General features: G+C 43.6%; 109 protein-coding genes, 1 other RNA gene, 1 pseudogene, 1 CRISPR repeat array and 1 other annotated feature (1 of these 113 running past the window's edge). Of the genes and pseudogenes, 97 read left to right on the top strand and 14 right to left on the bottom strand.

The genetic code is table 11. From position 1 onward, the window contains the following. Together FC83_RS11815 and FC83_RS11810 are read right to left on the bottom strand one after the other, a co-directional pair. Window positions 1-87, bottom strand: the 5' end (the start) of a protein-coding gene (locus tag FC83_RS11815; RefSeq protein ID WP_035453068.1) for a GNAT family N-acetyltransferase. It extends 201 nt beyond the left edge of the window; the window shows 87 of its 288 coding nt (coding positions 1-87); its start codon is at window positions 85-87; its stop codon lies off the left edge, out of view. Window positions 88-106: 19 nt separating this feature from the next. After that, window positions 107-361, bottom strand: coding sequence for a (4Fe-4S)-binding protein (locus FC83_RS11810; protein WP_035453070.1), 255 nt, complete (start codon window positions 359-361; stop codon window positions 107-109). A gap of 166 nt (window positions 362-527) precedes the next feature. On the opposite strand from FC83_RS11810, the gene FC83_RS11805 reads away from it, so the two are divergent. The 14 genes from FC83_RS11805 (at window position 528) to FC83_RS11745 (ending at window position 11637) form a co-directional block, all read left to right on the top strand. Next, a complete protein-coding gene (locus tag FC83_RS11805) occupies window positions 528-1070 on the top strand; it encodes a dCTP deaminase/dUTPase family protein (protein WP_035453072.1) in 543 nt (180 codons plus the stop codon). Between the two features lie 27 nt (window positions 1071-1097). Further along, window positions 1098-2459: a DNA repair protein RadA gene (radA, locus tag FC83_RS11800; protein WP_035453074.1), complete on the top strand. Its 1362-nt coding sequence runs from the start codon at window positions 1098-1100 to the stop codon at window positions 2457-2459. 32 nt (window positions 2460-2491) lie between these two features. After that, on the top strand, window positions 2492-3670 hold the full coding sequence (locus FC83_RS11795; protein ID WP_052004663.1) for a PIN/TRAM domain-containing protein: 1179 nt from the start codon (window positions 2492-2494) through the stop codon (window positions 3668-3670). Between the two features lie 100 nt (window positions 3671-3770). Further along, entirely contained in the window at window positions 3771-5264 is a 1494-nt protein-coding gene (gltX, locus tag FC83_RS11790) for a glutamate--tRNA ligase (RefSeq protein ID WP_057002827.1), read from the top strand. A gap of 153 nt (window positions 5265-5417) precedes the next feature. Beyond that, window positions 5418-6824, top strand: coding sequence for a cysteine--tRNA ligase (gene cysS, locus FC83_RS11785; RefSeq protein WP_035453076.1), 1407 nt, complete (start codon window positions 5418-5420; stop codon window positions 6822-6824). Beyond that, on the top strand, window positions 6821-7234 hold the full coding sequence (locus tag FC83_RS11780) for a Mini-ribonuclease 3 (protein ID WP_035453079.1): 414 nt from the start codon (window positions 6821-6823) through the stop codon (window positions 7232-7234). The genes cysS and FC83_RS11780 overlap by 4 nt, the downstream gene beginning before the upstream one ends. Further along, window positions 7212-8000 carry a 23S rRNA (guanosine(2251)-2'-O)-methyltransferase RlmB gene (gene rlmB, locus FC83_RS11775; protein ID WP_236700834.1) on the top strand — a complete coding sequence of 263 codons (789 nt, stop codon included), beginning with the start codon at window positions 7212-7214 and terminating at the stop codon, window positions 7998-8000. The genes FC83_RS11780 and rlmB overlap by 23 nt, the downstream gene beginning before the upstream one ends. A 2-nt stretch (window positions 8001-8002) precedes the next feature. Further along, window positions 8003-8536, top strand: a complete 534-nt coding sequence (locus FC83_RS11770; protein WP_057002810.1) for an NYN domain-containing protein — start codon at window positions 8003-8005, stop codon at window positions 8534-8536. A gap of 89 nt (window positions 8537-8625) precedes the next feature. Continuing rightward, entirely contained in the window at window positions 8626-9207 is a 582-nt protein-coding gene (locus FC83_RS11765) for a sigma-70 family RNA polymerase sigma factor (RefSeq protein WP_052004665.1), read from the top strand. Window positions 9208-9295: 88 nt separating this feature from the next. After that, on the top strand, window positions 9296-9445 hold the full coding sequence (rpmG, locus tag FC83_RS16950; RefSeq protein ID WP_081763085.1) for a 50S ribosomal protein L33: 150 nt from the start codon (window positions 9296-9298) through the stop codon (window positions 9443-9445). A gap of 42 nt (window positions 9446-9487) precedes the next feature. Further along, entirely contained in the window at window positions 9488-9673 is a 186-nt protein-coding gene (secE, locus tag FC83_RS11760; protein ID WP_035453080.1) for a preprotein translocase subunit SecE, read from the top strand. A 108-nt stretch (window positions 9674-9781) separates the two neighbouring features. Next, window positions 9782-10327 (top strand): transcription termination/antitermination protein NusG, encoded by a 546-nt coding sequence (gene nusG, locus FC83_RS11755; protein WP_035453083.1) that lies wholly within the window; start codon window positions 9782-9784, stop codon window positions 10325-10327. Between the two features lie 24 nt (window positions 10328-10351). Continuing rightward, a complete protein-coding gene (locus FC83_RS11750; protein WP_152537734.1) occupies window positions 10352-11239 on the top strand; it encodes an alpha/beta fold hydrolase in 888 nt (295 codons plus the stop codon). A gap of 59 nt (window positions 11240-11298) precedes the next feature. Further along, entirely contained in the window at window positions 11299-11637 is a 339-nt protein-coding gene (locus FC83_RS11745; protein ID WP_035453111.1) for a DsrE family protein, read from the top strand. Window positions 11638-11653: 16 nt separating this feature from the next. Here FC83_RS11745 and FC83_RS11740 read toward each other — a convergent pair whose 3' ends face one another. Beyond that, a complete protein-coding gene (locus FC83_RS11740) occupies window positions 11654-13114 on the bottom strand; it encodes an amidase (protein WP_057002809.1) in 1461 nt (486 codons plus the stop codon). Between the two features lie 159 nt (window positions 13115-13273). Here FC83_RS11740 and rplK point away from each other — a divergent pair, with 159 nt between their 5' ends. The 26 genes from rplK (at window position 13274) to FC83_RS11615 (ending at window position 36576) form a co-directional block, all read left to right on the top strand. Continuing rightward, complete coding sequence (gene rplK, locus FC83_RS11735; protein WP_035453087.1) at window positions 13274-13699, top strand: 50S ribosomal protein L11; 426 nt, start codon at window positions 13274-13276, stop codon at window positions 13697-13699. A 93-nt stretch (window positions 13700-13792) separates the two neighbouring features. After that, complete coding sequence (gene rplA, locus FC83_RS11730) at window positions 13793-14482, top strand: 50S ribosomal protein L1 (RefSeq protein ID WP_035453090.1); 690 nt, start codon at window positions 13793-13795, stop codon at window positions 14480-14482. 188 nt (window positions 14483-14670) lie between these two features. Further along, on the top strand, window positions 14671-18771 hold the full coding sequence (cas9, locus tag FC83_RS11725) for a type II CRISPR RNA-guided endonuclease Cas9 (protein ID WP_035453093.1): 4101 nt from the start codon (window positions 14671-14673) through the stop codon (window positions 18769-18771). A gap of 208 nt (window positions 18772-18979) precedes the next feature. Then, a complete protein-coding gene (gene cas1 / locus FC83_RS11720; protein WP_235184292.1) occupies window positions 18980-19864 on the top strand; it encodes a type II CRISPR-associated endonuclease Cas1 in 885 nt (294 codons plus the stop codon). Between the two features lie 4 nt (window positions 19865-19868). Then, window positions 19869-20174, top strand: a complete 306-nt coding sequence (gene cas2, locus FC83_RS11715; RefSeq protein ID WP_035453097.1) for a CRISPR-associated endonuclease Cas2 — start codon at window positions 19869-19871, stop codon at window positions 20172-20174. Further along, window positions 20171-20866 carry a type II-A CRISPR-associated protein Csn2 gene (gene csn2, locus FC83_RS11710; RefSeq protein ID WP_035453100.1) on the top strand — a complete coding sequence of 232 codons (696 nt, stop codon included), beginning with the start codon at window positions 20171-20173 and terminating at the stop codon, window positions 20864-20866. The genes cas2 and csn2 overlap by 4 nt, the downstream gene beginning before the upstream one ends. Window positions 20867-20891: 25 nt before the next feature. Then, window positions 20892-21521: direct repeats of the CRISPR family, unit length 36 nt; unit sequence GTTCTGGAAGTATGTCAGATCAATGGATTCAAGAGC. Between the two features lie 378 nt (window positions 21522-21899). Continuing rightward, entirely contained in the window at window positions 21900-22739 is an 840-nt protein-coding gene (locus FC83_RS11705) for a hypothetical protein (RefSeq protein WP_035452819.1), read from the top strand. Then, window positions 22739-22951 carry a hypothetical protein gene (locus tag FC83_RS11700; protein WP_035452816.1) on the top strand — a complete coding sequence of 71 codons (213 nt, stop codon included), beginning with the start codon at window positions 22739-22741 and terminating at the stop codon, window positions 22949-22951. The genes FC83_RS11705 and FC83_RS11700 overlap by 1 nt, the downstream gene beginning before the upstream one ends. A gap of 54 nt (window positions 22952-23005) precedes the next feature. After that, window positions 23006-23122 (top strand) — a sequence feature (ribosomal protein L10 leader region). Between the two features lie 31 nt (window positions 23123-23153). Then, window positions 23154-23663: a 50S ribosomal protein L10 gene (gene rplJ, locus FC83_RS11695; RefSeq protein WP_035452813.1), complete on the top strand. Its 510-nt coding sequence runs from the start codon at window positions 23154-23156 to the stop codon at window positions 23661-23663. 52 nt (window positions 23664-23715) lie between these two features. Beyond that, complete coding sequence (rplL, locus tag FC83_RS11690) at window positions 23716-24087, top strand: 50S ribosomal protein L7/L12 (RefSeq protein ID WP_035452811.1); 372 nt, start codon at window positions 23716-23718, stop codon at window positions 24085-24087. A 148-nt stretch (window positions 24088-24235) separates the two neighbouring features. Next, window positions 24236-26878 carry a bifunctional lysylphosphatidylglycerol flippase/synthetase MprF gene (gene mprF, locus FC83_RS11685; RefSeq protein ID WP_082622590.1) on the top strand — a complete coding sequence of 881 codons (2643 nt, stop codon included), beginning with the start codon at window positions 24236-24238 and terminating at the stop codon, window positions 26876-26878. A 2-nt stretch (window positions 26879-26880) separates the two neighbouring features. Next, a complete protein-coding gene (locus tag FC83_RS11680) occupies window positions 26881-27480 on the top strand; it encodes a class I SAM-dependent methyltransferase (RefSeq protein WP_035452810.1) in 600 nt (199 codons plus the stop codon). Window positions 27481-27555: 75 nt separating this feature from the next. Continuing rightward, a complete protein-coding gene (locus tag FC83_RS11675; RefSeq protein WP_035452808.1) occupies window positions 27556-27867 on the top strand; it encodes a hypothetical protein in 312 nt (103 codons plus the stop codon). A 50-nt stretch (window positions 27868-27917) separates the two neighbouring features. Further along, window positions 27918-28397, top strand: coding sequence for a nucleoside deaminase (locus tag FC83_RS11670; protein WP_057002825.1), 480 nt, complete (start codon window positions 27918-27920; stop codon window positions 28395-28397). A gap of 16 nt (window positions 28398-28413) precedes the next feature. After that, an RNA gene (ffs, locus tag FC83_RS16945) (signal recognition particle sRNA small type) lies at window positions 28414-28500 on the top strand. A 133-nt stretch (window positions 28501-28633) separates the two neighbouring features. Continuing rightward, complete coding sequence (gene dnaX, locus FC83_RS11665) at window positions 28634-30397, top strand: DNA polymerase III subunit gamma/tau (RefSeq protein WP_035452806.1); 1764 nt, start codon at window positions 28634-28636, stop codon at window positions 30395-30397. 21 nt (window positions 30398-30418) lie between these two features. Then, window positions 30419-30730, top strand: coding sequence for a YbaB/EbfC family nucleoid-associated protein (locus tag FC83_RS11660; RefSeq protein ID WP_035452805.1), 312 nt, complete (start codon window positions 30419-30421; stop codon window positions 30728-30730). 30 nt (window positions 30731-30760) lie between these two features. Further along, window positions 30761-31357, top strand: a complete 597-nt coding sequence (recR, locus tag FC83_RS11655; RefSeq protein ID WP_057002808.1) for a recombination mediator RecR — start codon at window positions 30761-30763, stop codon at window positions 31355-31357. Window positions 31358-31367: 10 nt separating this feature from the next. Further along, window positions 31368-31607 (top strand): DUF2508 family protein, encoded by a 240-nt coding sequence (locus FC83_RS11650; protein WP_035452802.1) that lies wholly within the window; start codon window positions 31368-31370, stop codon window positions 31605-31607. Between the two features lie 137 nt (window positions 31608-31744). Next, complete coding sequence (gene tmk, locus FC83_RS11645) at window positions 31745-32398, top strand: dTMP kinase (RefSeq protein WP_035452799.1); 654 nt, start codon at window positions 31745-31747, stop codon at window positions 32396-32398. Then, on the top strand, window positions 32395-32724 hold the full coding sequence (locus tag FC83_RS11640; RefSeq protein WP_035452796.1) for a cyclic-di-AMP receptor: 330 nt from the start codon (window positions 32395-32397) through the stop codon (window positions 32722-32724). Before tmk ends, FC83_RS11640 begins: the two co-directional genes overlap by 4 nt. 38 nt (window positions 32725-32762) lie before the next feature. Further along, the gene (gene holB, locus FC83_RS17105) at window positions 32763-33707 is read left to right on the top strand and encodes a DNA polymerase III subunit delta' (RefSeq protein WP_235184277.1); all 945 of its coding nucleotides are present in this window, start codon (window positions 32763-32765) and stop codon (window positions 33705-33707) included. Window positions 33708-33725: 18 nt separating this feature from the next. Continuing rightward, window positions 33726-34523 (top strand): PSP1 domain-containing protein, encoded by a 798-nt coding sequence (locus FC83_RS17100; RefSeq protein WP_035452790.1) that lies wholly within the window; start codon window positions 33726-33728, stop codon window positions 34521-34523. Window positions 34524-34550: 27 nt separating this feature from the next. After that, a complete protein-coding gene (locus FC83_RS11625; protein WP_035452787.1) occupies window positions 34551-34928 on the top strand; it encodes a DNA replication initiation control protein YabA in 378 nt (125 codons plus the stop codon). A gap of 12 nt (window positions 34929-34940) precedes the next feature. Continuing rightward, complete coding sequence (gene rsmI, locus FC83_RS11620) at window positions 34941-35798, top strand: 16S rRNA (cytidine(1402)-2'-O)-methyltransferase (RefSeq protein WP_035452784.1); 858 nt, start codon at window positions 34941-34943, stop codon at window positions 35796-35798. A gap of 19 nt (window positions 35799-35817) precedes the next feature. Then, window positions 35818-36576 carry an acyl-[acyl-carrier-protein] thioesterase gene (locus tag FC83_RS11615; protein WP_035452782.1) on the top strand — a complete coding sequence of 253 codons (759 nt, stop codon included), beginning with the start codon at window positions 35818-35820 and terminating at the stop codon, window positions 36574-36576. A 49-nt stretch (window positions 36577-36625) separates the two neighbouring features. On the opposite strand, the gene FC83_RS11610 is transcribed toward FC83_RS11615, so the two are convergent. Further along, a complete protein-coding gene (locus FC83_RS11610; RefSeq protein ID WP_057002807.1) occupies window positions 36626-37606 on the bottom strand; it encodes an asparaginase in 981 nt (326 codons plus the stop codon). Window positions 37607-37732: 126 nt separating this feature from the next. On the opposite strand from FC83_RS11610, the gene mgsA reads away from it, so the two are divergent. From mgsA to tsaD, 4 genes are all read left to right on the top strand, one after another. After that, window positions 37733-38155, top strand: a complete 423-nt coding sequence (gene mgsA, locus FC83_RS11605) for a methylglyoxal synthase (RefSeq protein ID WP_035452778.1) — start codon at window positions 37733-37735, stop codon at window positions 38153-38155. A gap of 71 nt (window positions 38156-38226) precedes the next feature. Further along, window positions 38227-38958, top strand: a complete 732-nt coding sequence (gene tsaB / locus FC83_RS11600; RefSeq protein ID WP_035452776.1) for a tRNA (adenosine(37)-N6)-threonylcarbamoyltransferase complex dimerization subunit type 1 TsaB — start codon at window positions 38227-38229, stop codon at window positions 38956-38958. Continuing rightward, the gene (gene rimI, locus FC83_RS11595; protein WP_035452774.1) at window positions 38942-39514 is read left to right on the top strand and encodes a ribosomal protein S18-alanine N-acetyltransferase; all 573 of its coding nucleotides are present in this window, start codon (window positions 38942-38944) and stop codon (window positions 39512-39514) included. Before tsaB ends, rimI begins: the two co-directional genes overlap by 17 nt. Next, the gene (gene tsaD, locus FC83_RS11590) at window positions 39511-40554 is read left to right on the top strand and encodes a tRNA (adenosine(37)-N6)-threonylcarbamoyltransferase complex transferase subunit TsaD (RefSeq protein ID WP_057002806.1); all 1044 of its coding nucleotides are present in this window, start codon (window positions 39511-39513) and stop codon (window positions 40552-40554) included. Before rimI ends, tsaD begins: the two co-directional genes overlap by 4 nt. Before the next feature lie 226 nt (window positions 40555-40780). Here tsaD and FC83_RS11585 read toward each other — a convergent pair whose 3' ends face one another. Then, on the bottom strand, window positions 40781-41824 hold the full coding sequence (locus FC83_RS11585; protein WP_035452772.1) for an aldose epimerase family protein: 1044 nt from the start codon (window positions 41822-41824) through the stop codon (window positions 40781-40783). A 216-nt stretch (window positions 41825-42040) separates the two neighbouring features. On the opposite strand from FC83_RS11585, the gene FC83_RS11580 reads away from it, so the two are divergent. The 5 genes from FC83_RS11580 to araA all read left to right on the top strand — a co-directional run bounded on the left by FC83_RS11580 (window position 42041) and on the right by araA (window position 48820). Continuing rightward, window positions 42041-43123 (top strand): GntR family transcriptional regulator, encoded by a 1083-nt coding sequence (locus tag FC83_RS11580; RefSeq protein WP_035452770.1) that lies wholly within the window; start codon window positions 42041-42043, stop codon window positions 43121-43123. Between the two features lie 436 nt (window positions 43124-43559). Further along, the gene (locus tag FC83_RS11575; protein WP_035452769.1) at window positions 43560-44963 is read left to right on the top strand and encodes a sugar porter family MFS transporter; all 1404 of its coding nucleotides are present in this window, start codon (window positions 43560-43562) and stop codon (window positions 44961-44963) included. Window positions 44964-45001: 38 nt separating this feature from the next. Continuing rightward, a complete protein-coding gene (locus FC83_RS11570) occupies window positions 45002-46612 on the top strand; it encodes a xylulokinase (RefSeq protein WP_035452766.1) in 1611 nt (536 codons plus the stop codon). 7 nt (window positions 46613-46619) lie between these two features. Next, complete coding sequence (locus tag FC83_RS11565; RefSeq protein WP_035452764.1) at window positions 46620-47342, top strand: L-ribulose-5-phosphate 4-epimerase; 723 nt, start codon at window positions 46620-46622, stop codon at window positions 47340-47342. 53 nt (window positions 47343-47395) lie between these two features. Beyond that, window positions 47396-48820 (top strand): L-arabinose isomerase, encoded by a 1425-nt coding sequence (gene araA, locus FC83_RS11560; protein ID WP_035452763.1) that lies wholly within the window; start codon window positions 47396-47398, stop codon window positions 48818-48820. Between the two features lie 79 nt (window positions 48821-48899). Here the strand turns inward: araA and FC83_RS11555 are convergent, their stop codons facing one another. Continuing rightward, window positions 48900-50843, bottom strand: a complete 1944-nt coding sequence (locus FC83_RS11555) for an ABC-F family ATP-binding cassette domain-containing protein (RefSeq protein ID WP_057002805.1) — start codon at window positions 50841-50843, stop codon at window positions 48900-48902. 205 nt (window positions 50844-51048) lie between these two features. On the opposite strand from FC83_RS11555, the gene FC83_RS11550 reads away from it, so the two are divergent. Beyond that, entirely contained in the window at window positions 51049-51741 is a 693-nt protein-coding gene (locus tag FC83_RS11550; RefSeq protein WP_057002804.1) for a redox-sensing transcriptional repressor Rex, read from the top strand. 103 nt (window positions 51742-51844) lie between these two features. Here FC83_RS11550 and FC83_RS11545 read toward each other — a convergent pair whose 3' ends face one another. Beyond that, entirely contained in the window at window positions 51845-52483 is a 639-nt protein-coding gene (locus FC83_RS11545; protein ID WP_052004627.1) for a CPBP family intramembrane glutamic endopeptidase, read from the bottom strand. A gap of 157 nt (window positions 52484-52640) precedes the next feature. On the opposite strand from FC83_RS11545, the gene groES reads away from it, so the two are divergent. From groES to mutL, 8 genes are all read left to right on the top strand, one after another. Next, complete coding sequence (groES, locus tag FC83_RS11540) at window positions 52641-52925, top strand: co-chaperone GroES (RefSeq protein ID WP_035452760.1); 285 nt, start codon at window positions 52641-52643, stop codon at window positions 52923-52925. A 71-nt stretch (window positions 52926-52996) separates the two neighbouring features. Continuing rightward, entirely contained in the window at window positions 52997-54619 is a 1623-nt protein-coding gene (gene groL, locus FC83_RS11535; RefSeq protein ID WP_035452757.1) for a chaperonin GroEL, read from the top strand. Between the two features lie 181 nt (window positions 54620-54800). After that, entirely contained in the window at window positions 54801-55151 is a 351-nt protein-coding gene (locus FC83_RS11530) for a DUF1827 family protein (protein ID WP_035452755.1), read from the top strand. Window positions 55152-55250: 99 nt separating this feature from the next. After that, window positions 55251-57080, top strand: coding sequence for an APC family permease (locus FC83_RS11525; protein ID WP_057002803.1), 1830 nt, complete (start codon window positions 55251-55253; stop codon window positions 57078-57080). A gap of 89 nt (window positions 57081-57169) precedes the next feature. Continuing rightward, on the top strand, window positions 57170-57967 hold the full coding sequence (locus tag FC83_RS11520) for a TIGR00282 family metallophosphoesterase (RefSeq protein WP_035452753.1): 798 nt from the start codon (window positions 57170-57172) through the stop codon (window positions 57965-57967). A 4-nt stretch (window positions 57968-57971) separates the two neighbouring features. After that, window positions 57972-58361, top strand: coding sequence for a YlbF family regulator (locus tag FC83_RS11515; protein WP_035452751.1), 390 nt, complete (start codon window positions 57972-57974; stop codon window positions 58359-58361). A gap of 15 nt (window positions 58362-58376) precedes the next feature. Continuing rightward, the gene (gene mutS / locus FC83_RS11510) at window positions 58377-61031 is read left to right on the top strand and encodes a DNA mismatch repair protein MutS (RefSeq protein WP_057002802.1); all 2655 of its coding nucleotides are present in this window, start codon (window positions 58377-58379) and stop codon (window positions 61029-61031) included. A 9-nt stretch (window positions 61032-61040) separates the two neighbouring features. After that, window positions 61041-63050 carry a DNA mismatch repair endonuclease MutL gene (mutL, locus tag FC83_RS11505; RefSeq protein WP_057002801.1) on the top strand — a complete coding sequence of 670 codons (2010 nt, stop codon included), beginning with the start codon at window positions 61041-61043 and terminating at the stop codon, window positions 63048-63050. 44 nt (window positions 63051-63094) lie between these two features. On the opposite strand, the gene FC83_RS11500 is transcribed toward mutL, so the two are convergent. Continuing rightward, window positions 63095-64084, bottom strand: a complete 990-nt coding sequence (locus tag FC83_RS11500; RefSeq protein ID WP_057002800.1) for a LacI family DNA-binding transcriptional regulator — start codon at window positions 64082-64084, stop codon at window positions 63095-63097. 130 nt (window positions 64085-64214) lie between these two features. Between FC83_RS11500 and FC83_RS11495 the strand changes: the two genes are divergently transcribed. Together FC83_RS11495 and FC83_RS11490 are read left to right on the top strand one after the other, a co-directional pair. Then, window positions 64215-65381, top strand: a complete 1167-nt coding sequence (locus FC83_RS11495; RefSeq protein ID WP_035452742.1) for a glycoside hydrolase family 88 protein — start codon at window positions 64215-64217, stop codon at window positions 65379-65381. 55 nt (window positions 65382-65436) lie between these two features. After that, window positions 65437-65697, top strand: a complete 261-nt coding sequence (locus FC83_RS11490) for a hypothetical protein (protein ID WP_035452739.1) — start codon at window positions 65437-65439, stop codon at window positions 65695-65697. 72 nt (window positions 65698-65769) lie between these two features. Here FC83_RS11490 and FC83_RS11485 read toward each other — a convergent pair whose 3' ends face one another. Together FC83_RS11485 and uidA are read right to left on the bottom strand one after the other, a co-directional pair. After that, complete coding sequence (locus FC83_RS11485; protein WP_057002799.1) at window positions 65770-68298, bottom strand: glycoside hydrolase family 30 protein; 2529 nt, start codon at window positions 68296-68298, stop codon at window positions 65770-65772. Then, a complete protein-coding gene (gene uidA / locus FC83_RS11480) occupies window positions 68295-70115 on the bottom strand; it encodes a beta-glucuronidase (protein ID WP_057002798.1) in 1821 nt (606 codons plus the stop codon). Before uidA ends, FC83_RS11485 begins: the two co-directional genes overlap by 4 nt. Before the next feature lie 494 nt (window positions 70116-70609). Between uidA and FC83_RS11475 the strand changes: the two genes are divergently transcribed. The 29 genes from FC83_RS11475 (at window position 70610) to dltD (ending at window position 105658) form a co-directional block, all read left to right on the top strand. Continuing rightward, window positions 70610-72178 carry an MFS transporter gene (locus tag FC83_RS11475; protein ID WP_035452736.1) on the top strand — a complete coding sequence of 523 codons (1569 nt, stop codon included), beginning with the start codon at window positions 70610-70612 and terminating at the stop codon, window positions 72176-72178. Between the two features lie 175 nt (window positions 72179-72353). Beyond that, window positions 72354-73352 carry a LacI family DNA-binding transcriptional regulator gene (locus FC83_RS11470; RefSeq protein WP_035452733.1) on the top strand — a complete coding sequence of 333 codons (999 nt, stop codon included), beginning with the start codon at window positions 72354-72356 and terminating at the stop codon, window positions 73350-73352. Between the two features lie 15 nt (window positions 73353-73367). Beyond that, a complete protein-coding gene (locus tag FC83_RS11465) occupies window positions 73368-76037 on the top strand; it encodes a family 78 glycoside hydrolase catalytic domain (RefSeq protein WP_057002797.1) in 2670 nt (889 codons plus the stop codon). 22 nt (window positions 76038-76059) lie between these two features. Further along, window positions 76060-77946 carry a DUF2264 domain-containing protein gene (locus tag FC83_RS11460; protein WP_057002796.1) on the top strand — a complete coding sequence of 629 codons (1887 nt, stop codon included), beginning with the start codon at window positions 76060-76062 and terminating at the stop codon, window positions 77944-77946. Window positions 77947-78097: 151 nt separating this feature from the next. Continuing rightward, the gene (gene ruvA, locus FC83_RS11455; RefSeq protein ID WP_035452730.1) at window positions 78098-78712 is read left to right on the top strand and encodes a Holliday junction branch migration protein RuvA; all 615 of its coding nucleotides are present in this window, start codon (window positions 78098-78100) and stop codon (window positions 78710-78712) included. A 34-nt stretch (window positions 78713-78746) separates the two neighbouring features. Further along, entirely contained in the window at window positions 78747-79769 is a 1023-nt protein-coding gene (gene ruvB, locus FC83_RS11450; RefSeq protein ID WP_035452728.1) for a Holliday junction branch migration DNA helicase RuvB, read from the top strand. A 65-nt stretch (window positions 79770-79834) separates the two neighbouring features. Next, window positions 79835-80866, top strand: a complete 1032-nt coding sequence (queA, locus tag FC83_RS11445; RefSeq protein ID WP_035452725.1) for a tRNA preQ1(34) S-adenosylmethionine ribosyltransferase-isomerase QueA — start codon at window positions 79835-79837, stop codon at window positions 80864-80866. Between the two features lie 81 nt (window positions 80867-80947). Further along, window positions 80948-82090: a tRNA guanosine(34) transglycosylase Tgt gene (gene tgt / locus FC83_RS11440; RefSeq protein ID WP_035452723.1), complete on the top strand. Its 1143-nt coding sequence runs from the start codon at window positions 80948-80950 to the stop codon at window positions 82088-82090. 123 nt (window positions 82091-82213) lie between these two features. Next, window positions 82214-82579: a preprotein translocase subunit YajC gene (gene yajC / locus FC83_RS11435; RefSeq protein ID WP_052004634.1), complete on the top strand. Its 366-nt coding sequence runs from the start codon at window positions 82214-82216 to the stop codon at window positions 82577-82579. 236 nt (window positions 82580-82815) lie between these two features. Then, a complete protein-coding gene (adhE, locus tag FC83_RS11430; RefSeq protein WP_057002795.1) occupies window positions 82816-85440 on the top strand; it encodes a bifunctional acetaldehyde-CoA/alcohol dehydrogenase in 2625 nt (874 codons plus the stop codon). A 146-nt stretch (window positions 85441-85586) separates the two neighbouring features. Then, window positions 85587-87074: a glucose-6-phosphate dehydrogenase gene (gene zwf / locus FC83_RS11425; protein ID WP_057002794.1), complete on the top strand. Its 1488-nt coding sequence runs from the start codon at window positions 85587-85589 to the stop codon at window positions 87072-87074. 142 nt (window positions 87075-87216) lie between these two features. Continuing rightward, window positions 87217-88341, top strand: coding sequence for a DNA polymerase IV (dinB, locus tag FC83_RS11420; protein ID WP_035452718.1), 1125 nt, complete (start codon window positions 87217-87219; stop codon window positions 88339-88341). Window positions 88342-88361: 20 nt separating this feature from the next. Continuing rightward, window positions 88362-89699, top strand: a complete 1338-nt coding sequence (locus tag FC83_RS11415; RefSeq protein ID WP_035452716.1) for a DRTGG domain-containing protein — start codon at window positions 88362-88364, stop codon at window positions 89697-89699. Window position 89700: 1 nt separating this feature from the next. After that, window positions 89701-90666: a DHH family phosphoesterase gene (locus tag FC83_RS11410; RefSeq protein ID WP_035452714.1), complete on the top strand. Its 966-nt coding sequence runs from the start codon at window positions 89701-89703 to the stop codon at window positions 90664-90666. Next, entirely contained in the window at window positions 90666-92006 is a 1341-nt protein-coding gene (locus FC83_RS11405) for a DEAD/DEAH box helicase (RefSeq protein ID WP_057002793.1), read from the top strand. Before FC83_RS11410 ends, FC83_RS11405 begins: the two co-directional genes overlap by 1 nt. A gap of 2 nt (window positions 92007-92008) precedes the next feature. Next, window positions 92009-92959 (top strand): hypothetical protein, encoded by a 951-nt coding sequence (locus FC83_RS11400; RefSeq protein ID WP_035452712.1) that lies wholly within the window; start codon window positions 92009-92011, stop codon window positions 92957-92959. Window positions 92960-93216: 257 nt separating this feature from the next. Beyond that, window positions 93217-95862, top strand: a complete 2646-nt coding sequence (gene alaS / locus FC83_RS11395; protein ID WP_057002792.1) for an alanine--tRNA ligase — start codon at window positions 93217-93219, stop codon at window positions 95860-95862. Between the two features lie 80 nt (window positions 95863-95942). Then, the gene (locus FC83_RS11390; RefSeq protein WP_057002791.1) at window positions 95943-96200 is read left to right on the top strand and encodes an IreB family regulatory phosphoprotein; all 258 of its coding nucleotides are present in this window, start codon (window positions 95943-95945) and stop codon (window positions 96198-96200) included. Further along, entirely contained in the window at window positions 96200-96637 is a 438-nt protein-coding gene (ruvX, locus tag FC83_RS11385) for a Holliday junction resolvase RuvX (protein WP_035452711.1), read from the top strand. Before FC83_RS11390 ends, ruvX begins: the two co-directional genes overlap by 1 nt. A 55-nt stretch (window positions 96638-96692) precedes the next feature. Then, entirely contained in the window at window positions 96693-97016 is a 324-nt protein-coding gene (locus FC83_RS11380; RefSeq protein WP_035452709.1) for a DUF1292 domain-containing protein, read from the top strand. Between the two features lie 92 nt (window positions 97017-97108). Next, window positions 97109-97369 carry a cell division protein ZapA gene (locus FC83_RS11375; RefSeq protein WP_035452707.1) on the top strand — a complete coding sequence of 87 codons (261 nt, stop codon included), beginning with the start codon at window positions 97109-97111 and terminating at the stop codon, window positions 97367-97369. Window positions 97370-97392: 23 nt separating this feature from the next. Continuing rightward, a complete protein-coding gene (locus tag FC83_RS11370) occupies window positions 97393-97935 on the top strand; it encodes a CvpA family protein (RefSeq protein WP_035452705.1) in 543 nt (180 codons plus the stop codon). A gap of 149 nt (window positions 97936-98084) precedes the next feature. After that, the gene (locus FC83_RS11365) at window positions 98085-100445 is read left to right on the top strand and encodes an endonuclease MutS2 (RefSeq protein WP_057002790.1); all 2361 of its coding nucleotides are present in this window, start codon (window positions 98085-98087) and stop codon (window positions 100443-100445) included. Window positions 100446-100531: 86 nt separating this feature from the next. After that, window positions 100532-100852 (top strand): thioredoxin, encoded by a 321-nt coding sequence (trxA, locus tag FC83_RS11360; RefSeq protein WP_035452703.1) that lies wholly within the window; start codon window positions 100532-100534, stop codon window positions 100850-100852. A 325-nt stretch (window positions 100853-101177) separates the two neighbouring features. After that, window positions 101178-101327 (top strand): teichoic acid D-Ala incorporation-associated protein DltX, encoded by a 150-nt coding sequence (locus tag FC83_RS16935; protein ID WP_081763071.1) that lies wholly within the window; start codon window positions 101178-101180, stop codon window positions 101325-101327. A 17-nt stretch (window positions 101328-101344) separates the two neighbouring features. After that, on the top strand, window positions 101345-102880 hold the full coding sequence (gene dltA, locus FC83_RS11355; protein ID WP_035452701.1) for a D-alanine--poly(phosphoribitol) ligase subunit DltA: 1536 nt from the start codon (window positions 101345-101347) through the stop codon (window positions 102878-102880). Next, window positions 102877-104100 carry a D-alanyl-lipoteichoic acid biosynthesis protein DltB gene (gene dltB, locus FC83_RS11350; protein ID WP_035452700.1) on the top strand — a complete coding sequence of 408 codons (1224 nt, stop codon included), beginning with the start codon at window positions 102877-102879 and terminating at the stop codon, window positions 104098-104100. The genes dltA and dltB overlap by 4 nt, the downstream gene beginning before the upstream one ends. A 23-nt stretch (window positions 104101-104123) precedes the next feature. Next, window positions 104124-104363, top strand: a complete 240-nt coding sequence (gene dltC, locus FC83_RS11345) for a D-alanine--poly(phosphoribitol) ligase subunit 2 (protein WP_420805630.1) — start codon at window positions 104124-104126, stop codon at window positions 104361-104363. Next, entirely contained in the window at window positions 104360-105658 is a 1299-nt protein-coding gene (gene dltD, locus FC83_RS11340) for a D-alanyl-lipoteichoic acid biosynthesis protein DltD (RefSeq protein WP_052004626.1), read from the top strand. The genes dltC and dltD overlap by 4 nt, the downstream gene beginning before the upstream one ends. 109 nt (window positions 105659-105767) lie before the next feature. Here dltD and FC83_RS11335 read toward each other — a convergent pair whose 3' ends face one another. Continuing rightward, window positions 105768-106220 carry a DUF2507 domain-containing protein gene (locus tag FC83_RS11335; RefSeq protein ID WP_052004624.1) on the bottom strand — a complete coding sequence of 151 codons (453 nt, stop codon included), beginning with the start codon at window positions 106218-106220 and terminating at the stop codon, window positions 105768-105770. Window positions 106221-106451: 231 nt separating this feature from the next. Here FC83_RS11335 and racE point away from each other — a divergent pair. Both racE and FC83_RS11320 read left to right on the top strand, forming a co-directional pair. Then, window positions 106452-107905 (top strand): annotated as a pseudogene (gene racE, locus FC83_RS17580) (glutamate racemase). A gap of 46 nt (window positions 107906-107951) precedes the next feature. Continuing rightward, the gene (locus FC83_RS11320; RefSeq protein ID WP_035452695.1) at window positions 107952-108473 is read left to right on the top strand and encodes a YfcE family phosphodiesterase; all 522 of its coding nucleotides are present in this window, start codon (window positions 107952-107954) and stop codon (window positions 108471-108473) included. On the opposite strand, the gene FC83_RS11315 is transcribed toward FC83_RS11320, so the two are convergent. Then, window positions 108474-109202, bottom strand: coding sequence for an MIP/aquaporin family protein (locus FC83_RS11315; protein WP_035452693.1), 729 nt, complete (start codon window positions 109200-109202; stop codon window positions 108474-108476). It abuts the gene before it with no gap. A gap of 219 nt (window positions 109203-109421) precedes the next feature. On the opposite strand from FC83_RS11315, the gene cbpB reads away from it, so the two are divergent. The 4 genes from cbpB to FC83_RS11295 all read left to right on the top strand — a co-directional run bounded on the left by cbpB (window position 109422) and on the right by FC83_RS11295 (window position 112271). Continuing rightward, on the top strand, window positions 109422-109895 hold the full coding sequence (cbpB, locus tag FC83_RS11310) for a cyclic-di-AMP-binding protein CbpB (RefSeq protein WP_035452691.1): 474 nt from the start codon (window positions 109422-109424) through the stop codon (window positions 109893-109895). A gap of 29 nt (window positions 109896-109924) precedes the next feature. Further along, the gene (gene dapD, locus FC83_RS11305; RefSeq protein ID WP_035452688.1) at window positions 109925-110632 is read left to right on the top strand and encodes a 2,3,4,5-tetrahydropyridine-2,6-dicarboxylate N-acetyltransferase; all 708 of its coding nucleotides are present in this window, start codon (window positions 109925-109927) and stop codon (window positions 110630-110632) included. A 71-nt stretch (window positions 110633-110703) separates the two neighbouring features. Next, window positions 110704-111846, top strand: coding sequence for an N-acetyldiaminopimelate deacetylase (locus FC83_RS11300; protein WP_035452685.1), 1143 nt, complete (start codon window positions 110704-110706; stop codon window positions 111844-111846). Then, window positions 111843-112271 carry a bis(5'-nucleosyl)-tetraphosphatase gene (locus FC83_RS11295; protein WP_035452682.1) on the top strand — a complete coding sequence of 143 codons (429 nt, stop codon included), beginning with the start codon at window positions 111843-111845 and terminating at the stop codon, window positions 112269-112271. Before FC83_RS11300 ends, FC83_RS11295 begins: the two co-directional genes overlap by 4 nt. A gap of 48 nt (window positions 112272-112319) precedes the next feature. Here FC83_RS11295 and FC83_RS11290 read toward each other — a convergent pair whose 3' ends face one another. Continuing rightward, complete coding sequence (locus tag FC83_RS11290; RefSeq protein WP_035452823.1) at window positions 112320-113219, bottom strand: DUF368 domain-containing protein; 900 nt, start codon at window positions 113217-113219, stop codon at window positions 112320-112322. An 18-nt stretch (window positions 113220-113237) separates the two neighbouring features. Continuing rightward, complete coding sequence (locus tag FC83_RS11285) at window positions 113238-114155, bottom strand: mechanosensitive ion channel family protein (RefSeq protein WP_236700833.1); 918 nt, start codon at window positions 114153-114155, stop codon at window positions 113238-113240. Between the two features lie 136 nt (window positions 114156-114291). Here FC83_RS11285 and FC83_RS11280 point away from each other — a divergent pair, with 136 nt between their 5' ends. Both FC83_RS11280 and FC83_RS11275 read left to right on the top strand, forming a co-directional pair. Next, entirely contained in the window at window positions 114292-114711 is a 420-nt protein-coding gene (locus FC83_RS11280; protein ID WP_035452679.1) for a DUF948 domain-containing protein, read from the top strand. Window positions 114712-114736: 25 nt separating this feature from the next. Then, entirely contained in the window at window positions 114737-115255 is a 519-nt protein-coding gene (locus FC83_RS11275; protein WP_052004622.1) for a YtxH domain-containing protein, read from the top strand. Window positions 115256-115343 lie beyond the last annotated feature (88 nt).

The raw sequence follows: 115343 nt of genomic DNA, 5'->3' as shown, positions 1-115343 counted from the left end.
GTTGAATACTTCAAACGTTACTTCGGCTTGTAAATCACCGTTGGCGTCATTTTTATAAAAGCGACCTGGTTCGTAATCAAATTCCATGGTTATGCCCTCCTTAGGATTAATCCTTGCGAATAAAACGAAGTGCGCCACTAGGACAAGTATTGATGATCCGCGTGACGGCATCACTAGATGCGTTGTCGGCTAGAATCCAAGGTTTACGCTGCAAATCAAACACCGGTGCCAAACCCCGAACACAGTTGCCGGAGTGCTGGCATAGGTTGGTATTAAAGAAAACATCAACATGTTCACCAGTATATTTACGATAACCTTGATCTAATAATTGCGCTTCAGTAAAAGTTTGGTTTTCTGTCATATTGAACACCTCTTTAGCATACATTTTTCTTCACAGCAAAATAAATACATTGCTTGTCTCAAATATAACCTACGGGACTATTAAAAGGCAAGTAATGGCTTTTATAAGATAGAATTGTCCTGAAAAAGATGATATGCTAATTCTAGAATATTTTTGGAGGCTACTCGTGAAAAAACGTGGATTTGAAATCGTTGAACGCTATCAACAGCAAAACTTAAACTTGCCAAAACGGCAAACTAAAAACGCCGCCGGGTATGACATTGAGGCGGCTGAAGATTTTATTCTGCCAAGCATTTGGCAATTTAATTTCATTAAAATATTACATGTTTTAAATACAGCTAAAGCAGGTTTGACGCCAGCGCAAACAGCGGCGGCACAACAAGTCTTAAAGCCCTTTTTAGTACCCACCGGCATCAAAGCTTACATGCAGCCCGATGAAGTTTTGATCCTAGCTAATCGTTCCAGCGGCCCTTTAAAACGCCGCTTGATTTTGCCCAATGGGATTGGGGTGATCGATGCGGATTATTATAACAACCCTGATAATGAAGGCGAGATTTATTTTCAGCTCATCAACTACGGGGTGAGTGCTGTGCATATTAAAAAAGGCGAGCGCTTAGGGCAAGGTATTTTCGTGCCATTTTTAAAGAGCGATGATGATCAAGCCGATGGCCAAGCACGGCTTGGGGGCTTTGGTTCTTCTGGCCGTTAGCTGATTTTGAAGTAAAGAAGGAAAAATATGGCCAAAACAAAGACACAATATGTTTGTCAAAATTGTGGGTATATCTCCCCACGCTACTTAGGGCGTTGCCCAGAGTGTGGGGCTTGGAATCAAATGGTTGAAGAAGTGGCGACTGCCCCACAGGTCAAAGCTTTTAACCAAGTCACCGGTACTGTGGCCAAACCCCAAAAACTCACGGATGTGAATATCACCAAAGAACCCCGGGTGAAAACCAAACTTGGCGAGTTCAACCGGGTCTTAGGCGGTGGGGTGGTGTTAGGCTCTTTGGTCCTGATTGGTGGGGATCCTGGTATCGGTAAGTCCACTTTATTGCTGCAGGTTTCCGGTCAACTTCAAGCCACCGGTGGTAAAGTGCTTTACGTCTCCGGGGAAGAAAGTGCTTCGCAAATTAAATTGCGGGCGGATCGGCTCAATGTCAGTGGTGATAATTTATATATTTATCCTGAAAATGATATGGGTAATATTAAACAAACCATTGATGAGATCAAACCGGACTTCTTAGTGATCGACTCCATTCAAACCATGAATGAACCCTCTTTGAATTCGGTGGTGGGCAGTGTGTCTCAAGTTCGGGAAATTACCGCTGAACTCATGCGCATTGCTAAAAGTAAGCAAGTCACCACCTTTATCGTGGGGCATGTTACCAAAGAAGGCAATATCGCCGGGCCCAAAATCCTAGAACACATGGTGGACACCGTGTTGTATTTTGAAGGGGATATGCACCATACTTACCGTATATTACGGTCAGTGAAAAACCGTTTTGGCTCCACTAACGAAATTGGGATCTTTGAAATGCAGGGGGATGGTCTCATTGAAGTGGCCAATCCTTCTGAGGTTTTCTTAGAAGAGCGGCTGCAAAATGCCAATGGGTCAGCGGTGGTAGTGTCCATGGAAGGTACGCGACCGATTTTAGTGGAGATCCAATCTTTGATCACCCCCACCTTGTTTGGCAATGCTAAGCGGACCGCTTCGGGGCTAGATTACAACCGGGTCTCTTTGATCATGGCGGTTCTGGAGAAACGGGCCAACTTGATGTTACAAAATCAAGATGCTTATTTAAAGGCCACTGGTGGTGTGAAACTAAACGAACCTGCCATTGATTTAGCTATGGCTGTCTCCATTGCTTCCAGTTATAAGGACATGGGGGTATTGCCCACCGATTGTTTCATTGGTGAAATTGGTTTGACCGGGGAAGTGCGCCGGGTCAACCGCATCGAGCAGCGGGTCAAAGAAGCGGCTAAACTGGGCTTCAAGCGAGCGTTTGTGCCCAAGAACAATTTAAGTCGCTGGGAACCCCCGAAGGATATTGAAGTGGTGGGGGTCAAAACCTTAGCCCAAACGTTGAAATTGGTATTTTAATTGATGGAAAATTTTGAAAGGTGGTGAAATTTATGAAGAAAATTGTAGTACGTGTTTTATTTGCCCTTGTAGGGGCGGCGATTGGCGTCAACTTATTTCCAATCGTGTGGGCTGTGATGCCCGTGGCACCAGCAATATTTACCATGCCCGTGATTTCTGAAGTGATTCATGCGGCCATTGGCGCAATTATTTTTTATATTATTTCGATATTTGCAGGAGATTGGTTTGTCAAGTTGATCAACCGCGCTGAAAACTATCTCAATAAACAAACGCCAACATATCTATTATTCGGTTCATTGTTTACGATCCTAGGCTTAGTTTTAGCTAATGTTTTATCCATCCCATTTTATCGGATGAACTTGGTGTTGTTAAATCCAACCGTGCCCATTATCTTAATGATCGGGCTAGGTTATTTAGGCTTTAGAGTGGGGACGCTGCGCCGAGAAGATTGGCAGCGTTTGTTCCAATTGCGGCGACGGGATACAGCCGATGCTAGCAAGAGCCGGGATACTGATGGCAAGATTTTAGAACGCCGGGCGGATGATAATTTTCGGAAATATAAAATTTTAGACACCAGTGTTATCATTGATGGTCGGATTTACGATATTGCTAAAACTGGTTTTATTGAAGGCAAGTTATTGGTGCCTGAATTTGTGGTCCATGAATTGCAGCTGATTTCTGACTCCTCAGACAGCTTGAAACGGGCTCGGGGTCGTCGGGGCTTAGACATCTTAAATGAGATGAAAGATGACAAAGAGATCTCCGTGGAAATGTATGACGGTGATTTTGAAAATTTGACTGAAGTCGATACCAAATTGATCAAATTAGCCAAATTGATCGACGGTATTGTGGTGACCAATGACTTCAATTTAAATAAAGTCAGCGAATTCCAAAACGTTCCGGTCCTCAACATCAATCAACTGGCGAATGCTTTGAAACCAGAGATTTTACCTGGGGAAAGCCTCCACGTCATGGTGGTGAAATCAGGGACAGAACGTCAGCAAGGGGTGGCTTATCAAGAAGATGGCACCATGGTGGTCGTCGAAGATGGTCAATATTACATTAATAAAGATATTGATGTCATCGTCACCAGTGCCTTACAAACTTCTGCTGGTCGAATGATCTTTGCCCGGCCTGCCCACCAGCAACGCGGGATCACTAATGCCCACGATGGCGAGGATAAACCAGCTAAGAAAGCTAATTCAAAATAAACTTTTGGCTGGACTGAAATTCGGATTTGATTTGTCTTTTCAGGCAATTGCAGTTAAACTATTTTTTGGAAGTTTTTAAGACATGAAAGAGGTTAGAAATTTGGCAGATTCAAAGATTCGCGTGCGTTATGCCCCAAGTCCAACTGGACATTTGCATATCGGCAACGCCCGCACCGCATTGTTTAATTATTTATTTGCAAGACACAATAATGGTACTTTGGTTTTACGGATCGAAGATACAGATACGAAACGTAATATCGAAGGTGGCGAAAAAAGCCAGATTGATATGTTACATTGGCTGGGCATTGATTGGGATGAAGGACCAGACGTTGGTGGCGACTTTGGGCCTTATCGGCAGTCTGAACGCCGTGATATCTACACACCTTTGATCCAAAAGTTGGTGGATGAAGGCTATGCCTATGAATCTTACAAAACTGAAGCAGAATTAGAAGCACAACGAGAAGGCCAAAAAGCTCGGGGCGAAATGCCCCATTACGTTTATGAATACGAAGGTATGTCTGATGCTGAAAAGTCCCAAGCCATTGCCGACGCCAAGGCTAAGGGCTTACAACCCGTGATTCGTTTCCACGTGCCAACGGATAAGAGCTATGTGTGGGATGATATTGTCAAAGGCAAAATTGACATCGAAGGCAAGACCATCGGTGGGGATTTTGTCATTCAAAAACGTGACGGCATGCCAACCTATAACTTTGCTGTTGTGGTAGACGATCATCTGATGGAAATCACCCATGTGTTACGGGGGGATGATCATATTGCCAACACACCTAAACAATTAATGATCTATGAAGCCTTTGGTTGGACCCCACCTAAGTTTGGCCATATGACCTTGATCATCAACGCGGCTACTGGTAAGAAATTAAGCAAACGGGATGAAAGTGTCCTGCAATTCATCGAACAATATCGGGAATTAGGCTACTTACCAGATGCCATGTTTAACTTCATTACCTTATTAGGCTGGTCACCTAAGGGTGAAGATGAGATCTTTACCAAGAAGCAGTTCATTAAGTTATTTGATGAACATCGCCTTAGCAAGTCGCCGGCTGCCTTTGATCAAAAGAAATTGGAATGGATCAATAATCAATATGTTAAAAAAGCCAATCCAAGTTTGATCTCTGACTTAGCCCTGGAAAACTTGATTGAAGCTAAACGCATTGATGCCACACCAGATACTAAGACCATTGAATGGGTTCGCCAATTGGTGGCATTATTTGCCGATCAAATGAGTTATACGCAACAAATCATCGACTTATCTGAAATCTTCTTCTTAGAACCACCAGCTTTAGACGCTGATGCCATCGCTGAATTATCCACCGATACAGCCCCAACGGTTTTAAAAGCATTCCAAGCTAAAATTGATGCCTTAGAAATCTTTACGGCTAATCGGATTCAAAATATCATTTATGATATTCAACATGAAACAGGTATCCGGGGGCGGAAGTTGTACATGCCAATTCGGATTGCTACTACTAGAGAGATGCACGGGCCGCAATTAGCTGAGTCTGTGGAATTGTTAGGCAAGGCCAAAGTGTTGGCCCACTTAGATGAAACCTTGCAACAAATGAGTACATTTTAATTAACGCCTTGGCGTTGTTTAAAAGCATTTAGGCTCAATGGCCTAAATGTTTTTTTATTGGGCTATCAAGCTATCAGGCGTACTTTAATTTGTTTTTCCGTTGATTTCTAGTAGAATTAAGCTAATTAGAAAAAATGAAGGGGGAATGGTGTTATGTTACGTGTATTCAACACGCTGACCCGCCAAAAAGAAGTATTCAAGTCACAAAAACCAAATGTGGTGCGTATGTATGTCTGTGGGCCCACGGTTTACAATTATATTCACATTGGTAACGCCCGCAGTATCATTGCCTTTGATACCATTCGACGTTACCTAGAATACTTGGGATACAAGGTGGATTATGTGTCCAACTTTACTGATGTGGACGATAAATTGATCAAAGAAGCGAACTTGGAAAAAACCACGGTTTCCCAAGTGGCCCAACGTTATATTGAGGCTTTTAAAGCCGACGGGGCCAAGTTAAATGTGGAACCGGCCACGGTGAATCCCCGGGCTAGCGAAAATATCCCCGAAATCATCACCTTTATTCAGACCCTGATCGATAAGGGTTATGCCTATGCGGTGGACGGAGATGTGTACTACCGGGCCCGCAAGTTTAAAAACTATGGGGAATTGTCCGATCAAAATATTGATGAATTAGAACAAGGGGCCAGTCAGCATATCAACGACACGGAGTTTGCCAAAAAAGAAGACCCCATTGATTTTACCCTCTGGAAAGCAGCGAAACCCCAAGAGATTTTTTGGGACTCGCCTTGGGGCAAAGGCCGTCCCGGTTGGCACATTGAATGCTCCGTGATGTCGATCAAATATTTAGGGGATACTTTAGATATCCATGGCGGGGGTCAAGATTTAGAATTTCCCCATCATGAAAACGAAATTGCCCAAAGTGAAGCGGCTACGGGTAAAAAATTTGCCAATTATTGGCTGCATAACGGCTTTGTGACGATTGGTGCCGATGATGAAAAAATGTCCAAATCTCTGGGGAATTTTGTCACCGTCCATGAATTGGTAAAAACCGTTGCCCCTCAAGTATTGCGCTTTTTAATGGCCACGACCCAATATCGGCGGCCAATTCGATATTCTGAAGAGAATTTAGCCGATGCCAAGGCCAACTTGGCTAAATTGCAAAATGCCCTGACCAATATCAATTATCGTTTCAAAGATGCTATTCCTGGCAGTGATACCGCTGTGGAACAAGCCGTGGCCACCATCAAAGGGGCTTTTGTAGCGGCCATGGATGATGATTTTAATGCCCAAAATGCCATGACGCAGCTTTATGAATTGGTCCGGGTGATGAATACTTATGCCAATGAACCGCAGGCTAAAATTGGCACTTTGGAGTTGCTACAAGGCACTTTTGAAGATTTGACCAATGTGTTTGGCCTAAGTTTTGCGGGCAATTCTTTATTGGATGAAGATGTCGAGGATTTAATCAACCAACGCAACTTAGCCCGCAAGCATAAAGACTTTGCCAGAAGTGATGAGATCCGGGATGAATTAAAAGCAAAGGGCATTCTTTTAGAAGATACTGCCCAAGGAACGAGGTGGCGCCGCGCATGAATCCAGTATTGTTAAATGGCATTGATCTCGCTTATTTAGGGGATGCCGTGTATGAAGTGTTTGTTCGCGAGCACTTGTTAAATAAAGGGATAACCAAACCTAGCCTCTTACAGCGCACCGCAAAGGAATACGTGTCTGCTAAGGCCCAAAGCGCCTTGATTTATTTGATGGCAGATGATGACTTTTTGACCGAAGCGGAGTGGACCATGTTTAAACGCGGTCGAAATGCCAAAAGTTATACGAAAGCCAAGAATACGGATGCCACGACTTATCGGCGTTCCACCGGTTTTGAAGCGGTTTTTGGCTATTTGAAATTAGAACAACAAACGCAACGCATCGATGAATTAGCAAATTGGTGCATTGCCCAAGTGGAAGCGGGGAGAACGCGTGAGCAACAGACAAATAAATGATCGGCGCGATGAGCCAGTGCAGCGAGATGATTTCATCTACGGCCGGCATGCGACGATTTCATTATTGGAAAGCGATCAAAGTGATCGCATTAATAAAATATTTTTACTGGAGAACATTCAGCCTAACTTTGCCCGCCAAGTGGAAACCTTAGCTAAGGCCCAACATTTGATTTTACAACGGGTCCCTAAGGCAAAATTGGACCAATTGACCCCAGAAAATCACCAAGGCATCGTGGTGGCCGTGAGTCCGATTCCTTATGCCCAACTGGCAGATGTTTTGGATAAAGCCAAGTTACAAGAAGAAGCGCCGTTAATTGTGATCTTAGACAATTTGGAAGATCCCCATAATTTAGGGTCGATTTTACGGACCTGTGATGCCATGGGTGTCCATGGGGTCATTATCCCTAAGCGCCGTTCAGCGACTTTGACCGACGTGGTGGCCAAGACCTCCACAGGGGCCATGAATTACGTGCCGGTGGTTCGGGTCACCAACTTAGCCCAAACCATTAAAAAGCTCAAAGACTTAGGCTTTTGGATTTTTGGCACGGCCATGAGTGGCGCCGATTATCGGACTTGGGATGCCAATGGGGCCACGGCTTTGGTGATTGGTAACGAAGGTAAGGGGATTTCCCCAGGTGTCGCCAAGTTGATGGATGCCACTTTAAGCATCCCCATGGTAGGCCACGTCCAAAGTTTAAACGCCAGTGTTGCCGCCGGCGTTTTACTCTACCAGGCGTATAACTCCAGACATAAATTGGAGGAATAAGTATGCGACATGAAATCCTAATTGTAGATGGTTACAACATGATTGGCAATTGGCCGGAACTGGCTAAAATGAAGAAAGAAAATCATTTAAAAGATGCCAGAGATACCCTGTTAGATGTGCTTTCAGAATATAAAAAGTATGAGCCGGATATTCGAATTATTTTAATTTTTGATGCAATGTATGTGCCAGGAATCAAAGAGGATTTCACCCGCTTCAATATTGAGGTCACTTATACCAAAGAAGATCAAACGGCCGATAGTTATATTGAACACTTAGCCGGGGAGTTGAATCAGCCCTTAAATCAAGTCACCGTGGCCACTAGCGATCAAGCCGAACAGTGGACGGTGTTTTCCAGAGGGGCTCTTAGAATCTCGGCGTTTGAATTATATCGCCAGATGAAACGTACCAGAGAAGAAATTCAATCGGATGCTAAGCACTACGATGCCTTTAATCGCCGGAACTCACCTTGGTCTAGACGGCAGATGTTGCTGTTGGAAAAAATCAGAGATAATATTGATCATCATCCTAAAGCCTAATAAATTTTGAACGCCCGTTTTCTTTTTAGTACTGCCGTTCTATGCTACACTTTTAACAAGCCGTTTTACCCAACGGAATGGAGCCGACTATGTTAGATTTCCATCAGGAAAATGAGCTTGTTTTACAGGTAGTTGCGGGTAGTTCTGACGCTTTAGAACGTTTGGTGAATAAGTATCGACCATTGATTCATAACATCATCAATCGTTACCACTTGCATCTTTATGACGCAGATGATTGGATGCAAGAAGCCCGTCTGGAATGTTTATTGACCTGCCGCAAGTTCGATCCTTCTACCGGCTCAAAATTTGGCAGCTTTTATAAATTGCGGTTTCAAAATCATATCCATTCAAAGTTACGTAAGCAGTTTGCTAAGAAGCGCCAAGGGGATATTTATTGTACGTCTTGGGATAAAATGACTGTTGAAGATCAAGAATTGCGGCAAAAGGGATTAGTTTTATTGTCCCGGAACCCAACGGTGATTTTGGCGGATTTTCGCGCTTTTTGCGCCGGCTTATCCCCAGTTGAATCCCAGGCACTACTGTATATCATGGGGCAGAAAACCCCAGCTGAAATTTGGGAAAGCCACAATATTAATTTGATGAGTTTAAAAAATGCCCAACAGCGCGTTCGCCAAAAATTTAAACGATTTTTACAAGAAGAAACTGGCTAAATTATATTTTAAAATTGACTTATCCCCCTGTAACATGCTAAAGTGGACTGTATGTTTATTGCTTCCGTATTTAATTTGGAGGGCTAAGATGCCAGTAAGAAAAGCTGCTCTAGCATGTACCGTCTGCGGGTCGCGGAATTATTCAATTAAAGTTAGTACGACTCGAGAATCACGCTTAGAGGTAAAAAAATTTTGCAAGTATTGTGGTAAGTACACCTTGCATAAAGAAACGAAATAGCAGTGAGTTTGTGTAAAATTAATGACCAAATAGAGGGATTTTATGAAGAGATTTACGAATTTTGTTAAGGGCGTTATTACTGAAATGAAGTTGACCACTTGGCCAACAGCCAAAGAGAATCGCCATGATACCACAACGGTTATCATGACATCCTTAATGTTCGCTATTTTCTTTGGGATCGTAGGCTGGGTCATCACCTTCTTATTGGAACATTTCATTTTAAAATAATCTTAGGATAGGTATTTCCTAAATTATTTGGTATAATGTATTTAGAAAAACTTCCAACTTCTGTGGAGTTTTTTTATTTTGGCTTAAAATTAAAGGAGAAAAATATTAATGGTTGAATCAGCTGAAAAAAATTGGTATGTTTTGCATACTTACTCTGGCTATGAAAATAAAGTAAAGGCTAACTTGGAATCTCGGGCCCACACCATGGGCATGGAAGATTTTATTTTCCGGGTAGTCGTTCCTGAAGAAGAAGAACATGAAATCAAGAACGGTAAGGACAAAGAAATCATGAAAAAGACTTTTCCGGGCTATGTCCTAGTGGAAATGGTCATGACCGATCAATCCTGGTTCGTTGTGCGGAATACCCCTGGGGTCACTGGTTTCGTGGGTAGCCACGGGGCTGGTAGTAAACCAGCACCATTGTTGGATGAAGAGATTCAAAACATCTTACATCAATTAGGGATGAGCAAACGGCATTCAGACATTGACTTTGAAAATGGCGAATCTGTTAAAATTTCTGAAGGGGCTTTTTCTGGTTTAGTTGGGAAAGTCACAGAAGTGGATAATGAAAAATTAAAATTGAAAGTTAATATTGATATGTTTGGCCGTGAGACAAGTGCTGAATTAGACTTTGATCAGGTGGACAAGCTGTAATTAACTTGGCTGGTCGTGATAAATGTGTCGTATTTATTTTACCTTGTGACGTTATTGGGCCTGATTTTTTTAAGTGGCCTGGTGTTCTTTGTGGTGGATTTCACTCGGATGGGGACAGTGCCTTATAAAACCATTCAAAAACAACCAGATATTCGCTATACGAATATCCCTACCATTTTTGTCCACGGCTACCGGGGTAACCGTTATTCCTTTGGCCATATGCTGCAGCGTTTTGAACGCAGCCAAGTCGCTGATAAGGTGGCAGTGGTAAAGGTTTTCGCCGATGGCCGTTTTACTTGGAAGGGCCAATTGGGGGGCGCGTTAAACCCCACGATTCAGGTTCTTTTTAAAAAGGGTACCGCTAATGTTTGGGCTCAGACCGAATGGCTGCATAATTTGTTGGCGTATTTGTATCATGAAGGTATCCCCCGGGTGAACCTGGTGGGCCACTCCATGGGGGCAGTGACGGTGGTGGCTTATTGTGCTCGTTTTGGCAATACGCCCAAACTACCCCAAGTGGCTAAGGTGGTGACCATTGCTGGACCCTTCAATGATTTTGAACTGGGCCGGGATGAACGCGAGATTTTCAGTTACCGCTTGACCCGTAAAGGCCCGGAACATCGGACACCCATTTATCAGTTCCTAAAGGACAATATTGACCGTATCCCCAAGCCCATCGATTTTTTGAACATTGTGGGCAATATTTTACCCAGTACCCGGGTGCAACACGATGGCAGTGTTTCTTCGGATAGTAGCTTTGCTTTGGCCTTCATTTTGCAGGGCACAAAGCATCACTATGCCCAAGCTTTGATGCGCGGCCCCGGAGCCGCCCACAGTTTACTCCATGAAAATGCGTTAGTGGATGAAAATATTGTGGATTTTTTATGGCGCAACGAAAAAGCTCAACCCTAGCGTTCTTTTAGAAGGCCAGGCGTTGAGCTTTTTAAATAGGATGAAGAAAGGTGATTGACATGCCCAAAGCAGTTTTTCATATTGACGAATTAGATAAATGGCCCCACGCCTTGGCTAACGTGCAGAATCTCTGGCAATACGGCCAGGCCCAGCAGCTGACTTACGATGTGGTGGTCCTGGTGAATGGGGCGGCCATTACGGGCTACCTCCAAGCCCAGTTACAAGCTAAGATCGCGATACTGCAACAACAAGGCATTCATTTCCACGCCTGCCAAAATGCCATGGCCAGTCACGATATTACCCCAGATTTCCTACCTGCAGGGGTGCTGGTAGTGCCAGCGGGCGTAGCCGATTTAATTGCTCTACAAGATGCGGGCTACCGTTATATTAAGCCTTAAGGTCATTGGGTATGGCTTATAGTTGGGCGAGCAATTTGAAACAGCCTTGGTTTTCAAACAACGCGGCCAATTGCAATAACCGGCCTTCTTGCCCCTTATTGGCCATGAATTGAATCCCCAGGGGCAACCCCGATTTTTTATCCACATACGTGGGTAAACTAATGGCTGGCTGCCCAGTTAAATTAGCCAATTGGGTAAAGGGCGAGTAGGTTAAACTGTCATAAAAGAAGTCGTAAACCAAATTTTGCCGTTCTTTAGGGCTTAAATTTTCGACTTGGGCAATTTGGGCCTGCAGCAGTGGGGACTGGAATTGGTGCGCCAATGCTGGCGCAGTTTTAGCCGTGGTGGGGGTAAGATAGACGTCATAGTCGTCAAAGAAGGCCACCATGGTGGCTGCCGCTTGGTCCCAACTACTTAACGCCAAACTATATTCGGCTGCTGTGGTGCTTAAACCAGCTTGATAAATGGCCCAGGAGATGGGTTCCATTTGGTCCTTGGTGATGGCTTGCTTGCCTAGGTGCTCAAAGGCCGCCACCATGGCGGCGGTTTCCCCATCATTCATGACAAAATAACTATCCATTAATTGCCGACCATCGAGATTGGGTTTGATTTCGGTGACTGCATAACCTTGGTTTGCCAGCAGGTTGACGGCTTCTAAAACCGCGTTTTTAGCCGCGGCACTGACCGGGGACCCCACGGGGGATTCTGTGGTGAAGGCGACCCTTAAATGGGCTGGTGGGGTGGTCATGGTCTGAAAGTCAGTCGCCGGGATCAGCGGCGTTTGAAATGGGGCTTCGGGCTGTAGGGTTTGGATGCCTTGTAAGAAAGCGGCCGTATCGGCCACATTGGTGGTCAAGGCAAAATTAATAGCGGCCCCTTGCCAACTGCGATATTCCCCCGGTCCCACCGGCACTCGGCCCCGGGTGGGTTTAAGGCCAATCAAGCCCGAAAATGAAGCGGGTATGCGAATGGAGCCGCCCCCATCACTGCCAGTGGCCAAACTGACCATGCCACTGGCTAAGGCACTGGCAGCCCCGCCAGAAGAGCCCCCAGAATAAAAGGCCGGGTTCCAGGGATTTTTGGCCGGGCCATAAATCTGGGCATCGGTGATATTTTTAAAGCCAAATTCAGGGACATTGGTCTGGCCAATGATGATAAAACCCATGGCCTGTAGGCGTTGAACATAGTTGTCCGTGGCTTTGGCAATGGTATCTTGAAATGATTTTGAACCTAAGGTGGCCGGACTACCGGCGATATTTTGCCCCAGGCCTTTGATCAATAATGGCACCCCTAAAAAGGGTTGACCCGTATCTTTGAGCTGGGCCGCTTCTTGTTTAGCAGCCCCATAGCGGGTATGAACCACTGCATTTAATTCAGGGTTCAATTGGGCAATGCGACTTTTAGCCTGTTCAATGAGTTCAATACTGGATACTTGCTGCTGACGAACAGCGTTTGCCAAGGATAAGGCAGATTGCATGAAGACACCTCCAAGAGATTTTGAACTCAGTTTAACATAAATCCCCTTGATTTGGGTTAGGACCCATGGTATATTATTCAAGTATGTTTTCATACGCGTGGGAGGCGAAATTTCTATCGCCATTTATACCACAACACGGACTAAAGGAGGCAATGTCTCGTGGCAAAAAAAGTAGCAAACATCGTTAAATTACAAATTCCCGCTGGTAAAGCAACACCAGCTCCACCAGTAGGTCCAGCATTAGGTCAAGCCGGCATTAATATCATGGGTTTCACCAAAGATTTTAACGCCCGTACAGCTGACCAAGCTGGTATGTTAATTCCAGTAGTCATCACAGTTTATGAGGATCGTTCATTCGACTTCGTAACTAAGACTCCTCCAGCCGCTGTTTTATTGAAAAAAGCCGCTGGTGTTGAACACGGTTCTGGCGAACCTAATACTAAAAAGGTTGCAGAAGTAACTAAGGATCAAGTTCGTCAAATCGCAGAGACAAAACTGCAAGACCTAAACGCTACAGACGTTGAAGCTGCTATGCGCATGGTTGAAGGTACAGCTAGAAGCATGGGCTTCACTGTCAAAGATTAATTGCTTTTAGTATGACGGATTAGCGGTTAAAACCGTGAAATCAAGTGGGAGGGCGTAGACCCTGTGACCACATTTGCAAGGAGGAAAATTTTAATGGCCAAGAGAGGCAAGAAATACATCGAAGCAGCAAAACAGGTTGAAGCTGGCAAAAGCTATCCTGTTGATGAAGCTGTCGATTTAGTAAAGAAAACAAACTATGCTAAGTTTGATGCAACTGTTGAAGTTGCTTACAACTTATCTGTTGATCCAAAACAAGCTGACCAACAAATTCGTGGGGCTTTGGTTTTACCTAATGGTACTGGTAAAACACAAAAAGTCATCGTATTTGCTGAAGGCGATCAAGCTAAACAAGCTGAAGAAGCTGGCGCTGATATCGTCGGTTCTGATGACTTAGTTGAAAAGATCCAAGGCGGCTGGTTAGACTTTGACGTCGCTGTTGCCACACCACCTATGATGGCCAAAGTTGGTCGTTTAGGCCGTGTCTTGGGTCCTAAAGGCTTAATGCCTAACCCTAAGACTGGTACCGTTACAATGGATGTTACCAAAGCCATTAACGATATCAAGTCTGGTCAAGTCACTTATCGTGTTGACAAACAAGGTATCGTCCATGCCCCAATCGGCAAGGTATCCTTTACAGAAGACCAATTGCTTGAAAACTTCCGTAGTTTACAAGATACAATTGTTCGGGCTCGTCCTGCTTCTGCAAAGGGGAACTATATCAAGAGCTTGTCCATCACTTCAACATTTGGCCCTGGTGTCAAAGTTGATATTGCATCATTTTAAATTAAACATTAATTTAGCGTCTATCCACTGGGATAGGCGTTTTTTTGTTGGAACAATTGAGTTAGATGGTGGGCAAGCAGACTCAATATCTGTGAGGATGGCTAGATTGATTGAGCGTTCAGAAATATGTAATATTGATTTACTTTTTGGTATGATAATAGCAAGTACATATAGATTGGAGTAAGACTATGACAAAAGACTATAGTTTAGGCTTAGATATTGGGACAGGCAGTGTGGGTTTCGCTGCCTTAGACACCAATTATCGCTTGTTGCGGGCTAAGGGCAATAATGTTATTGGGGTGCGCTTGTTTACGCCAGCGGAGACTGCTGAAGAACGGCGGGGCTTTCGGACAGCACGGCGACGTTTAAGTCGGCGGCGCTGGCGCCTGGGGGCATTGAACGGGATATTCGCCCCAGAATTAGCTAAGGTGGATCCTAACTTTTTGCATCGGTTAAAGTACGCTTGGGTGCATCCAGCAGATCAACAAAACAAAGGTAAATATTCCGCCGCGCCTTTGTTTAACGATGCTGCGCTGGACCGCCAATTTCATGATGACTATCCCACCATTTATCATTTGCGGCTAAAGTTAATGACGGATACTTCACAACATGATTTAAGAGAAGTTTATTTGGCTATTCATCATATTATCAAGTTCCGGGGGAACTTTCTCAGAGGGGAAGGGCCAATTAATGCCAGCGAAGCCTTTGACATTAATACTTTTATTGACCAAATGACCGCTTTTTATGATCAAGCCTTCCCAGATTTCAAGATTGTGGATCAAGTGGACCAACAAATAATCTTTAAAGGGTTAACGGACATGACGTTGTCCCCTGCAGATCGGGCCAATAAGGCCCTTATGGGGTTTAATAACGCTGCCCAGCAACCTAATAAGAGAATATTTAAGGCTATTTTAAGCGGCCTTGTGGGGAATCAAGTGGACTTAATGGCTATTTTTCAGTTAGATGGGATTCCCAAAGAAGACCAAAAAGAATTTAAATTCAAATTTGTTGACAACGATATCGAAGAGAAGCTGGCGGCTCTCGGGGATAATCCGGCTTTATCTGATGAACAAAACGAATTTTTGACAACGCTTTATGCCGCCTTCAGTGGCTTGACTTTAAAGGGCTTATTGGGGGATGCTACCTCGATTTCAGCTGCTATGGTGGCTCGCTACGCTAGCCATCGCACCGACTGGACCTATATCAAAGACCACGTTTTAACACCGCAGAATAATCGGGAATTGCGTCTGGCTTATGCCGACTTGATGACTGACAACGAAGACGTGCGATTGAAAGCGGGCAAGAAGTTCGCTAAAGCCATTGAGGCAGCTGATATCCCAGCGGCTAAAAAGTCGGAATTTTCACTGAAAATCGACAATAATGAATTCTTACCCCGCCAAAGAACCAAAGCAAATGGTACGATTCCCCACCAACTCCATTTAAACGAGTTGCAGCAAATTATTGAAAATCAGGGGCAATATTATCCCTTCTTAAAAGCCACTTTTGAGCAGGATGGCCATACTTTGAATAAAATTGAAGGTTTGGTGAAGTTTCGCGTCCCTTATTACGTGGGGCCCTTGGTGCCCAAGCACAAGGTGGCGGGGAATAACGCTAATCATTGGATGGTTCCTAAAGAACCTGGCGCCATCACTCCTTGGAACTACACGGAAAAAGTTGATCGGGACAAATCTGGGAATGAATTTATTCGGCGCATGACTGGTACCGATACTTATCTGTTAGGAGAACCCACCTTACCTAAGAATTCTCTGGTCTACCAAGAATTTAATGTGTTACAAGAATTGAATAATCTTCGCATCGAAAAGCGCCGCTTAGATATTGCTGTGAAGCAAGATATTTTTGAACATGTTTTTAAAACCAATAAAACAGTTACAGTCAAACGCATTGAAGAATATTTGACCACAGAATTTGGCAGCCCCGTAACATTGAGTGGCTTTGCTAATGTGAACGAACGCAAATTAAACAGCTCGCTGAGCACCTACCATTATTTTGTGGGGATATTTGGCGCTGAGTTTGTAGATGACCCTAAAAACTTAACACTCTTGGAACAAATTGTGGAATTACAAACGGTTTTTGAGGACCGTAAAGCGTTACAACGTCAATTGAAATTGCGACCAGAGTTGTCAGAAAAGCAGGTCAAACAACTGGCCCGGACGCATTACACTGGTTGGGGTCGACTATCCCAAAAATTATTGACCAGTAAAATCGTTCACGTGGCTTTAGAGGGTGAGCGGGAACCAGGGCAATATTCAATTTTAGAAACATTATATGGCACACAAATGAACTTTATGGAAATTGTGAATGATATGAAGGACCGATATGGGGTCAAGTCTTGGTTGGACCAGGAAAATAGCGGTTCCGAAAATAATCTGAGTTTGAAACAACGGATTTTAGATATGCCTGGGCCGAAGAATATTAAACGGGGTATCAATCAAGCCTTTCATATTATCGATGAAATCACCCGGGCCGTGGGGAACGCCCCCAGCCGGATTTATATCGAGTTTGCCCGGGAAAGCCAACAGTCTAATTTAACCAATGCCCGGGTCAACCGACTGAAACAACTTTATAGCAATCAGGCTCTGAAAAAAGAATTTGCCAAGCTGGCTAGTGAAATAAAAGACCTCACCAAAGAACAATTAAAGGACGATCGGTTGTATCTATATTATCTGCAGCAAGGCAAAGATATGTACACTGAGACTGATATCGATATAACTAAAATTTCCAGTAACTATCAAATTGATCACATTATTCCGCAAGCCTATACGAAAAATAATAGTTTGGATAATCGGGTACTGGTCAATTCAGAGATGAACGCCCGTAAATCAGATTCACCGACATTTTTGCCCAGCCTTATTCAAGAGCGCAAAGCTTGGTGGCGGCAGTTAAGGGACACCGGGTTGATGAGTACCATTAAGTATAATAATCTAACCCGGACATCCGATGATTTTTCCGCTGACCAGAAAGAACGTTTCATTGCTCGGTCTTTGGTAGAAACTCGACAAGTGATCAAAAACGTTGCAACGTTGATTAAAGAGTATTACGACGATTCTCAAGTTGAAGCTCTACCTTCTGAAATCACTGCTGAAATGCGGCGCTATTTGAATGTTCGTAAGAATCGAGATATCAATGATTATCACCATGCCCATGATGCCTTATTATTCGCCACAGCCGGTGAATTTAGCCGTAAGGTGGGTATTATGGAGAAGGGGCGTGTTAGCGACGGGGCTGGGAATATCTACAATCGATATACCAAAGATATTATCCAACGGGCCCGGGCAAAAGCCGGTCAGGATAAGAAAGTTCGACCGTTTACTTTTATTGTGGGGTCAATGGCTAATCCTGACACGAAGTTTCAAACCAATCAAACCACCGGTGAAATTGTCTGGACGCCGGAGGATGTGGCTTATTTACGGAAAGTCATCGATTATAAAAAGATGCTGGTGACTAAAATGACCTTGGACCAAACCGGGACACTCTATAATGAGACCCGCTATGGTAGTGGGGATAAGCACGTGGCAGTTGCGTTAAGTAAAGATAAAGCAGCTGACTTATATGGTGGTTTTGGTTCTCTGAAGCCAGCTTACGCTGCTTTGGTATATTCCAAGAAGAAATTCCGCCTAGTAAATGTACTGCGTCTCTGGTTACCGGAAATTAAAAAGAATGCCAGTGTTCTTGAAAGAAAGGTGCAATCTGTGCTTGGAGATGACAACGCGAAAGTCATTCGCGCCCACGTACCTTGTGGACAATTATTGATTAAAGATGGTGCATTAGTTACGGTCTCCTCAGCTACTGAGTTGCATAATTTCCGACAACTATGGCTACCAAAGGCAGATTATCAAGATATTTCGATTCTGCTTGGGGCGCCGGATAAAGTAACAGCTGAGAATCGACTGCAGGCTGAATCGCACTTTGATGATGTGGATCAGCGGTTTGAAAGTTTGTTGAAGGATGTTATTGATCAAGCACGGCAATACTATCCGTTGAAGACTCATCAAACTAGCTTAGAAAAACTGATTGGTAAAATCGGTAAATTTGATGAGTTGAAATTTGCTCAAAAACAACAAGTATTTAGTAGGTTATTAAGCGCGTTACATGCCAATGCAACTAATAGTGACTTGAAACAGATTGGTTTGTCAACTGCCTGGGGCCGGCTTATTTATCCTAAAGGTGTTTCACTGACTGATGAAGATAAATTAATTAACAGTTCATTTACTGGATTGTTTAATGACGTTATGAGTATCAAAGAATTTCACGATTTTTCAATCAACTAAAAGGTAATTAAAAATCCTATGACCAGATTGCGTGTCATAGGATTTTTGCTTATATGTATGGGCATAAGCCCCACTCTCAAAAAGAGCGCTGTAAACTTGGCCGATGGCCTTGTTTTATTCTGACGCTGTATGTCAGATCAATAGATTCAAGATTGATCTTTGTAGGGGATGAATCCTACAGATTTAGTTTAACATATTGGAGGAGGAAATGAAAATGGCTTTTCGAACGGTGGTAATAACGCAACATTGTAAAATTAACTATCAGCTGAATCATCTTAAAGTGCGGACAGAAGATAATATTGCCCAGATACCGGTTAATGATATTAGTGTGTTATTGATTGCGACGACTCAGGCAGTCATCACTGGCTATTGTATTGCTGAATTGCTTAAGGAAAATGTAAAAGTGATTTTTTGCGATGATCATGGCATTCCTGTGGGGGAGATAAATGGTTATTTTGGTAATAAATTAAGAAATCGTTGTATTGCAAAACAAGTTCACTGGGATAGCAAACGAACGGAATCTTTATGGCAACTGATTGTGCAGCGCAAAATTGAAAACCAAGGTAGTCTCTTATCAGATTTGGCCTTAAATGATACCGGTTTTGCTGAATTACAAGCTACGGTAGCGCCGGGAGATAGCCATAATCGAGAAGCAGTTGCCGCCAAAATGTATTTTCCAAGGTTGTTTGGCGCAACATTCACCCGTCAAGATGGCGCTAATTTGATCAATGCGCATTTAAATTATGGCTATCAGATTTTTATGGCTGCACTGGCCAGAGAAATTCATTCGGCGGGATATCTTACCGAAATTGGCATCCACCATGTGAGTAGTGAAAACGAATTTAATTTGGCTAGTGATTTAATGGAAATTTTTCGGCCGTTGGTGGATAGGCAGGTCTATGAGCAACGAGACAAGCCACTAGAACGGGAACAAAAATTAGCCTTAGTAGATTTATTGAATGATGTGGTTCGAATCAATGGGCATCAATCCACAGTGACAAATGCGATGGGGGAAGTTACAAGACAAGCCCTGGATTATTTATCAGGTAAACGGGTTGAACTACCAGAATGGGTGTTGAAAAATGAGGTATAGAGTGATGAGATTATTAGTGATGTTTGATTTGCCAACTTTAACGCCGACGGATCGACGTAATTATCGCAGTTTTCGCAAGGCATTGATCAATGAAGGCTTCCTGATGATTCAAGAATCAATTTATGTGCGGATTACCACAAATAAGCAGTCGGCTCAATTACTTGAAAATCGCCTGGCCACTATTGCCCCGCCGGCTGGCATTGTTCAAACCTTGATGGTAACTGAAAAGCAGTACAGCTCTATGCGTTTTTTGGTGGGGACGGCGATTGATGATATTCGTAATACGGATGATACTTTGGTGGTCATATGAGAAGTCTGACAATAAATGGCGTGCAAAAGCTAGATTTCTTAGAAGCAGGTATCACTTTTATTCATGTTGCAAATTCTCAATTGCTTTGGGATTTGCAAAGATTCTGGCAAGTAGAGAACGTGGACAATTTTGTGTTTAGTTCGGACGGTAAAATTTTGCATCCATTAAAAGATAGTCTTTTTATCGGTGATTTGGGTAGCAATATTGACTTGAATGATATTTTTAAACGGCAAATTTATAAAATCTTGTTGGCTCATTTGGATGAGCAAAGTTTGCAGCAACTTTATCGATTAGATTCGCAGATCAAGGCTGCTGTAACGGATGTAATTTTTACTGGGAATTTGCCCATTCAATTGAACCAAGATTGGGCCGTTGACCGCTTGATTAAATATCTTGAACCTAGTGTGGATACTGTTAATGTGACAACACCGTATGATATAATTAACTCAGTACTTGAAGTGATGGGGCAATTGAACGACAAACGCTTGCCCATCTTTTCGAACCCAATGAATTATTTAGATTTAGCGCAATTGAGAACCATAGCTGCTGAAGTGATGACTCAGCAACGTTCAATTGTTTTCTTCGAGAAAGCTCGCGATGAATATCTGACATACAAGCTTATGGGGGGCGTGAAGATGATTTATATCGATGCTGATTTCGTGGCCTTTGATGAGAACAGACCCATGATTTAATTGGCAGGATACGAACATTCTTTCCGTTCTGGAAGTATGTCAGATCAATGGATTCAAGAGCTTAAAGTGGTTAACTTGCAAGCTGAAGCACGTTCTGGAAGTATGTCAGATCAATGGATTCAAGAGCACAAAAAATTCGAAAAGGAAACAGCTTAAGGTTCTGGAAGTATGTCAGATCAATGGATTCAAGAGCCTAATCCTTTCTATATGAAAAACCTAATATGTTCTGGAAGTATGTCAGATCAATGGATTCAAGAGCCAGACATCGTGGAATTCAATTCGTCATCCTGTTCTGGAAGTATGTCAGATCAATGGATTCAAGAGCATACTGAAATCCAAGTTGGGAAACCTTACCGTTCTGGAAGTATGTCAGATCAATGGATTCAAGAGCTAAGCAATAAAAATTTTAACTATATCGCCGGTTCTGGAAGTATGTCAGATCAATGGATTCAAGAGCTATATCACAAATTTAGGAGGATACAGATGAGTTCTGGAAGTATGTCAGATCAATGGATTCAAGAGCATATTCAACAGTTATTGGGTCACCGTAGTGGTTCTGGAAGTATGTCAGATCAAGGGATTCATGAACGATTATAAACATTGTCTCCTGATATTCTGGGTTCTGAAAGTATGTCAGATCAATAGATTCAAGTACGTTAACTCAATTCACATATTCTTATATATGGTTCTGGATGTATGTCAAATTAATAACTTTTAGATTTAATATTAACGATTAAAACTAGTTTGACAACCCCTTAATTAGGAGATATAGTTCTATCGTTGCATTCATGCAATTACGCCAGATTATATGTGAGTTTTAGATAAATTTATTTAAAATTTGTCTCCTGATGTTCTGGATATATGTCGGATCAATAGATTCAAAATCGGATGGTTTTATTTAGCGTGGCTTTTGGGCTGCGCTTTTTGTTTGCCGTAGATTTCAATGTACATATTTGTGTATTTATGACTATTTAAGATTAAAATTATGCTATGATAAAAAGAAACGAAGCACCAATCATTGGGAGATGAGGGTTTGAAGAAGCAGCGGGGATGGTTGTTTATCATTGCGTTTATCGGATTATTAAGCGTTTGTTTTACGAAACCAACGCCGGTAAAGGCGTACAGTGATCCATACGTGGATTACCAAGTGCAAGATGACTTGGGGCTGCTGAGCCAATCAGACATTGATCGCATTCACGATATCAATGCGGACTTTTTGAAAGCTAGTTACTTTGATCCTTATAACCAAAATTATCAAATTTTTGTTTATACCTTTGCCAAGAAACCTCAGGAGGGTTTCACCGATATATCCGATCACCTATCCAGCGAATTACCCTACGTTGTGCTGAATGGGGACAGCGATAAGTTATTGACCGGGGAGCTGCCGCTGGATGACACTGGTCGTCATGCTGTGATGAACCCTAAAACCGGGGAAAATTTATTTGGACCCCAGATTATGTTTATTTATGTCTTTCCAACCCATGGTCACTTTGAGATTCGAATCGATTCTAACGGCGCTATTTTTGACTTTCAGGAGTGGTATCTATTTGGCCGGTTATCCAACACGGATACTTCAGCTAGCAATCTGATGAAGTGGGTTGATCGGACCAAGACATTCACCCAAAAGAGTTACATTAACCAGGGGGCTAACTCTGAATACAATTGGGACTTTATTAACAGTGCCAAAAACTGGATGATTTTTGTCTGGATCATTATTATCCTTATCAAGTTCTTGATCCGTAATAAGGATGATAGCTCTTCCGCCGGGCCTGGACCAAACGAACATTACGATGACGGCTTTTTTGAAGGCTATGTTATCGGCCAAATTATGGATAAAAACAACAATAGTAACGGGTTAGGGGGCGGCTTATAATGGGCTTTATCATTAGATTATTCTGTGGGTATTGGCTTATCAAAGGCAGTATTGTGGTGATCTGTGCCTTTGTGGATCAACACTGGACCTATATGGCCGTCCACCATAGCACTTTAGTGGCGATGATCGCCGGTTTCATTGGTATTTGGCTTGAGATGCGCCTGAATGCTTTTGCCCGGCGCAAATGGCCCAAGGTCTTTGCCACCATGTAAATTAACTGAATTCTAAAAAAAGATTGACGCCAACGGCCACCCATGATATGATGAGTCTCGGTTGTTTTATTGCCTAAGACTCAGGTGACATTAATGTCTCAATATCCTGCCGAGGAAACACGTTAAGTAATTTCTCTATGTCTTATGGCATGGAGTTTTTTTATACTCCGATGCCAAAAAATTATACGGAGGTGAAACTCAATTGGCTAATGCACAAGTTATTGCAAAAAAAGCTGCTGCTGTTGATGAATTAGTAGAAAAATTTGGCAAGTCTAAGTCTATCGTCGTTGTCGACTATTTAGGTTTAACTGTTGAACAAGCTACTGAATTACGGGCACAACTACGTGCGGAAGGTGTTGACTTAGAAGTCATCAAAAACACTTACTTGCGTCGTGCTGCTGACAAAGCTGGCTACGAAGGTTTGGATGAAACATTTACTGGACCTACTGCAATTGCCTTTTCTTATGAAGATGTTGTTGCACCTGCACGGATCATCGCTAAATTTGCCAAAGACATCGATGCTTTGGAAATTAAAGGTGGTATGATCGAAGGTAAAGTAGCTTCATTAGAACAAATCGATCAATTATCCAAGTTACCAAGTCGCGAAGGCTTGCTATCTATGTTACTTTCTGTATTACAAGCACCAGTTCGCAACGTGGCTTACGCTGTTAAAGCTATTGCTGACAGCAAAGGCGACGAACCCGCTGCTTAATGATTTAAGATTTTACTAAAAAACTCGGACCTATAAATGGAGGATACAAAACATGGCATTAGATGTAAATGCAATTGTCGATCAATTAAAAGACGCTTCTGTCTTAGAATTAAGCGACTTAGTTAAAGCTATTGAAGAAGAATTTGGTGTTTCTGCTGCAGCTCCAGTTGCTGCTGCAGGTGCTGCTGGCGGCGACGCTGGTGCTGCTGAAAAATCTGAATTCGATGTTGAATTAACAGAAGCAGGTCAAGAAAAAGTTAAAGTTATCAAAGAAGTACGTACAATCACTGAACTTGGCTTGAAAGATGCTAAGGGCTTAGTTGATAGCGCACCTTCAATCATCAAAGAAGGTCTTTCTAAAGATGATGCTGACAAGTTGAAGGAACAATTAGAAGCTGTTGGCGCAACAGTTACTTTGAAATAGTTCATTCATTTGACTTTAAGGAGCTGGAATTTATTTTCCAGCTCCTTTTTTGCATTTACTAACAGTTTTGCAAGGTGGTCAATTCCGTATGGATTCCGCAAATAATCATGTATAATGGAAAGTAACAATTTTGGGGAGGAAAACACTTGTGAAGGCGCTATTTAAAAAAATAATGGCATTCGTGTCAAAACACAAAAATATTCTAAAAGCAATTTTCATTCTTTCGGTCCTGACCTTTGTCATTATCGCCATTGGCCGAATTCTCCAAGGCATTGATCAGCGCAAACTATCCGAGAGCCTCCACAGTCAAAGTCCATTATCGATTTTACTGATGACCGTTTTGGGTTTGATTGCGGTCACGCCCATGCTGAATTACGATTTTGAAATTCAAGATTTCTTACCAGAACGCACTCCCACCAAACAAATTCTCATGGCGGGCTGGACGGTCAATACCTTTAATAACTTGATTGGTTCTGGTGGGGTATTGGGGGCGACGTTACGGGCCAATTTTTATGGCAAGCATGCCACTCGTAAGGAAATTATCTATGCAATCTCTAAGATCGCCTTATTCTTATTGTCGGGTTTGTCGATTTTAAGTATTGTTTCCTTAGTTTTGATCTTTGGATTTAATATTGGCCGAGAATTTAGTAATTACTGGATCTGGTTAGTTGGGGGTTCTTTATACACGCCACTCTTATTAGCCTTTACCCACTTTAGAGAATCAGAGTTTTTTGAGGGTTTAAACCTGCGCAAAGAACTGCGGCTAACCCTAGGCTCCTTTTTTGAATGGGCTTTTGCCGGAGGTTTCTTTTTAGTCATTGGCTATTTCTTGGGCATTCGGGACTTAGCCGCCGTTTTTCCATTGTTCATGATTGCTAACGTGGTTGGGGTCGTTTCCATGGTCCCTGGGGGCTTAGGCAGTTTTGATGCCATGATGCTTCTGGGCTTACCAGCAGCCGGAATCGATAGTAGTGTGGCCGTGGTGTGGTTGTTATTTTATCGGATATTCTATTATCTGATTCCCTTTGCCATCGGAGCTTGCTTTTTCATCCATGATACCGGCGCGAAGTTTAATAAGTACTTAGACGATATCCCCAAGCAATTCCTACAACGCTTGTCCCATACATTTATTGTCTTTTTCTTATATGCCGCAGCTATTATGATGTTACTAGCGGCTACCGTTCCTAACTGGATTCGCACCAGCCGGGTCATCGGCGGACTTTATCCTTATGCCCTAGCCTTTATTGATCGGACCTACAATATTATTGTGGCTTTCATGTTGATTGGGTTAGCCCGAGGGGTAGCCAATCGGGTGAAAAAGGCTTATTGGCCCACAATGATCTTGTTAGTGGTGGCCATCGTCAATGTCTTCTTACGGGACGCCAGCACCACTTTGTTTGTTATTTTCATCCTGGTCCTTTTGGCCATGTTCTTTACCAAGGGGGAACTCTATCGGGACAAATTGGAAATTTCTTGGGGTGGTCGGTTATTTGACAGTACCGTTTATGTCTTGACCTTTATCCTGTATGCCATTGTTGGTTTCATGAATTCGCCGCGAATTCATCACCGTCGGCCAGTGCCGGATGCGTTATTGTTTCCTTCGGAGCGAATTTGGTTCACCGGTTTGATCTTGGTATTTTTAGCGGCCTTGATCTTAGTCTTGATTCAAGAATACTTGAGTCGTGGGGGCAAAGATTTAAATGCCGGCTTTGATGCCAAACGGGTAGCCACGGTCATCGATACCTTTGGGGGCAATGAAGTCAGCCACTTAGCTTATTCACGGGATAAAGCCATTTATTATTACACCGTGGATGGGGAAGATCAATTATTTTTCTTATACCGGAAAAATGCGGATAAACTGATTGTCATGGGTGAACCCGTGGGCAATCAAACTTATCTTCATGAAGCCATTACGGCTTTTATTAAAGATGCGGATCAACAGGACTTACAGATCGTCTTTTATGAAGTTTCGGATAATTTCACCATGATCATGCACGAATATGGGTATGATTTTATCAAGTTTGGCGAAGAGGGCTTTGTGGCCCTGCCTAACTTTAATATCTCCGGTAATAAACATAAGGGCCAGCGGGCGTTGATGAATCGCTTTAAGCGGGAGGGTTATACTTTTGGCATGTTGGAACCGCCATTTTCAGACGAGGATTTCCAGCAGTTAAAAGCCATTTCCGATAGTTGGTTGGCCGGTAAGGCGGAAAAAGGGTTCTCCTTAGGCTTTTTTGACCGGTATTACCTGGAACAAACCCCCATTGCCGTGATTCGAGACAAAGACGGCAAATTGGTAGCTTTTGCCAATTTAATGCCCACCGGCGATCACGAAATCACTAGTATTGATTTGATGCGCCACAGCCAAGAGGCCCCTTCAGGGATCATGGACGAGATCTTTATCAACTTGTTCTATCAAGTCCGTGACGACGGCTACCATTACTTTAATATGGGGATGGCACCTTTAGCGAATGTGGGGATTTACAAGCACGCCTTTTTAGGGGAGCGGGTGGCCCATTTAATTTATCAATATGGCTATCGCTTCTTTAGTTTTGAAGGCCTGCGCTCTTATAAAAATAAGTATGTGACTCGCTGGGTATCCCGCTATATTGTTTACCCTAGAAGCAGTTCCTTAATTTTCACCATGTTGCAGATTTTATTAGTGGTGAACAAGCGCATTGATCCAGCCGATTTCCAATCACCAATTATGAAACCAAGTATGATGTTGAATTTTCACAAACGTGAGGCCCAAAAGCGTGCCGAACAAAAACAAGAATCAAATCGAGGTTAACTATGACAGAGTATTATTATTCCCAAAACCCGGAAGTGGCCAGTGATCAACAACAATTCTCCTTTGAGCTCCTGGGGCACACTTTGAAATTCACCACGGATAACGGCGTTTTTTCCAAGCGGACAGTGGATTACGGTTCAAGAGTGCTCATTGGGACTATTCCAGCACAAAAGCTAGTGGCGGGGCCATTATTAGACCTGGGCTGTGGCTATGGCCCCATTGGGTTAACCCTAGCCGCCCAATTTCCTAAGCGGCAAATTGTGCTGTCAGATGTGAATGAGCGGGCCTTAGCGCTGGCCCAAAAGAATGCCCAAGATAATCAACTTACCAATGTGCAAGTGATTGAATCCGCAGGTTATACTAAGCTGGATCAGCAATTCGCTGGAATCTGGACCAACCCGCCGATTCGCGCTGGCAAACAAGTCGTCAATGATATGTTGACCACGGCCTCGGCCCACTTGGTCCCAGGGGGGCAGTTATTTGCCGTATTACAAAAGAAGCAAGGGGCGCCTAGTGCTAAGAAATTAATGCAGGCTACTTTTGGCAATTGTGACATTATCCAACGGGATAAGGGGTATTACATTTTACGGAGTCAAAATTAGAATACTTTCAAAATTAGCTTTTAAAAACGCTTTTATGATAAACTAGACGAAGATGATTCATCTGGAGGTAGTTTTATGAAGCGTTCAAAAGGCTTTTTTTTGCGAGCTGTAGCGGCTTTAGCCGTGAGCAGCAGTGTAGCTTTTTTGAGTTCAAAACAGTTCTTACAGCAAATTGAAAACACCCACGATAAGTTAAAAGTAAAACAATTCATTAGGGTAAATTTAACTGACAGTCAACGTTTTTTAAACATTGTGGAACAATTATCAACTGAAGATATTCACAAACTTGCGGCTATTTTAACGAAAATGGCTGATTTAAAGGGTGGCAAAAATTTGATCAATACCGCCCATATTAGTGAATTTCAAGCCGCCATCCAAGCAAAATAGGATTGGAGGAGTCCATTATCATCACAGATCCGACAGCAGTGGCTTATTACATGGATCAGGCCATCGCCTGTGCCAAGCAAGCAGCGGCGTTAGATGAAGTCCCCATTGGGGCGATTATTGTGGATCATGGTCAAATTATCGTCCAGGCCTTTAATCACCGGGAACTGGATCAAAGTGCCACGGCCCATGCGGAAATTTTAGCGATTCAACAAGCCTGTGCTGCCAAGGGCTCTTGGCGGTTAACAGGCATGGATTTATTTGTGACGCTAGAACCCTGTGTCATGTGTGCTGGGGCGATCATCAACAGCCGTTTAGATAGCGTGTATTTTGGTGCTTATGATCCTAAGGCTGGCGCGGCGGGCAGTGTGGTAGATGTTTTTAGCCTTGAAAAACTCAACCACCATCCCCAAGTTATCGGCGGTGTGGCCCAAGCCAAGACCGGGGCATTACTGACAGAATTCTTTCGGGAAATCCGCCGGCAAAAAAAGTTACGGGCTAAGGCTAGCAATTCAGCTCAAAATGAGTTATAATTTTTATTGCCGAAAGGCCATGAGACAATGCTTCACTTACGAATCGTGTCAGGTCCGGAAGGAAGCAGCACTAAGTATGTTGAGACATGTGTCTTATGTTTATATAAAATTCAATTGGGACTGATTAAAGCAAGTATTGCCTTCAGTTCCATTTTTTTAATGGTTTTAATTATTTTAAGTGAGTTTGATCAATGGGATCAAGCCCAGCAGATAACTTCAAAAGGGAGCTGAGATTTGTGAGTTATCAAGCCTTATATCGTGTTTGGCGCCCTCAGCGTTTTGATGAGATCGTTGGGCAGCAGATGATTACTAGAACTTTGAAAAACGCCATCGTGGCTAAAAAGACCAGTCATGCTTATTTGTTCGCTGGACCTCGGGGGACTGGGAAGACTTCCATGGCCAAGATTTTTGCCAAGGCTATCAACTGTCCCAATCAAAAAGATGGGGAACCTTGTAATGAATGTGCCACTTGTAAGGCCATTACCGCCGGGACGTTAAATGACGTGATCGAAATTGATGCGGCTTCTAACAATGGCGTGGAAGAAATTCGCAATATTCGGGACAAAGCTAAATATGCGCCCACTTCCGCCCCATACAAGATCTATATCATTGACGAAGTCCACATGTTATCCACCGGTGCTTTTAATGCCTTGTTAAAGACCTTAGAAGAGCCGCCGGCCAATGTGGTGTTCATTTTAGCCACTACGGAGCCCTACAAAATCCCGGCCACGATCATCTCTAGAACCCAGCGCTTTGATTTTAAACGGATCACCGCGCAAGATAGCTATGAACGGATGGCCTATATCTTAAAAACAAAGCAAATTGAGTTTGACCCAGATGCTTTGAAGTTGGTGGCTAAGGCCAGTGAAGGCGGCATGCGGGATGCTTTGAGTATTTTGGATCAGGTCTTGTCTTTTAGTGACAATAAGCTCACTGTGGACAATGTATTAGACGTTACGGGGGATTTAGCCCAGACGCAAATCGATACTTTAATGACCTATATCCAAGCACAAGCCACTGGCAAAGCTTTGGAGATGCTGCAGCAAATCTTGACTGAAGGTAAAGATGAACAACGTTTCATTGAGGATTTGATTAGCTATTGCCGCAATCTTTTAGTTTATGCCAAAGCCCCCACGTTGATTGAACAAGTGGAGCTGACCCAGGTCACCGAAACTTTTAAAAAGTTAAGTCAGGCCTTTATGCCTAATCAGCTCTACCAAATGATCGATATTTTAAACGATGTACAACAACAATTGCGTTATACGAATCATCCAGATATCTACTTAGAGGTATTGTTGATCAAATTGGCGAATGTGCCTAATACCGTCGCACCTAAAGCTGCGCGTGTAGCGGACACTCAGCCTACGTCAACGGCTGCACCAGCTGCCGATAATGGCCCTGAAGCCAAAACAATCGCCAATTTGGAAAATCAGCTGCAGACGCTGCAACAACAAGTCCAAACCTTGACGCAAAACGGCACTGGTCCGGCGAAGCCTAAACGGGCCAGTCAAACGGCCGCGCCTCACAAGGTGAAGGTGAACAAAACAGCAATCTATCCAATTTTGGATTCCGCTACCCGGACTGATTTAAATCGGTATAAAGAGGTTTGGCCAGATTTGATGAACATGCTGTCCATCACCAAACGGGCCGTGATGAATGTATCCCGCCCCGTTGCCGCTAACGACAGTGGGGTAATCGTGGCTTTTGACTATCAGTTATTTTTTGAAAAGGTCATGAACGATGCTGAACTTTTAGGAGAATTAAAAACGGGCTTGAATAAACTCTTGGGTAGCCCCGCCGATATTGTGTTGGTGCCCCAAGAAGATTGGCCGGTGATTCGTAAGGAATACTTGGCCACTGACCGCTTAAAGACAGCCACCAAGGATCAAGATGCGCCAAATGACGTCAAACCAGCAGAAACAAAAGTAACCCAATCACCAGCTGCATCCAAAGCCGTGGCTTTATTTGGCAAAGATGCGGTGGAAATAAAAGAAGACTAAATTATAAAGGAGTTTTTAATAATGCGTGGAATGCCAGGAAATATGGGTAGTATGATGAAACAAATGCAAAAGATGCAAAAGGAAATGGGCAAGGCCCAAGAAGAATTAGCTGTCATGGAATTTACCGGCAGTGCGCCAGATGGCTTGGTCAAAGCCGTTTTTACTGGGGATAAGAAAATGAAGGATCTCCAAATTGACCCCAAAGCCATGGATCCAGATGATCCCGACATGCTGCAAGATTTAGTGATTGCCGCTGTCAATGAAGCCTTGGCTAACGTTGATAAGACCACCGAAGAAAAACTGGGTAAATTTACCAAGGGGATGCCAAGATAATTCTCCTGCGACCTTGGTGAGGAGGACACTATGCAATATCCGGAACCAATTGCGAAATTAATTGATAGCTATATGAAATTACCTGGGATTGGCAGTAAAACCGCGACCCGTTTGGCATTTTATACCATCGACATGCCCAAAGAAGACGTGGGTGATTTTGCCAAAAGTCTCATGGCCGCTAAAAACGACCTGCACTATTGTAGTATCTGTGGGAATATCACCGAAGATGATCCCTGCGATATTTGTCGGGATAAAAATCGCGATCAAAGTACAATTATTGTGGTGGAACAGCCAAAAGATGTTATGGCCCTGGAAAAAATGAATGATTATCATGGCCTCTACCACGTGCTCCATGGGGTTTTATCCCCGATGGAGGGCTTGGGGCCAGATGACATTAATATCAAATCTTTAATCCTGCGGCTACAAAAAACACCCGTTAAAGAAGTGATCGTGGCCACTAATGCCACCCCTGAAGGGGAAGCCACGGCCATGTATATTTCCCGCTTGATCAAACCCGCTGGTATTCGGGTGACCCGGCTAGCCCATGGGTTATCTGTGGGCAGTGACATTGAATACGCCGATGAAATGACCTTATTAAAAGCCGTTGAAGGCCGGCAAGAAATGTGAGGAATAGGTTGTGTTTGGAGCAAAGAAACCAACACTGAGACAACAAGCGGATAATAAGTTGTTGGATTTAGCTTTTTACCTGCGCGAGGGGATTTTATCCTACCAAGAAGCGGATATCTTAGCCGCTAATAAACACGCTGAAGCAGATGTGACGCTTTTATTGCAAAAAGCGAAATATGATTTCGTCTATCGCCAAATCCGGGCTCGTAAAATTAAGAGCCAACGGATATCACCAGATATGTTCTTTTAAGGTGTGGCAATTCAATAGGGTTCTAGCAAAATTGATCTTTTGCTGGAGCCCTATTTTCAACTTCCACGCGGTTTTGATTGAAGCCAATGACATTCTCAAGTAAAATAGACCTAACGCTTAGAATAAGGAAGTTGACTATGTCTGGTATATTTATCACATTTGAAGGTCCCGATGGGGTGGGGAAAACATCGGTATTAAAACAACTCATGCCCCGGTTGCAACAAGCTGCTAGGCGACCAATTTTAGAAACAAGAGAACCCGGTGGCAGTAAAATCGCCGAAGAAATTCGCCAGGTTTTGTTAGATGTCCAAAATACGCAAATGGATCATCGTACCGAAGCCTTATTATTTGCGGCGGCTCGCCGCCAACATCTGGTAGAAGTCGTCAATCCCGCTTTAGCGGCTGATAAAATTGTGGTGTCCGATCGCTTTGTGGATAGCTCCGTGGCTTATCAAGGGGCTGGTCACGAAGTGGGAGAACAGGCAGTTTATGACTTGAATTTATTTGCTACCCAAGGTTTGACGCCGGATTTGACGATTCTATTAGATGCCCCGGTGGCAGTTGGTTTGAAACGTATTCAACAGTTTCGCCAGGACCAAAATGATCGCTTAGATCAAGAAACCTTAGCCTTTCATGAACGGGTGCGGGGAGCTTATTTACACTTGCAAGCCCAATATCCACAACGTATTATTAAAATAGATGCCACAAAGCCCTTAGCTGAAGTGGTGACGAATTGTTTTATCACCATCCAACAGCACTGGCCGCAAGACTTTACGGAGGAGATAGTATGAAATTAATTTTAGCGATTGTCCAAGATAAAGATGCCAATACCTTAAGTAATGAATTTATTAATGTTAATGTACAAGCCACCAAGTTATCCACCACCGGGGGCTTTTTGAAGTCAGGCAATACCACTTTCATCATTGGGGTAGACGATGAACGGGTGGATGAAGTGTTAAAAATCATCAAGGAAACTTCCCATGCCCGGGAACAATTTATGGCACCACCGGTGAACGTAGATGTCACCGGGGATTCGGCCATGTCTTATCCGATTGAGGTACAAGTGGGCGGGGCCACGGTCTTTGTCTTGCCCGTCGAACAATTCCATCGTTTCTAGTCATGAGTTTATTAATTGAAAAATTACAGCCTCGATTAGTGAAACAATTTCAGGGCATCATTCAAAATCAACATTTAGCCCAGGGGTATTTATTTGCTGGGGCACCAGGGACTGGAAAAAAAGAATTAGCCCAGTGGTTGGCGTTGCGCCTGTTTTGTCAAAATCTGCAGGCTGGCAAACCCTGCGGCCAATGTCCGGAGTGTCAGCGGATCATCAGCGGTAATCATCCTGATGTGATCCAGATCGCCCCAGAAAAGCAGACCATTAAAGTCGAAGCGATTCGTTACTTAAAAAATGAATTGTATAAAACCGGGATGGAAGGCGCCAAGCGGGTGTTCATTATTCAAGAGGCTGAAAAAATGTCCGTGAATGCCAGCAATAGTTTATTGAAGTTTCTGGAAGAGCCTGCCAGTGATGCGTTGATCATTTTGACCACCACGGCTAAATCTCAGATCTTACCCACTATTCGTTCCCGGATGCAAATCATTGATTTTCACGGCATCAAAGCCACGGCGGCATTTGAACGCTTTACGGCGCTAGGGATGACCCCCGCAAATGCCCAATTATTGAGCCTCTTGACCCGGGATTATCAACAAGCCCAAACGTGGCTGGTTACGGATAGTTTTAACCAATTGTTAAAGGGCGTTTTACATTGGTTTCATAAAGTTCTGCAAGCTGATTCTGAGGCCTTTGTACTGGTGCAGACCCAAGTTGTGGCCAATGCCAAAAATACCGCTGATCAGCAATTAGCTTTTGAAATGATTATAAATTTTTATGATTTTTTGCTGGTGCTCAGGTATGATAAGAGTAGAACTATTGAAAATTCAGATTTGAACAAGCTGGTGACGGCTGCGATGAATCTGTCGGATCAACAGTTAATGACACAGTTAAGTCTTGTTTTAGATATTCAAAAGCAATTACGTGTCAATGTGAGCTTTGAGAATGTCTTAGAGGCTTTAACGCTGAAAATTTTGGCGGTCTAAAACTTAGAGGTGAAGACAATGGATTTATTTCATATCAGATTCAATGGTGATAGTGCAAACAAATTATGTATTTCAGAACAGCGTTTTAATATAGATGATCAAGTCGTGGTCTTATACGGACACGCCCAAATTTTGGCGCAAGTGACCGCGCTGGTCCAAGCCGACATTGCCCCGGAAGATATTCCGGTAAATGTGTTGAAAATTAAACATTTGGCGACCCCAGCTGATTTGGCCTTAGATGCGGATAATCAAACTGAGGCTGATGCAGCGCTGGCAGTCGCCCAGGAAAAATCCGACAAGCATGACTTAAAGATGAAATTGATCGCTTCAGAGTATTCTTTAGATCGACAGAAATTGATTTTTTATTTCACAGCGGATAAACGCGTGGACTTCCGGGAGTTGGTCCGGGATCTGGCGGCGATTTATAAAACCCGGATCGAATTGCGTCAAATTGGTGTGCGGGATGAAGCCAAGATTTTAGGGGGCATTGGGCCTTGTGGCCGTCAGCTTTGCTGCAGTACATTTTTAGGCGAGTTTGTACCGGTGTCCATTAAAATGGCCAAGGATCAAAACTTATCTTTAAATCCCACTAAAATATCCGGTCTGTGTGGGCGGTTAATGTGTTGTTTACAATATGAGGATGCTGTCTATGAAGCCGCAAAGGCTAAGTTGCCAGACTATGGCGATACTGTCGTCACGGAAGAAGGCCGCGGCCGGGTCGTCGGTTTAAACTTCTTGTCAGATATCGTCAAAGTGCAATTACAAGGCCATACGGTACCCATGGATTATACAAGCGATGAAGTCAAACAGGTGTAATGAATATTTTAATCAAGGGGTGTAATTTTGAAAGATAAAGATCTGTACGATCGACTGCAAGACCTTGAATCTGCTCAAGAACATCAGTTAAATAGTCTCCATGAATTAAAAGAGAGCTTGGAAAATATCCTTGAACAAAATAGCGAATTGAAAATTGAAAACCAACATTTGCGCGCCCATTTGCAAGAATTAGACACCGACACATCGCCTGTTGCAGCCAGTGCAGATAGTCAAAGCGGTGAGAAGACCTTGTCTAAATCCCGGCAAAACTTGGAAAAATTGTATAATGAGGGTTTTCATGTTTGTCGTTATTTTTATGGCTCTCGTCGGGAGAAAAATGATGCCTGTGCTTTTTGTCTCGATGTTATTTTTGGAGAACACGGGGATCATGATCATAGAAAATGAGGATTTTGTCACATGTCAGAGTTAACTTCAGCTTCAACCGGTACGTTATATTTAGTGCCCACCCCAATTGGTAACTTAGCAGATATGACCTTCAGGGCGGTGCAGGTCTTAAAATCAGTGGCTTATATTGCGGCGGAAGACACCCGAAATACGCAAAAGTTATTGAATCATTTTGAGATCACCACTAAACAAATATCTTTTCATGAACATAATACCATGGCCCGCATCCCCCAATTCTTGACCTTGTTAAAAGCGGGGGATGACATTGCCCAGGTTTCGGATGCGGGGATGCCCTCCATTAGTGACCCGGGCAAAGAATTGGTTCAAGCTTGTATTCAAGCTGGTATCAAAGTGACGCCGCTACCTGGGGCCAATGCGGCCCTAACGGCATTGATCGCCTCAGGTTTAACGCCGCAACCCTTTTATTTTTGGGGCTTTTTGCCGCGGAAACCAAAAGCCCAACAAGCAGTCCTGCAACAGCTTAGTACCAATGAGGCCACGACCATGTTTTATGAAAGCCCCTTTCGGCTGTTGAAAACATTGGCCAATATGGCAACCGTTTTTGGGCCTGAACGCCAAGTGGTGCTAGCCCGGGAGTTGACCAAGCGTTATGAAGAGTTTATTCGAGGCACCATTGAACAAGTCAGTGCAACCATGGCCCAGCGGACCATCAAAGGTGAATTTGTGATTTTAGTGGCCGGGGTCAAACCAACGGCGGTGCCCCCTGCGGACTTGACGGATGCTGAAATTCGCCAAGCCGTGGCCGACTTGATCACAGCAGGCAGTAAGCCCAATGCGGCTATTAAAGCCATTGCCCAAGAAACGGCCCGTCAAAAACAAGATATTTACAAAATTTTTCATCAATTGTGATGACCAAATGAGGCGAGTTATGGAACGGCAAATTTTTGAAGTGCATAAGAAAGTGCCATTTTATGAAGTGAATACGTTAAATGAGTGGCATCTTTCCGCCATGTTAAATGGCATGTTAGCGGTGGCTGACGATCAATTAGATGCCACTGGTGCCGGGGATACCATGATGCATGACTTAAACATGGGCTGGGTCATCACCCAGTATCATTTTGATATCAAGCGTTTTCCCGTCAGCAAAGAACCCGTGACCATGACGTCTTGGGCGGATAGTTATAATCAATTCTTTTTCTATCGGGATTATGCCCTGAAAGATGCCCAGGGTGAGGAATTGGTCCACATCAAATCCAGTTGGGTCATGATGAGTTTTGCCACCCGGAAAATGGTGCGGGTCAATCCCGACATTGTTAAAAAGATTCAGGCGCCTCAGGTTCGTGGCGTTAAGAAATTTTTACGCATTCCCCAAAAAGATTATAGCCAAGCGATTCATAAACCTTATCGGGTCCGCTATTTTGATATTGATGCCAATCAACATGTGAATAACGTGCATTATTTTGATTGGATGCTGGATACTTTAGATATGGACTTTTTGACCAAGTATGTCATTGATACCGTGGATATTCGCTATGAACGGGAAATCCACTATGGCAGTGTGCCAGAAAGTTATGTGCTGCAAGAACCAGATCCTGAGGGGACTGGCATCACCACCTTTCATGCCATTAAAACTGGTGATGAATTAAACACCGAGTGTCAGCTCCATTGGCACTTGCGAAAAGCCTAAAAAATCCGCCGTGAAATCAAGTCTGACTTCACGGCGGATTTTTGCGGATTTAAGAGACAGCGTCACTTAAGTAGTGGCGAATTTCGGCTGGGGATTTACCAGCACTGAGGCCCACTAATAACTTGATGCGGGCTTTGGGGCCGTTTAAGCCACGGCAGTAAATGATGCCCATTTTTTCCAATTGGACCCCGCCGCCTTCGTATTCATAAACTGCTTGGGCCACCCCGTTAAAGCAACGGGAGACTAATACCACGGGAATACCCAAGTCCAAGATCTGCCGCAGGGCAGGCAGGGTTTGTGGGGGCATATTGCCGGCCCCTAAGGCTTCTAAAACCAGTCCGTTGGTGTTGGGGTTGGCAATGGCTTCTAGCAGTTGGGCATCCATGCCGGCGTAAGCTTTCACCAGATAGACCCGATCCACCACGTGATCTAAGGCCACATTTTCTTGGGTGATCAATTCTTGGAAGAATTGGACTTTATGTTGCGCCACTAAACCAATGGGGCCAAAGGTGGGGGTTCTAAAGGTGGACACATTGGTGGTATGGGTTTTGGTAACGTAGCGGGCGGTATGGACTTCGTCGTTCATCACCACTAAAACGCCCTTGCCCCGAGATTGGGGGGAAGCTGCCGTCCAAACGGCACTCATGAAGTTATACAGGCCATCAGAGCCAATTTCATTAGATGAACGCATGGCACCAGTCACCACCACGGGGATGGTATCTGGTAAGGTTAGATCTAAGAAATAAGCTGTTTCTTCCAGGGTATCAGTCCCGTGGGTCACTACGACCCCATCAATGCCGGCAGCTTCGGCCTGTAAAATTCGGTCGTGGAGTTGGAGCATGCGCTGCATGGACATGTGGGGGGATGGTAGGTTAAAAATCTCCTCAGAGGTCAGGTTGATTTGATGGTCAAATAATTGATCGTAATTGTCGTCTAATAAGGGATTGCTCTTGTTTAAAGAGACTTCACCAGCTGTATTTTGGGACATAGAGATCGTGCCGCCAGTATGTAGTGCTAGAATTTTTTTCATAAAGTTAAGCTTCCTTTCTCTAGTTATTCTACAGAACAAAACCCAGGCTGCCAACTGCTAAATCCACACAAAGCCCTCATTTTGATGTAAAATATAGATATCACATATTTTATGGAGGCCAAAGTCATGAAGATTGCGTTAATTGCCCACGATGCCAAGAAGGATTTAATCGTTAAGCTGGCCACTGCTTATGAACCGATTTTAAAACAGCATGAATTATATGCTACCGGGACCACCGGTAAACGGATCATGGCAGCGACCGATTTAAAAATCCATCGGATGAAATCTGGGCCCCTGGGTGGGGATCAGCAGATTGGGGCTTTGATCTCAGAGGGGGCCATTGATTTGGTGATCTTCTTAAGAGATCCGCTGACTGCTCAACCCCACGAACCAGATGTCAATGCCTTGATTCGCCTCAGTGATGTCTATGAGATTCCACTGGCCACCAATATTGGTACGGCTGAGATGTTATTGCGGGGGGTAAAAGCTGGCTTTTTAGACTGGCGTAAAATTGTCGATGATATGAAAGAACGACCAATAAACCTTTAACCTTTTAATTAACTGCGATTCGTGATAAATTATGGGGTAACCTTGAAAATAAAGTCTGGATGATTAAGTATATGTATGAATTAGCAATTGATACCTCCAACCGCCCTTTGAGTGTGGCGGTGGTGGATGAAACAACTGTTTTGGCAAGCTTTGAAACCAATCATAAACTCACCCACAGTGAGACGCTGATGCCTGCTGTTGACCAAGTATTAAAGGCCAGTGGGTTAAGTATTGGCGACATAGATCGTTTTGCGGTGGCTATGGGACCGGGGTCTTATACGGGGATTCGCATTGGCGTTACCACTGCTAAGACGCTGGCTTGGACGTTGGCTAAGCCGTTGGTCGGCTTATCTAGTCTCCAAGTTTTAGCTAGCAATGTCACCCCCAGTACCAAACTATTGGTACCCATTATGGATGCCCGGCGGGACAATGTTTTTGCGGGTATTTATCAATGGGCTTTAGGGCAAGAACAGCAATTATTAAATGTTTTACAAGATCAACATTTGGCATTGACCCAATTATTAGCTGAAATCAAGGCTTTAGGGCAACCGGCAATTTTCATGGGGGCGGTGAAACCGTTTCGGCAACAGATTTTTGCGGCATTAGGGCAACAAGCTGAATTTGCCACACCTTTTAACGATTTACCCCATGCTGCCAATTTAGCCATGCTAGCTTGGCAGGCTGATCCAGTGGCAGATATTCATAGTTTTACCCCGAACTATTTGAGAAAGACGGAAGCAGAAGTTAACTGGCTAAAAGATCATGAAGGTGAAGGACATGGGCCTTATGTTCAGGAAGTTTAAATCTTTATTTCGCAGTGATGGCCATGACATTGCCATTGAGTTTGAGGACCAAATGATCCTACTTGATGGCCGTCAGTTTAGTTTAAATCGGGCCAAATATGCGGATATTGACGAAATGTTAGAGCTGGAACGTAGTATTTACGCTGGCGAAACCCCCTGGGATCGCATGGCTTTTTTAAGTGAGTTACGTAAAACCGACTTATCCTTATATTTGGTTTTAAGAGATGGCAGTCGGCTAGTGGGTTTTATTGGCTGCTGGTTTACCAAAAACGAAAGCCACATCACCAATATTGCCATCGCCAGTGCCTATCAAAATCAAGGGATTGGGCGTTTTTTGATGCAATATATGATCAACATGGCGCGTTCCTTTGGCAGCTTTGCCATGACTTTAGAAGTCCGGACCAATAATGATCCCGCTAAGCATTTGTATCACAGCTTAGGCTTTACGGATGGAAAAGTGAAGCGGGGTTATTATGTGATGGACCATGCCGATGCCATGGATATGCGGCTAGATTTAACGGCAGATTTTTCAACACCAGAGGAGAATAATTTTTGAGTTCAACAAGAGAATTAATTTTAGCAATTGAATCAAGTTGTGATGAAACTAGTGTGGCCGTCGTTTTAGATGGCCATATTATTTTGAGTAATATTATTGCCACCCAGATCAATTCCCATAAACGCTTTGGCGGAGTCGTCCCAGAGATTGCCAGCCGCCACCATGTGGAAGCTATCACGATTTGCGCCCAAGAGGCCTTAGAACAGGCTCAAGTAGCCTATTCGGATTTAACAGCTGTGGCCGTCACTTATGGCCCGGGGTTAGTAGGGGCATTATTGATTGGTATTTCGGCGGCTAAAGCAATTGCTTATGCCCACCAATTACCCTTGATCCCCGTGAACCATATGGCTGGGCATATGTATGCGGCCGCTTTTGTGACCGAATTACATTATCCCTTGTTAGCTTTGTTGGTTTCTGGGGGACATACGGAATTGGTCTACATGAAAGCCGCGGGTGAATTCGAAATTGTGGGGGATACCAGAGACGATGCTGTGGGAGAAGCCTATGACAAAGTGGGCCGGGTTTTAGGGGTCCCTTATCCTGCTGGGAAAACCATTGATGAAATGGCCCACCAAGGCCAAGATACCTTTAATTTTCCCAGAGCCATGTTGCAAGAACATAACTTAGACTTTAGTTTTAGTGGTTTAAAGAGTGCCTTTATCAATACGGTGCATCATGCGGATCAAAAGCAAGAAACTTTGAACGCCAATGATTTAGCCGCTAGTTTTCAAGCTAGTTGCACCGATATTTTAGTGGGCAAAACCCTAGAAGCCCTGGCCAAATTTCCCGTGCAACAATTGATTGTCGCTGGCGGCGTGGCGGCTAATTTAGGTCTGCGGGAACAATTAAAGGCCGCTTTAACGGCTAATCAGCTGGACACGGAATTGATCTTCCCACCGCTGCGTTTATGTGGCGATAATGGGGCCATGATTGGCGCAGCTGCCCATGTGATGTTGGCTCGCAAGGAACCCTTTGCTGGCCTAGATTTAAATGCGGATCCTAGTTTGTCCTTTGACTATGGGGAAGCTGTTGAAGTATAAAAATGACAATTTCGTAAAAAAACCATCACATATTCTTCATACTTTTTGGATACTATAATGATGTCAAATAAATACTTCCTCCCAAGACGCATTATTTGACACCTCAATTCAATAAGACTTTTTCATTTTTCTTCCTCCCAGTCGTAGTCGTCCCCCAAGCGGCTATGACCAAAAAAGGCTGAAATCCAATTTCGGATTTCAGCCTTTTTTGTTTGGTTTTTGTTGTCTAGTAGTGCAATTGATAACTGATGGTATGCGTCACGGTTTCATCAGCTGGAATTGTTTCATCCCCAAATTGTGGATTCTTGGTGGTATCGGGTAAGTTTTGGGCTTCTAGGGCAACGCCTAAATAAGGCTTACCTACACCGTTGGTTTTAATAAATTTTTCAGCGGGATTCATGGTATTGGCCGTGTAAACTACTAGGCCATTACGATCAGAAGTCACGTCTATAAAACGGCCATTGGTGGGATCACTTAAAGTGGCGATGGTAGTGTTTGGCGTCACTTTAAATAAATCATCTAAACCTTGGTGCGGGGTGTCTTTCAAAGCGTCAATGGCTTGACCTAAATTGGCACCCTTTTGGAAATCAAAGGCTGTGTTGGCCACATCCAGGAATTTACCAGTAGGGGCGTTAACTGAATCTAATTCAAGATATTGGCTAGCGTTCACTTGCAGGTCATGATCAAAAATATCGTCTTTAGTTCCCAAATTGAAGTAAGTGTGTACGGTGGGGTTAAACAAGGAAGTTTCTGTGGCTGTGCCGGCAAAGGTAATGGTAATGGTATCATCAGCACTTAACGTATAAGTAATGGACACATCTAAATCACCAGGATAACCATCGACGCTTCCTTGTTGCAAGCGGTGGAAGGCGATGGCAGGTTGACCAGCTTGGGTGATGATACTGCCGGACCAGACAGCCTTAGAGAAACCGTGGGGGCCGCCATGTAAAGTCGTGGGACCTTCGTTGGTAGGCAGTTGCACGGTTTTACCATCAATGATCACTTTCCCTTGGCTGATCCGACCGGCAGTCCGGCCTACAGCCATGCACAAGTAAGTGGGACTTTGGGCATAGTCGCGGGCCTTAGGGAAGTTTAAGACCAAGTTATCAAAGCCACCAGCTTTAGTAGGCACTAAGATCTTATAAATCAAAGCACCATAGTTTAAGGTGCTCAGGCTAACGCCGTGGGCATTGGTCAGGGTATATTCAAAGATATCATGACCTTCATAAGTTTCAAACGGGGTGACAGTTGCCGTAATATTTTGTGTCATATGTACAAACCTCCAAATTTTGATTGAAACACAACAAGTAATTGGTACGGACAAAAAATGATGAAACATTAAAAAAGCAGATAAATACTGGCAAATGAAACATTTCCCTTGAAATAAATTTCCTCACAATATAACATAGAAAATGGAAACTTTTGATGGGAACGGTTTTTATTCAAAGAAAATGGATCAATAAATTAATGATGCTTGGGGATTACTATGGAAAAAAAGTATTTAACAGTTAAAGAAAAATTGAAAGACAGTATTCTTTCCGGGACTTACAAGATACACGACAAACTACCAACGGAAACGGAACTCATCGAAAAGTTCAATGTGTCACGTTATACAGTTCGCCGGGCAGTGGGGGAACTTGAAGACGAACATTTCATTTACCGGATCCAAGGTGGTGGCATGTTTGTTCAGGATTGGCATAAAAATTGGACACCTGCTAAAGAACGCAAAATTATTGGGATCATCACCACCCATATTGCCGATTATATCTTTCCAAATATCATTTCCGGGATTGATCGGGTGATTTCTGAGAAGGGGTACTCCTTACTGATCAGCAATACCCACAACAATCACGACAAAGAGCGGAAGAGTTTGATCAGCATGCTGGATTCCCGGGTAGCGGCTTTGATCATTGAACCTACCCAAAGTGCTTTGGAAAATCCCAACATGGATCTATACCACGAAATTGAAGCCAATGAGATACCGACAATTTTCATCAATGCCGTCTACCCAAACTTAAAGTTTCCAGCAATTACCACTGATGATAAGGTGGCGGAGAAAAAACTCATTGAATTTCTATTTGGCTTAGGTCATGAAAGTATCCTGGGCATTTTTCAAGTTGATGATATTCAAGGGATTCATCGGATGAACGGTTTTGTAGAAGCCTACCAAAGTCGACCGGAGATTTCCTTTAAGAGCAATTTGATCATTTATCAATCTGGGGAACCCCTGGCTAATATTTTGGCGAAGATGGACCTCTACTTGAAACTGGCAGATCGCCCTACGGCTATTGCTTGTTACAATGATCAATTAGCCATTGAAGTCATGGATCATTTGAAATCAAAACAGGTCCATATTCCCGGGGATGTGTCCGTTGTGGGCTTTGATGATTATCAAATGTCCCGGTTCATCAATCCTAGTTTAACCACAGTGAGTCATCAAAAAGAAAAAATGGGTGAAGATGCTGGCAAAATGGTTTTAGCCCTACTAGCCAAAGAAAAAGTTTCCTCCATCGAGTACGAAGCTTCTCTGGTGAAACGCCATTCCGCCAAACCAGTTGCTAAATCTTAAGCTAAGTCCTAGTACTGTCGTCAAGTTGAATCTTGGCGACAGTATTTTTTTGCGTTATTTATGCAGTTAAATGATTAAGCGCTTCCTAAACGGTTCAAATTATAAAGTAGTTATGCTAATAAATCAACAGTTCTAAAAAATCAGGTGATAAGTGGCCAAAAATTCATCCTAATATCTTAGAAAATGATGCAAAAGGAACCTAAAAAAAAGCTTTATCGAAAAACTTTTTGTCTGGTTTAGCCTACACGGTACTGGTGTCACAACGTTTTCATAAATCAGTTTTCAAATTGGTACGAATAAATCAAAAAAGTGTTGATTTATTCGAATAAATAAAGTACACTTTACTTGTTCAGGAAACGTGGAAGCGCTTGTAAAAGTTCTTTTACAATTCCGATCCAAATGGCAATTCACAAATTCGTATAGGGAGCGTGTATACATGAGTACTGAAAAGAAAATACCAAGTGGCTTTATTTACTTCTTCGGTTCATTTGGCGGCATTCTTTTTGGGTATGACATCGGGGTCATGACTGGTGCCTTACCATTTCTCCAACATGATTGGAGTTTACAAAATCAAGCCGGCATCGTTGGTTGGATCACTTCGGCCGTAATGTTTGGGGCCATCTTCGGGGGTGCTTTAGCCGGGCAAATGTCCGATAGACTAGGCCGTCGTAAGATGATCTTAATTTCTTCTTTGGTCTTCGCCTTAGGTTCACTGCTGTCCGCAGCATCACCTCATGATGGTCAAATGTATTTAATCATCGTGCGGATGTTCTTAGGGTTAGCTGTCGGGGCTGCCTCAGCCTTAGTACCAGCTTACATGTCAGAAATGTCGCCAGCTCGTTTAAGAGGTCGTCTTTCTGGGATTAACCAAACCATGATTGTATCTGGGATGTTGCTATCATATATCGTTGATTATTTATTAAAAGGTTTACCAGAACAATTAGCTTGGCGCTTAATGTTAGGGCTAGCCGCAGTACCTGCTGTTATCTTATTCTTCGGGGTATTACGCTTACCAGAATCACCACGGTTCTTAGTTAAAACCGGCAAACCTGACGAAGCTCGTAAAGTCTTGACTTACATTCGTAAGGAAGGCGATGTGGATGCCGAATTACGCAGTATTCAAGAATTAGCTTCTGAAGAAACCCAAGCGGCTAAAACCACGTCTTATGCGACTTTGTTCAGTGGTAAATATCGCTACTTAGTCATCGCCGGTGTGGGCGTGGCCGCTTTCCAACAGTTCCAAGGGGCCAACGCGATCTTCTACTATATTCCATTGATCGTTGAAAAAGCTACCGGCAGTTCCGCCAGCAATGCTTTAATGTGGCCCATCATTCAAGGGGTCATCTTAGTCTTAGGTTCCTTGTTGTTCTTAGTCATTGCCGATAAATTCAACCGGCGCACGCTCCTGACTTTAGGGGGCACCGTCATGGCGGCCAGCTTCTTATTGCCAGCTGTCATCAATAAAATCAATCCAAATACCAATCCAATTATGATTGTTGTTTTCTTATCCATCTATGTGGCTTTTTACTCCTTTACTTGGGCACCATTAACTTGGGTCCTAGTTGGGGAAATCTTCCCACTGGCGATTCGGGGCCGGGCCAGCGGTTTGGCATCTTCTTTCAACTGGATCGGATCCTTTGCGGTCGGCCTCTTGTTCCCAATTATGACCGCTGCTATGTCTCAAGAAGCTGTCTTCGCCATCTTCGGGGTTATCTGCTTGCTGGGTGTTTTGTTCATCCGGACACGGGTGCCAGAAACGCGGGGGCATACCTTGGAAGAAATCGAAGAACAAGGTACCAAACATCATCAAAGTGTTGCTGAAGACACCAAAGTTGATTAATTATTGTTAGATTTAACTATTTTCAGGAGGCAAATCAAATGAACACACTTGAGATTTCCAAAGCCATCCAAGCCGGTAATGTTTCCTTGGGTATCGAATTGGGCTCAACGCAAATTAAATCTGTGTTAGTCACAGATGATTTCAGTACCATTGCCTCAGGCAGTTATGTCTGGGAAAACAAATTTGAACAGGGCGTTTGGACTTATCCCATTGAGGAAGTTTGGAACGGTATTCAAACCAGTTATACGCAAATGGCCGCTAATGTCCAAAGTAAGTACCATGAAAACTTAGTCCATATCAGTGCCATTGGGATCAGTGCCATGATGCACGGGTACTTGGCTTTTGATAAATCCGATAAACTGTTGGTGCCATTTAGAACTTGGCGCAACAACATTACCGAAGAAGCTGCGGACAAGTTAACTGATTTGTTTGACTTCAACATTCCCCAACGCTGGACCATCGCTCACTTGTATCAATCGATTTTGAATCAAGAAGCTCATGTGGCTGATCTGGACTTTGTTACCACTTTAGCGGGTTATGTGACTTGGAAACTATCCGGTGAAAAAGTCTTAGGGATCGGGGATGCCTCTGGGGTCTTCCCAATCGACGAAACCACTGGCACTTATCGGGCGGACTTGTTAGACAAATTCAACCAATTGCCAGAAGTGGTCCAATACAATTGGCAAACCACACAACTATTGCCTAAAGTAGAAAAAGCCGGCGTTCAAGCCGGAACTTTGACCGCTGAAGGAGCTAAACTGTTGGATGTTAACGGCAATTTGGCAGCCGGCAGTCTAATGGCACCACCTGAAGGGGATGCCGGTACTGGCATGGTCGGGACCAACAGTGTTCGTAAACGCACTGGGAACATCTCCGTTGGGACCTCGGCTTTTTCCATGGTGGTGTTAGACAAGCCGTTAAAAGCGTTGCATCGGGATATTGATATTGTTACCACCCCAACTGGGGCACCGGTGGCCATGGTGCATACCAATAACTGTTCTTCAGATATCAATGCCTGGGTCGCAATTTTTAAAGAATTTGCTGCCCGCCTAGGGGTTAACTTACCCGCTGATCAGTTGTATCAAACCTTGTTCTTAGAAGCAACCCACGCTGATCCTGATGCTGGGGGCCTGTTGAACTTCAGTTACCTTTCTGGGGAAAACATCACGAAGATCAAGGCTGGCCGCCCATTGTTTGTTCGGACGCCAAATAGCAATTTCAATTTGCCCAACTTTATTCAAACCCAACTCTATGCGGCCTTTGCCCCATTGAAGATCGGCATGGATATCTTGGTCAAAGATGAACACATCAACACGGAAGCTATGATTGCCCAAGGGGGGCTCTTCAAGACCCCTGTCATTGGCCAACAAGTGTTAGCTAATGCCTTAAATATTCCGATCACGGTCATGAATACGGCCAGTGAAGGCGGCCCTTGGGGGATGGCGGTGTTAGCCATCTATGCCAAGCATCACGCTGACAACCAAAACTTGGCGGACTTCTTAGATACAGAAGTCTTCAAAGATCCTGAAAGTATGACCCTCAGCCCTGAACCTGCTGGGGTTGCCGGTTATCAAGAATTTATCAAGAATTACCAAGCAGCTTTGCCAGTTGAGGCTAAAGCTGGCGACGCCATCAACGAGAAAGGATGAACATAAATTGTTAGAAGATTTAAAACAAGAAGTCTATGACGCTAACATGCAATTACCAAAATTGGATCTAGTAACCTTCACCTGGGGGAACGTCTCCGGGATCGACCGGGAAAAGGGCTTGTTCGTCATCAAGCCATCCGGTGTGGATTATGAAGATCTTAAACCCAGCGACATGGTGGTTGTGAACTTAAAGGGTGAAGTGGTTGAGGGGGATATGAATCCTTCCAGTGATACCCCAACCCATACGGTTTTGTATAATGCCTTTCCGAATATTGGCGGTATCGTGCATACCCATTCACCTTGGGCTGTTTCCTTTGCGGAAGCTGGCATTGATGTGCCAGCCCTAGGGACAACCCATGCGGATACGTTCTACGGGGATGTGCCCGTATCTGATGCGTTGACGAAAACTGAGATCGAAGAAGCTTATGAAGAAAATACCGGTAAAGTCATTGTCCGGACCTTCAAAGAACGTCAAATCGATCCAGAAGCTGTCCCAGCTGTTTTAGTGCGGCAACACGGCCCATTTTCATGGGGGGCAACACCAGCCAAAGCGGTTTATAACGCTAAAGTTTTGGAAGTTGTCGCTGAAATGGATTACCACGCTTTACAATTGACCAGAGACGATATTAAAGTACCGCAATATCTGTTGGATAAGCACTACTACCGCAAGCACGGTAAGAATGCTTATTATGGTCAAAATAACCCTAAGTCCCAAGATCACGCTAAATAAATCCTTGCGTATTATGTTTTTAAAAAAATAAATTTATATAAGGAGCGTCAATTATGTTATCAGTTAAAAATTACAAGTTTTGGTTTGTTACAGGTAGTCAATTCTTATATGGTGATGAACAGTTAAAATCAGTTGCTAAAGACGCCGAAGACATTGTTAACAAATTAAACGCTACTGGCAAATTACCTTATGAAGTTGTTTTCAAAGGTGTTATGACCACAGCTGACGGTATTACCCAATTTATGAAAGATGCTAACTATGATGACGAAGTTGCCGGTGTGATCACTTGGATGCATACCTTCTCACCTGCTAAAAACTGGATCCGTGGGACTAAATTATTAGCTAAACCACTATTACACTTAGCCACACAATACTTAAACAAGATCCCTTATGACACCATTGACTTTGATTACATGAACTTAAACCAAAGTGCCCATGGTGACCGGGAATATGGTTATATCAATGCCCGTTTGAACAAACGCAACAAGATCGTTTATGGCTGGTGGGGCGATGCTGAAGTCCAAGATGAAATTGCTAGCTGGGAAAATGTTGCCGTTGCTTATAACGAAAGCTTTGACATCAAGGTCGCTCGTTTTGGTGATAACATGCGTAACGTTGCCGTTACTGAAGGTGACAAAGTTGAAGCGCAAATCAAATTTGGTTGGACTGTTGACTACTATGCGGTTGGCGATTTAGTTGAAGCTGTTAACGCCGTTGATGAAGCTGATATTGACGCGCAATATGCTGATTTGAAAGATAAATATGAATTAGTTCAAGGCGATAACGATGCTGACAAGTACGAACATAGCGTACGTTACCAATTAAGAGAATATTTAGGCATCAAGAACTTCTTAGACAAGGGTAACTACACTGCTTTCACTACTAACTTTGAAGATCTTTGGGGCTTAGAACAATTACCTGGTTTAGCTGCCCAATTGTTAATGCGTGACGGTTATGGCTTCGGGGCTGAAGGTGACTGGAAGACAGCTGCTTTAGGTCGTTTATTGAAAGTCTTGACCCATAACGAAGCAACTGCCTTCATGGAAGACTACACTTTAGACTTACGTAAAGGTCATGAAGCTATCTTAGGCTCACATATGCTAGAAGTTGACCCTACAATTGCCAGCGACAAACCACGGGTTGAAGTTCATCCATTAGACATTGGTGGCAAAGCTGATCCTGCCCGGTTGGTCTTCACTGGTTCTGAAGGTGAAGCTGTTGATGTGACTGTTTCTGATTTCCGTGATGGCTTTAAGATCATCAGCTACCCAGTTGATTGCCACAAACCAGAAGCTGAAACGCCTAACTTGCCAGTTGCTAAACAATTATGGACACCAAAAGCTGGCTTAAAAGCCGGTGCAACTGCTTGGATCCGTAATGGTGGCGGTCACCATACTGTTTTGTCCTTCTCATTAAATGAAGAACAAATCAATGACTTAGCTGAAATGTTCGACGTTAAAAACGTTACGATCGACTAGTCTGATTCTTAATTGAATCCTCTACGCTAAAAAACCCAGTTGAAGCGATGCGGCTTCAGCTGGGTTTTTTGTTCAATTATTAAGCGTTGGGATCGGCGGCTTCTAGGGCCATACTCTTTTCTTCCCATTGATCTTCTAAGGGTGCTAGTTTAGCAGCCAGGGCATCTAATTGGGCTTGTAGGTCTTGCATTTTCGAATAACTAGTGGCCACTTCTGGAGCAGCCATCTGAGTTTGAATCGCTTGGCTTTCTGCGGAGATTTGATCAATTTGTTGTTCCAAGTCGGCGACTTCCCGCTGTAATTTACGGATGGCCTTTTGCTGGGACTTACTATCTTTATAGTCCACTTGGGCCTGACTTAGATTCGCCGTGGCGGTTTTGTCAGGATTGGCGGCGGCAGCTTTTTCGGCCGCTAAAGCGTCGATTTCAGCTTTCTTTTCTAAGTAATAGTCATAGTTCCCTAAGTAAAGCGTGCTGCCTTCAGGTGTGATCTCCGTGATCTCAGTGGCTAAACTATTGATGAAGTAACGATCGTGGGAGACGAATAAGACGGTGCCATCGAAGTTTTTCAGCGCATCTAACAAAACTTCTTTGCTGTCGATATCCAAATGGTTCGTGGGTTCGTCCATGATCAAGAAGTTGTCATGTTCCAAAGCCAGTTTGGTCAGCAATAGCCGGGCTTTTTCACCCCCGGATAACTGGGCCACAATTTTGGCCACATCATCACCGGAGAATAAGAAACTACCAAGGATCGTGCGAATATCTTTTTCTGGCATGGTAGGATGTTCATCCCAAATTTCGTTCAAGACCGTTTTCTCCCGATGAAGATTACGTTGTTCCTGATCGTAGTAACCAATCGAAACATTGGTCCCCAACTGCACGTCGCCTTTTAAGAGGGGAATTTGACCAATAATACTACGCAATAAGGTAGATTTACCCACGCCATTAGGGCCAATGATGGCATGGCGGCGTTGGCGCTTGACGTCTAAATTCACTGGCTGGGCCATGATTTGTTTTGGATCATAGCCAATGGCCGCATTTTGAACCTTCAAGACGTCATTGCCACTTTTCTTTTCTTCACTAAACCGGAAATGAATCGTTTTGTCAGCCGCATCTGGCCGCTCAATGCGATCCATTTTTTCCAATTGTTTCCGACGGCTTTGGGCCATCTTCGTGGTAGAAGCACGAACGATATTTTTATCCACGAAATCCGTCATTTTCTTGATTTCGCCTTGTTGCTTTTCATAAGCTTTCCATTCTAAAGCTACCCGTTTTTCTTTTTCTTCTAGGAACTTGGAATAGTTGCCGGGATAATGGTCTAAGCGATCGCTGTGGATCTCATAGATTTCTTTGGCCACGTGATCTAAGAAATAACGGTCATGGGAAACGACCAATAGGGCACCGGGATAACCTTGCAGATAACCTTCAAGCCATGTGAGGGTATCAATATCTAAGTGGTTGGTAGGTTCGTCAAGAATCAGCAGATCCCGTTTTTCCAGTAATAATTTAGCTAAGGCTAAGCGGGATTTTTCGCCCCCGGAAAGGGTATTGATGGGCTTATCCAAAACGGCTTCTGGAAATTGGAAGCCATGGAGGACACTGCGGATTTCGGCTTCATAACCATAACCATTTTTCTCAGCAAAAGTTATTTGCAATTGATCGAATTGTTTTAGTAAATCTTGGTTGTGGCTATCATTTCCCATTTGGGCTTCTAGAGCCCGCATCTGCTGTTCCATCTTTTGTAAAGGTGCAAAAACCGTTAACATTTCTTCATAAATCGTTCGGTCTGAGGTAAAACCTGTATCCTGGGCTAAATAGCCTAAAGTCATGTCTTTGGGGGTAATAACTTGCCCTTCATCCGGCGGATTGATGCCTGCTAGAATTTTTAGCAAAGTAGATTTACCGGCACCATTGGGGCCAACTAAAGCAGCTCGATCACCAGTTTGAATTTCTAAGTTGAGGTTGTTAAAAATATAGTCACCGGAGAACTCCCGGGCAACCTTTTGTGCTTGTAATATAATCAAAATAATTAACCTTTCTTAAATAATATTGAGAAAAGCCCACCGGGTGGGCCCTAAGCTTTGTTTATCAAATAATTTCACAAATAAATTACATGCTCACAAGATAATTTGTTTGATATTTGCCATTAAATCAAGTATTATACATCTAAACCCAATTTTTAGTTAAATTGTTAATTCACAAACATGAGATCCGAGAGGAGTTAAATATATGTCTGAAATCAAAATCCCCAAGGCAACCGCCAAACGCTTGCCCCTATATTATCGCTACTTAAATTTTTTACATGATGCTGAAAAGAAAAAGGTGTCCTCGACAGAACTTTCCGAGGCAGTGAAGGTGGATAGTGCCACCATCCGCCGGGACTTTTCTTACTTTGGTGCCTTAGGTAAACGGGGTTACGGTTATGATGTGAATGATTTATTGAATTTCTTTAAGAAGACTTTAAATCAAGATCGTTTGACCAATGTGGCTTTAGTAGGTGTGGGGAATTTAGGCCACGCTTTATTGAACTACAACTTCCGGCAAACCAATAGCATCCGCATCAGCGCCGCCTTTGACAGCGATGCTGAAATTACCGGGACAATTCAAAGCGGGGTACCAATTTATCCCATGGCTGAGTTAGTCCAACAGTTAAAGGATCAACAAATCGACATTACCATTTTAACAGTTCCCAACCCTGCAGCTCAAGAAGTCACCAATTTATTAGTCAATGCCGGGGTCCGGGGCATTTTGAACTTTACATCCCTACGTTTGTCTGTACCAGATAATGTGCGGGTTCAAAATGTGGATCTGGCCAATGAATTGCAGACCTTGATCTATTTCTTAGATCACTATGATGCCCAGTTAAAGCCAGCTGAAGATGCAGACAGTGTAACTTTAGACATCAAGGCAGATAACAAGTAAAATTTATCCGTATAAATTAATATAGCAGAAATTCAAAGAGGTTGCTCACAAAAAATTATTTTTGTAGGCAACCTCTTTGTCTTTATGAGCTATCAGCGGGGATTCAATGAATACTTTGGAAAAAAACAATGCCATTCATGATAATATGGGCCAACATTGATGTCCAAATACGGCCAGTATAATTGTATAGGAAACAAAAGAACAAACCAATGACGCTATACATTAAAATATGGCTATCCTGATGGGCAAATGCAAAGATCAAAGCAGAGATGATAGCTGCCCCAATTTTGCCGGTGAAGGGGACTAATTGGCCAAAGATGGTCTTTCGGTAAACAATCTCTTCAATAATGGGTAAGAACACTAAAACACTGACCACATAATAAGGATAGGTCTTCATGGTTTCCAGCAGGGCATTGGTATTTTGGGAGACGGCGGTGATGTGAAAGAGGTTTTGTTCCACAAACACGCTGAGTAGTTGTAAAACAATGGCTACACCGCCGCCAACGATACCCCAGATCAGTATTTTAGGTTTGGTGGTATAAGGATTGGCAGCTTCGATAGCATTGGCCGGTGTCCGCTTGTAAGCTAGCCAGACTAATAACAAGAGGCCTAAGAGGTACCAGACGGTGATCAACAAGAAGTAGCCATTTTTTGGAGAAAGCATGCGACTGAAGAAGTTGGGCATGAACATCATGAATAAATAGATAAATAAGGTGACAGCTGTACTGTTACGGGCTTTCAATTGGATGACTCCTTTAAAATTATTTGGATAAATTACACTAAAAAACTTGCAAAAGGGCCGAAAAATGGTTATTATATTTCTTGTAGTTAGCACTTGGTAATACAGAGTGCTAATAGTGCTAAGTTAAAGCGAAAATATGTATTTGGAGGGATTTCTTGTGTTAAAACCATTAGGTGACCGTGTTATTGTGAAAGTAGAAGAACAAGAAGAAGAGACTGTTGGCGGTATCGTCTTAGCTAACAATGCCAAAGAAAAACCACAAACCGGCAAGATCGTTGCTGTCGGTGAAGGTGCAGTTACTGAAGACGGCAAGCGTATCCCTTTGACTGTCAAAGATGGTCAAGTTGTCATGTTTGACAAATATGCCGGATCTCAAGTGAAATATGATGGTGACGATTACCTTGTATTACACGAAAAAGATTTAATGGCTGTTGTTGACTAGTATAACAATTCCGTTTAAGTAATACAGCATCATTTGCAACAAAAATATTTTAATGAGGTGGATAAATAGATATGGCTAAAGATATTAAGTTCTCCGAAGACGCACGTTCAGCAATGTTACGTGGTGTGGATAAATTAGCAGATACAGTTAAAACAACCTTAGGTCCTAAAGGCCGTAACGTGGTTTTGGAACAATCTTATGGTTCTCCTGAAATCACTAATGATGGGGTTACCATTGCTAAGAGCATTGAATTAGAAGATCACTATGAAAACATGGGTGCTAAATTAGTATCCGAAGTAGCTTCTAAGACCAATGATATTGCTGGTGATGGGACAACGACTGCGACTGTTTTGACCCAAGCCATCGTGCGTGAAGGCTTGAAGAACGTTACAGCCGGTGCCAACCCTGTTGGCATCCGGGCTGGGATCGAAAAAGCAACAGCTGCCGCTGTTGATGCTTTACACAAGAACTCCCACAAAGTTGAAACCAAAGACCAAATCGCCCAAGTTGCCTCTGTTTCTTCTAGCAGCGAAGAAGTCGGCAAATTAGTTGCTGACGCTATGGAAAAAGTTGGTCATGATGGTGTTATTACCATTGAAGAATCTAAAGGGATCCAAACTGAATTAAACGTCGTTGAAGGGATGCAATTTGATCGTGGTTACTTATCCCAATACATGGTCACTGATAACGACAAGATGGAAGCTGACTTGGACAATCCTTATATCTTGATCACCGATAAAAAGATTTCAAACATCCAAGAAATTTTACCATTATTACAAGAAATCGTGCAACAAGGCAAAGCTTTATTGATCATTGCTGACGATGTTGAAGGGGAAGCATTACCAACCTTAGTCTTAAATAAGATTCGGGGCACATTCAACGTTGTTGCCGTTAAAGCACCTGGCTTTGGCGATCGGCGTAAAGCACAATTGGAAGATATTGCCATCTTAACTGGCGGGACTGTCATCACATCTGACTTAGGCTTAGAATTAAAAGATACTAAGTTAGATCAATTAGGTCAAGCTGGCAAAGTTACCATTACCAAAGACGATACAACCATCGTTGAAGGTGCTGGGGCTAAACAAGATATTGAAGATCGGGTTGCTACCATTAAGAAACAAATCGATGATACAACTTCTGACTTTGATCGTGAAAAATTACAAGAACGTTTGGCTAAGTTAGCCGGCGGTGTTGCTGTCATCAATGTTGGTGCCGCAACTGAAACTGAATTAAAGGAACGTAAGTATCGGATCGAAGATGCTTTAAACGCCACTCGGGCAGCCGTTGAAGAAGGTTACGTTGCCGGTGGTGGTACTGCTTTGATGAATGTTGTCTCAGCCGTTGCTGCTTTGAAAGAAGAAGGCGACGTCCAAACTGGGATCAACATCGTCCAACGGGCATTACAAGAACCTGTTCGTCAAATTGCTGAAAATGCCGGTAAAGAAGGCTCTGTCATTGTGGAACACTTAAACAGTGAAAAACCTGAAATTGGGTATAACGCAGCTACTGACAAATGGGAAAACATGATCGATGCTGGTATCATCGATCCTACGAAAGTAACACGCTCTGCTTTACAAAATGCCGCTTCTGTTGCTTCATTGATCTTAACCACTGAAGCAGTTGTAAGTGACATCCCAGAACCTAAGGAAGCTGCACCAGCAGCACCTGCCGGCGGTATGGGCGGCATGATGTAGCCTAAAATTAACAACATTTCTGACAACACGTCGTTTGGGCGTGTTGTTTTTTTGACAATTTTGAAAAAAGATGCAAAAATACCCCTTCAACCGAGTTTTGAATTATAATATTATTAACATAGTAATTTGAACCGCAAACTCTTATAATCAGTAAAACAAGTAAATTTCAAGGAGTGATTTGATGCATTTAATTGAAACACCAATTAAACTAAACGCCAGCTTACACAAGATGATCCCCCGGACGATTTCGTATTTATACGGGAAACAAGCCATTAAGTATTTTAGAACTTATACTTTAGGCCCGTTGCATGTTTTCTTCGTGGACGCTTTTAGCCGCATTGACATCATTATTTTGTCAGATAACCGGCAAGTTAAGGATAAAGAGATCGATTTTGTTTTAGAGAAACTAATGCCCAACGTGGCCAAGGACACGTTAAAGATCAATGACGAAGCCAAGGCTGATGTGGAAAAATTTGCCAAACGCAAGTTGCAATATAAGGATATTGTGGTCATTGAACAGACGGTAAAATGAGAATTTTAGAACATTAATAGCATTTCTGTTTTTAATGTTGTACTATCATATAGATTGCTCTGAAAATCGACTACATTAATTTTTTAAGGGGAAACAGATATGCAACAATTAAAGCGGATTTTTATTGGGCGACCGCTGAAGTCTTCAGAAGAGGGCAACCAAAAGCTGGGTAAGTTAAAAGCTTTGGCCATGCTCAGTTCTGATGCTTTATCATCCGTGGCTTACGGGACTGAACAAATTGTTTTGGTCTTGACCCAATTATCCATTGCCGCGATCTGGTATTCCTTACCGATTGCTGCTTTTGTGTTAATCCTACTTTTGGCATTAACACTGTCGTATCGCCAAATCATCCATGCTTATCCGGGTGGTGGGGGTGCTTATAAGGTCTCCAGTGACAACCTAGGCAAGAACGCTGGCCTAGTTGCTGGGGGCTCTTTATTGATTGACTACATGTTAACGGTATCTGTTAGTGTGTCTGCCGGCGCTGAAGCTATTACATCAGCGGTACCGGCTTTATACGGTCATCAGGTTGGCATTTCCTTAGTCATTATTATCATTTTAATGCTCATGAACCTGCGGGGCATGAGCGAATCGGCCTCATTTTTAATGATTCCAGTCTATTTATTCGTTGGTAGCATTACGCTGATGATTGGCGTGGGCTTGTACAAAATCTTTACTGGGGTTATCCCATTTAAAGCAGCTGCTTCTGTGGGTACAGCCGTACCTGGTATCACCATGGCTTTGATTTTTCGGGCCTTTTCTTCCGGGTCATCTTCGTTAACCGGGGTTGAAGCCATTAGTAACGCAGTGCCATTCTTCAAAAAGCCCCGGGCGCGACATGCTGCCGAAACCCTAGCTATCATGGCTTTGATTTTAGGGGCATTCTTTGCCGGGATCACCTTCTTGAACTATTGGTATGGCATCGTCCCTGAAGCGAAAGTCACGGTCTTGTCCCAAGTGGCTAGTCACACTTTTGGCCATGGTTTCTTATTTTATCTGGTACAGTTTGCCACAGCCTTTATTTTGGCGGTCGCTGCGAATACTGGGTTTTCAGCATTCCCAGTGTTGGCTTACAATTTAGCCCGGGATAAGTTTTTACCCCATAACTATATGGATCGAGGCGATCGACTGGGTTATTCCAATGGTATTTTGACCCTCGCCATTGGCTCAGGGGCGTTGATCGTCTTGTTCAACGGGGTCACGGCTAATTTGATTCCGTTATACGCTGTGGGCGTGTTTATTCCGTTTACCTTATCTCAGTCTGGGATGATCGTGAAATGGTTTAAAGAGCGTCCTAAGGGCTGGTTCGGCAAGTCTGCGGCCAACTTTGTGGGGGCGTTGATTTCTTTTGCCATCCTATTGATTCTATTCATTTATCGGATCAAAGATATCTGGCCGTTCTTCATTATCATGCCGCTGGTTATTTTCATTTTCTATAAGATCCATGATCACTACCATAAAGTAGCCGAACAGTTGCGCTTGGAAGACACCGATGCGGTGTTACACCATTTTGAAGGGGCAACGATCATTGTCTTGATCAGTAACATTACCCAAGTGACGAAAGCGGCTTTAAGCTACGCGGAATCCATTGGGGATTACGTCATTGCCGTGCACGTGTCCACGGATGAAAATCCTGGGAAGGAAAAAGAAATTCAATCTACTTTTAAAGTAGATTTCCCAGATGTCCGCTTTGTAGATGTCCATTCCAATTACCGCTCCATTGCCAAACCCTTGGTGCGCTTTACCCAGGTCATTAGTCGCAATGCTTTGCGGCGAAATTACTCCACGACCGTGTTGATTCCGCAATTTATTCCTAAGAAGCACTGGCAGCAAACCCTGCATAACCAAACTGCACTACGGTTGCGTCAGGCATTTTCCCATAAGGAAAATATTGTGGTGGCCACTTACTCGTACCATTTGAAAAAATAAAAACGTTGAAGCCGGTGCAAATTCAAGTTTTGTACCGGTTTTTTGGATGTGCTAAAATAACATAAAGCTTAAAAAAGGAGCGCGGGTATTTGCGTATATTATTTATTGGTGATGTTGTGGGTCAGTTAGGTTTGAGCCTGATTCAACATTATGTACCAGAATTAAAACGGCAGTTAAAACCGCAAGTAACGATCGTGAACGGGGAAAATATTGCCGATGGCAAGGGGATTACAGAAAAGCTTTATAAGGCCTTGTTACAAGCCGGGACGGATGTGGTGACCTTAGGCAACCACGCCTTTCGTAAACGGGATATCATGGACTTTATTGATGGAGCCAAGAAAATGGTTCGGCCGGCTAATTTTCCGGCCGGCGTGCCCGGACAAGGTTATACCATTGTCAATGTGAATCAAACCAAACTGGCAGTGCTCAACTTGCAAGGTCGCGTTTTTCTAGACGCGATTGATGATCCCTTCACCAAGGCTGATGAAGTATTAGCCGAAATCAAGCAAATCACGCCCTTGGTCTTTGTAGATTTTCACGGGGAAGTCACCAGTGAAAAATTAGCGTTGGCCTATTATTTAGATGGTCAAGTGGCCGCAGTGATCGGCACCCATACCCACGTGCAGACCAATGACGCCCGTATTTTACCTAAGGGCACGGCTTTTTTGACGGATGTGGGGATGACTGGTTCATATGAAGGCATCTTAGGGGTTAAAAAAGAACCCGTGATTCATAACTTCTTGACCAAGCTGCCCGCGCGTTTTGAACCAATTGAGACGGGCGCTGGTCAACTAGGGGCTTGTTATATCGATATTAAAGACGATACCGGTGTGGCGACGAAAATTAAAACGATTCGGATAGATAAAGATTTTCCTTTAGAGGTATAAACACATGGATGAGGACTTAAAAACCCAACTGGCGCAATTGGAGCCGGCGGTCCGCCTTGCTCTAGATAAGTTAAACACTGCGATCGCCAAGGAATCAGTGATCCAAGACTACCAAAAAATTGAAGCCCAGGTGCAACAAAATCAACATCTGCAACAAGTGCAAGCTGATCTGAAAAAAGCCCAGCGGGAAATTGTCACTTATAAGCGTATCGATAAGACCAAAGCCGCCCAAGTGGCCACGGAAAATGCGGACCGCTTGAAACAAACTCTGGAACAAGATCCTTTGACCCTAGCTTATCGGCAAAGTTTAATGGATGCCAATGATATTTTGACTTATATCACCGGGCAATTTGAAACTAAGCTCGCAGCAATTATGGCAAAAGAAGATCATTAGATAAGGAGACTCTGAATGCCACAAAAAACCCAAGATACACCAATGATGCAACAATACCAGGCCATCAAGGATCAATATAAAGATGCGTTCTTGTTTTACCGCATTGGTGATTTTTATGAATTGTTTTACGATGATGCCATCAAAGGTTCACAATTATTAGAATTAACCCTGACGGCCCGGAATAAAAGTGCTACTGATCCCATCCCCATGTGTGGCGTGCCCCATCATGCGGCACAAAACTATGTGGATATTTTAGTGGATAAGGGCTATAAAGTAGCTATCTGTGAACAAATGGAGGATCCCCGAAAAGCCGTGGGCATGGTGAAGCGGGCCGTGATTCAATTGGTCACCCCGGGAACTGTCGTCCAAGAAAAACCGGGTCAAGCTAAAGATAGTAACTTCTTAACCGCTGTTTACGCCCAAGATGGGCAATTTGGCTTTGCCTATACCGATTTAGCCACCGGCGAGATTTTTGTCTCCAAACTGGGGGCTATTAGTAGTGTGATCAACGAATTATTGAGCTTGCGCACCAAAGAAGTGGTGATTCCCACCGACTTGTCGGCGGCGTTCAAAACAGAATTGAATAAGCTGGATATTTTAGTTTCCACCCAAGCTGATGCCCCCGCTACTTCGGAAGTGAGCTTTGTCAGCCAAGGGATTCAAACGCCAGTGGAACTAGCAGTACTAAAGACTTTGGTATTGTATTTGGTCTCCACCCAAAAGCGGGCCTTGGCCCACTTACAAGTGGCGGTGGAATATGAGCCCAGCCAGTTTTTACGGATGGATCACCAAGTCAAAGAAGCTTTAGAACTGAGTCGCTCCTTGCGCACCGGGGAACGTCATGGGACATTGTTATGGCTGTTAGATCGGACTAAAACCGCCATGGGCGGTCGTTTATTAAAACAGTGGTTGGATCGGCCGTTATTAGATCGAACCAAAATTGAACAACGTCAAGCTCGTGTTGGGGCCTTTAGCGCTCATTTTTTTGAACGCAGTACTTTACAAGACGCCTTGACCAAAGTTTATGATTTGGAACGCTTAGCGGGTCGCGTGGCTTTTGGCAGTGTCAATGGTCGGGATCTCTTGCAATTGAAGGGGTCTTTGGCCCAAGTGCCTTTGATCAAGGATATTTTACAACAAATGCAAGATCCTACATTAACAGACTTTCAAAACCAATTAGATGAAGTACCAGAAGTTTATGATCTGATTGACCGGGCCATTCAAGCTGACCCACCCATTTCAGTCACTGAGGGGGGAATTATTCAAGATAATTATAATCAAACCTTAGATGACTATCGGAATGCCATGAATAACAGTAAGCAATGGATTGCCCAACTGGAAAGCCAAGAACGACAGGTCACCGGAATCCACAATTTGCGGATTGGCTTTAACAAAGTTTTTGGTTATTACATTGAAGTGACTAAGGGGAATGTGAAACAGGTACCCGCTGGTCGTTATGAACGTAAGCAGACTTTAACGAACGCGGAACGTTATATCACCCCCGAATTAAAAGAAAAAGAACGCCTGATTTTAGAAGCCCAAGAGAAGTCCACGGCCTTAGAGTACGATTTATTCACCGAAATCAGAGAGCAAATCAAAAAGCAGATCCAGCGCCTGCAGCATTTGGCGGCGGTGATTTCTGAAATTGATGTGCTCCAAGGCTTTTCCGTGGTGGCTGAACAACAGCACTACGTGAAACCCACGTTTACCAGTCATAAAAAGGGTGTGCATATTGAAAATGGGCGCCATCCCGTGGTGGAAAAAGTTCTAGGTGCCCAGCAATATATTGCCAACGGCGTCACCATGGACCAGCATACCGATATTTTATTGATTACCGGCCCCAATATGTCTGGGAAGAGTACTTACATGCGTCAGATGGCATTAACGGTGATCATGGCCCAATTGGGCTCTTTTGTGCCAGCGGATAAATGTGAATTGCCTATTTTTGATCAAATTTTTACCCGGATCGGGGCTGCAGATGACTTGATTTCTGGTAAGAGTACCTTTATGGTAGAAATGATTGAAGCTAATAACGCCTTGGCCCATGCTAGTTCCCAAAGTTTGATTTTATTTGATGAACTGGGGCGGGGGACAGCCACCTATGATGGCATGGCCTTGGCCCAGGCCATCATTGAGTACATTCATGAGCATATCCATGCCAAGACCTTGTTTTCTACCCACTACCATGAACTTACCGGCTTGAGTGACACCTTGGTGAAATTAGCCAATGTCCACGTGGGAGCCACTGAGGAAAATGGCAAGTTGATCTTTATGCATAAAGTTTTACCAGGGCCGGCGGATAAATCCTATGGGATCCACGTGGCTCAATTGGCGGGCTTGCCCCATAGTTTGTTACAGCGGGCTGATCATATTTTAGGTGACTTAGAGGCCCAAGGTGCTAAAACAGTGCCCCAACAAGCTGAGCAACCCACTGCCCCTGAGGCGGCGGCAAAGCCAGCAACCAAAGCACCAGCAACACCAGATGCCGCCCCAGACTTAGTGGCAGAAACCCAACTATCGTTATTCCCAGAGCCGAAAGCAGCCCCAGTGGATGCCAAGGCCCAACAGGTAATTAACGCTTTAAAAAAATTAGATTTAATGGATCAAACCCCAATGGATGCCATGAATAACATTTACCATTGGCAGAAATTATTAAAAAAGAAAGGATAGTGGTGCAGTATGGCAGACATTCACGAACTATCAGAACAATTAAGCAACCAAATTGCCGCTGGGGAAGTTATTGAGCGGCCCGCTTCTGTGGTGAAAGAACTTGTGGAAAATGCCATTGATGCTAAAGCTACCCAAATTGATGTGGGGATTGAAGATGCTGGCTTAAAGACCATGACCATTAGCGATAACGGTCTGGGGATCCCCAAAGCCCAAGTTGCGCTAGCCTTCTTGCCCCATACCACCAGTAAAATCAGCAATCGCGATGATTTATTTCGGGTCAAGTCCCTGGGTTTTCGTGGGGAAGCTTTAGCCAGTATTGCCGCCGTGGCCAAAGTTACCATGCTCACGGCTACCGAGGCTGGTTTAGGGACCCAAATTGAACTGGCCGGTGGTAAAGTCCTGGACCAAAAACGTCAGTCTTCAAGACGGGGGACCTATGTGGCGGTGAAAGATTTATTTTATAATACGCCGGCCCGGTTAAAATACGTGAAGTCCGTGAATACAGAGTTATCCCACATTGCGGACATTATCAATCGCTTGGCCTTAGCCCATCCCAATATTGCGGTTACCTTTGCGAACAATCACAATATTTTATTAAAGACCAGCGGTTCTGGCGATTTGTTGCGAACCATTACGGAAATTTACAGTATTGGCGTGGGCCGTCAGATGATCGAAGTTACGGGCGCTGATTTGGATTTCAAATTAAGCGGTTTTGTATCTTTGCCTAAATTGACCCGAGCTAATCGCAATTTTGTTTCCTTATTCATTAATGGCCGCTATATCAAAAATTATGCGTTGACCCGGGCCCTGATTGCCGGGTATGGCAGTAAATTAATGGTGGGGCGGTATCCGTTAGCTGTTTTAAATTTGACCATGGATCCTTTTTTAGTGGATGTGAATGTGCACCCTACCAAACAAGAAGTCCGCTTGAGTAAAGAAGACGAATTGAGCCAGCTGGTCACCACCAATATCCAACAAGTGCTAGGCGCTCAAAATTTGATCCCTGATGCCGTGGCCAATTTAAACAGCAGGCAGCCCAAAATCAAAAAAGAACAATTGGCCATGCGTTTAGACCAAACCAGTGCGCAATTCTTGCAAGGCCAACACCAACAAGCCCCAGCAAAAGCCCAACCCCAGGTGCCGCCGACGTCCCAGCCTATCCCAGCCAAGCCTGCTGCCCAGATTCAAGAAGCTACTGGGACTAGCTATCAGCGTCAGCCCCAAAATCAAGCTGATAGCTTGGTGCGGCCAGCGGACTTAAATGCCACGCCGATTTTTGAAGATCCAGCTCGCTTGGCGAAGTGGGATCAGCGCTATGGCGCCGAAAAGCCGGTTTTGCCCTTTGGGGATGAAACTGATCAACCAGTGACCAACCTGCGAGATTTAGCCAGTGTCCAAAGTCAACAACCTAGATTTCCCAATTTGACCTATATTGGCCAAATTCATGGCACCTACTTGATTGCGGAAAGTGCCGATGGCTTTTACTTGGTAGATCAGCATGCGGCCCAGGAACGGGTAAATTATGAGAAATATCGCCAAGCCATCGGCGAAGTCAGCCAAGATCAACAAAACTTGTTGGTACCCATTGTCTTGGATTATAATAGCGCTGATTTCTTGGCGATCAAAAATCGTTTGGACATCTTAGCCCAAGTGGGGCTGCATTTGGAGCCTTTTGGCCAGAATAGTTATGTGGTCCACACCCATCCTACTTGGTTTAAAGCAGGTCAAGAAGAAGACACCATTAAGGAAATGGTGGATGAAGTCTTGGCCAATAAACAAATGACCGTGGCGAAGTTTCGAGAAAAAACTGCCATTATGATGAGTTGTAAACGGGCCATTAAGGCCAATCATCATTTAGATTCCCTACAAGCCAAGGCACTTTTGGGCCATTTAGCCCAGGCTGAGAATCCCTTTAATTGCCCCCATGGCCGCCCAGTCCTGGTCCAATTCACTGAAAAAGACTTAGAGCATATGTTTAAACGAATTCAAGATCCCCATCAAAGTTATGGTCAACCTTAAAAAAAAGACGATACGCCGCAAAGGCTATCGTCTTTTTTTAAAAGCTATTTGAAGTGAACGGAGTCCCCGGGAATCATCATGGTGGGAATATAAGTGGTCTGATTTTTCTCAGGCATTTTATGCGCCACACGATTTAATAAATTGGACACGACTTCTAGGCTCCATAGGTTAATATTGGCATCGGCCGTAGTGAGTTTGGGCTCAAAAATCGGATTAGCTGCTTGAATGTTATCAAAACCCACTACACTAATGTCTTGGCCTACCTTTAGGCCCAGTTCTTCAGCAGCCCGATAAACCCCATGGGCCATCACATCATTTAAGCAAAAGAAAAAGTTATATTGTCGGGTGGCCAGTAACTGCTTAGCCGCTTTATAGGCAGGGGCAAAGTCAAAGTGGCCCTGATACAGGTCTGGGGTGATATCGATTTGATAATTCTCTTTAAAGTAGTCCTGGCAGATAGCTAAGCGATTTTGGGCATTATAGGAATCTTCCGGGCCGGTGAAAAAACAAACTTGGCGATGGTCCGACTGGCCGTATAAGCCGCACAAACTGGTGAGGGCCTGGCGGTTATCGATGATGATATTGGCGGCATTGTCCGCTTCCAATTTATTAGCCATCATTACCACAGGAATATTCAAGCCACTGACAGTTTTTTGAAAATAGGCCTTTGAAGCGGTGTAATTAAAGACAATGAGGCCATCAAATAATTGGGCGTTGATCAATTCAGTGCTGTTGTTGGCAATGACCACTAAAGCATAACCACGCTCATGCAACTCCTTATTAATGGCTTCCACCAGGGCGCCATTAAAGATGCTTTCAAAACTGCTGATAAGCATACAGATGATTTTAGATTGCCGGGTCCGCAGGCCTTGGGCAATCTTACTGGGATGGTAGTTCAGATCCTGGGCAATTTTTAAAATTCGAGCGGTGGTATCGGCACTAATTTTACGATTGCCATTCAAAGCATAAGAAACAGTAGCTGGTGAAACGCCGGCTAATTTTGCAATATCGGTTAGGCTTGTGGGTCTGTTCACGATAAACCTCCTTAAAATAAAAACCTATTATTGACCATAACATATTGACAGCGATTACAGGAACGATTATATTAGAGTTGCGTAAGTAAGTTAATCGTTTAACACCCATACTACTCAAGGAAGTGACACTATGGACCAAAATCAGCGTTGGGCCAACGAACTGCTCACAAAAGTCGTAGCGAAATATCGTTGGGTCGCCGCTAAAACAGGGGATAAAATACCCTATACCACGGATAAGGCCGGTAATTTTGATAATCATTCTTTGCTAAGCGGGCCACTGGCCGACCAGAACAATATCAGCTGGTGGACCAACGGCTTTTATCCAGGACTATTGTGGCAGCTTTATACCCTTGAACCAGCGTCAGTGTTTCAAACCAATGCTCAAAACATTGAAATGAAGCTAGCGACAAGTTTACAGCTTTTTGATGGTCTAAGCCATGATGTGGGCTTTATGTTTTTCCCAACTTCAGTGTACCACTATGCCTTGACTGGCGACCAGTTGGCTAAGACGCGAGCTATGCATGCCGCCACTATTTTAGCGGGGCGTTATAACATTGCCGGACACTTCATCAAGGCTTGGAATCCTGAAAATGGCGTTAGCCGTGCTGGCTGGGTCATTATCGATTCGCTAATGAATTTGGAATTGTTGTATTGGGCTAGCGCCCAAAGCCAAGATCCCCGCTTTGCTTTGATTGCCGATGCCCATGCCCATACAGTGGCGAAATACTTTATCCGCGCCAATGGGTCCGTGAAGCATATTTGCCAGTTTGACCCAGCCACTGGGATTTATTTGCAGTCCCTAGGGGGCCAAGGCTATGGCCATGGCTCCGCCTGGACCCGGGGGCAAGCCTGGGCTATTTATGGTTTGACGGCCTGTTATGCGCGGACTGGCACTGACTATTACAGGCAACAGGCGCAAAAAGTAGCCGCCTATGTTTTGAGTCAATTACCTAAAAATTTATTAGTGCCAATTGACTTTAATCAGCCAGCACAACCGGCTTGGATTGATAGTTCAGCGCAAGCTATTTTAGCCAGTGGCTTATTGAGCTTGGCCCAAGTTACCGAGGATACTGATAGCCAGCACTACTATCAGACTGCTGTGGCACTATTAAAAACCTTAGTGGCTCAGTGCAGCGACTTTTCAAAGGCCTGCGATAATCTGATTACCAAAGCCTCGGCCCAATACCATGAACCCAGCCATGAATATCCAATCATCTATGCAGATTACTACTTTGTTGAAGCTCTGTTGAAGTTGACCAAACAAGACTTAGCGGCCCGGATATGGCAAAAGAATTAAAATTATCGTGCTTAACTATAACAAAAAAATGTGAGATTTGAAAGGAAGGTCACTTATGGCTGAAGAAATTAATCGGGAATTACAATTAGATCCCAAAGAATTTGCAAAATTAGTAGCTAGTAATTTGAATTTTGATCCAGATACTGATGTGGAAAAAGTTTCTAAACGCACGATGATGCAATATTTAAGTGCCTATTACTTAGCTAATCAGTTTAATAATTACGAAGATAGTATTTTCAATAAAGGTGATGTGAAAGACTATCCCAGTTACTCTGAAGTGACTGCCTTGATGAATCAAGTTAAATGGCGTAATTAAAAAATAACTAAAAAGCGCATGTGCCAGCTGCTCCTTAGGAACGCTTGGCACGTGCGCTTTTATAGTGCTGTTTTATTTTAGATATTCAATGGCATCTAGATAATAGGTCCCCGTGACAACTTGGAGGGTTATCTGATGGTGACCTTGGGAGAGATTAGCAACTTGTAAATGACAGGCTTTATCTTGGCCAAGATTAGGGCTGAGGGCGTATTGCCAAATCCGGCCATCCATGTAGATATCTAATTGACTGGCATGTAACTGGTGGCCAATCAGATTAAAACCACTACCGTCAAATTCAAACTGGACCTTTGTTTCAGGACCAGCCGTCCCAATGGATAAGGTGCGCTGCCACAATGTATTGCCTAAGCCAACTTGGTGGTCCCAGTTACCGCTGTAGTGAACACTGGGCGCCAAATTGTCCACCCGTTGTGTGCTGATTTGGCCATCAGCTGGTCGAGAGATGGTCAAATTTTGGATTTGCGTTTGGTAATAACCGCAGCCAACCTTGATACGACCGCTATAAGTGGGGTTAGTGGTATCTTGCCAAGTCACTAAAGACTGACCATCTAACTGGGCACTTAAAGTATTGCCCGAGGCGCCAAATTGCAGCAGATGGGCTTTGGTGACATCTAGCAGATCCACATAGCCAAAAGTGACAACTTGCTGGCGGACGATCAATTCATAATAGCCATTGGTATCCAGCTTAAAGACATAAGGGGCACTGGTCAAACGGCCTTTGACGTCAGTCTGTTCCCGCAGGCCAATGCCTAGATAGTTGCCATCCTGGGAGTTTTGTTGGGTGGTGTGGTCAAATTTAAAGGTTAAGGCCACGTTATAATCACACCAACGGTCATCCCCCAAGGTGAAGTTAGGGGCAAAGGAATACTCCCAATCTAAGGCCCGTTGTTGTTCTGTGATCATTTGCTGCAATGCAGGGCCAGTAGTGGTTTGGACAACTTCAAAGGCGCCACCTTGATCCGTGGTATAAAGGGGTGTATTGCCTCTGGCCTTTAAAAAGGCAGGACTGTAGTTGAAGTCATCGGCGTATAAAACTTGGTCGCTTTGGGTCAAAACGCTATTTGAGGTTGAACTTAAGATCTCATGGTAAGCCACTTCAGGATCTTGGCGCCGGTCTAAGGTGGTGAGGGTGGCGATCATATAAGGGGCCACGGTAAAACTAACTTGGCCGCTGACCACCGCGGAGATGGCACTTAATTGCATCAAGTTGGCATCATAAGCTGCCTGGTCTTTGTTGGGACCAGTACTGGTCCAGCAATAAACGGGTTTAGCTGCCGCTGCGGTATTGGTGACGTTTAAAGTATAGGTCCGGGGTTTGGGGCTGTCGTTGACTAAAATCGTCGAAAAATCAGCTTTATCCGGGGACATCAGGGTCATGTAACTGGCAGCCTGAGTATTTTGGCTTAAGTTTTCTGTCCCCAAAACGCCGCTATAACAAGCTGGGGTTAAATAACGCCAAGCTGATTCTGCTGCCCAACCACTTTTGGCAAAATTGGTAAAATGCTTGATGATCTGCAGGCCCACATTGTCCACTTCGAAATAACCAGACCAAGGATGTTGGGCGGTGATCAATTCTTTGTGGCTGTAGTTGACCCCGGGGTAATATGCCGCTACGGCTGGTTGGAACAAGTAAAGACTGCGGCGGGATTTGTAGTAACTTTTCACAACCCGATTGGCCACGTCTAAGCCACTTTGGGTGCCACCAATACCAGTTTTAGCACTGGCCCGAATGCGATATTTCCCACTGGTCATGGGGGCAATGCCTTCGCTGTACCAAACTTCATGGTGGTATTTATCGGCTAATTGGGTATAGGGCTGATCCGGGCCGTCATCGGTATTATAGTGATAACCTACCGCTTGAACCAGTTGTCGTAATTCCGCATCTTGAATCATCCCCGTACCAAAGTTAGTCTCATAGTTTTGATCAGCAGCAATCAGTTTGATCTGATGGTAAGCCTCGATGGGAAAATCGGCGGGGAAGTCGGTGGTATCAGTTTGCAGGCGCTTGGCAAACCACTTGATAAAGCCAAACATGGGATGTTTGGTTTCATTGCGGTCAGGATCCACGTAGTCGATTAAATAACCGTAAGTTTTATAAGCGGCAATAATGGTTTCCTTATACCACTGGTACATGGCTTCAAAGGCCGATTCGGGTACTAGCTGATCGGGATCGGCACTTTTGACTTGGCGCCATTGGGCTTTTAGCCAGCCCGGTTCCCCCCAGCGCAATAGGCCGGTTTTTAATTGGGGTTGAATTTTTTTGGCATCGGCAATCAGTTGATAACCCGCTCCCCGACAAACGTTAGCCGGTTCACTTTGCCGGCGCTTAGTGGCCGGTTCCGTCCCAGAAGAGGTATTGGCATCATCGCCTAATTCGACTTTTAACAGGCGCAACAGGGGATGCTTACCGCCAAATAAAATGGTTAAAATTTGTTGGTAGACGGCAGGGTGGTTGGCTTTATAATCCAATAAGAGCCGGGAAGAATTATTGCAGCTGATATAGCCAAAGCCCTTAAAGGTATTGGCATCTTTGACATCAGTTTTCAATTGACTGCCATCAATGGTGATTTGAGTTTCGTTCATGATTTGGCTCCTTTGGCTTTGTAATCCAAGGGAAGGTCATGCCACCGTTTTTTTAGGTAAAAGGCGGCCGCTTTTGGTTGCCGATCCCGGGTGAACAGACCTTTTTTATTGCCATCAACGCGCATATTGCCTTCAACAGTTTGGAAATCAGCCAAATTCCAAGGCTGTTCGCCGCGGATGAAATCGTAGCTGTCAAAGACCCGATTGAACATTTCTAACAATTCGGTTTGGTATTCTTCACTCCACATTACCGAAGGCAGTTTGTGCAAGCCGGCTTGGGTGTCGCCACCGTATTCCGAAAAGACGATGGGTTTGTCGATATCAGAAGCCGCCCACTGGTCTAGTTCATCTCGTAAGCCAGCTTCACCATCGGAGATCTCATAACCCCATTTATGGTACCAGCCGGGATAGCGGTTGAGTAAGTAAATATCTGGGAATTGCAAGGCATGGGAAGTTTCATAGGTATCATCTTCATTCAAGGTGAAGGTCCGGGGGCGTTTTTGGGGATCCAAGTCCGCCGTAGCCTTGAAGAGTTTCGTGAAGTAAGGCACACATTTTTCAGAAGACGTATCCGGTTCATTGAACAAGCTCCAAGCTAAGACACTAGGATGGTTCTTGTCCCGTTTGATTAAATCTTGGACTTGATCTAAATGATGGTCATATAAGCTATCGATCCAATCACCGTCAAAGAAGTTTTGGTCTAAGCCCCCTAAAAAGCTGGCAGCGGCCATCTTAAAGCCCACGGCTGGGACTTCATCAATAATCAAGATACCAGCTTTGTCGGCCATTTGGTAAGCTTGTTCATCATAAGGATAGTGGGAAGAACGATAAGAGTTGGCCCCGATCCATTTCATCAAGGCTAAATCTCTTGTTTCAACTTTTAAGTCAAAACCCCGGCCGGCAAAGTTACTATCTTCATGACGGCCAAAGCCCCGCAGGTAAACCGATTGACCATTGATGAGGATCTCATGGCCGACAATCGCCACGGTCCGGATGCCAATTTCAGCACTATAAGTGTCAATAGTTGCCCCGTCTTGATGTAATTCAATGACCAATTTGTACAAATAAGCTTGGCCCACCTGCCATAAATGGGCGTTTGCCACCAACAAATCACCAGTTGATCCGTTGCTTTTGGCCACAACAACCCCGTTGGCATCTTCTAAGCGCACGGTGGTATCGGCATTATGATTGGCAGTGACGGTATAGTGTACTGTGGCATCCTCGCCGTCTAAGGCGTAAGTGACACTGTAATCGATCACCCGGGTCTTGGGAACGGCCAACAAGTGGACACTGCGGTTTAACCCAGCGTAGTTATAAAAGTCAAAGAAAGGCTTGGCCATCTTGTGACCATTGCGTAAAGTTGCAGTATCACCTGCGGGTAAACGATCCCGGTGGAGTTCATTGTTTAATTTAACCACTACTAAATTGTCGGCCCCGAAATGGACTGCACGATTGATTTCGGCCGTAAAGGGTAAAAAGCCGCCTTCATGGCTGCGGATCAGTTGCCCATTGACATAGATTTTAGCTCGGTGGGTGGCAGCGTCAAAGCGCAGACCCACTAATTTGTCTTGCCATTCAGTGGGTACAAAGAAATGGCGAGCGTACCAAAAATCACCAACATACTCTCTTGAATCTTTATCCGTGAAGTAGTCGTTGAAGCTAGAAGGCACTGGCATATCTAGGGTATCACTGAGACCTTTAGGCCAGTCCGCTTGTTCACCGATACTTTTTGGATCAAATTTAAATTGCCACAACCCATCTAATGATTCATTGCGGCGGTTGACATTGGCCACCGGATAGAGTAGTTCTTTTTCCATGTTGTAAAACCTCCAAATAAGAATATATATTAACGATTAGTAAAGCGCTTACGTGTCATATTTTACTATTAATAAGGGAACAGTCAACATATTTTTACTTAATTTTACTAAAAATATTTGAATGAGTAACTGTGGGCAATCACTTTTAATAACAAACCTGATAAAAATCCAGAAGCTGTGAAAAAATCACAGGCTAGGGATGCGCTCGAAGAGAAACCGATATCCTCTACTATTTTAACATACTTCTGTAACTATTTGAGCATGCCTTAACTTTAGGAGGTAAATATTTTCGAAAAAAGTTTAGTAAAAATATCAAAAACATATTGCTTTTTTCTAAAACTAAGTATATTATAGCCTTGTAAACGATTACGCAAACGCTTACGCAAGCTTATCACTCATAATCTTTTACTAAATGCAAAATGCTTTAATATTCACAAACAGTTAGCGCCATCATTATTGCCGTTTCATTATCACGTATTAGGAGGGTTTATATCATGAAGCGAAAAGTTAACTGGGGCAACATCGTCGGCTACGGGGCTGCGGACCTGTTTGGCAATGGGGCCTTGGCCGTTGCATCCACTTGGATGTTGTTCTTCTACACAGAATTTGGGGGATTATCACCGGCTTTGGCGGGGTCTATTTTAGCCATCGCCCGGGTCGCCGATTCCTTTATCAGTCCATTGATGGGTTATTTAACCGATCACTTTGGCGCCACTAAAATGGGCCGACGTTTTGGTCGGCGGCGTTTCTTCTTACTGTTAGCCATCCCATTGATGGTGTTATACATCATCATTTGGATTGCCCATATGAATTTCTGGTTCTACTTAGTCACTTACTTATTAATGGAAGCATTCACCGCTCTGGTTATGATTCCATACGAAACGTTAGCTGCTGAAATGACGGATGATTATGATACCAAATCTAAATTATCCAGTTCTAGAATGCTTTGGGCAGCTCTAGCCACATTCTTAGCTTCTTGGTTACCAGGTCGGGTCTTCGCCGTGATGGGCAAGAATAACCCGAATGCTTTCTTAGTCGTTGGTATTTTATTGGCTGTTGTCTTCATCTTAGCGATTACTTTAACTTACTTCTCTACTTTTGAACGGGAAACTGATGGCAGTGATGCTGAAAAAGCTGCAATCATTGCTGAAAGTAAAGTTAAGACCGAAAATCCTTTGAAAACCATGTGGAATATGATCAAAGACATGGGATCTGTTTTCCGAATCAAATCTTATGCTTTGCATCTATTGATTTACTTAACGTCCTTTACTGCTCGGGATATTGTTGGTGCCACTTATGTTTTCTTCGTGGTTTACGCCATGAAGAGCGATGCCGTTACTGCTAGTAACATTTTGACCTTTGGGTCTATTATTGGGATTCCTTGTAACTTGTTATGGCCTAAGATCATGTCTAAATTAGGTCCATCCCGCTTATTGCGGATCATGTATATCTTGATGTTTGGCACCGTCGTCGCCTATGCCTTCTTAGGCTTCTCCCCATTAGTAGGGACTGGGACGGCCGTTGGTTGGTTGTATGCTTTGCAATTAACTTGGGGTGTCTCAAACTCAGGGACTGGTTATGTCCCTTGGACTGTTTATACCTTCATTCCCGATGTTGATGAAATCGTCACTCGGGAACGGCGTGAAGGGGTTTTTGCCGGTATCATGACCTTCGCTCGTAAGACAACTTCTGCCTTAGCACCATTCTTAACTGGGTTAGTATTATCTGCTTGTGGTTTCGTGGAAAACGCGAAAACCCAAACACCTGGGGCCATGCGTGGTTTGATTCTATGGTTATTGATTGGGACTGGGGTCTTGTTATTAGCTGCCTTTATCACGACCTTCTTCTTCAAATTGGACCGGGCCCATCACAAAGTATTACGGGCTGAAATTGACCGTTTGAAAGCTGGGGGCGCTAAAGCTGATGTTGATCCAGCCACTAAATCTGTTGTTGAGCAATTAACAGGTTTCAAATACGATCAACTTTGGGGTAATAACAACGTGGTTCCTAAAGCTGAACGGTCTGCGATCCAACATGCAGAAGCAAAATTATCTGAAAAATAAAGGCGCGCAATTCGCCGCTTAATAAGAAGGTGGCAGGGACAAATGATTTGGCTCGGCTGCCTTTTTTATAGTTTTTTCATAGATATTTACAAAAAGCTTTGTCATAGCTAGGCCAAATGAAGTAATATTTAGGAATAGGTGATAAATCCGTATTATATATAGCAAAGGTGAAACTATGACGACAATTAAAGATATCGCTGAACAAGCGAAAGTATCCATCTCCACCGTATCCAGAATTTTGAGCTTTGATGAAACCCTGTCCGTGACCGATGAAACCAGGCAGCGGGTCTTACAAACCGCTGAAGATCTCCAATATAAACGCCGCTCTAGAAAAGCTAAAAGACGTATCACGGCTAACATTGGCATCGTTCAGTGGCATACCATGAGCCAAGAACTTAACGACTTATATTATATGCAGATTCAAAACGGTGTGGAGAACAAGGCTAATAGCCTAGGCATTGCCACTGAATCCATGACCCTAGATGAAATTTTAGGTCAAGACAGTGTGGCCTTAGACGGTTTGATCATGATCGGTAAATTCGATCGCATTGAAATCCGGGATTTAAAGAAGTTAAAATTACCGATGGTTTTTGTGGGTCAAAATACCCTACCTGAAGGCTTTGATAGTGTCCAAAGTGACTATGAAACCCCAATCAAGACGATTATTGATCATTACCTTAAACACCATATTAAAGATATTGGCATGCTGATCGGTCAAGAACAGACTTCTAAAGAGACCGACATTATCCCAGATCCCCGGTTGGTGACTTTTACGGCCTATTTAAGACAACTCAATTTATTTGAACCTAAATTTGTCTTCAAAGGTGATTATTCCCCAGAGTCAGGTTTTGAGATGATGGATCAAGCCATTAAACAGTTAGGGCCGGACTTGCCCCATGGCTTTATTCTAGGGAGTGATGCCATGGCCGTGGGGGCATTGCGGGCATTATCGCAAGCAGATATTGCCGTCCCTGAACGGGTCAGCATTGTCAGTTTCAACGACGTGGCCATTGCTAAATTTACAACACCGACATTGAGTACGATTCATTCACAAACTGAATTGATGGGCGAGCGGGCGATATCTTTATTGAAAAAGCGGCTTGAAAATCCCAAACGGATTCCGCAATCTAATGTCTACGCTTCCGAATTTATTCGCCGGGAGAGTAGTATTTAAGGAAGGTGTCAAAACTTGGATGCATTAAAGCAACCAACCCATTTACGGGTGAATTTATTAACACAGGCCTACAACGTGGTCCAAGATCCCAAGTTTAGCTGGTGGGTGGAAAGTGAAGCGGCTGATACGTTTCAAACAGCCTATCAGTTGGTCTTTGGAATTTCGGAACAAGCCTTAGCCGCCCATAATTACTTAGCCGTCAGCCCCTGGGAAGCTTCTGGGGAAAATACGGCGGTAACTTATCCGGCTTTAAACGACTTACTCATCGAAAATAAACTTTATTATTGGCAAGTTCGCATTCGGGATAATCATGGCAACACCAGTGAATTGTCCCAACCCAATCACTTCTTAACGGCCATTGATCACTTCACGGCACCGGGAATCTGGGCTCAAAACCAGTCCACGACACCAGATGGCCGGCCGGCTTTAGGGAACTTCGCCTTTTTGCGTAGTCCTGAGTTTAAGTTGCCTAGGGCCAAAATAGACAGTGTTTATATCCGCGTCTTGGCCCGGGGGAACGAAGTGACCTTAGCCCAAAGTTTTGATCTATATGTCAATGGCCACTGTGTGGGGGTGGGTAGTGCTCGGCCCCATGAATACTATGATGACCAAGATCAAACAGCTTATTTTTACCAAACTTTTGAAATCAGTGACCAAGTGCAATCACAAGGTAACCAAATTAGTGTCATTGCCACTGGTGCCAGTAAACTGCGGGCTTTCTTTGCCCAAGTAGTGGCTTTTGAAAGTGATGGTACGCTGGTAGAATTACTGGTCAGTGACGCCAGTTGGCGGGCCTTAGATGGGTCCAGTGCCTTTGGGGATTTTGGCGCTAAAATTGCCAGTCAATATTTTGAAATGCCCCAAGAAAATGTGGATATGAACTTTTATCCCCAGGGCTTTTCAGAACCTGACTTTGCAGATAAGGCTTGGCCAGCGGCTGTCGTCACGGCACCAACGGTTCCCTTAGACGGGGGATTGTTATTACCCTATGGGGCTGAGAACACGCAACGCTTTAAAACGGCTGAGCCCACCAAGGCGGTCACTAAGCTAGCCCCAACCACTTACTTGGTGGATTTGGGCAAAGAGATCATTGGCAGTTTGACGGTGGCGTTAACCAGCCCCGTGGCCCAAAAAGTCAATATCTATGCCGGTGAGCAGCTACAAGCCGATGGCCACGTGCGCCATCATTTAGCCTGTGGTCCAGATTATGTGGAAACTTGGCAGCTGATTGCTGGTGAAAATCAATTTACCACTTTGCAAATGAAGAATTTCCGTTATGTGGAGGTCGTTGGTTTTCACGGTGACTTATCGGTGGACGCCATCAGTGGGTGGGCGGAACGCCAAGCCTTTGATGATCAATTGGGGACTTTTGAGTCTGATCAGCCCCTTTTAAATCAGGAATATGACTTGTCTAAATACACCATCAAAGCCACGAATCAAGACATCTATGTGGATTCCCAGGCCAGAGAACGGCGCGCCTATGAAGGCGACCTATTGGTCAATGCCAACAGCAGCTATGTGATTTCCGATAACTATGCCTTAGCCCGGCATTCAGCTAATTACTTATTGGATAATCCCACTTGGCCAGAGGATTACAAACTGTTTAATGTGGAGATGCTTTGGTATGACTACTTGTATACCGGGGATGCCACGTTATTGGCGGCTCGTTATGATGTCATTAAAGAAAAACTAAAGCGCGGGGCCACTAAGACCGATAATGCCAATGCTTCTTGGCGGCCCGCTAAACAAGCCGATAACTATGATGAAGACCTACATTTAGTAACGAATAACGGCCTGATCGACTGGCCTATCCGTGAGCGGGATGGCTATGTGGAAGGCACTTATAATACCCCATTTAATGCGATTTATGTGGGGATTTATCAAATAATGGCCCAGATTGCCGCTGTGGTTGGACAAAAGGCGGATCAAGCAATTTATGCCAAACGCAGTGCAGATTTAAAAGCGGCCATGATTGCCCGCCTGTATGATCAAAAAGCGGGGAAATTTTATGATTCCTTGCAAGCAGACCTGACACCGAATACCCATTTTTCTCACCATGCTTCAGCCTATGCCCTTTGTTATGGGGTTTATGATTCAAAAGCTATGGCTGATCAACTGGCTGAATTTGTGGCCAATAATGGGGAATTCATCGGTAGTATTTACTTCATTTACTTTATGCTAAGAGGATTATTGAACAGTGGGCATGCCCAGGCTGCTTCAAGATTATTGTTAAATGACGATGATCAAAAAGATGCCAAGACCTTTGCAGCTATTTTGAACCAGCTAAAGGCCACCATCGCTCCAGAAGCTTGGAGTAATTACTACAAACCTAACTTGACCTTGTCCCATCCTTGGGGGGCCACCCCTGGGTTGACCATTGTCCAGGGGATTGCCGGGATCATGCCCCTGGAGCCAGCTTTTAAGCGGTTCAGTGTCCGGGTACAGGCCGGTAAAGTTAAACGATTCACCTTACAAACACCATGTTGTAAGGGCTTAATTAAATTGAACTATCAACGCCTTGATACCATGGCGACGTTGACTTTGACAGCGCCTGCTAATACCACAGCGGTGATCACTTTACCAGACACGGCACAAGCAGTGACGGTGGATGACCAAACCCAAACACCAATAAAAAATACATTGACCGTGACATCAGGTCAACATATCATTCGTTATCAACTTTAAGACAATACAGGAGGATACCAACGTGCAAGCTAAACTTTTTAATGCGCAGATCAAAGACAATCCCTTGCGCAGCAAAGCCGATGTACTGGCTTCTTTACTAGACTTTTTACGACCAGCCATGAAGGTCTTGGCCCAACAAGAACGGGCCGGGCGCTTTAACATTAGTGCCAGTGGTGCGGTTTATATTCAAGATAAAACTGAAATCGAAGGCTTCATGCGCTTACTTTGGGGCTTGGGCCCATTTTTTGCGGATCACCAGCGCATTTTGGCTTATCCAGAATGGTATGAACTAACCATTCATGGCATTTTAGCCGGGACCGACCCAGAATCTAAGGACTATTGGGGCGGTGAGCTTGGCGATTATGATCAGATGTTTGTGGAAATGGGGGCTTTGACGGCTTTCTTGTATGAAACCAAAGCTGATTTTTGGGATCATTTAAGTGGTGTGCAACAGCAGCAAATTTTAGCCTGGCTGGAGCAAGTGAACCATCGGGTCATTCCTAAGACCAACTGGCTGTTTTTCAGAGCTATGGTGAATTCCTTCTTTGTCACCGTAGATGTGGATACCAAGGGTCACCAAGCCTTAATCGATGCTGACTTTGCTATCACCAATGGCCATTACTTAGATCACGGCTGGTCTTATGATGGTTATGAAAACCAAATTGACAACTACATTCCCTTTGCCTATCAGTTCTTTACGCTGGTTTTTGTGGGATTGACTAACTGGGATAATGACCAAACACGGCTTTTAAAAGAGCGGGCCACCGCTTTTATTAAGAGTTATGCCAATTGGTTTGCTGCCGATGGGGCGGCTTTACCTTATGGGCGCAGTTTAGATTATCGCTTTGCCCAAGCTGCTTTTTGGGGCGTTTGTGCCTTTGCCCATATTGACTTGGGGGATTATACCCTAGGCGATATTAAGCATTTATTGCTGAATAATTTACGCTGGTGGTTTAAACAAGATATTTTCACCACGGACGGCTTAATGCCTATCGGTTATGCTTACCCGAATATGAATTTTGCCGAAGGTTATAATGGCCCGGCTTCAGCCTACTGGGCGCTAAAGAGTTATATTTTCTTGGTATTGCCCGATGATGATCCTTTCTGGCAAGCTCAAGAAAGTGATACTTTCAAATTCGAAGCGCTTAAATTACAGCCAGAACCCCGCATGTTGGTGGCCCATAGTCAAACCGGCCTAGAAGTGCAAGCTTTCACCGCCGGTCAGCATTCTCATGAACACGCCCATGGCGCTGCCAAATATGAGAAGTATGTTTACTCCACCACTTTTGGCTTTAGTACGCCTAAAGGGACCACCTTATTAAAGCAAGGGGCCTTTGACAGTACGCTAGCAGTTTCTGAGAGTGATAATTTTTGGCGGACTGTTTTCAAATATGAAGATTATCAACTTCATGAAGACTATATTTACGCAAACTGGCAACCTTGGCCAGATGTGACCATCAAAAACTTTGTGATACCAGCGATGCCTTGGCATGTGCGGATTCATCAAATCCATACCGACCGGACGTTACACCTAGCTGAAGGGAGTTTTGCTGCCCCCCATGAGGGCATTGCTTCTGAAGCAGTTTTACCGACCACTGTTGAGAATGCTGTCTTTTATCAGACGCATGTGGGGATCACGGGTTTAGTGGGGTTATCACCAGAATTAAAGGTTAGTTTAACTGAACCAGAACCCAATACCAGCCTGTATTTCCCTAAAACGAAGCTGCCATTGCAAACAGGTGTCTTAAAACCAGGGGATTATACGCTCATGTCGCTTTATTTAGGGGATCGGGAATTAGAGAGTTTACAAGACGGCCAAGTGGTCGTACCGGCTGTCCAACTAAACCAAAATACATTAGTACTTACCCAACAAGGCAGCCAACGGTCAATTCAATTGGCTGAGTTCTAAGGTATATTTTGCTAGACGGTCCGTCTCAGTTTTGAGGCGGCCGTTTTTTGTATGGGTGGTTTTTTTGGTATATAATTATGTTTCGTGGTAATCAGCTTTCGTGGTACAATAAAACATTGCAGGCTCAAGTATTTTTAAGGAGTTTCAAACAATGTATGAATATTTTGTGGGTCAAATTACCCGGATTGAAACCGGTTATATCGTTTTAGAAACTAATGGGATCGGGTACAAATTATTAGTCGCCAATCCCTATGCTTTTACAGAAAATCAACAAGTGAAAGTTTACGTCTATCAAGCCATTTCTGACAGTGCGCAATTACTGTATGGCTTTGTGGATTTAGATGAAAAACAAGTTTTTGAATTATTGATTGGCGTCACTGGGATTGGTCCTAAAAGTGCCTTAGCTATTTTGGCAGCCAGTAACCATGATGGGTTAATTGGCGCTATCCAACAGGAAAACGTACGTTATTTGACGAAATTCCCGGGGGTAGGTAAAAAAACTGCCCAACAAATCATTATTGATTTAAGGGATAAAGTTACCAAATTGGGGCTTAGTAGTACTGCCACCTTACCGGTCAGTGATGAAATTGAGTTACTGCCGCCAGAAGCCAAAGGCAATCAAAGCCTCAAGGATGCCTTAGCAGCCTTAGGCGCATTAGGATTCAGTCGTCGGGATGTGGCAAAAATTGTCACCCAGCTAGAAGCTTTTGAAGCTCAAAGCACAGATGCCTATTTAAGAGAAGGTTTACGGCTATTGACCAAGTAAGAAGGACAGCAATTAGTTAGAAAGGAGCTTTGCAATGGCTGAAGATGAAGATTTTGACCGTTTGGTAGCCCAGACCACCGATAATCCCCAAGAGGCCATGATTGAAAAATCATTACGGCCCCAAACCTTAAAGGACTATATTGGCCAGCCTAAAATTAAAACGGAATTAGCCGTCTATATTGAAGCTGCCAGCAAGCGAGAAGAGTCTTTGGACCATGTTTTGCTTTATGGGCCGCCAGGTTTAGGGAAAACGACCTTGGCTTTGGTGATTGCCAATGAAATGCAGGTCAACGTGCGCATGACCACTGGGCCGGCAATCGAAAAATCAGGTGATTTGGTGGCCATGCTAGCCGAACTTAAGCCCGGGGATGTCTTGTTCATTGATGAGATTCATCGCCTTCCCAAAGTGGTGGAAGAAGTTTTGTATTCGGCCATGGAAGATTTCTACGTGGATATTATTGTGGGCGATGGTCCTGCCGCGCATCCCGTGCATTTACCTCTGCCACCCTTTACTTTAATTGGGGCTACTACCCGAGCAGGATTGTTATCCGCGCCATTACGGGATCGTTTTGGCATTGTGGAACATATGAATTATTATGACCTAGATGAGTTGGTGACGATCATTAAACGCACGGCGGCTATTTTTGATTTAGCTATTACTGAAGATGGCGCTATTGAAATTGGGCGGCGTTCTCGGGGCACGCCCCGGGTGGCCAATCGTTTATTGAAACGGATCCGCGACTTTGCTCAAGTGGATGGGGTTCAGTCCGTGGATAAGATGATTGCCGCCAAGGCTTTGACACATTTAGAAGTGGATGATGACGGTTTGGATCAAATTGATCGTAAAATTTTGACGGTCATTATCAAATATTATAATGGCGGGCCCGTGGGCTTGAAGACCATTGCTGCGAATGTGGGCGAAGAGGTCCAAACCATTGAAGAAATGTATGAACCTTATCTACTCCAAAGCGGTTTTTTGAAACGTACCCCCAGAGGTCGCATGGTTACGGCTAAAAGTTATACCCATTTAAAAATACCTTTACCAAAGCAACAGTAGACTATCAGGCCATTGGAATGAATGGGCTGTGTTAATTTTATAAATAGAAAGTGGCGTAAAAACAGATGTTAACAACCGAAGATTTTGATTATGAATTACCCCATGAATTAATTGCTCAAACCCCCTTAAAAGAACGGGATGCTTCTAGAATGTTAGTTTTGGATCACAAAACTGGTAAATTAGAAGATAAACATTTCTATGATATTTTAGCGGAATTAAACCCAGGGGATGCAGTGGTCATGAATGACACCCGGGTCATGCCAGCACGGCTTTATGGCCAAAAACCAGATACCGGCGGTCATATGGAAGTGTTGCTGTTGCATAACACTGAAGGGGATAATTGGGAAACGCTGATGAAACCAGCGCGGCATGCCAAAGTGGGAACAGTCATTGAATTCGGTAATGGTTTGTTAAAAGCAACAGTTACTAAAGAACTAGAGCACGGTGGCCGGATGGTGGAATTTCACTATGATGGTATTTTTATGGAAATTTTGGACCAATTAGGCGAAACGCCATTGCCACCTTATATCAAGGCAAAGCTTGATGATCCAGAAATGTATCAAACTGTTTATGCTAAGGAAAGCGGTTCAGCAGCAGCCCCAACAGCCGGTTTACACTGGACGAAGGAATTACTACAAAAGGTCCAAGATAAAGGGGTCAAGTTAGTTTATTTAACCTTACATGTGGGCTTAGGGACTTTCCGGCCAGTGTCTGAGGACAATATTGAAGATCATAAGATGCATTCTGAATTCTATCGCCTCAGTGAAGCTGCCGCCGCTACTTTAAATGATGTCCGGGCCCATGGGGGTCGGATCATCGCCACAGGGACCACCTCTATTCGGACGCTGGAAACAATTGGCACCAAGTTTGACGGGGCCATTCAAGCAGACAGCGGTTGGACGGATATTTTCATCAAACCCGGCTACAAGTGGCGGGTAGTGGATGCTTTTATCACCAATTTCCACTTGCCTAAATCTACCTTAGTGATGTTGGTGGCCGCGTTTACTGGTCGGGAAATGATTTTAAACGCCTATCAACATGCCATTGATGAACGTTATCGCTTCTTTAGCTTTGGCGATGCCATGTTTATTAAATAAGGAATTTTGATTGACTAAATTTTATGGACTTGTTATATTACTTGAATTGATTATCAAATTAAATGAGGAGTTGTTTTATATATGACGGCAGCGATCACTTATCGCCTGATCAAACAAGACAAGCACACTGGTGCCCGTCTAGGTGAAATAACCACGCCCCATGGGACTTTTAAAACACCAATGTTCATGCCTGTTGGTACTTTGGCATCGGTGAAGACCATGGCCCCTGAAGAACTTAAAGATATGGGTGCGGGGATTATCTTGTCCAATACTTATCACTTGTGGCTGCGACCAGGCGAAGAGATCGTCAAGGAAGCTGGCGGCTTACACAAGTTTATGAACTGGGACCGGGGTGTGTTAACTGATTCCGGTGGTTTTCAGGTTTTCTCTTTAGCAGATAGTCGCAATATTACTGAAGAAGGCGTGACCTTTAAGAACCACTTAAATGGCGCTAAAATGTTTTTGTCTCCAGAAAAAGCGTTACAGATCGAAAATGACCTCGGGGCTGATATCATTATGAGTTTAGATGAATGTCCGCCATTTTTTGAGAGTTATGATTACGTTAAAAAATCCGTTGCCCGGACAACACGTTGGGCGGCTCGGGGCTTAGAAGCCCATGCCCATCCAGATACACAAGGGTTGTTTGGCATTGTGCAAGGCGCTGGTTTTGAAGATTTACGGACTCAAAGTGCCAAGGATCTCGTGAGCCTCGATTTTCCAGGCTATTCCATTGGTGGGTTGTCCGTGGGGGAATCTAAGGCTGAAATGAACCGGGTCTTAGATTTTACGACACCGTTATTACCTGAAAACAAACCCCGCTATTTGATGGGGGTTGGTTCCCCAGATGCCTTGATCGATGGCGTTATTCGGGGCATTGATATGTTTGATTGTGTTTTGCCCACCCGGATTGCCCGCAATGGCACGGTGATGACTTCCCAAGGCCGCTTAGTGGTCAAAAACGCCAAGTATGCTAAAGACTTTACGCCGCTGGACCCTAATTGTGATTGTTATGCTTGTCGGAATTACACCCGGGCATACATTCGCCATTTAATCAAAGCCGATGAAATCTTTGGGATTCATTTAACCAGCTATCATAATCTATACTTCCTATTGCACTTGATGCAACAAGTACAACAGGCAATTATGGATGATGATTTGTTGGCTTTCCGCCAGGACTTCTTTGAAACTTATGGCTTCAATAAAGAAAAGGCAAGAAATTTTTAAGTTATAGTAAAGTCCGCTAATTTTTGGTAAGATAATACTAATAAAGAAGAATGAGAGGTTTTGCAATTGAATTTTCTAGCAGCAGGCAGTAGCAGTTGGTCCTTTATTTTAATCCTAGTCGCAATGGGTGTGGTCATGTACTTCAGTATGATCCGGCCACAAAAGAAGCAACAGCAAAAACGTCAAGAAATGATGAACCAAATGAAAAAAGGCGACAAGATCATCACCATTGGTGGGTTACATGGTGTGATCGATACGCTGGATAATGATGCAAAAACGGTCGTTATTGATAGTGATGGTGTTTATTTAACCTTTAATTTATCTGCCATTCGCCAAGTTGAACCCACGACAGCCAACATCCCTGGGGTAACTTCTACACCAGAAGCGAAGGTTGAAGACCAAACGGACAATAAGACTGACGACAAGCCTGATGCAAGTGAAGCTGCAGATGCAAAATCAGCCGAAAATGATCAAAAAGCCGACAAGTAAACCGGGACGCTTTAAGCCCGTTTTTGTTTAAAGGTGAACAGAGTTTGCAAATGACAAGTCTAAGTTAAGCTTTGAAACCCTTGCTAAATAAGGGGAATAAACTGTTATTGAAAATACTACAATAAAATATGTGAAAAGAATCACGAAACTACTTTACAAATATGAGCGACCGTTATACAATACTAATTGTGAAATGAATAACAAAGACATCAAAACCTAAACGGGGGAATTTAAATATGCTTAACGTAGACAAGAAAGACAAAGCGACACAACCTGGTACCGTCAACGTCCAAGAAATGGTGGACGGTTTGGTTAAAGATGCACAAGCCGCATTAAAAATCATGCACGGCTTTGATCAAGAAAAAGTAGATAGTATTGTTCATGAAATGGCCATTGCCGGTTTAAACAAACATATGTATTTGGCTAAATTAGCCGTTGAAGAAACCGGTCGGGGCGTTTACGAAGATAAAGCTGTTAAAAACATGTTCGCCACTGAAGAAATTTGGCACGCCATTAAAGATGATAAAACTGTTGGCGTCATTGAAGACGACCGCGAAAAAGAAATTATTAAGATTGCTGAACCCGTTGGCGTTATTGCTGGGGTAACACCTGTGACCAACCCAACTTCGACGGCGATGTTTAAAGCCATGATCGCAATTAAAACTAGAAATCCGATTATCTTTGCCTTCCATCCCGGCGCTCAAAAGAGCTCAGCAGCTGCCGTAGATATCATTAAGGAAGCTGCTGTGAAGGCTGGCTTACCAGCTGGGGCCTTGAGCTATATTCCAACGCCAAGTATCGATGCTACGAAGACTTTGATGAATCACCCTGGGGTTGCCACTGTATTAGCAACTGGTGGGCCGGGCATGGTTAAATCCGCCTACTCTACCGGGAAACCTGCTTTAGGTGTTGGGCCTGGTAACGTCCCAGCCTTCATTGAAAAGACAGCCGATGTGAAACAAGCTGTTAATGACATTATGTTATCCAAGTCCTTTGACAATGGGATGATCTGTGCGTCTGAACAAGCAGCCATTGTTGAAGCACCAATTTATAAAGCGGTTAAAGAAGAATTTGCTGCCCAAGGGGCTTACATGGTTAAGCCAAGTGAATTACAAAAATTATCTGATACTGTGATTGATCCTGAAAAACACGCCGTTAATCCTAAAATTGTTGGACATTCGGCCATTGAAATTGCTAATTTGGCTGGGATCAAAGTCCCTAAAGGCACCCAAGTCTTAGTAGCTGAAATTGATGGGGTGGGGGATCAGTATCCACTTTCTAGAGAAAAACTATCACCTGTTTTGGCTTTATTAAAAGCTAAAGATGTCCAAGCCGGTTTCAAATTAAGTGAAGCAATGCTTGATTTGGGCGGTGCCGGGCACTCTGCGGTGATCCACACCAGCGCTAACAACAATGATTTAATGGTTGAATTTGGGATCCGGATGCATGCTTGCCGGATCTTAGTGAACTCACCATCTTCTGTTGGGGGTATTGGGGACTTGTACAACAACATGATTCCTTCCTTAACATTAGGTTGTGGCTCTTACGGGCGGAACTCTATTTCTCATAACGTGGGTACTTTTGATCTGTTGAATATCAAGATCGTGGCAAAACGCCGGAACAACATGCAATGGGTAAAGTTACCTCCCAAAATCTATTTTGAAAAAAACGCCATCAACTACCTTGAAAAGATGCAAGACATCAAACGGGCATTCATCGTAGGGGATCATGACATGGAGAAGTTTGGCTATGTCAAAATTATTGAAGACGCCTTGATGAATCGGAAGGAACCTGTCCAATTTGAATCTTTCTTAGATGTAGAACCTGATCCTTCCACGGATACGGTTTATAAAGGCACCGAAATGATGCGGACTTTTAAACCAGATACAGTTATTGCCATTGGTGGTGGTTCTTGTATGGATGCGGCCAAGGGCATGTGGATGTTTTATCAAGCACCTGAATCCTCATTCTTTAAAGCAAAACAAAAATTCTTAGATATTCGGAAACGGACCTACAAGTTCCCTAAATTAGATGATGTTAAATTGATCTGTGTGCCAACGACTTCTGGGACAGGATCTGAAGTGACGCCATTTGCGGTTATCACTGATAGTGAGACTGGGGTTAAATACCCATTGGCCGATTATGCCTTGACACCAGATGTGGCCATTGTGGACTCTCAGTTCATCCAATCAGTACCAAAAACCGTTGTGGCTGATAGTGGCCTAGATGTTTTATGCCACGCCATTGAAAGTTATGTATCTACCATGGCCAGCAACTATACCAAGGGTTTGAGTTTACAAGCCATTCGCTTAGTTTTTGAGAATTTGAAACAAAGTTATGACGGTGATCCAGCGGCCAGAGAACACATGCATGATGCCTCTACCATGGCAGGGATGGCCTTTGCCAATGCTTTATTGGGTATCAACCACTCCATTGCCCACAAACTTGGGGGACAATATCATCTACCCCATGGGCGCATGATCGTCATCACTATGCCACACGTTATTCACTACAATGCCAAGACACCTGAAAAACGGGCTATCTGGGCGAAATACAGTTATTTCCGTGCTGATCAAGATTATGCTGATATTGCCCGCACCATTGGTTTACAAGGGAAGAACAATGCCGAATTAGTCGATGCTTTATGCAATGCCATTGTTGACTTGGCAGAAAGCGTTGGCGTGAAGATGTCCTTGAAGGATCAAGGTATTTCTAAAGCTGATGTTGAAAAAAATGCTGACCAATTGGCTGAATTAGCTTATGAAGATAACTGCACTATCACCAACCCGAAGGAACCATTGATTGCCGATATGGCGCAAATCATTCGTGACGAATGGGCTGGTCCAAAGTCTTCATTTTAAATTATCATCCGACAGTTTGAACTAAAAAAGTGCTAACTAAAAACAAGTAGACGAATTCGCCTGCTTGTTTTTTGCATTCCAACATGCTTATAATGTTTTAGAATCAGATTTCAAGTTATCTATTTTCCGAAAGGGAGGTTCTTTTTTTGCAAAACGTATCTGAGAATCGAGTTTTAATTTATATTTTCGGCGGTTCTGGTGACTTAGCCCACCGGAAACTGTATCCTGCGCTATTTAATCTGTATCGTAAGAATCATATCAAACATAACTTTGCGGTTATTGGCACAGCTCGGCGGGATTGGAGTGACGATTACTATCGCAGCACAATCTTGAAATCATTAGAGGAACTCCCTGGCTCTTTCAACCAAAAGAATTCATTTACCAAACACTTTTACTATCAAGCCCACGATGTGACGGATTCAAAACACTACATCGCGTTAGATAATTTGGGCATTGAGTTGGAGAAGAAATATGAGACCCAAGGCAATCGTATTTTTTATATGGCCATGGCACCCAAGTTCTTCGCCACAATTGCGGAACATTTGAAGTCTCAAAATTTGGTATCCGAAAAAGGTTATAACCGGATCGTGATTGAAAAACCGTTTGGCCGTGATTTTGCCAGTGCCAAGGAATTAAATGATGCCATCAGCGATACCTTTAGTGAAGATCAGATTTATCGGATCGATCATTATTTGGGTAAGGAAATGGTCTTGGGCTTATTGCCGCTGCGCTTTAGCAATCCTTTCTTTGAACAAGTTTGGAATCGGGATTTCATCGATAATATCCAAATTAACTTGAATGAAGAATTAGGGGTTGAAGACCGGGCTGGGTATTATGAAACTGCCGGGGCTTTACGGGATATGGTGCAAAATCATATCATGCAGATTTTAGCCTTGACCACTTTAGGGGCACCGGAAAAAATGTCTGCTGAAGCCCTAAGAGATCAAAAGCAAAAGCTATTTGCCGGCTTGCAAGTCTATAAACCTGAAGAGGTCTCCAAGTATTTTGTCCGGGGTCAATACGGGGCCAGTGACATCCCTGATCACGAGCCAGCTTATCGAGATGAACCAAATGTGGCACCAAATTCCACGATTGAAACCTTTGTGGCCGGTGAAGTTCATATTGATAATGACCAGTGGCGGGGAGTACCAATTTTTATTCGTACCGGTAAACGACTACCCGAAAAGAACAGCCGGATCGATGTGGTCTTTAAACCAAGACAAAACCCCATCTTTAGCCAACCAGACGAACCCAATATTTTGACCATCGAAATTGAACCTGAAGAAGGGGTCGCTTTACAATTCAATGGCAAAAAGATTGGGCAAACCACTGACCCAGCGCGTTATCAATTGACTTACCAACACAGCAAAGCTGAAATAGCCCAAGTTTTAGATGCTTATGAACGGTTGATTTATGATGTGATCTTAGGCGATCACACTAATTTCTCCCATTGGTTAGAGTTAGAGAAGACTTGGAAATTCGTGGATGCGATTCGCCAATATTGGGACAATAATGCCCCAACTGATTTTCCAAACTATAAAAGTGGGACCGCGGGACCCGCTGCTTCGGATTCATTATTGCAACGATCTAATCGGCAATGGATCTATCAACCTGAACCGCGCACGACCCGTTAAAGGGCCAAAGGACGCTTTGAAAACTGTATTACAACAATGTCAAAAAAAGTCGGTATATCCTATTATATCGGCTTTTTATTTGTTATAATATGACTAGCTTCTGTTACTGTTTGTACGGCAAAAGGTTAGACAGGTGAGGATAATGTCTCAGAAAATGTTATTTGAAATGCCGATCCTAAACAACACCCAGCGCAAAATTATTCATGTGGATATGGATGCTTTTTATGCCTCAATCGAAATGTTGCGGCATCCCGAACTGCGGCAGCGACCCGTGATCGTCTCCCATGACCCACGGCAAACCCACGGCAAGGGCGTGGTGACCACTGCCAATTATGTGGCCCGCAGCTTTGGGATTCACTCGGCTATGCCGGCGCAAAAGGCTTTTGAGTTGGCTAAGGATCATCAACCGGTTTTTATTGACCCGGATTTTCCAACTTATCGGCGAATTTCCGACCAAGTTCATGATATCTTTCATGAGGTCACAGATATTGTGGAACCCTTGGCCTTGGATGAGGCGTATCTGGAAGTGACTGAAAATAAATTAGGTTTCAAGCAGGCCATTGACGCGGCCATGTACATTCAAAGTAAAATCTACCGGCAACTGGGGTTAACCTGTTCTACAGGGATCACTTACAACAAATATATCGCCAAACTAGCCTCAGATTACCGCAAGCCCTTTGGCCGAACGGTGGTACTGCCGGAACAAGCGGAGGAATTTTTAAAACGGCTGCCCATTGAAAAATTTCAAGGGGTCGGCAAAAAGACCATTCCTAAGATGCATGACCTCAAGGTGTTTACTGGGGCAGATTTGTATGCACTGTCAGAGTATGATTTGATCCATCATTTTGGCAAGATGGGCCATATTTTGTATCAGCGGGTTCGGGGCATTGACAATCGGCCTGTGGAAGCCGATCGGACCCGTAAATCGGTGGGAAAAGAACGGACGTATAACCCGCCTTTAGATAATCAAGCCGATATTTTGGACCAACTCAAGTTGTTTAGCCAGCAAGTGGCTGATATTTTAGCCAAACGCAATCTCCAAGCAAAAACAGTGGTTTTGAAGATGCGAGATTCAGATTTTGTGACCACGACGAAGCGGATTACGGTGGGGGAGTACATTTACACAGCGGCCGATATTTTAGCGGTGGCCCAGGAACTGTGGACCACCTATGGTAGTTTGAGCCGAGAAATTCGCCTCTTGGGCGTGACCACCACCACATTGTTATCGAAGAGTTACGAAAATATGACATTACCACTAATTTTTTAACAGATATTGAGGGTGTTTCTGTGACAACAAAACATGAACAAATATTGGATTATATTGAAACCGTCCCCATTGGCAATAAGATATCCGTGCGCTCTATTGCCCGGGCGTTAAATGTCAGTGAAGGGACGGCCTATCGGGCCATTAAAACGGCTGAAACTGAAGGCCTAGTCACGACGATTGAACGGGTCGGGACCATGCGGATCGAACAGCGCTTAAAGGGGAAGATTGAAAACCTAACCTTTCGAGAAATCGTTAAAGCGATTGATGGGGAAGTTTATGGGGGCTTTAACGGCTTAGACAAGTTATTGGATAAGTTTGTCATTGGGGCCATGACCCTACAAGCTATGGAGCGCTACATCACACCCAAATCTTTGATGATCATTGGGAACCGAGAAGATGGCCAGCGCCTAGCTATGCAAAATGGGGCGGCGGTCTTGATCACTGGGGGCTTTTCAGCCACCCAAAGTATTATTGATTTATCCAACGAATTGGCGCTGCCAGTGTTGGGGACAACTTACGATACCTTTACGGTTGCCGCAATAATCAACCGGGTTTTGACCAACCAATTAATCAAAAAAGAAATCGTCACCGTGGGGGATATTTATCAACCCCTTGCCCAAGCAGATTACTTATTGAACACGCAATCCGTGAAGGACTACATCCAACTGACTCAAAAAAGGGGTCACTCTAGATTTCCAGTAGTCAATAAACAAATGCGGCTGTTAGGCGTTGTCACTGGTAAAGATGTGTTGGAACGGTCTAATAAGACGCCTTTGGAAAAAATAATGACGAAAGATCCCCTGGTGGTGCGTAAGAACAGCAGTGTGGCCAGTGCCGGTCATTTGATGACTTGGAATAGTTTAGAGATGATTCCGGTGGTGGACAACAAACTTCAGCTAGAGGGGATCGTTTCTCGAAAAGATATTATGGAGACCATGCAAATGGCCCCAAGACAGCCTCAAGTCACCGATACTTTTTATGATCAAATGATTGGCAGCTTACAAGAGACTGATACAGAACTAGATCCCACGCTCAGCGCCCAAGTTCAGGGGGCTTATCGCTTTGAAGTTCAACCACAATTGGTGAATAGTCTAGGGACGATTGCCTTTGGGGTTTTATCCGAGTTAGTGGCAGATAGCTGCCAGCGTTTGTTGAACAATCACTATAAGAAAAACGCCATTGTGGAACAAATGGATCTGCATTATTTAAAATTGATTCAATTGGAAAGTAATTTAACGATTCGACCCCAAATTTTAGATATTGGGCGGCGTTCGGCAAAAATAGATGTGAATGTTTACGTAAATCATGTTATTGTTGCTAAAGCGATTTTAATGTTGCAGTTACTAGAGAGGAATTAATATGACAATCTTTCAGGATATTTTAGCAAAAATCAGTGCCTATCCCACAATTATCATTCATCGCCATGAAAATCCCGATCCGGATGCCATTGGCTCCCAGAGCGGATTGGCCAATGTTATCAAAAATAGTTTCCCTGATAAAAAAGTTTATAAAGTCGGCGGTCCCATTGGCGATTTGGATTGGATCGATACCATGGATACCATTGGGGATGACATTTATCAAGATGCTTTAGTAATTGTTTGTGATACGGCCAACACGCCGCGAATCAGCGACAAACGTTATGATCAAGGGGCTTATCTCATTAAAATCGACCATCACCCCGATGATGACCACTATGGGGATTTGGTTTACGTCAATGATGATGCCTCCAGTACTTCTGAAATTATTACCCAGCTGGTGGATGCCAGTGCGGGAATGTTGAAATTGAATACGACCGCCGCACGTCAACTTTACGCCGGCATCGTGGGGGACACCGGTCGTTTCATGTACCCATCCACCAGTCCGGAAACCTTTAGGATTGCTGCAGAATTAACCAGTTTTGATTTTGCCTTGGACAAAGTGAGCCAACATATGAGTGAGGTTACTTTGGCCCAAGCTAAATTGCAGTCTTTTGTTTATGATCATTTACAAATTGATACTAATGGTACTGGTTTGATGGTGATTTCCCGAGCTTTGTTAAAAGAGATGGGGATCGCCGATGACCAGGTCAATGCAGTGGTATCCACGCCAGGACACTTAAAAGAATGCTTGGCTTGGATTTTAGTGGTGGAACAACTAGATGGGACTTACCGGGTTCATTTCCGCTCCAAGGGACCAGTTATCAACGAATTGGCCAAAGCTCACCGCGGTGGGGGCCATCCCTTGGCCAGTGGCGCCCGCGCTCGGGATTTAGGAGAAGTTACGACAATCTATGAAGCGCTACAACAACTCGTCAGCACGTATAAAGAAAATGAGGTTAAGCATTAATGGCAGCAACTTTTAAACAATTTTCACTTTCATCCAAGATGATTGACGCCTTGGATAAGATTAATTTCACCACCCCGACACCGGTTCAAGAAAAACTGTTACCCCCAGTCTTAAGTGGCCGGGATGTCATTGGTCAGTCACAAACTGGCAGTGGCAAGACCCATACCTTCTTGATCCCAATTTTAGAAAAAATAGACCCGACTCAAGAAGTGGTTCAAGCCGTCATTACCGCGCCCAGCCGGGAATTGGCTACCCAATTACAGGACACCTTTGAAACCTTGATAGCCGCCTATGATCCCCAAATCCGAATTCACAATTATGTGGGGGGCACTGATAAGAAGCGGCAAATCGAAAAGCTCGAAAATCAACAACCCCATATTGTCATTGGCACACCGGGCCGAATTTTAGATTTGGTCAATAGTGCGGCGTTACAAATTCAAACGGCCAAGATTTTCGTGGTGGATGAAGCTGATATGACGCTTGATTTAGGCTTTTTAAAGGACGTGGATCAAATTGCCAGTAAAATGCCAGCACAACTACAAGTTCTGGTATTTTCTGCCACGATTCCACCAAAACTGCAGCCTTTTTTACGGAAATATTTGCATAATCCCCTATTTGAACAAATCAAAGCGACGACCTTAATTCCTAGCACGATCAAAAATCAGTTGTTCTTCACCAAAGGGAAGGATAAAAAACAAATTTTACAAAAATTAGTGACCCTTGGGGAACCTTACTTGGTTTTGATTTTTGCTAACACCAAAGAAAAGGTCGATGAAGTTTATCATTTCTTAAAGGATCAAGGCTTAAATGTGGCCCGGATCCACGGTGGCATTCAAGCACGAGAACGTAAGCGTATCATGAAAGAGATTCATGAACTGAAATATCAATACGTGGTGGCTACTGATTTAGCTGCCCGGGGGATTGATATCGAAGGGGTTTCTGAAGTGGTGAACTATGAGCTGCCAAGAGACCCTGAGTTCTTCATTCATCGGGTAGGTCGTACCGGACGTAATGGCTTAGCTGGAACAGCCTTGACCCTTTATGGTCCTGATGATGAACAAGAAATCGATGATTTGGAGAAGATGGGGGTTGTATTTGCGCCCATCCGTTTGGAAAATGATGAATTAGTGGCCGCGCCTAAGCGTAATCGCCGGGAGCATCGCCAAAAGAAAGCCGCGGATTTAGATCCAAAACTGAAGGGCTTTGTGAAAAAGGCAAAAATCAAGAAAAAGCCTGGTTATAAAAAGAAAATCAAAGAAGCCATTTCACAAGATCAGTTTCAAAAACGTAAGATTGAAAAGCGCCGGATGAAACGGGCTAAGAAGAATCGAGGTAAATAGCCATGGCTAGCCCTAACGCCTTGCAGCTGCCCCAATGGAATCAATTGACTGACGCTGATAAACGTCATCAATTCCAGCAACTGCTGCGTTATTTTGTGAGCCCCTTATTACCCATTAGCCAAATTCGACCCTATCATTATAGGTTTAAGGGCTATCAGTTTAATAGCTATCAAGCCTTTATTGCCGGATTTGATTTTGTGTTTATTCCAGGTGATGCGCAAGTGAAGTTGGGCTTGCGTCCGCAACGGATCCATGATCTCATGGCCACTTTGCCTGATGATGGCGATCAGGTAAGGCGCCAATTATTGACACAACAAACTTTAGATATGGCACCGATGTTAGTGGTTAAAACCCCTGTGGTGTTGAGCCAACAACCCCAAGGCGTGATTGCCATTAAAACAGGGGAATTTTTTGGCGACCCCCTTTTTGCCAAGCGCCGTCAAGGTGACATTCAAAATACGTTGATGCAACTGCAGCAAACCACGTCTGATCCTGATACGCAGCAGCTGCCCAAGCAGATTATTAACCCGTGGAGCATCAGCACGTTGATGGCTGATCAGGCTTATTATCAAGTTACCACCAAACGCCCTGACCAAACCCCAGAGCAATTGAGCCAAGCCCTTTCGCAACAGGGGATGACCTTATTAGATCACTGGGATTACTTGTATTTGCGTAATACCAAGTATCCGCAGATTTTTCCTTGGGGCAATGCCTATCAAACGCCAACTTGGCCCGTGGCCCTAGACACGTATTTTGGCTTGACGTATCCTTTGGGGGTCAATCAAGCTGAGTTATTGACCCAAGGTTTAGTTGGTACCAGTGGTCAAGTTAGTGGCAGCAGACAGGCCTTAAGTTTGTCACCCTATTATTTAAATACGCAAGCAGCGGCAGAATTTACCGCCGCTCAAATTTTTTATCGGCCCATGATTTCAATCGTCTTATCTGATGATTGACTTATGTCCAAGGACTGCTCTATAATAATAAACGATAAAAAGGCCATAAATTTTTAGCGCTCACGTTCAGAAAGGAATCGTTGCTGTGAAGATTCCCGTGATCTAAGGATTTGCTACCTGTGATTAATAAATGAGATAATAAATGATTGAGTGGCTAACGAAGACATCGTTGCAATCAAGGTGGTACCGCGTTTAGGCGTCCTTGAATCGCAAAGGTGTCTTTTTATTCGCTTAGTGCTAATGGAGGCTATTTTTTAATGAAAAAACTGACCAGTGCCCAGACTCGGCAAATGTTTTTAGATTTTTTCAAGAGTAAGGGTCATGATGTGGAACCCAGCGCATCTTTAATTCCCCAAGACGATCCCACGTTACTTTGGATCAACTCTGGGGTAGCGACATTGAAAAAATATTTTGACGGCAGCGTCGTTCCTAAAAACCCTAGGATCACCAATGCCCAAAAGAGTATTCGGACCAATGACATTGAAAATGTGGGTAAAACCGCTCGGCATCATACTTTCTTTGAAATGCTGGGGAACTTTTCAGTGGGGGATTACTTCAAGGAAAGTGCGATTCCTTGGGCCTGGGAATTACTGACTAGCCCAGATTGGTTTGACTTTGAAGGGGACAAATTATATGTCACTGTTTACCCCAAAGATACTGAAGCCCACCGAATTTGGCATGAAGTTGTGGGTGTGCCCGAAGATCATATTTTAGAAGCTGAAGATAACTTCTGGGATATTGGTGAAGGCCCAAGTGGCCCAGACTCTGAAATTTTTTATGATCGGGGTCAAAAATATAATAATTTGCCGGAAGATGATCCAGAAAGTTATCCTGGTGGGGAAAACGAACGTTACTTGGAAATTTGGAATATCGTCTTTTCTGAATTCAACCATTTACCAGATGGTCGTTACGTGGAACAACCCCATAAAAATATTGATACGGGGATGGGCTTGGAGCGGATGGTCTCCATCATCCAAGATGCCCCGACTAACTTTGAAACAGATTTATTCCTACCGCTGATTCACCAAACGGAAGACCTCAGTGCTGCTAAGAAATATGGCGATAACAAAGCTGATGATACGTCCTTTAAGATTATTGCCGATCATGCCCGGGCGGTTACTTTTGCCATTGGGGATGGGGCTTTACCTTCTAACGAAGGTCGGGGCTACGTCTTACGGCGCTTAATTCGGAGAGCCTCTTTAAATGGCCAAAAATTGGGTATCCAGGGTGCTTTCTTGTATCAATTAGTACCAACTGTTGGCAAAATCATGCAAAGCTATTACCCTGATGTTCTCGCCCAAAAAGAGTATATTGCCAAAGTTATTAAATCCGAGGAAGATCGTTTCCAGGAAACTTTAAAAGATGGCTTAGATTTGTTAAATGATTTGATTGCCAGCCTAAAAACTGCAGGTACCAAAGTCATCAGCGGCGCCGATGCCTTTAAGTTATTTGATACCTATGGGTTCCCAGTGGACTTGACCAGTGAATATGCCCACGATGCGGGATTAGATGTGGATCAAGAAGGCTTTAAAGCCGAAATGGCTCAGCAAAAGCAGCGGGCCCGGGCTGCCCGGGGTGACGTGCAATCCATGGGGTCACAGAATAAGTTGTTAATGGATATTAAAGATCCCAGTGAATTTACCGGCTATGTGGAATTGATCGATAACGAAAGTGTGCTAACAGACATTATCGTAGCTGACCAATTACAAGACAGCGTGGCCAGTGGCAAAGCAGAACTGCTCTTTGATGAAACGCCGTTTTATGCAGAAATGGGGGGCCAAGTGGCTGATATTGGGGTGATCAAAAACGACCAAAATGAAGTCGTCGCCCGGGTCACCGATGTTCAGCATGCACCAAATGGGCAACCTTTGCATTTTGTAGACGTTTTAAAACCGTTACAAAAGGGGACGACCTATAGCTTACAGGTCAATGAAACCTTTAGAAAGAAAGTTCGGCGCAACCATACAGCTACCCACTTATTAGACCAAGCCTTACGGGAAGTTTTAGGTGCCCATACGCACCAGGCTGGCTCATTAGTAGAGCCAGATTATCTGCGGTTTGACTTCACCAACTTTGGTCAAGTGACCCCAGAAGAATTGACCCAAATTGAAAGTATCGTCAACGAAAAGATTTGGGCTGAAATTCCAGTGAAAACTGTGGAAACTTCCATGGCTGAAGCTAAAAAAATGGGGGCCATTGCCCTGTTCTCAGAAAAATATGGGGATGTGGTCCGCGTTGTAAATGTGGGCGACTGGTCCATTGAGTTATGTGGGGGAACCCATGTGAACAATACTTCTGAAATCGGGTTGTTCAAGATTCAATCTGAATCGGCAGTCGGTGCCGGTGTACGACGGATCGAAGCGGTAACGTCGCAAGCGGCTTTTGAATATCTTTCAAAACAACAAACCTTATTGCAACAGACGGCGCAAAGCCTAAAGGTTGTCAAGACTGACGAGGTGGTTGACAAAGTTGCGCAATTAAAGGATCAAGTTCGGGATTTGACCAAGGCCAACGATCGCTTAAAGGCTAAGTTTGCCCAGGAACAAGTGAGCGATATCTTCACCAACGTACAAACTGCCGGGGATTATTCAATTATTACCGGGCAATTACAAGTTGATGGCATGAATGCTTTGCGGCAATTGGCAGATCAGTGGAAGCAAAAACAAGCCTCTGATGTGTTAGTATTAGGCACAGCTCAAGGCGATAAAGTTAGCTTGATCGTGGCTGTGGCTGCGGCAACGGTTAAAAAGGGCATTAAAGCTGGCGATTTGATCAAAGCCATTGCGCCGCTGGTTAACGGTGGCGGTGGTGGCCGGCCAGATATGGCCCAAGCCGGCGGCAAGAAGCCCGCAGGCTTACCAGATGCTTTGAAACAGGCCGTTACATGGCTTGCAGCACAATAGTTTTCTCAGAATTAATTGTGCTTTAATTGTAAATCAGTTACAATTATCATTAATGAGCACAAAAATTGGGGGTCATTGGCATGAGTTCTTTAGATGAAACAATGCATTTTAATTTTGGCGATAATAACAACAAAAACGTCAAACAAACGCTAGAAGCGGTCTATCAGGCACTTGAGGAAAAGGGCTATAATCCGATCAATCAGATCGTGGGTTATTTGCTGTCAGGCGATCCGGCCTATATTCCCCGGCATAACGATGCCCGTAACTTGATTCGCAAACATGAACGCGATGAAATTATCGAAGAGTTAGTTCGGAATTATTTGGAGAAAAACCAATAATGCCAAGACTAATGGGACTTGACGTGGGTTCAAAGACTGTCGGCGTATCCGTTTCGGATTTGCTGGGTTGGACTGCCCAAGGCGTTGAAATTATCGCCATTGATGAGGATAAAGCAGAATTTGGTTTGGATCGTGTGGCAGAATTAGCCCAAAAATACGATGTCCAAGGCTTCGTATTAGGTTTGCCCAAAAATATGAACAACACCATTGGCCCCAGGGCGCAAAAGGCGCAAGACTATGGCGAATTGTTAAAAGAGAAGTTTGGGTTGCCCATTGATTTTATTGATGAGCGTTTGACCACGGTCCAAGCAACCCGGATGTTGGTAGAAGAAGCCGATACATCTCGGAAAAAACGTAAAAAAGTTATTGATAAGCTGGCTTCGGTCATGATTTTGCAAAACTATTTAGATAGCAAAGGTAAATTAACCACTCTTTAGCTGAAATTAGAATTGTTTTGACCAAGAATGGTTTATTTAACGGAGGAAAAATATTATGAGTGAACACAAAGATAACCAGCAAAATTCAAAAGACATGAACGATCGCTATGTGACGTTAGTTGATGATCAGGGTAACGAAGAACTTTATCAAGTACTTTTTACTTTTGATTCTGAGGATTATGGCAAGTCTTATGTCTTGTTATACCCGGCCAGTGCCAAAGAAGATGAAGAAGTTGAAATTCAAGCCTTTTCGTTTAAGCCAGATGAAAACGGGGATGTGGCCGAAGGTGACCTGTACCCAATTGAAGATGACGACGAATGGAATATGGTTGAAGAAGTTTTAAATACGTTCATCAATGACGATGGTACGGATTATTAATTAAAGATTTTATTGCACAGTTATTTTTTGAATGGGTCATTTTGTGGTAAAATAACATTCATTAACTGGGCATTATTTAAAGGAGAATCCTCATGAACGAGGAAAAAAGACGCTTTAAGGCTAATATTGATGGGAAAGACTACGTGATTATTGGGCCTGGTAGTGTGGGCCATATGACCGCAGTGACAGAGTTGTTAAACACACAGCTGGCGGAGATCCAAAACTTGTCCCCCAACATTTCTAAGGAAGATGCCGCCATCTTATTAGCTTTTAATGCCATTTCAGATCAAATTAAATACAAATCGGAACTCAATGATTTGAAAAAACAAAATCAGGACCAGTCACAAGATTAGTCTATAGTTGGTGAAGGAAAAGTATGTTGAGCTTCTTAATTATTTTGGTATTGGCCTATGGAATTTATATAGGTGCCCGCCGTGGTTTAATTTTACAAACAATTTATTCAATCAGCTATCTTGTGTTTTTTGGGATTGCTTATTTGATATATCGCGGTCTAGGTAGTAATCTGACACTTTTGATTCCATACCCGTCAGCCACCACAAGTAGTCATTTTGCTTTTTTTGATGCCAGCTTGGGTTTGAAACTCGACACCGCATTTTATGCCGGGTTTGCTTTTCTTTTGATTCTATTGATTGGCTGGCTGATCATGAAATTTGTTGGTCTGTTTTTGGCACCATTACAATTTTATCCCATGAATTACTCCATGAGCGTCTTAGGTGCGATGATTTTAGCGTTTGTTACAAATTATGTGGGGATCTTTTTGATCCTTTATTTGGTGGCGTTGATTCCCGTTGATGGCTTACAGGCTGCTTTAGGGCATTCTTGGGTCAGTACGGGCATGGTCCGTTATTCACCAATATTGACGGATCTGATCACCAAATGGTGGATCGTGACCCCATAAGTGTCTTATGCGAACGCCGAATACGGTGGACTATTTGTGTTGGCTAAATTGATATTTGAAATTATTGACGAAAGTTTGGCAACCTATTGGCTACCAAACTTTTTTGTTTGAAACACAGCAAGTTGGCTCATTTTTAAAGGGAGCATAGCATGAATCAAAAAATATTAGAAACCTTAGAATTTAAACGCATCACAGATCAAATTGCCACCTATGCCCAAACCGCATTAGGTCAGCAAACAATCCAACAATTACAACCAAGCTCTGATTTTCAAACGGTGGCCCAAGCCATCGCTGAATCCGACGATGGGGCGACGATTTATCGCTTAAAGGGTGGGATTCCGTTAAATACCCTGGAAAATATTGGCCCCCACATTAAACGCTTAAAGATTGGCGCCATGTTAAATGGCAAAGAGTTAGCTGATATTTCCCGTTTACTGCGAACCACCAGTGCGATTCATCGTTTTTTCGAAGACTTACAAGCCGATGCTATTGAATTGACCCAAGCCTACGGTATTGCTGATGAATTGACGCTTTTACCGCAGTTATCTCAACGTTTGCGCCAATCCGTAGATGAAGCCGGGGGCATTCAAGATGAAGCCTCCACCGCCTTACGAGGTATTCGCAGCGGCATTCGGCAATTATCTGATCAAATCCGGAGTAAAATGGACGGCTATACCCGCGGCAATCAAGCCAAGTACTTGAGTGAACCCGTGGTTACTATTCGGGATGACCGCTTTGTCATCCCCGTGCGGTCTGAATATCGCAGTCATTTTGGTGGGGTGATCCATGATCAAAGTACCAGTGGCCAGACTGTTTACGTGGAACCTCAAAGTGTCATGGATCTGAATAATCGCTTGCGCCAATTACAAATCGAAGAATCCCAAGAGATTCAACGCATCTTGGCGGAACTGTCTGAAGCTTTGATGCCTTATTTAACTGAAATCACCAATAACGGCCAGGTTTTAGCCCATTTGGACTTTATCAATGCCAAAGCCCGGTTTGCCCACGAAATCAAAGCTACCAAACCAATATTAAGTCCAGATAACCAAGTGAATTTAAAACAAGCCCGACACCCTTTGATCGCCCCGGACAAAATTGTGCCTAATGATATTTATATTGGTCAAGATTTCCAATGTATCGTGGTTACTGGCCCCAATACTGGTGGGAAAACTATTACTTTGAAAACCCTAGGGTTGTTGCAATTGATGGCCCAATCAGGGTTGTTTATTCCCGCTGAAGAAGAAAGTCAAGTTGGGGTCTTCTCAGACATTTCCGCGGATATCGGCGATGAACAGTCCATTGAACAAAATTTAAGTACGTTCTCTGCCCATATGGAAAATATCATTCATATTCTCCAGCACGTGGATGATCACAGCTTGGTCTTGTTAGATGAACTGGGTGCTGGAACAGATCCTCAAGAAGGGGCTTCTTTAGCCATTGCGATTTTAGATTACTTGGGGAATGTGGGCAGTTACGTGGTTGCTTCTACCCACTATCCAGAATTGAAAGTTTACGGCTATGAACGACCACAGACCATCAATGCCAGCATGGAGTTTGATGTGGCTACCTTACAACCCACGTACCGCTTAATGATCGGGGTACCAGGGCGTAGTAATGCCTTTGATATTTCCGCGCGTCTAGGGATGCCTGAATCAATCGTCGCTAGTGCTAAGAATTTATTAAACGAAGAAAGCCAAGATTTAAACAATATGATCTCGGATTTAGAAAGTCAGCGCAAAGCTGCAGAAACTGAGTATCTAGATTTGAGTCAACAATTAAAACAAGCCCAACAGCTCCATGATGACTTGTCTAAGGCTTACCATGATTTCTTTGTGGAACGGGAAAACCAAGAAAACAAGGCTAAAGAAAAGGCCAATGCCATTGTGGCAAAGGCCCAGGAGAAAGCCGACAAAATTATTAGCCAACTCCGGGCAATGAAACTAAGCGGTGCGAGCAATGTGAAAGAAGACCAATTAATTGCGGCCAACACCAGCCTTAAGAATTTAGTGCAAGAACCGACCTTAAAACAAAATAAAGTTTTACGGCGGGAAAAGAAACGCCAAGCATTAAAACCTGGTGATGAAGTGAAAGTAACTTCTTATGGCACACAAGGCACCTTGCTCAAGCAGGTCAACGCCCATGAATGGCAAGTTCAGATGGGTATTTTAAAAATGAATATCGCCACAGATCAATTACAAAAAGTCAATGCACCGGATAAAAAAGAACCAGTGCGCCAGTTTGCTACGGTCTCTAGTAGCGGCAGCCATGTGTCACCCCAATTAGATTTAAGAGGGGAGCGTTATGATGCGGCCATGGCTGATTTAGACCAATATATTGACGGTGCGCTATTGGCCGGCTATCAACAGGTTACGATCGTCCATGGTAAAGGGACTGGGGCCATTCGTAAGGGTGTTCAGGACTATTTGAAAAATAATCGCCGCATCAAGAAATTTAATTATGCCCCAGCGTCTGCTGGCGGTGATGGGGCTACGATTGCGGTGCTCCAGTAAAAATTTACTAATAATTTGTAAGCAAATCCATTGCAATCTACTGTTTTTTTGGTAGAATGGAAATAGAAATATGGAGGTGTCTGCATATGGTTCAAGAAATTACTGACAAGAACTTTGATTCTGAAACAAAAGATGGCGTTGTCTTAACAGACTTCTGGGCAACATGGTGTGGACCATGTCGGATGCAATCCCCAGTTATTGACAAACTCGAGGAAGAAAACGATGACGTGAAGTTCACCAAGATGGACGTTGACGCCAATCCGGCAACACCACAACAGTTTGGTATCATGGCTATCCCAACTTTGATCATCAAAAAAGATGGTGAAGTTGTGGAAAAATTAGTCGGCTATCAATCTAAAGAACAATTAGAAGCAACTTTAGGGAAATATACCGCCCAAGTCGATTAACTTTAATGACTAAATATATTTTTTAATATATGTATATGTGCAAATCCTTGACTCTGAAAATTGATTGTGACAAAATGATGCGTTCGCTTATTTTGCGGAATGACATTATAAGTTAATCAATTTTCAGAGTTTTTTTATGCAGTTTTCTTTTCATTCCTTTGGTCAGACAGGTATAATTAGGACTAAGGATATCTTAGCGCGCGCAACTTACAAATTCGTTCGCAAGATATGATGATTCTGCTATGGCAATTTTATGTAAATTGACTATAATTTACATGTGATTGTTGAAAACAAATAATACTAATGAGTTTTGGAGGTTTTCACAGTGCGGGAAAAGTGGCAGGTTTTTTGGCAAAACGGCATTGTGCGGTTTTGGATGAAATCAATATTTTATTTCATCATTTTAATGATACTCTTGTATCTTTACAGTTACAGTGGTATCAATAACAGCGGGTTTATTTATAATGAATTTTAGATTGGAGGAAATTGCTGATGGCAATTGCCAATATTATTACAACAATTGATCAAAATGCGCAGTCTTTTCCACAGCGTATTTGTTATGAAGATCAAGGTCAAACTTATTCCTATCAGGCATTAAAAGCGACTTCTGACCGGGTAGCAGCTTTTCTGCAGGCCCAGGATTTACCTAAGGGGTCGCCAGTGGTGATTTATGGGGGGCAAACATTTGCGGTCATTGCCACATTTTTAGGAGCCGTTAAGGCGGGTCATGCTTATATTCCAGTAGATACCCATTCTCCTAAGGAACGCTTGATCCAAATCAATGACGTGGCCCATCCTGGTGCCGTCTTAGAAGTTGAAAGCTTACCGGTGACTTTAAAAAATACTGAAGTTATCAGCGCGGCGACTTTAAAGGCCGTGCGTGATGATACCACTGGGCCAACAGCTTATGATACCAGCGTTAGCGTGACCGAAGATGACAATTTTTATATTATCTTTACCTCCGGCACCACTGGGGTGCCTAAGGGGGTACAAATCAGTCACGCTAATTTATTAAGCTATGTGAATTGGACGTTAAGTGACTTTGATCTTTATCCTGGCATTCGGGCATTATCCCAAGCCCCATATTCCTTTGATTTATCTGTGATGGACTTATATCCCACATTAGCTTTGGGTGGGACCTTGGTAGCTTTACCCAAGGAAATTACTGATAATTTCAAAGATTTATTCGCGGCTTTACCTAACCTTAAAGTCAACGAATGGGTATCTACTCCATCTTTTGTAGAGATTTGCCTGTTGGAGCCAAGCTTTGCCCAAGCCAAGTACCCTGATTTAACGCGGTTCTTGTTCTGTGGGGAAGAGTTGACCCAAAAAACGGCCCGGGAACTGCTCAAACGTTTCCCAGATGCGGAAATCTACAACACTTACGGCCCTACAGAGGCCACGGTGGCTGTGACCGCTGTTCAAATCACCCAGGAGACGGTAGAACAATATAGCCGCCTACCGATTGGTCAAGCAAAACCAGATACGTTGATTTATGCTGTAGACGAGCACGATCAAAAAGTTGAAAATAACGTCAATGGTGAATTGATTATCGCCGGGCCGAGTGTTTCTAAAGGCTATTTAAATAATCCTGAAAAAACGGCCAAGGCGTTCTTCACGTTAGATGGGCAGCAAGCTTATCGCTCTGGGGATTTAGGCTTTATTGATGACCAGGGTATGATTTTTTACCGGGGTCGTACCGATTTTCAAATTAAGATGCATGGTTATCGGATCGAATTAGAAGACGTGGATCAAAACTTGCTACAAGTTAGCTACGTTAAACAAGCCAGTACCGTGCCGCGCTACAATGATTTACACAAGGTCACGCAATTGGTGGCTTATGTGGTCCCTAATAAAAATGAGTTTGAGAGTGATATTAAGCTGACCCAGGCTATTAAAGCTGAATTGAGTCAAAATGTCATGGAATATATGGTTCCCCAACGAATCATTTTTAAAGATAACTTGCCACTGACAGCGAATGGTAAAGTTGATCGTAAAACCCTGATTGCTGAGGTCAATAATTCATGATTAACTTACAGCCCTATGAGAATCCGCAGTATTTTTTCTATTTATTAATTGGGTTGTTGCCAATTATTATTGGAATGCTTTATCAAAAGCGTTTCCGTTGGTATGAATCGCTGTTTTCGCTGGTCTTCTTGTTCTTGATTTTCGATGGGTCTAAGATTTCTCAAGGAATTGCCATCATTGGCTATACGGTTTATGAAACCTTGGTGACTTGGTGGTATTGCCATTATCGGACGAAAGAAAATTCTAAGAATAAAACAAGTATCTTTATCTTAGCGGTGTTCTTGGCTATTTTACCGTTGATCTTTGTGAAGTTCACACCACTCTTTGTGGATGGGAAAGCTTCCATATTTGGTTTTTTGGGTATCAGTTATTTGACCTTTAAAGTAGCTGGGATGATCATGGAAATGCGGGATGGCAGTATCAAGGATTTTCATTTGGTCAAATTCTTGCAATTCTTGCTATTCTTTCCTACAATTTCTTCGGGACCAATTGATCGTTATCGGCGCTTTATTAAAGACTATGACCGTGTTCCCACCCAAGAACAGTATCTGGGTTTATTGCAAAAAGGGGTACACAACATTATGTTGGGCTTCTTTTACAAGTTTGTCTTGGGGTATTTCTTCGGGACGGTCTTATTGCCTAACATTGAGCATTTAGCCATGTTGAGTCGCCACAATTTCTTAGGTCTTTCTTGGCCCTTAGTTGGGGTGATGTATACTTATAGCATGTATCTGTTCTTTGACTTCGCGGGTTATTCATTATTTGCCGTGGGTATCAGTTACATGATGGGCATTGAAACACCTATGAACTTTAACAAGCCATTTCTTTCCTGGAATATTAAAGAGTTTTGGAATCGTTGGCACATGACGTTATCCTTCTGGTTTAGAGATTATATCTATATGCGTTTTGTGTTCTTTATGATGAAACACAAGATATTAAAGAGCCGGATTGCTTTAGCTAATTTGGGTTATCTGGTATTATTCCTAGTCATGGGGATTTGGCACGGCGAAACTTGGTTTTATATTACTTATGGGATTTTTCATGCGGTGGTCATGATTTTGACCGATGCGTGGATTCGCTACAAGCGCAAGCACAAAGGCTGGTTCCCATCTAACAAGTTTACCCATGTCATGTCAGTGGTTTTAACATTCCACGTGGTTTGCTTAAGTTTCTTACTTTTCTCAGGTTTCTTAGACCAATTATGGTTTGGTATTAGATAAAAAATAAAAAGGGGTTTTAAATGATGGATGACGTTCGTACAACTGTATTAAATATTTTAACGGATTTAACAGGTTCTGATGAGGTGAAAGAAAACCCTGATATGAATTTATTTGAAAGTGGTTTATTAGATTCCATGGGGACTGTACAATTATTACTGGAATTACAATCACAATTAGGTGTGGACGCACCAGTTTCTGAATTTGACCGCTCTGAATGGGCTACACCAAACAAAATCGTTGCTAAAGTGGAAAGTATGAAATGAAACTGGGGAGAAAACTCTGGCAAATTTTTGGGCCTCTGATTGTTGCTGCGGTCGCAATACTTATTATCATGCTATTGCCAGCGAATTCGCGGCCAGTGTCTAAAGACACCTTATACAAGGCGTCTAATTCCTTATCGGCCAACGTACTTAAGGGTGAAGAACTGAAGAATCAAGCTTTTGACTCAGGCAACTATGTGCCATTTATTGGGTCTTCTGAGCTATCTCGAATTGATCCTTTCCATCCATCAGTGCTTGCCGCAAAATATGATCGGGGGTATACGCCGTTCCTATTAGGGGCACCGGGTACGCAGTCTTTAACACACTTCTTTTCGGTGCAGGGGATGAGTCAATCCCTGAAGCATAAAAAAGCTGTTGTGATTATTTCACCACAGTGGTTTGTCCGACGGGGGGCACGGCCAAACATGTTTGGCTTTTATTATTCACCCCTGCAAGCCACCTCATTTTTAGAGAATGCCAAAGACAACGAAACGGATCGTTATGCCGCTTATCGGTTATTGCAAATGCCATCTGGTAAATCCGACACCGTTGTCCACAGTGCCTTGTTACAAGTTGCTGCGGGCTTACCGTTGACTAATTTCCAAAAATTCTATTTAAAAAATATTAAAGGTAATATTTTGAAGAACCAAGATAATTTCTTTAGCCGTTTCTCAATTCGTGATCGTAATAATGCGATCACCAGTGGGGAAGAACGCTTGCCTTCAGACTATGATTTCACAGTCCTAGATGATTTAGCTACGCAATTAGGGCAAGGGGAAACCAAATCAAACGACTTTGAAATTAAAGACTCATTTTACAAACGCCAGCTCAAGCCGGTGGAAGCTAAGTTACAAAACTCCCAAACCCACTTTAACTACGAGTTTGGACCGGAGTATTCCGACTTCCAATTGTTGTTAAGTGAGTTTAATCGCCTGCATATGAAAGTACTGTTTGTGATCCCACCAGTCAATCAACGCTGGGCCGATTATACAGGCTTGCCAAATACCACCCTGCAAAACTTTGACCGTAAGATCACGTATCAATTACGGTCGCAAGGTTTTAACAACATTCGTGATATGTCAGCCGATGGGGCGCAGGACTACTTTATGCAAGATACCATCCATTTAGGCTGGCGGGGCTGGTTAGATATGGATCAAAGTGTGCGGCCTTTCTTGAAGCATACTACGGTCAAATCAATCCATTATAAGATGGACGATCATTTCTACACTAAGTCATGGCAGCAAGCACCAGCATCTAGTGTGCCGGACTTAATTGCTAATGCTGAAGCAAATCAATAAATACAGTAAAAAAAGACTTACCATTTTTGAAGTGTCCCACAATTGTTAACCAAGAAAGTCTAACGATTGTGGGGCACTTCATTTTTTTGGTAAGTCTTTTTTAAATAGGTCAATCTGGGGTGACGACATCTTTGGGATCGGTTTGAATCGTGATTTTAATTTGGCCAGCGTGTTTTTCAGGGGCACTGATGCCCTCGGCGACAAACCCCAACTGCTGCTGTAATTGCTGGGCGATAAAGCCGGTTTCTAACTGGAAATCAGCTTGGGGATCCACGGCTAAGCGTTGGCTAATTGGCTCACCACTTAGTTCAAATTCATATTGGGTGCCCTTTTGTTTTAACAGGGTAAGATTGCCAAAGCTGACTAAAACGAAAAAGTTTTGAATACCTGCAAGATCTGGTAGGGGCATTTTTTGTGCCAGCTGTTTGCCGGCCCAATATAAGATCGTGTCACTTTCTTTGCCCAGTAGATCTGGCAGTAACAGGTCGCGTAAAATTGTAATACCGGCAAAACTACTGCCTAGGGTGATATCATCTAATTGCGATAGTAATTTTTCAGACAAAATTGTCTCCTCCTGTGAAGCTGATAGTTTCTATTATACTTTTGCTAGCTGTCCTTGACTACTATTGATTTCAAAACTTGAATTTTTTCCGGAAAAAGGCCAAAATAAGTAAAGCACGGCTAGTTTCAATGTCTATAGTTATCTAGATCTCACTAGCCCAACCGTTGTTCACTTGACGGTTAAAAATCGTATTAATCCCCAAGGATTCATACGTAAAGGAGATATTTTTTGATGAATAAACAACCTATTGGTTTATTGGATTCCGGGGTCGGGGGGTTGACGGTTGTCAAAGAAGCCATGCGTCAATTACCCCATGAACAGTTGATATTTATTGGCGATCAAGCCCGCTTACCTTATGGCCCCAGACCCGTGGCCCAAGTGCAGCAATTTACGTGGGAATTGACCCAATTTTTATTGCAAAAACATATTAAAATGTTAGTCTTTGCTTGTAACACCGCTACTGCTGAAGCCCTGCAAGTTATTAAACCTAAGCTTGATATTCCAGTGATTGGTGTCATTTTACCTGGTAGTCGGGCGGCAATCAAGGCCACAAAAACCGGGCGCATTGGCGTTATTGGCACAGAAGGTACCATTAAATCTGGGGCTTATGCCAGAACGATTCAACGCAAAAATAAGCACATTAAGGTGGTCAGTGTCGCGGCGCCTAAATTTGTACCGTTAGTGGAAAGTAACGAATATGAATCCACTGTGGCTAAAAAAGTTGTAGCTGAAACCCTACGACCTTTTAAAAAGCATCAGGTGGATACCTTGGTCATGGGCTGTACCCATTATCCACTGTTACGGCCGATTATTCAAAATGTGATGGGGGACAATGTGACCTTGATTGATTCCGGGGCCGAAACTGTTAGTGAGGTCTCCACATTGTTAGATTACTTTGAGATTGCTAATGATGATCAAAACTATCATCCTAAACATGAATTTTATACCACTGGTTCTGGGCAAATGTTTGATGAGATCGCCAATGATTGGTTGGAATTAACCGACATTCACGCCCAGGAAGTGGATTTAAAAAAAGCACTGCAACTTACATGAATTGAGGGATCAATATGACTGAATTACCAACTGTGGTGGTGGTTGCCACCAAAAATCCCGGCAAAGCCAGAGAATTTAAAGCGCTGTTTGCCAAAGATGGCATTACCGTCAAAACGTTACTAGACTATCCAGAAATTGAAGATGTTTTAGAAACTGGCCATACCTTTGAAGAAAATGCTCGCTTGAAGGCTGATACGATCAGTGCCACGTTGAATCTACCTGTATTGGCAGATGATTCTGGCTTGATGGTGGCTTATTTACATGGCCAACCCGGAGTGCGTTCGGCCCGCTATGCCGGTGATCATAACGACGCTGCTAACAACGCCAAGTTATTGACCGAGTTAGCCGGTGTCCCTGAAGCTAAGCGTAGCGCTAAATTTCAAACTGACCTGGTATTTGCCAAACCCAATGTACCGCAAAAAGATCTCGTGGTCACTGGGCAAGTTGCTGGTCAAATCGCATTATTCCCTCGGGGAGAAAACGGCTTTGGCTATGACTCATTATTTTTGTTGCCGGATTTAAACAAAACTATGGCAGAAATTTCCAGTGCTCAAAAGAATCAACTCAGCCATCGGGCCCAAGCCATGGCTGAATTGGAGAAACAATGGCGACAATGGTATCAAGCGGAGTAAGCCCCGCTTTTTTAATTTAAAACAGGATAGATTGGAAGTGCTTGAGATGAAATACTTAGTTGTCAGCGACAATCATGGCGATCAAGAAATTTTAAAAACCTTATTGGATCATTATAGTGCATCGGTCACCGCTTTTATCCATTGCGGGGATTCGGAGTTGGATTATCATGACCCTTTGGTGGCTCGAATGACGGCTATCGTACAAGGCAATATGGATTTTGACCGGGAATTTCCCATCACCGCTCAGTTACAATTTGGCGCCGACCATATTTTTGTGACCCACGGCCATCACTATGGCGTCAATCTGGGCTTAGATCATTTATTAGCGGTGGCCAAAGAAGCAGGGGCGAATTTTGCATTTTACGGCCATACGCACCAGTTGGCCTGCGAATACACCCAAGGGGTTTTCATGCTCAATCCTGGCTCCATCAGCCAGCCCCGGGGCCAATATGCAAACCTTGGTGGTACCTATGCGTTAGTAGATTCCCAAGCTAAAAAAATAGTTGTCGATTATTATGATCGACAACTGGCAAAAGTACCGGCGTTACATTTTGAATTTAACCGGTGATTATAAAAAGATACCTTTATAAACTGCAATGGCACAGATACCTGCAACAATGGGGGCAACTACGGGAACCCAACCGTAATCCCATTGGGAGGACCCTTTGTGTTTCAGAGGCAGTAGGCTATGTAAAATTCTTGGGCCTAAATCTCTGGCAGGGTTTAAGGCTGGTCCTGTGGGGCCACCTAGTGAAGCGACTAAGGTCATGACCAAAAAGCCAAGGGCTAGATGGGCGGTGCCTAAATTGTCTTTGAAAAATGGGGCTTTTGTGATACCCAAGGCTGAGAAAACTAAAATAAATGTACCAACATATTCAGAGATAAAACCATTTAACTTACTGGTAGTGGCATCAATGGTACAAAACGTCCCCAAGATATGTTCCGGATCTTCGGTGATATCATAATGGGGTTTGTACATGGCCACAACAACACTCTGGCCAACAATGGCACCAATCATTTGTACCAAAATGTAAGGTAAAACTTCTGACCAAGGGAATAACCCGCTGAAGGCTAAGCCTAAGGTAAAGGCTGGATTGATGTGGTTACCTGAAATACTACCGAATAATAGCGCTGGAATCATGACACCACAGCCGTAACCAATGGCGATGATCATCCAACCACCACTGTTACCCTTGGTGCCTTTGAGATCGACGTTGGCCACAGAACCGTTACCTAAAATCACCATGAAAGCAGTTCCAATAAACTCCGCGGCCAGTCGAACACTCAATGAATACATGTGCGTGCCTCCTCTTAAATTAATAGCTTACTCATCTTACCAAATACTTATGCTTTAGTAAATAACAAGTTATCGTTTTAACAAATAAAACCTTTTCAATTTTTAAGGGTCCCGGTTACCCTTTTGCTGAAAATAGTTCGTAATTTTTTCAAAAAGTTGCATTACTTTCTTAACAGAATTCTGTTAAGCTATTTTTAGTGTTAAGAATAAGGAGAATATATGATATCACAAACAATTGAAACCCTATTAATGGAAAACAAGCGTCACTTTTTGATCCCGGCAGCCCAAGTTGCCTCCGTACAAGGCACCAATACGCTGACCCATGCCTTATTAGTATTGACCAAAATGAAGTATAGCCGTATTCCGGTACTGGATGCCAATTCTAAATTTCTAGGGGAATTGACCATGGCTATGGTCACTGAACAAATGTTAGGCTTGGATAAAATCGATTTGCAGCCCCTGGATAAAATCACGATTGCCCAAGTGATGGATACCAATGTGAAGACGGTGGAAAATCCTTATGATTTGGAAGAAATTTTGCATCTACTAGTTGATAATGCTTTCTTACCCGTGGTATCAAAGCATCAGGACTTCGTGGGAATCATTACGCGACGTGAAATGATGAAAAGTTTAAATTATTTAGCCCATAACTTCGATAAAAATGATATTCTAGTAGATAATCATCGAGATTAAAATTTAGTTAAAAATGAGGGAGATTTTTTATGGCTTTAAGTGCACAAGAAATTATTGATTACATTGGCAACGCCAAAAAGCAAACACCAGTGAAGGTTTACATCAAAGGGGTTATGGCTGATTTAGCTGTGCCAGAAACTATCGAATCTTACTTAGAAACTAAAACTGGTGTTTTATTCGGGGATTGGGCCGAAGTTGAACCATTTTTGGCAGCTAATGCGGCTAAAATCACCAGCTCCCATGTGGAAAATAATGCCCGCAATTCAGCAGTGCCATTGGCTGATTTGAAGGCTTATAATGCCCGCATTGAACCTGGGGCTATCATTCGTAACCAAGTGAGCATTGGCGACAATGCCGTCATCATGATGGGGGCCATCATTAACATTGGCGCCATCATTGGCGCCAATACCATGATTGATATGGGCGTGGTCATGGGTGGCCGCGCCACCGTAGGCCAACACTGCCATATTGGGGCCGGGGCCGTTTTAGCTGGTGTCGTTGAACCAGCATCCGCAACGCCAGTTATTATTGAGGACAACGTTTTAGTAGGCGCTAATGCCGTGGTTATTGAAGGGGTCCATGTGGGCGCTGGGGCGGTTGTAGCTGCCGGGGCCATTGTGACCCAAGACGTCGCTGCCAATACGGTAGTTGCCGGCGTACCCGCTAAAGTCATCAAAACCATTGATGCCAAAACTCGCAGTAAAACAGAATTACAAGATGCTTTAAGAAATATCTAAATTTAACTATACTAGCAAGGCTGTTGACGAACTGTTTGTTTTCAGCCTTTTGCTATTTAAGGAGCGACAACATGCTGTCTGATGAAAAACTGATTCAAATTCGCCGGGAATTACACCAAATTCCTGAAATTGGGTTAGAAGAGTTTGAAACCCAAGCGTTATTATTGAAAATCATTAAAAGCTTCCCCCAAGATAATCTGACTATCAAAACGCATGATACTGGTATTTTAGTCCATGTTACCGGTAAAAAGTCAGATTATACCATTGCTTATCGGACGGATATTGATGGCCTGCCAGTGACAGAAGCTACGGGCTTACCCTATGCTTCTAAGCACCCCGGGCGGATGCATGCTTGCGGTCATGATATCCATATGACCGTGGCTTTAGGTTTATTGTCCAGTTTTGCTAGCAAACAGCCTGAGCATAATTTTCTGTTTATTTTTCAACCCGCTGAAGAAAATGCCAGCGGCGGCAAATTACTTTATGAAAGTGGGGCTTTAAATGAATGGCTGCCCGATGAAATTTATGGGCTCCACGATAATCCCCAATTACCCACTGGTGCCATTGGCTGCCGCCTAGGGACACTTTTTGCTGGAACTTGTGAAATCCACATTACCCTCCATGGTAAGTCAGGGCATGCCGCTTATCCGCATTTAGCCAATGATATGGTGGTTGTGGGCGCGGAATTAGTGACGCAACTGCAAACCATCGTCAGCCGTAATGTGGATCCGATTGAAGGTGGCGTGGTAACCCTAGGCCATTTTGAAGCGGGCACAACGATGAATGTGATCGCCGGGACCGCCCAAATTGACGGGACTATTCGGGCCTTGACTCAGAAGATGAATCTCCATATTCAAAAACGGGTTCGAGAAATTGTGGCTGGCCTAGAAGTGATGTATGATTGCAAGGCTGATCTGGACCTACATCAAGGTGGTTATCTACCCGTGGAGAATAATCCAGAATTGACCAAAAACTTCATTGATTTCATGACCAAACAGCCAAACGTGAACTTTATCGAAACACAACCGGCCATGACTGGGGAAGACTTTGGCTTTATGCTGTCTAAAATCAAGGGCACCATGTTTTGGCTGGGGGTAGATAGCCCCTATGCCTTACATTCTGATCACTTAGCTCCCCATGAAGCGGCTATTGGTAAGGGCATTGCTGCGATTGAACCTTTCTTACGTTATCGTGATAAGCAGGTGGGCGCATGACTGAAAATAATACGGAAGTTGCCACTGGTGCGGTGATTTATACCATCGATGCTAAAGGTGCGTTGAAATTTCTACTAGTTAAAAGCAAGGACCGGAACTTTTGGGGATTTGCCAAGGGCCATGTGGAGGCCGGCGAGACTGGCGAGGCGGCTGCAGTTCGAGAAATTAAAGAAGAAACTAACTTAGATGTGACGGTGGATACCACTTTTCATGATAAAATTACTTATCCATTACCTAATGGCAAGACCAAGGTCTCTATTTTTTACATCAGTCAAGTGGCGCCAGATGTGACCACCACCAAACAATTGGCTGAAATTAGCGATATTGAATGGTTTGATTATGATCAAGCCTTGGCCAAACTGAGTTATGATAATCTAAAAGCGGTGTTAATACGCGCTCACCAATACATTCAAGCACAACTTTAAACGACTAAAAATGAGGGTACCCGGCAATAATTGTCAGGTCCCTCATTTTTAATTAGAACTGGGTTTATCTAAGAATAGGGTGGCTAAAATGCCTAAGACAAGCATTAAGCTCAATAAAGCCAGTTGGGGCAAGTCCAACCAGCCGGTCTTTGGTAAATAAGGGGTGATGCCGCTTTGCCATAAAATAATAGCTGCGGCACCCACTACACCTAAAACCCCGTAGTAGACTTGACTTTCATAGTGTTTCAAGAGATAGTGCATTAATTTTGCAATTAAAACTGTACCCACTAAAGCGCCCACCATAAAGGGTAACATTAAGGCCACAGTTTGCAGATCGCCTTGGGCTGCCACCAGATTGCCCTTGAGTAAATGCCGCAATAAGTCCGCGATGGCCCCCACGGCATTGTAAACCGTGCCATATTGGGAAATGACCATTAACATGATCGATCCAGAAATACCCGGGATAATCATTAAAGCCACGGAGAAGCCCCCGGCAAACAGCATTTGCCCAGCATCTTGCCAAGTCTGTAAGGCTTTAATACTAATGTAACTTTCAGCTTGACCGCTGCCCAATTGGGTTAGGCCTAAAATTAAGGCGAAACCCAGCAATGTGATCAAGGGGTACCACCAGGTGAAGGCAATGGCTCGTACCTTCCGCCAGATAAAGGGGATAATGCCTAAGACCAAGCCTAAGAAAAAAGCGTAGGCGGGAATTGGGAAACGCTGGGACAACCAAAGCACGACTTTGGTGGAGAAAAGAATACCCACAATGGCGCCCAGGCCAATGGGGGTCAAGAAGCGGAGTTGTTGTTTGGGACTTTGTCTGAATTGATTGATGGCCTTGATCAAAGGTTCGTAAAGACCAACAATGACGGCAAAAATACTGCCGGACAAACCAGGGATCACTAGCGCAACACCGATGAGAAAACCTTTGATTAAGTTAATGATAGACAATAAAATATCTCCTTATTTAGGGGGTATGTTTAAATTTAAAGCTGATTCGGGCAATTGGAGCCCATCTTTCTTAAAAGCGGCGAGATAAGCCTTTAAGAAGGCACGTTGAATCGTGACGTCATCGCCGTTTAAAGTATACATCTGGACTTGGTAGACTAAATCACCATGCCCTAGATCCGTCAGGCCCAATAGTTCAGGACCTTGTTTGATGGCCGGGTATTTTGGGAGCAGGTGTTTGTTGACCGTTTCAATGAGCTGTTCTAAAGCGGCGATATCGGTATCATTATGGACCCGTAAGTTAATTAAAACTTGACGGTTACCTCGTGATTTGTTGCTAACGATGGTGATATTGCGATTGGGGATGAAGTTTAAGGTGCCATCGATACTGCGCACTTGCGTGGTCCGCAGGCCAATGGCACTAATATTGCCAGTAATCGTGCCGATAGTTACTAAATCACCCACATCAAATTGCTGTTCGATTAAAATAAATAAGCCAGTGACCAGATCGTTGACAAAACCCTGGGCACCTAGGCCAAAAGCTAAGCTTAAAATACCAGCGCCGGCAATTAGGGTGCCCACCGGGACGCCAATGGTGGATAAAATAGCATAAAGGTAAAAGAAGATCAGTAAGTAAGCATAGGCATTATTTAACAGGGAGTGAATCGTACCTACGCGATTTTTAGAATAATTTTCCTTTTGCTGGTATTGGTGAAAGACCCGGTTGATCACCGCCTTACCCACTTTATTTAAGATGAAAAATAAAATGGATAGGGCAATGATAATGACCAGCTTGCCAATGATTTTGCCGAGAATATTCTCCCAGTTAATACCTTGCCATAAGCGCTGGAAAACGTTGGTATTCTTCTGAATAGACGCAATTGAACTTTCTGTCAACGAGGTTTTGGCAGCCAAATATAAAGAATTCATCATATCCTCCAAGACAATCAGTATAGAAATAAGTTTAACATGCAAGCGAGATGAAAGAAAAGCATTTCCAATAATTGTAGTCGTTGCCAATTAATGATATGCTAAAATTATTAATTGAACATTTCGGAGGTTGATGAATGTGTCAGGTAGTGAAATTGCAGCACTAATCGCAGCGATTGCTTTTTTGATTTTAGTTATTTTCCTTGTGGTTTTCTTAACCAAGATCAGCAAGATCATGACGGAACTTCAAAGCAGTGTCAAATTGGTGAACCAAACAGTAGATATTGTCAATAATAAGGCAGAGGTGCTATCGACTCAGGTTGAGGGGCTTTTGGATAAAAGTAACAAGCTATTAGACGACGTCAATGGAAAGGTCAAAGAAATTGACCCCGTCTTTCAAGCTGCTGGAGACTTAGGCGAAAGCCTGCAAGATTTAAATGCCAGTTCTAGAAATCTTGCCAGTCGGGTCACCAATGCCGCTGAGTCTTCAGGTAAATTGGGCATGGTTGCCCGGGGCGTTGGCGCCTTTAGCCGTTTTCGTAGAGCACGTAAACAATAGGTTTGGAATTTGGAGGTAACGTAATATGAGTAAACATGAAGGTCATTTTTTATTAGGTTTCGTACTTGGGGCCACAACTGCTTTTAGTGCCGCATTGTTATTGGCGCCTAAAACTGGTGAGGAAACGCAAGCGAAACTAAGAGATTTAAAAGATAAAATTACCAGTCGGGGCAAAGTTTATTATGATTACGCCAATGATGCAGCTGCTGATGTTAAGGACAGTTCTTCTGAAAAACTGGGTCAATTATTGGATAAAACGTCGGATACATTAAGTGACTTGGATCTCGATCAAAAAGCCGCCCAAGCTAAGGACTCTTTTGACAATGTGACATCTAATTTACGCAACCACTTTGACGCCGCTAATACCCAACTGAACAAGGGGAAAACGGATAAAGAAAACTATGATGATATTGTCATTGATGCCACCGATAATAATGATGCGGCTGCCAATGAGACTGTACAATCGGCTTTTCAAGAAGCCAAAGAAGCTGGCGAAGAAACGCCTAGCGCACCAACAGCACCAAGTGCAGATAAACCAGAATGATTTCAGCAAATAAAAAATCAGCCGTCATGGCTGATTTCAGATTGAAGACAAACTATACTTTTTCGTTAAAGTTGTAGTTTGTCTTTTT

This window comes from Agrilactobacillus composti DSM 18527 = JCM 14202 (assembly GCF_001436375.1).
In the GTDB taxonomy this organism is placed as follows: domain Bacteria; phylum Bacillota; class Bacilli; order Lactobacillales; family Lactobacillaceae; genus Agrilactobacillus; species Agrilactobacillus composti.
Note: the sequence above shows the minus strand (reverse complement) of the source record. Positions and strands in the feature narration are given on the sequence as shown.

Excerpts from the sequence above, each read along its gene's own strand:
- FC83_RS11810 (WP_035453070.1), bottom strand. The coding sequence starts at position 361 with ATGACAGAAAACCAAACTTTTACTGAAGCGCAATTATTAGATCAAGGT.
- radA (WP_035453074.1), top strand. The coding sequence starts at position 1,098 with ATGGCCAAAACAAAGACACAATATGTTTGTCAAAATTGTGGGTATATC.
- FC83_RS11795 (WP_052004663.1), top strand. The coding sequence starts at position 2,492 with ATGAAGAAAATTGTAGTACGTGTTTTATTTGCCCTTGTAGGGGCGGCG.
- cysS (WP_035453076.1), top strand. The coding sequence starts at position 5,418 with ATGTTACGTGTATTCAACACGCTGACCCGCCAAAAAGAAGTATTCAAG.
- FC83_RS11780 (WP_035453079.1), top strand. The coding sequence starts at position 6,821 with ATGAATCCAGTATTGTTAAATGGCATTGATCTCGCTTATTTAGGGGAT.
- FC83_RS11770 (WP_057002810.1), top strand. The coding sequence starts at position 8,003 with ATGCGACATGAAATCCTAATTGTAGATGGTTACAACATGATTGGCAAT.
- FC83_RS11765 (WP_052004665.1), top strand. The coding sequence starts at position 8,626 with ATGTTAGATTTCCATCAGGAAAATGAGCTTGTTTTACAGGTAGTTGCG.
- rpmG (WP_081763085.1), top strand. The coding sequence starts at position 9,296 with ATGCCAGTAAGAAAAGCTGCTCTAGCATGTACCGTCTGCGGGTCGCGG.
- secE (WP_035453080.1), top strand. The coding sequence starts at position 9,488 with ATGAAGAGATTTACGAATTTTGTTAAGGGCGTTATTACTGAAATGAAG.
- nusG (WP_035453083.1), top strand. The coding sequence starts at position 9,782 with ATGGTTGAATCAGCTGAAAAAAATTGGTATGTTTTGCATACTTACTCT.
- FC83_RS11745 (WP_035453111.1), top strand. The coding sequence starts at position 11,299 with ATGCCCAAAGCAGTTTTTCATATTGACGAATTAGATAAATGGCCCCAC.
- FC83_RS11740 (WP_057002809.1), bottom strand. The coding sequence starts at position 13,114 with ATGCAATCTGCCTTATCCTTGGCAAACGCTGTTCGTCAGCAGCAAGTA.
- rplA (WP_035453090.1), top strand. The coding sequence starts at position 13,793 with ATGGCCAAGAGAGGCAAGAAATACATCGAAGCAGCAAAACAGGTTGAA.
- cas9 (WP_035453093.1), top strand. The coding sequence starts at position 14,671 with ATGACAAAAGACTATAGTTTAGGCTTAGATATTGGGACAGGCAGTGTG.
- cas1 (WP_235184292.1), top strand. The coding sequence starts at position 18,980 with ATGAAAATGGCTTTTCGAACGGTGGTAATAACGCAACATTGTAAAATT.
- cas2 (WP_035453097.1), top strand. The coding sequence starts at position 19,869 with ATGAGATTATTAGTGATGTTTGATTTGCCAACTTTAACGCCGACGGAT.
- csn2 (WP_035453100.1), top strand. The coding sequence starts at position 20,171 with ATGAGAAGTCTGACAATAAATGGCGTGCAAAAGCTAGATTTCTTAGAA.
- FC83_RS11700 (WP_035452816.1), top strand. The coding sequence starts at position 22,739 with ATGGGCTTTATCATTAGATTATTCTGTGGGTATTGGCTTATCAAAGGC.
- rplL (WP_035452811.1), top strand. The coding sequence starts at position 23,716 with ATGGCATTAGATGTAAATGCAATTGTCGATCAATTAAAAGACGCTTCT.
- FC83_RS11680 (WP_035452810.1), top strand. The coding sequence starts at position 26,881 with ATGACAGAGTATTATTATTCCCAAAACCCGGAAGTGGCCAGTGATCAA.
- FC83_RS11675 (WP_035452808.1), top strand. The coding sequence starts at position 27,556 with ATGAAGCGTTCAAAAGGCTTTTTTTTGCGAGCTGTAGCGGCTTTAGCC.
- FC83_RS11670 (WP_057002825.1), top strand. The coding sequence starts at position 27,918 with ATGGATCAGGCCATCGCCTGTGCCAAGCAAGCAGCGGCGTTAGATGAA.
- FC83_RS11660 (WP_035452805.1), top strand. The coding sequence starts at position 30,419 with ATGCGTGGAATGCCAGGAAATATGGGTAGTATGATGAAACAAATGCAA.
- recR (WP_057002808.1), top strand. The coding sequence starts at position 30,761 with ATGCAATATCCGGAACCAATTGCGAAATTAATTGATAGCTATATGAAA.
- tmk (WP_035452799.1), top strand. The coding sequence starts at position 31,745 with ATGTCTGGTATATTTATCACATTTGAAGGTCCCGATGGGGTGGGGAAA.
- FC83_RS11640 (WP_035452796.1), top strand. The coding sequence starts at position 32,395 with ATGAAATTAATTTTAGCGATTGTCCAAGATAAAGATGCCAATACCTTA.
- FC83_RS17100 (WP_035452790.1), top strand. The coding sequence starts at position 33,726 with ATGGATTTATTTCATATCAGATTCAATGGTGATAGTGCAAACAAATTA.
- rsmI (WP_035452784.1), top strand. The coding sequence starts at position 34,941 with ATGTCAGAGTTAACTTCAGCTTCAACCGGTACGTTATATTTAGTGCCC.
- FC83_RS11615 (WP_035452782.1), top strand. The coding sequence starts at position 35,818 with ATGGAACGGCAAATTTTTGAAGTGCATAAGAAAGTGCCATTTTATGAA.
- FC83_RS11610 (WP_057002807.1), bottom strand. The coding sequence starts at position 37,606 with ATGAAAAAAATTCTAGCACTACATACTGGCGGCACGATCTCTATGTCC.
- mgsA (WP_035452778.1), top strand. The coding sequence starts at position 37,733 with ATGAAGATTGCGTTAATTGCCCACGATGCCAAGAAGGATTTAATCGTT.
- tsaB (WP_035452776.1), top strand. The coding sequence starts at position 38,227 with ATGTATGAATTAGCAATTGATACCTCCAACCGCCCTTTGAGTGTGGCG.
- rimI (WP_035452774.1), top strand. The coding sequence starts at position 38,942 with ATGTTCAGGAAGTTTAAATCTTTATTTCGCAGTGATGGCCATGACATT.
- FC83_RS11585 (WP_035452772.1), bottom strand. The coding sequence starts at position 41,824 with ATGACACAAAATATTACGGCAACTGTCACCCCGTTTGAAACTTATGAA.
- FC83_RS11580 (WP_035452770.1), top strand. The coding sequence starts at position 42,041 with ATGGAAAAAAAGTATTTAACAGTTAAAGAAAAATTGAAAGACAGTATT.
- FC83_RS11575 (WP_035452769.1), top strand. The coding sequence starts at position 43,560 with ATGAGTACTGAAAAGAAAATACCAAGTGGCTTTATTTACTTCTTCGGT.
- FC83_RS11570 (WP_035452766.1), top strand. The coding sequence starts at position 45,002 with ATGAACACACTTGAGATTTCCAAAGCCATCCAAGCCGGTAATGTTTCC.
- araA (WP_035452763.1), top strand. The coding sequence starts at position 47,396 with ATGTTATCAGTTAAAAATTACAAGTTTTGGTTTGTTACAGGTAGTCAA.
- FC83_RS11550 (WP_057002804.1), top strand. The coding sequence starts at position 51,049 with ATGTCTGAAATCAAAATCCCCAAGGCAACCGCCAAACGCTTGCCCCTA.
- groL (WP_035452757.1), top strand. The coding sequence starts at position 52,997 with ATGGCTAAAGATATTAAGTTCTCCGAAGACGCACGTTCAGCAATGTTA.
- FC83_RS11530 (WP_035452755.1), top strand. The coding sequence starts at position 54,801 with ATGCATTTAATTGAAACACCAATTAAACTAAACGCCAGCTTACACAAG.
- FC83_RS11525 (WP_057002803.1), top strand. The coding sequence starts at position 55,251 with ATGCAACAATTAAAGCGGATTTTTATTGGGCGACCGCTGAAGTCTTCA.
- FC83_RS11515 (WP_035452751.1), top strand. The coding sequence starts at position 57,972 with ATGGATGAGGACTTAAAAACCCAACTGGCGCAATTGGAGCCGGCGGTC.
- mutS (WP_057002802.1), top strand. The coding sequence starts at position 58,377 with ATGCCACAAAAAACCCAAGATACACCAATGATGCAACAATACCAGGCC.
- mutL (WP_057002801.1), top strand. The coding sequence starts at position 61,041 with ATGGCAGACATTCACGAACTATCAGAACAATTAAGCAACCAAATTGCC.
- FC83_RS11495 (WP_035452742.1), top strand. The coding sequence starts at position 64,215 with ATGGACCAAAATCAGCGTTGGGCCAACGAACTGCTCACAAAAGTCGTA.
- FC83_RS11490 (WP_035452739.1), top strand. The coding sequence starts at position 65,437 with ATGGCTGAAGAAATTAATCGGGAATTACAATTAGATCCCAAAGAATTT.
- FC83_RS11485 (WP_057002799.1), bottom strand. The coding sequence starts at position 68,298 with ATGAACGAAACTCAAATCACCATTGATGGCAGTCAATTGAAAACTGAT.
- uidA (WP_057002798.1), bottom strand. The coding sequence starts at position 70,115 with ATGGAAAAAGAACTACTCTATCCGGTGGCCAATGTCAACCGCCGCAAT.
- FC83_RS11475 (WP_035452736.1), top strand. The coding sequence starts at position 70,610 with ATGAAGCGAAAAGTTAACTGGGGCAACATCGTCGGCTACGGGGCTGCG.
- FC83_RS11470 (WP_035452733.1), top strand. The coding sequence starts at position 72,354 with ATGACGACAATTAAAGATATCGCTGAACAAGCGAAAGTATCCATCTCC.
- ruvA (WP_035452730.1), top strand. The coding sequence starts at position 78,098 with ATGTATGAATATTTTGTGGGTCAAATTACCCGGATTGAAACCGGTTAT.
- ruvB (WP_035452728.1), top strand. The coding sequence starts at position 78,747 with ATGGCTGAAGATGAAGATTTTGACCGTTTGGTAGCCCAGACCACCGAT.
- queA (WP_035452725.1), top strand. The coding sequence starts at position 79,835 with ATGTTAACAACCGAAGATTTTGATTATGAATTACCCCATGAATTAATT.
- tgt (WP_035452723.1), top strand. The coding sequence starts at position 80,948 with ATGACGGCAGCGATCACTTATCGCCTGATCAAACAAGACAAGCACACT.
- yajC (WP_052004634.1), top strand. The coding sequence starts at position 82,214 with ATGGGTGTGGTCATGTACTTCAGTATGATCCGGCCACAAAAGAAGCAA.
- adhE (WP_057002795.1), top strand. The coding sequence starts at position 82,816 with ATGCTTAACGTAGACAAGAAAGACAAAGCGACACAACCTGGTACCGTC.
- dinB (WP_035452718.1), top strand. The coding sequence starts at position 87,217 with ATGTCTCAGAAAATGTTATTTGAAATGCCGATCCTAAACAACACCCAG.
- FC83_RS11410 (WP_035452714.1), top strand. The coding sequence starts at position 89,701 with ATGACAATCTTTCAGGATATTTTAGCAAAAATCAGTGCCTATCCCACA.
- FC83_RS11405 (WP_057002793.1), top strand. The coding sequence starts at position 90,666 with ATGGCAGCAACTTTTAAACAATTTTCACTTTCATCCAAGATGATTGAC.
- FC83_RS11400 (WP_035452712.1), top strand. The coding sequence starts at position 92,009 with ATGGCTAGCCCTAACGCCTTGCAGCTGCCCCAATGGAATCAATTGACT.
- alaS (WP_057002792.1), top strand. The coding sequence starts at position 93,217 with ATGAAAAAACTGACCAGTGCCCAGACTCGGCAAATGTTTTTAGATTTT.
- FC83_RS11390 (WP_057002791.1), top strand. The coding sequence starts at position 95,943 with ATGAGTTCTTTAGATGAAACAATGCATTTTAATTTTGGCGATAATAAC.
- ruvX (WP_035452711.1), top strand. The coding sequence starts at position 96,200 with ATGCCAAGACTAATGGGACTTGACGTGGGTTCAAAGACTGTCGGCGTA.
- FC83_RS11380 (WP_035452709.1), top strand. The coding sequence starts at position 96,693 with ATGAGTGAACACAAAGATAACCAGCAAAATTCAAAAGACATGAACGAT.
- FC83_RS11375 (WP_035452707.1), top strand. The coding sequence starts at position 97,109 with ATGAACGAGGAAAAAAGACGCTTTAAGGCTAATATTGATGGGAAAGAC.
- FC83_RS11370 (WP_035452705.1), top strand. The coding sequence starts at position 97,393 with ATGTTGAGCTTCTTAATTATTTTGGTATTGGCCTATGGAATTTATATA.
- FC83_RS11365 (WP_057002790.1), top strand. The coding sequence starts at position 98,085 with ATGAATCAAAAAATATTAGAAACCTTAGAATTTAAACGCATCACAGAT.
- trxA (WP_035452703.1), top strand. The coding sequence starts at position 100,532 with ATGGTTCAAGAAATTACTGACAAGAACTTTGATTCTGAAACAAAAGAT.
- dltA (WP_035452701.1), top strand. The coding sequence starts at position 101,345 with ATGGCAATTGCCAATATTATTACAACAATTGATCAAAATGCGCAGTCT.
- dltB (WP_035452700.1), top strand. The coding sequence starts at position 102,877 with ATGATTAACTTACAGCCCTATGAGAATCCGCAGTATTTTTTCTATTTA.
- dltC (WP_420805630.1), top strand. The coding sequence starts at position 104,124 with ATGGATGACGTTCGTACAACTGTATTAAATATTTTAACGGATTTAACA.
- dltD (WP_052004626.1), top strand. The coding sequence starts at position 104,360 with ATGAAACTGGGGAGAAAACTCTGGCAAATTTTTGGGCCTCTGATTGTT.
- FC83_RS11320 (WP_035452695.1), top strand. The coding sequence starts at position 107,952 with ATGAAATACTTAGTTGTCAGCGACAATCATGGCGATCAAGAAATTTTA.
- FC83_RS11315 (WP_035452693.1), bottom strand. The coding sequence starts at position 109,202 with ATGTATTCATTGAGTGTTCGACTGGCCGCGGAGTTTATTGGAACTGCT.
- cbpB (WP_035452691.1), top strand. The coding sequence starts at position 109,422 with ATGATATCACAAACAATTGAAACCCTATTAATGGAAAACAAGCGTCAC.
- dapD (WP_035452688.1), top strand. The coding sequence starts at position 109,925 with ATGGCTTTAAGTGCACAAGAAATTATTGATTACATTGGCAACGCCAAA.
- FC83_RS11300 (WP_035452685.1), top strand. The coding sequence starts at position 110,704 with ATGCTGTCTGATGAAAAACTGATTCAAATTCGCCGGGAATTACACCAA.
- FC83_RS11295 (WP_035452682.1), top strand. The coding sequence starts at position 111,843 with ATGACTGAAAATAATACGGAAGTTGCCACTGGTGCGGTGATTTATACC.
- FC83_RS11285 (WP_236700833.1), bottom strand. The coding sequence starts at position 114,155 with ATGATGAATTCTTTATATTTGGCTGCCAAAACCTCGTTGACAGAAAGT.
- FC83_RS11275 (WP_052004622.1), top strand. The coding sequence starts at position 114,737 with ATGAGTAAACATGAAGGTCATTTTTTATTAGGTTTCGTACTTGGGGCC.